The organism is Thermoanaerobacter ethanolicus JW 200 (assembly GCF_003722315.1).
In the GTDB taxonomy this organism is placed as follows: Bacteria; Bacillota; Thermoanaerobacteria; order Thermoanaerobacterales; family Thermoanaerobacteraceae; genus Thermoanaerobacter; species Thermoanaerobacter ethanolicus.
The window spans coordinates 114,679-230,021 of record NZ_CP033580.1 but is presented as its reverse complement, the minus strand read 5'-3'; the positions used below and the strand labels follow the sequence as shown (position 1 = coordinate 230,021).

The following is a 115,343-nucleotide window of genomic DNA, read 5'->3' as shown; positions in this document are numbered from 1 at the left end:
TAAATTTAACCCGGTAGTAAGTAAAGAAATTGTGGAAGAATATGCTGATGTGTTGACACGAGATAAGTTTGCTGTTTTTGGCACTATTGAGAAAAGACTTGACTTGCTAAATAGGCTTTTATCTTTTGATTGGGTTTTATTTGTATATCCAAAACAAAAAATAGAGGTTATAAAAGAAGACCCAAAAGATAATATTTTCTTAGAGTGTGCTTTAGAAGGAAGTTGTGACTTCATAGTCACAGGTGACAATCATTTGCTTCAACTTAAAGAGTATAAAAATATTAAAATAGTAAAAGCAGAAGGATTTGTAACCATATTGTAATCGCTCTGAAATATACCTGTAATATAAATGTAATAAAATAAAACTCAAAAGTTATAAAAAACAAAAGAGGAGGGGACCGATGGGAAGAAAGGGAAAGTATCTGTTTATTTTTTTATTAATTTTTCTAATTTACAGTGGAACATTTGCATATGCGGCTGAAACTTATAACATCGACGGAAAAAACATCTCCTACAATTACCCATCTATAAATATCATCATAGACGGGGTAAAACAAAATCCGAATATGAAGCCCCTCATGATTGACAATCATGTATTTGTGCCAGTAAGGTTTATTTCAGAAAAAATGGGGGCGCAAATAGGTTATGACAGCACTAAAGTGTGGATTACTTACGATGGAGATAAAATCGTCCTCTATTTTTACAAAGACACTGCCTATGTAAATGATAAGCCTGTAAAACTTGACTCATCTGTTAAACTTGTAAACTATGGCTATACATATGTCCCATTGCGATTTATAAGTGAAGCTTTCAAAAATAACGTCAATTGGGACGAAAATACAAACACTGTGTATATAGACAGTAAAACAGGGACAGACACGCAAATTGCTTCTGCAAAATTGAGTGATCAAATTTCAAATACTACCAAGACTTCCCAATCTAATTTAAACAATACTTCCACAAATCAAAATACACAAGATACCTCTGTCAAACCGTATACTGTAGATAGTATAGGATTTACTAATATGAATGATGCAAGAAGTGTAATTATTTTAACTCAAGATTCTAACTATAACATTTCAAAATCGCCAAATAAGGACGCAATTTTTGTAGATCTAAACAATGCAGTTTTAAAAAATGGAGTATATGGATTTGCCCTTGATGATAAAGTTGTAAAAGGTGTTATTCCGACACAGCTTACTCCTAACACGGTGAGAGTAATTATTACCTTGAGCAGTGATGCTGAGTATTCCGTAGCGCAACAGGATGGCAAATTGATAATTAACATACAACCGATTATTACAACTCTACCTTCCTCTTTAATGGTAAACGCTGATGTAGTAAATATACGGACAGGCCCAGGTACACAGTATGACATTATAACGCAGGTCAATAACGGGGACATATTAAGTGTAATTGACAAATCAGGCGATTGGTATAAAGTCAAACTTCAAAATGGAGTAGTAGGCTGGATTGCAGGATGGCTTACAATTGCATATAACAATCCTAATCAAATAACGAGTGATACTTCTGATAATCTTTCCGATAGAAGGACGCTGACAGCTGGTGGCAGTCAATCTTCAAGAGGAAATATCGGCCAAGCTCTTACGTCTTTACCCTATGCAGGAAAAGGAGTATGGTACAGTATATATTCTACGATGCCTACTACAAATGATTTAAGCCGCTTTGTAAATGCCAGAGTAACTCATATTTACCTTGAAGTTGCTACATCAAAAGCGGGATTTCCAGACAAATGGAAAAAATGGCTGGATGACTTGCTTCCTGCTGCACATAGAGCTGGAATAAAGGTCATAGCATGGCTGTACACAGACTTGAAAGACACCACATATGATGCATCTTTGACGGCGCAAGTTGCCAACTATGTTACCACAAGTGGTTATCGCGTAGATGGGATTGCTGCAGATATTGAAGAATTGCCTCAAAAAGATCCAGTTACAGCTTCAAAGATGGTAGAAGACTATGCAACACAAACTTTAAAAAATTTACCTGCAGAAATGCCTTTTATCGCGATCACTTATCCGCCCCAATACAGGCCCAACTACCCTTATGCTACAATGGCAAAGTATTTTGATGCAATTGCTTTAATGGACTACTGGCACGTATCAAGCGCAAACTACACCTATGATGATGCAAAAAATTTTGTATCTGATTCCATTAAAAAAGTACAATTTTTAGCAGGAAACAACGTCAACATAGAAGTTATTTTGCACGGTTATGATGATGGCTATGGACTTCCATCTGTAGATGAATTAAAGGGAGCTCTTGATGCTTCAAAAGATGCAGTTGGATATTCAATATATACTTGGAATACACTAAATGATGAATTAAAAGACGTATTTGCTAATTATTAAAAATGAAGGAGTGGCTTTTTCGCTACTCCTTCACTATTTTATCTAATAGTACTGCTGCTTCTTCTCGTGTCAAAGGCTTTTTAGGATAAATGTATATTTTACCATCTTTATTTGTACCAGCTATTAAATTATTCTCATAAGCTTTTTTAATGAAATCATATGCCCATGATGAAATGTCATTTTTGTCTGCAGGATCAAAAATAAAATCAATATTCTCTTTTGGCTCATAAAATTTCATAAGAACGCTAATGGCTTCTTCTCGCGTTATGGGATTATGAGGTTTAAAAGTGTTATCCTCGTATCCTTTCATAATTCCATTATTTACTATATTTGCAATAGGTTTATAGTACCATGCATTTTGAGAAACATCTTTGAAGGAAATTTCTTGCTGCAATACCGGTTTATCTTTTAAAAATGCTCTATCTATCAAAGAAGCGAATTCTGCTCTAGATATAATTTTGTTTGGCCTAAAAGATCCGTCTTCATATCCTGCAAAAATCCCTTTTATTACCGAACTAAGTATATTCTTTTCAGACCACATATTTTTAATATCCCAAAAAGGAATAAACCCTGTATCCCTACTTAACTTGTTTATTTTTTCAACAATGTCTTGACCTGTATCGGAATCCCTCACAGTAATTCGTTTTAACTTCATAATATTATCGCCATAATAATTTACTCCTTCTTTAATGCCAAATGCCATTTCAAAACCTACTTTTTTTGCTATCTCGTCGCTTATTTTATTTCCCGAACCAAAAGGATATGCTAAACATATAGGCGCTTTACCTATTTTTTCTTTAATTATTTCTCGTGAGCGCAAGAAATCTAGATAAAGCCTTTCTTTATACTGTTCCATTGTTTCAAGATGTCCATCAATGATTACAGGTCCCATTACCATTGGGATTTTCTTAAAATCATTTGACCTGTAACCGTGGAGGTCATATGTGTGACTCTCAATCTCTATTATTCCGCTGTCTGCCATTTCTTTTGCTTGTTGCCACGTAAAATGCGGTATAACAACTTCGGGTTTTTGCTTGTTTACTTCATCTGGCACATAACTTACTATAATATTTATTTCAGCTTTCATTCCTAATTTTTTAAGTATAGGATATGCATACGTGTAATTGCTTAAATATCCGTCATCAAAAGTTATTACAATAGGTTTTGGTGGCAAAGGCTTGTTGTACAGTACAAAATCTCTGAGCTGTTCTAAAGTTATAGTGTGATATCCTGCCGCTTTAAGGTAAAGCATTTGCTTTTCAAATCTTTCTGGGTCGATTATCACACCACCATACTTTTTAGAATCAAATGTACCTTCTTTTTGAAGGTGATGGTACATTAAAACAGGCACAAATGGCTTTTTAGATTGTGCCTTTGAATGTAGCACTGGAATTGATACAGCAAGTACAATTGTTACCATGATTGTAAGGATGATTAACGCTTTTTTGCTCATGTTTTCCAACCTCTCACACAAATTTATCATAAATATATCACATAATTATCACAAATATGTTACAAAAAAGTTAACAAAACATTAAATTTTTTATAAAAGAAATATTTGTAATTCTGAGCCAAGTTTTCTTTTTATGTAATTATAAGGAGTATGAAGCACTTAGAAGAATCCCGAAGCCCAAAAAAAGATTAATAATAAAATGAAAATTCCCTTTTGTTATGGTATAATTTATACAAAAAGACAAGCAGGAGAAGGATATGTTTAAAAAAGCTTTGTGGTTTGTACTGACTTTATGTATATTTTCCTTGCCAGCTTCTACTTACAATGAAAAATTTACAATGCCAAAAGAAGACATAATTTTTATTCCTCTTGACAGCCGGCCTGTAAATACCCAAAATGTAAGCCTTCTGACAAATATGTGGGGGAAAAACTTGATTTTGCCTCCACAAAATGTACTTGATGACTACACAAAGCCGGGAAACTTTGAAGGGCTTAATGAATGGCTTAATGAGGTTATTCCTAGAAGTAACGTTTATGCTGTTGTAATATCACTGCAACAGTATTTGAATGGAGGCCTTATAGCATCCCGTGATATCAAAAACTATAAAGATTATGAAGAAAGACTTTCGCTCCTTTATAAATTTTTGACAGAGAATGAAAACAAAAATATAATCATATTTTCGATAATACCTCGCCTTACGCCTACACAATTTTCCGACTACCAGTATGTAAAATACAGTGACAAACTAAAAGAATTTTCAGAGTTAACTGATAAAGTTGACCTTTTTAATCAAGAAAAGGATAAAGCCAGGCTTGAAAAAATAAAAAAAAGCATACCACCTGATGTGCTTACTAAGTACACTGAACTTTTTGAGTTAAATAAAGAAATAAATGAAAAGCTCATTGATTGGACAAAAGAAGGATATATAAAAACATTAGTAATAGGCATTGACGACACACAGAAGTTTAGCATGTCAAATATGGTAGCGCGAAAACTTAACCAATATGCGAAAACACAGCAAATATCGAATAAAGTATACGTACTCCATGGCGCTGATGAAATTGGCATGGAGATAACGGCAAGGCTTGCAAATGAGTACTACAAGCAAATTCCTCGTTTTAATGTCGTTTATGACGTAAAAGACCCTGATAAAGTTATTTTGCCTTATGAAGGAGCAGACCTTAAGAAAATTGTGGAAGAAAAAATTAATTTTATAGGAGGAAAAACCGATTCAAGTGGCGAATGTATATTGTATGTCCATACACATGAAAATTTAGGAATAAAAAACGACATACAAAAATATAAAAATAAAGGACAAATTTTCGGAATAGCAGATGTTGCATATGTTAATATGGCGGATAAAAAATTAATCGACCTGCTCTTTGACTTAAATCCCTTAAGCTTTCTCTATGCGGGCTGGAATACTCCCAGCAACGCAATAGGGACAGTTATATCTGAAATGTCTTTAAAAATGGTCCTTGACAAAAGCATACTTCCTTCTTACAAAGAAGAAGATGCTATAAAAAGTTTTATAGCTTTCTCCTTTATACGTTATGCGGACGACTTTGCCTATCAAGCTGATGTAAGAAATAAAATGTACAAATGGGCAGAGTCAAACCACATGGCAAAAGATAACATAGACAAAAAAACTGCAGATGAAGAACTTTCAATAAAGATGAAGCCCCTTATTAATACAATAAAGGGAAAATATATTGGAGAACTAGTAAAGGCGGGAAATAGTTCTGTTGGCATAAAAGACATAGAAGTGAAAGTGAGATACCCTTGGAACAGAATGTTTGAAATAGAAGTTTTACCTAAAATAATATTACAACAGGGTTCGTAATGTTAAATTAATATTACAGAAATATTACAAATTGGTAACATTTATTGACTCATTAAATACCTGATGCTATAATATAATCAGGTTGTTTATCCAAAACATACTACATGCTCTAAAATGTACTTACATAGGTAAAAAATTTTTGAAAGGCATTATGCCTTTCAAAACAAAAAATATAAAAATTAAAATACAAATACAAGGAGGAGGATTGACTGTATGAAGAACCTCAAAAAGTTAATAGCAGTGGTTCTTACATTCGCATTGGTGTTCAGCGCGATGGCAGTAGGTTTTGCTGCAACGACACCGTTCACCGATGTGAAAGATGATGCACCTTATGCATCAGCAGTGGCTCGTCTGTATGCTCTAAACATTACAAATGGTAATACAGACGGCACATATGGCGTAGATCAGCCAGTTACAAGAGCCATGATGACTGTTTTCGTAAACAGATTATCTGGCTACAGAAATTTAGCTGAAATGGCTAAGAATGATACACCAGCCTTCAAAGATGTTTCAAAGAATTATTGGGCAGTTGGTGACATCAACTTAGCAGCTAAACTTGGCCTTACACATGGTGTAGGCAATGGCATGTTTGACCCAGAAGGAAAAGTAACATATGCACAAGCTCTTGGCTTCATGCTCAATGCCCTTGGCTATAAGAATCTCTCATGGCCATATGGCGTTGTTGCAAAGGCCCAAGATCTTGGATTGACAGCAGGTTTAAATCGTGCTTACAATGATGTTGTAACTCGTGGAGACCTGGCTTTAATAATGGATAAAGCATTAGATCAGCAAATAGTAACATCCTATGATACAAATGGTAATCCTGTATTAGGAAACAAACTTATATCAAAAGTTGCAGATGTTACAAGATATCTTGTAGTTGCAACCCCTGACGTTGACAGCAATGTTGCCCAAGGTAAAGTTTTGGTTCAAGGAATCAAAGATGTAAATTCAGATGGCGTAATTACATTTAAAGCTGCCACAACTATAAATGCTGGTACTGTTGATTTTAACAAATACCTTGGTAAAGTTGTAGATGTTTATTCAATAAAAGGTGGAGACCCTGTATCAGTTGATGTAGTATCTACAGACAAAACATTTACAGCAAAGAGCTTTAACGTAGTATCAAATAGTGTATATAATGATGGAAGTAAAGTTGTAGATATTGATACTCCTGCTAATGTAACTGTAATTTATAACGGTGGAAAAACAACATTGGATCAGGTAGCAACTAAAGTATATGATGGTGCGAATGTAGCATTGACAGATACAAATAACGACGGTAAATATGATTATGCGGTTATTACAGGTGCTTACAAAGCTTCTGTTGTTGTTACAGCTGATGTAAAATCAACTGACAAGTTCCTCAATGTTAACAATGTTTATAATAGCAGCTATAGAATAGCTGGAGATCCGGTAAAGACTGTTGTGGTTATTGGATCAGTTACTAGCTTGACAGATATTAAAGCTGGTGATGTTGTATACTATGCTTCAACAATAGACGGTTCGAAAGTTACACTTCTTGTTGTAAGAAACAAAGTAGAAGGAAAGATAACAAAAGTTGCATATGATGGAAGTACAACAACCGCAACAATCGGCGATAAAGATTATACAGTAGCTCAATACATTAACGGTAATGCAAGTGGTGCAAAAGCTACAGTTGGTCAAGAAGGTACTTTTGTTCTTGACAAAGATGGCAATATCGTTGGATTTATAGGCAAACAAGCTACAGCAAATTATGCAGTATTGCTTGCATTTAATGCGAACGACGTATGGAATAACGGCAAAGTAAAACTATTAACTGCTGATGGAAAAGTAAATGTATATTCCACAACTGTTACAAGCACTACCTATGGAACAAATGACATAATAACTTACTCAATTGATTCAAACAATGTTGTTACAGCTATCAATAGTCCGAAGACAGCCGATACTGACAATGTAGTAGCAATTAATGCTTCTGCTGCTTACAATAAAGATACACATGTCTTAACAGTAAGTGGAACAACTTACTATATGACAAACAATACTGTAATATTTAATTACAATTCTACTGATGATAGCTACTCAACAGTTAAATTGTCAGACATAACAAAAGATACATTAAATGTAAAGCAGTTAGTTGCTGATCAATATGGCTATGTTAAAGCTATATACCTCAATGAAAGCAGCTTAACAGCTGAGCAAAGCGTATCATCAACAGTATACGGATATGTAACAGGAGTGACAACAATAGACCTTGGCAGTGGTAATACTCAGTACAAGCTAAATGTATTAGTGAATGGTTCAGAGCAAACATACACAACAAAAGTTAACTTGACACCTACACCTTCTACAGGAGCGGCTGCTATAGGTCTTGACAGCAATAATGTTATTGTCAGCTTTGCGTCTAAAGCCTCTGCTGATGTACAAGATGCCAAAGTTAATAGCTACAATGTATATGGCATTACAACTGACAAAGGCACCTTTGCATTAAGTCCAAATGTGACAGTTGTAACAAAAGACAGCAGCGGTAACTATGTATTAGCACAACTTGGCGATCTTGCAGCGGGTACTACAGTTGACCTGTACAAGGATTCAACAGGTAGAATAGCAGTAATAGTCATAAAATAACATCAAACAACCATAATGAGTCCTCCTCCTTGGGGGACTCTTTTATTTTCTCTCAAACAGGCATTGCCTGTTTTATTTTTTTGCCTATTGACAAAACCAAAATGATAATATATAATCAAAATTGAGCAAAATCAATCACATTTGAGCGGGATAATATTGAATGGATGTGAATGAATATGAGTATATCTGATAGAATGTTTGGTGAGGAGAGACGCTTAAAGATTGCGGAAATTATAAGTAAGGATAAAAGTATCAGTGTTTCTGAGCTTAGCAAACTCTTTAATGTTTCTGAATCTACAATAAGAAGAGATTTGCATGTACTGGAGGAAAAGGGTTTCATACAGAGGACTCACGGTGGTGCGATATTGAATGCTGGCACTCATTATGAGCCTGCATTTTTTGAAAAAGAAGATGTAGAACTTGAGGCAAAAAGGAAGATAGGTAAAATTGCTGCTTCAATGATAGAAGAAGGAGATTCTATAATTTTAGATGCTGGTACGACTACTCTTGAGATAGCGCGAAATCTAAAAAATATGAAACTTACTGTTGTCACAAATTCACCTCTTATTGCTATAGAACTTTCAAAACACGAGGATATTGAGCTTATTGTGACAGGGGGTATACAGAGGTGGAGGACTAAGGCTTTAGTTGGTCCTATTGCTGAAATGGTGATAAGACAGTTTAAAGTGGATAAGGCTTTTATAGGCACAAATGCTATATCTTTTGAGGATGGGCTTATGACTCCAGACTTAATTGAGGCCAATACAAAAAAGGCCATGTGTGATGTGGCAAGTGAAGTTTATATAGTAGCAGACCACACTAAATTTGGGAAAAAATCTTTTGTTAAATTTGCAGATATAAAGGACATTACGGCAATAATAACAGATGATGAAATTGATTATGAGATAGTGAGAAAATATGAACAGGCAAATATAGATATAGTAAGCTTTGGAAAGGATGAAAATAATGATAACGACGGTAACGGCGAATCCAGCAATTGACAGGACAATAATTGTTGAGGATTTGAAACTTGGTTATGTAAATAGGGTAATTCGATCAAGAGTAGACGCTGGGGGAAAAGGTATAAATGTCGCTAAAAACCTTAAAAATTTTGGAGACGATGTTATTGCTCTCGGATTTATAGGACCTAATGCTAAATATATAATCGATTCTTTGGAAGATGAAGGCATAAAAACTGACTTTGTGAAAATAAAAAATGAGACGAGGACAAATATAAAGATTTCTGATATTTCAAGGATGGAAGTTACTGATTTGAATGAATATGGCCCTCATGTAAGCGAAGAAGAAATAGAGCTACTTAAAAAAAGTATATGTAAATATGCTAAAGAGTCAAAAGTGCTTGTGCTTTCAGGAAGTTTACCACAAGGAGTGCCAAAGACTTTTTACAAAGACATAATTAGAGAAGTAAAAAGCGGTGATTTAAAAATAATTCTTGATGCTGACAAAGAAGCGCTTTTATACGGCATAGAAGAAAAGCCTTACATGATAAAACCTAATGTGCAGGAGTTAGAAGATGCAGTAGGCAAAAAGCTTGAAAGTTTAGAAGAGGTTATTGAAGAAGGGAAAAAGCTGAAGGATTCAGGCATAGAAATAGTTGCGATTTCTATGGGAGGCCGCGGCAGTGTTGTGATAACAAAGGAAGGGATATATAGGGTAATGCCAGTAAAAGTTGAAGTAAAAGGGACAGTTGGGGCAGGAGATGCCTTTGTTGCAGGCTTTGCCCATGGAATATACAAAGGACTTCCGATTGAGGAGACAATAAAAATAGCAGCAGCTTTATCTACCTCCGTTGTCATGAAAGAAGGCACAAGAGCAGGCACTCTTGAGGAGGTAAATATATTAAAGGATAAGATTGAAATAGAGAGGATAGAAAGGTGAGGGAAATGGAAATAAAAGATGTATTGAACGAAAAAATGATGGTTTTTGACCTAAAGGCAAAGGACAAAAATGGAGTGTTGGAAGAGTTAGTGAGTGTTTTAAAAGAAAATGAAGTTGTAGATGATGAAGAAGGCTTTTTAGAAGTGGTGAAAAAAAGAGAAGAGGAGTTTTCTACAGGTATAGGTTATGGGGTTGCAATACCTCATGGCAAAAGCAGTCTTGTGAAAAAGCCAGCAATAGTATTTGGAAAGTCTCGCCAAGGAATAGACTATAACTCAATGGATGGCAAACCTGCCCATTTATTTTTCTTAATTGCTGTGCCAGACAACTCTGATGAGCTGCACCTTAAAGTTTTGGCTGAGCTTTCAAGGTCTTTAATGCATAAGGAGGTGAGAGAAGAGTTAGAAAAAGCTTTGACACCTGAGGAAGTCATAAATGCTTTTAATAAGTAAATTTTTAAGAGAGGGGATTAATTATGAAAAAGGTAGTTGCTGTTACAGCCTGCCCTACAGGTATTGCTCATACATATATGGCGGCGGAAAATCTTCAGATGGCAGCCAAAGAAATGGGAGTAGACATAAAGGTAGAGACTCAAGGGTCAATAGGTGCAGAAAACCAGCTTACTGAAGAAGATATAAAAGCTGCTGATGCTGTCATAATAGCAGCTGCGACAAAAGTTGATAGATCAAGATTTGCCGGTAAACCTGTACTTGAGGTACCAGTTGAAGAGGCTATAAAGGATGCAAAAGGGCTTATTGAAAAGGCTCTTAAGATGGAAAAACCAAAAGATTATGTAGAAAAAGTAGAAGAAATTCATAAAGAAAGGTCAGCGCAAAGGACAGGTGCCTACAAACACCTTATGACAGGTGTTTCCTACATGATACCTTTTGTAGTTGCAGGTGGTATTTTAATTGCACTTTCCTTTTTCTGGGGATATAAAGCCTTTGAGGTAGAAGGAACTCTTCCTTGGGCTTTGATGAAAATTGGCGGTGGTTCAGCTTTTGCATTGATGGTGCCGATTTTGTCAGGCTATATAGCATTTTCTATAGCAGATAGGCCTGGTCTTGTTCCCGGTATGGTAGGCGGTATGCTGGCAGTATCCACTGGAGCAGGATTTTTAGGCGGTATCATTTCAGGATTTTTGGCAGGATATACAGTAGCTTATCTAAAAAAATCAATAAAGCTTCCTAAAACATTAGAAGGTTTAATGCCAATACTCATATTGCCAGTATTATCAACTTTGATAGTTGGACTTTTAATGATATATGTAATTGGTTCTCCAATGAAAGCCATAATGACATCTTTGACTGCCTGGCTCAAAGGTATGAGTTCTACAAATGCAGTGATTTTTGGAGCGATATTAGGACTTATGATGGCTTTTGATATGGGTGGTCCTGTAAACAAGACAGCTTATACTTTTGCAACAGGTCTTTTAGCATCAAATGTTTTTGCTCCAATGGCAGCGGTCATGGCAGCTGGTATGACACCTCCTCTTGGCCTTGCACTTGCAACTGTTCTTTTCAAGAATAGATTTACAAAGGAAGAGATAGAAGCAGGTAAGGCTGCATGGGTTTTAGGTGCCTCCTTTATAACAGAAGGTGCTATACCATTTGCAGCAGCAGATCCCTTCAGGGTAATACCTTCTATAATGGTGGGCTCTGCTGTGACAGGTGCTCTTTCAATGCTTTTCCACTTAGAACTTCGAGCTCCTCATGGAGGAATATTTGTAATACCGATAGCTGTGTCAAATCCTCTTCTTTATATTGGAGTAATAGCAGTTGGTACAGTAGTTACTGCTCTTATGATAGCAGTGCTTAAAAAGAAAGTTGAATAAAAAATTGGGGTAAGCAAGAGCTTGCCCCTAATTTTTTATTTGAAAGATAGTTTAGGTACCGATGAAAATTATAATTATTCGCAGGTGCCAGTATGGCGATGTCAGATTACATGGTATAATATATTTAAATAAAGATTTTACTTGAGTTGAAAGGGGTGAGAAATCGTGAAATTTGTTAGGAAAGTTGCAAATAGTGATATCTTGGCTAATGTAATAGATATTCCAAAAGAGCTAAAAGGCAAAAAAGTTGAAATAATCATATTGCCATATGAGGAGCAAAAAAAGAAAATAGTACGGGGAGCGTTGGCAAGATATAAAAATGAGGAGTTTCAAGAAAAGGAAGATGAAGCTTGGGCAAATACGGTGGTGGAAAAGTATGAAAATAGTTGATGCAAATATAATTTTAAGGTATCTTTTAAATGATACAGAAGAATTAGCGGAAAAAGCTGCGGAGATATTGGAAAACTATGAAGTGTTTGTTCCAACTGAAGTAATAGCTGAAATTGTATATGTGCTTGAAAAAGTATATAAAGTAAAGAATGATGAGATAAGCGACACTTTGAGAGAACTTATTGAGTATGAAAATTTAAAAGTTGATGATTTTGAAGTAATAGAAGAAGCATTAAAGCTTTATAGCAAAAGGAAATTAGATTTTGTGGACACGCTACTTTATGCTTATCATAAAGTAAAAAATTATGAAGTTTATACTTTCGATAAACAGCTACAAAAATTACTAAACGAATAAAGCAAACGTGAAAAAATTAAGGGGTAAACCGGAACTTACCCCTTAATTTTTATTCAATATTAATTCGCCTTCCCTTTGGCTTACTTGGATGTAATTTTGGCATTGTGATTTTTAGAATGCCGTTTTCAAATTTAGCAGTAGTTCTTTCAGGGTCTACTTCTGCTGGTAGTTCTATTCTTCTGGCAAAACTTCCGTAATATCTTTCTCTCATGTAATAATTTTTATCTTCTCTTTCTTCGTCTACTGTGGTTTGCCCTTTTATTTCCAATATATTGTCATAAACATTTATTTCAATGTCTTTTTTGTCAACGCCGGGTAGTTCAGCTGTTGCCACTATTTCTGTTTCAGATTCGGTGATGTCCACTCTTGGCCGAGAAAATAGACCTGAAATAGATGGGAAATTCACATCAAAAATGCTTGGCAAATTTCTAATATTGAAATCAAAGGGCCAATCCCACCAGTCGCGTCCTCGCCTCATAAGGCTCATTTACATCACCTCCATATTTTTCTATTATTTAGACTTGTGCAAAATTCAAAAGCCTTCATTTAAGCCATTCCACAGACATGCTTTTTTTCTATCACTCTTGAATTTTTTATCTTTTATGTAGGATTTCCCCTCCCATTTGTCGAATTATTTTATTATATATACAGCATGAAAATATTTTTTAAGGAGGAGGAAATCCTACATGTACCAGCTTCAATTACTTTTAAATATACCTGAACTCTTTACTTCCCAGTCTAAAATTGATTTCTATTCTTCTATGCTTAAAAATCTAGACTTGTCTTCAATACCTGAATTCCCTTCCTCTAGTCCTGGCCGTAAGGGTTACTCTCATCATGCAATGTTTAGAGCTTTTATTGTTATGCAAGCTGAAAGATTCGGTACAATTTCTGACCTTTTAGATTATCTCCACAATAATCTTATCATTGCTCATCTTTGTGGCTTTAACATCCTTAAACCTCTTCCTTCTTATTGGACTTTCCGCCGTTTTATTAATGAGTTCTCTCATGATTATTTAACCACTATCTTTCAAAATCAAGTCAATATCCTCAAAAATATGGGCATTATCTCTGGTGAGTTTATTTCCATGGACTCTACCCCTATTAAAACTAACACTAGGTTAAATAACCCTAAGTCTTTTTCTAAAAATAAATTCTCTAAAGATAATCAGCCTAAGTCTGATAAGGATTGTAAATTAGGCGTTTATTCTGCTTCTAATGATTCTTCTAATAAACGTTATAAGTTTTATTGGGGCTATAAAAATCATATTATTGTTGATGCTATCTCTGGATTACCTATCGCTGAAACTACTACTCCCGCTGATGTCCCTGATTTTGAAGTTGCTTTGTCTTTACTTGAAAAGACTAATAAGTGGTTTAACCTTAAGTATGTTAATTTTATTGCTGATAAAGGCTATGATGTTAAGAAACTTTATAATTATGTTAGAAATATTCTCCACGGTCATTGCTTTATTCCTCTTAACAAGCGTAATTCTAAAAATCCCCCTCTGACTGATGATGGTTATATGGTCTGTGAAGCGGGTATTAAAATGCTTAAAGATGGCAAGCAATATTTTGATGGTTTTATTAAGCAAAAATTTGTTTGCAAGTTCTGTAATTCTAAGGATGATTCTGCCTGCCCTATAAAGCATCCTAAATATTTTAATGGCAAAAAGCATAGAGGCTGTACTAAGTATGCTATTATATCTTCTGATTATAGGTCCTCTATTAATAGAGACTCCCTATATTTTAAGGCTGTCTATAAATTGAGGATTGAATCAGAAAGATATAATTCCCGCTTTAAAGCTCTGGATTTTGAAAAAGCTTATGTCAGAAATATTAATTCTGTCAGCAACCTTAATACTTTTGGCCATATTACTTTGCTTACTGTCGCTATTGTAGCTATTAAACTGGGTAAATTTGATGAGTTTAAGTCCCTTGTTGGTCTGATGCAATCGGCTTAACTTTTGCTGAATTTGGTTCATGCCACTTTTTAACATTTGACTTCTACAGGATATTTATGCCCTTTTTTAGCTCCTCTTTTTGTCTTTTCTTTTCCTTTACCACTTTCTTTATGTTCGATTGTCAGTCCTAATTACTATATATTGTATGTCATACATATTTTGGCTTTTGTTCGTGATTATTTTTATTAATTTTGCACATCCCTATTCTATTATTTATTATATCACATTGATTGAAATTTTCAATTATTAGGTTTCACAAAATCCTCACATTTAATTCTTACTTTTTTATTCTTTTTATGTTAAAATCTATAAGGGTGAAATTGACGATGTAAAAAAGGAAGTGATTAAATGCGACCAGATGAAAAAGATGTAAGTAAGTTGTACTTTTTTGTCATGTTACTTCTCATAACAGTGGGATATTTGGTGCAAAAGGCTTCTTTATATATAGGTATACTAATCACAGAATTTTTTCTTGTTTTACTGCCTGTTATTCTTTACCTTCTTTTTAAAAGATATGATGTAAAATATGTTTTAAGGTTAAATCCTATAAAGGGTGATCAAGCTTTTTTAGTGATAATAATAGCTGCTTTAGGTTGGATAGTATCAGGTTTTTTTGCACTTTTAACAAATTACTTTCTATCTAAATTAGGTAAAATTCCGGTTATGCCAATACCTGCAGCTTCCAATACACAAGAACTTTTTATGCAAATTCTAATATTTGGAGCTGTAGCTGCCTGCTGTGAAGAAATATTTATGCGAGGACTTGTTATGAGAAGTTTTGAAATGAGAGGTTCTATAAAGAGTATTTTTATAACCGCTATATTCTTTGCAATGCTTCATTTAAATGTGCAAAATTTTTTAGGTATACTTTTTCTCGGTAGTTTATTGGGATATGTGGTGTATAGAACTAATTCCATATATGGAGGAATGATAGGCCATTTTACAAATAACACTATTTCTGTATTGTTATCCTATTTTATAGCACAACAAAACTTAGGAAAAGTAACTCCATTACAACAGGTAGATATTCCATTTATTGTTGTCATTGGTTATGGGATTTTTGCATTATTTGCTGCTATTCTTTTGTATGTGCTATTAAGATATTTGAAGAAAGTAACTGACCCATATGTTATCCGCGGTACTACAAAGTTAAAAGAAGACTTATATATTTTCTTGCATTGGCCTGTACTTTTATCAGTGTTAGTATTTTTGTATAGAATTACTGAACAGATATTAAAAATAGCTGGGGTTATATAAAGAATGCTTAAAAGAAAATGAAAACTGTTGACGTAAATAAAAGAATAGGATAGAATAATAAATAGAAGAAATGCAATCGGTTTCATTTTAAAGGTGGTGATATACATGAATGTAACGATTAAAGATGTGGCAAAGAGGGCAAATGTTGCTCCTTCTACTGTATCGAGGGTTATTGCTGATAATCCACGTATAAGTAAAGAGACAAAAGAAAGAGTTTGGAAGGCGATGGAGGAATTGGGGTATTATCCAAATGCCATTGCCAGAAGCCTTGCAAGTAAGGTGACAAATACTTTGGGACTTATAATGCCTCGCTCCACAGAAGAAGCTTTTTCAAATCCTTTTTTCCCAGAAGTTATGAGGGGCATAAGTGTTGTTGCCCATAGAGAAAAGTATGATTTGCTTTTGTCGACATCTGGAAATCAAGAAGAGGAAAAAGAAGCGGTTATAAATATGGTAAAAGGCAAACGAGTAGATGGAATAATTCTTTTATCTTCCCGTACAACCGATGAACTTATACCTTGGTTAAGAGATGAAAAATTTCCTTTTGTGGTAATAGGTAAGCCTCTTGATGCTAAAGGTGTATATTGGGTTGACAATGACAATATAGGGGCTTCTAAGCTTGCTACTAATTACCTTATTAAACATGGGCATAGAGAAATTGCTTTTATAAGTGGTTCATTGGAATATGTAGTGAGTTTAGATAGGTTAGATGGTTATAAACTTGCCCTTGAGGAAAATGGAATACCTTTTAAGAGAGAGTTGGTGGAACAAGACGAGTTTTCAGAAGACGGTGGATACAGGGCGATGATGAGAATATTAGAAAGAGAAAAACCTACTGCAGTTGTGGTTACTGATGATGTTATGGCATTTGGTGTTATAAGGGCTGCAATAGATAAAGGATATAGAGTTCCTGAGGATATATCAATAGTAGGGTTTAACAACATTCCCTTGTCAGCTTTTGCAAACCCACCCCTTACGACAATAGATATTTCTACATTTGATTTGGGGATTAAGTCTGCAGAACTTTTGATTGCAAGGTTAAAGCAAAAGGATGTAGACATAGACCACATCATTGTACCTGTAAAGCTTGTGGAGAGGAAATCTTGTGTTGCAAGATAAAAAGCAGACTTCTAAGTTTAGAGTCTGCTTTTAAAAAAATTATAAAGAGGTGTTTTTTTATGATTGAAGCTACTAAAGTTAATATATATTGATGAAATTTATAAAAGTGAAATAGAAAAAATAAAAAATCAGATCATTAGACAGTTTAATCCAGAAAAAATAATTTTATTCGGCTCGTGTGCTGCAAATACAATGAAGTTTGATAGCGATATAGATTTATGTATTGTTATTGATACTGAAAATAAAAGAAAAATTAAAACTGAGATATATGGTATAGAACACAGTATTCCAATAGATATAATAGTTTACACACCGGAAGAATGGAATAAACACATAAAAAGCAAGCAAAGTTTTGCCTATGTAATAAATTCAGAAGGAGTTGTTTTGTATGACAGACAGTAAGTATTATCAGGACTGGTTTAAAAAAGCGGAACAAGACCTGAAAGCTGCTGACATATGTAAAATTAAACAAAAATGATTTCACCTTACTAGAAATAATTGGTGAAATCATTTTAAATAAATTCTATGCTTCTACAGTTTTTTTATGGCCTTTTAAAAACATTTCTCCTACTTCGTAGATATTTCCTGCTCCAACTGTTAATACTAAATCGCCTGTTTTTGCATTTTTGTTTAAATACTCAACTATAGAGTCAAAGTCTTTTAAGTACAAAACATCCTTTCCTCTTTGAGAGATTAGTTCCACTAAATCTTTAGAAGAAACAATTCCTGTGTCTTTTTCTCTTGCGGCGTATATGTCAGCTATTATTATTTTATCCGCATTGTCAAAGGACCCTGCAAAATCATTAAGCAAAGATTTAGTTCTTGAGTAAGTATGTGGCTGGAATATACAAATAATTCTTTTATGAGGATAATTTTTTGCTGCTTCTAAAGTTGCTTTAATTTCAGCAGGGTGATGAGCATAGTCATCCACAATTGTTATGCCGTCAACTATTCCTTTTATTTCGAATCTTCTATGAGTGCCTTTGAATTCAGTTAAATAATGAGAAGCTTTTTTTATGTCAATTCCTACAAGGTGACTTACTGCCAAAGCAGCTAAGGCGTTGTAAACATTGTGTTTTCCGGGTATTGATAATTTAAAATTGCCCATATATTCCTCTTTATAATAAACGTCAAAAATTGCACAGCCTTTGTCATCAAAACTTATGTTTTTTGCTTTCCAATCACTATCTTGGTAAATACCATAGGTCACAATGTTTTTATTTAACCCATTTACAACATACATGGTGTTTGCATCATCTTTGCATGCTACCACAAATCCATCTGGTGGAACTAAATTAGCAAATTGCCTAAAAGACTGTTTTATGTTGTCAATATTTTTGAAGTAATCTAAGTGGTCTGAATCGACATTTAGTATAACAGCTATGTAAGGATAAAACTTTAGAAAACTATCTGTATATTCACAAGCTTCTGTGAGAAAATATTCACTGTTTCCAACTCTCACATTTCCTCCTATTACATCTACTTCTCCTCCTACTAAAACTGTTGGGTCAAATCCCATACCATCGAGTATTACAGATATTAAAGAAGTAGTAGTTGTCTTTCCATGACTTCCTGCAACAGCAATGCCGTATTTGTATTTTTTCATAATGAGACCTAAAAGGGTAGCTCTATCTATAGTAGGTATATTTAATTCTTTAGCTTTTTGATATTCAGGATTATCTTCATGAATAGCAGCTGTATACACTACTAAATCAGCACCTATGACACTGTTTTCATTGTGAGGTATTGTTATAACTGCTCCTTCTTGTCTTAACCTTTCGATTATATGAGAATTTTTTATATCTGAACCTGTTACTATATGGCCGTTATTCAAAAGTATATGAGCTAAACCGCTCATACTTATACCGCCAATTCCTATAAAATGCACTCTTTTAAAGTTTTCAAGATTTATATCCATAGTTTACGCTCCTCTCAGTTCCTATTGTTATTATTGCCTTTTCATGGTTAAAATATGATTAAAGCTTGTCAAAAGCAACTATATTTATAAAAAAATTATATCACATGTTGCAGAAAAGTGAACTTTTAAATATAATTTTGGTATAAAAGTTTGTATGTGCGGAGGTTATTTTTTATGGATAAGTACAAACGTTATGAACGATTGGCAGCAATCGTTAAGATATTTAGTGAAAATCCTAATACACTAATAAATTTGGAGTATTTTATGAATTTTTTTGGTATAGCTAAATCTACTGCCTCGGAAGATATCGATATTTTAAAGAGTGTAATAGAAAAATTTAATTTTGGTAAATTAATTACATTACCTGGGGCTGGTGGTGGAGTAAAATACATTCCTATAGCTAATATTAAAAGTTATTTGCCTTTTGTACAAGAAATAAAGGAAAAATTAAAGGACCCGTCGAGAATAATTCCCGGAGGTTTTCTGTATACTGCCGATTTGATTTATTCTCCCAATATTGTAACAAAAATTGGTGAAATTTTAGTGTTTCCTTTTTTGGATAAAAACGTTGACGCGATTGTTACTGTGGAGACCAAGGGTATACCTATTGCCTTGATGTGCGCAAGGACGCTTAACGTTCCACTAGTAATAATCAGAAAAGATAGTAGAGTTACAGAAGGTTCTTTTGTATCTATTAATTATATTTCTGGGTCTCAAAGACACATACGTTCTATGTCTTTGGCTAGAAGGTCTTTGCAAAAAGGTTCTAGAGTATTGTTGATAGATGACTTTATGAAAGCAGGCGGAACGATTAGAGGTATGATGGAACTTATGGAGGAATTTGATGCTGAAGTAGTTGGTGCAGGAGTTATGATTTCGACGGAAAAACCGGAGAATAAGCTGGTGGATAATTACATTTCAGTTTTTGTGTTAAAAAATATGGAGGAGGAGAAAAATATAATTGATATTGAAATAAGCGACTGGATATTGAAGGGTTAAAGAGAGTAAAAAATTTTTTTAAAAATTTTTCGGAATTTTTGTTTTTCCTGAAGGAAATTTTGATTTTATGGCGAATATTTATTAGTGTAAGAGCAGTTCCACAAACGCAAACTTTGGGTTAAGCTTCAGGAAGGTGGTGAGCTTATGGAGATTACAGACGTAAGGGTGAGAAAAATTAATGAAGAAGGCAAAATGAAGGCTGTAGTTTCTGTAACCTTTGACAATGAGTTTGTGGTTCACGATATAAAGGTTATAGAGGGCCAAAATGGGTTGTTTATTGCTATGCCAAGTCGAAAGACTCCCGAAGGGGAGTTTAAAGATATTGCTCACCCTATAAATTCAGACACAAGAAATAGATTACAAAGCGCTATTTTAAAAGAATATGAAAAAGCAAAAGAACAAGAATCTGCACATAAGGAATAAAAAGGAGCTGGTCTCCTTTTTATTTTTTTTGTTGAACTTTATTGCAATTATAGTTAAAATAGTATAGGGTATGAAAATTAAATTTAGTATAGAGGGTGTGGAAAATTGGAAGGGCTAGTGACGCTTATTTTAGCAGCGGGGCTTGGAAAAAGGATGAAATCTAAGCATCCAAAGGTGGTTCATAAAGTCTGTGGTAAACCGATGATAGAATGGGTAGTAGATGCGGTAGAAGAGATAGGCAGTAAAGAAGTAATTGTAGTAGTCGGCCACAAAGCAGAAGAGGTAAAGGAAGTTTTAAAAGAAAGAGTCAAGTATGCTTATCAAGAAGTGCAGTTAGGCACAGGTCATGCTGTGATGATGGCAGAAGACTTACTCCCTGAGGAAGGCAATGTGCTGATTTTGACAGGAGATACACCTCTTATTACCTCCAATACCTTAAAAGAATTAATAAATTTTCATATTAAAGAGCGCAACAGTGTTACAATTTTGTCTTCAGTATTAGAGGACCCTACAGGTTATGGGAGGATAATAAGGGATGAAAGTGGAAACGTTATAAAGATTGTGGAAGATAAAGATGCATCGGAAGAAGAAAAAAGCATCCATGAGATAAATTCTGCCATGTACGTTATGGATATAGCCAAACTAAAAAAAGCGCTAAGAATGATAACAAATAATAACGCACAGGGTGAATATTATCTGACGGATGCTGTGGAAATTATAAGAGATATGGATGGAAAAATTGGCGCTTTTACTGTACCTTCAGAGGAGATAACGGGAGTAAATTCAAGGGTGCAGCTTTTTGAAGCAGAGAAAATAATGAGAAAGCGGATTAATTATCGTCATATGGAAAACGGAGTAACAATAGTGGACCCTGATACCACTTATATAGGAGCTGAAGTGGAGATTGGAGCTGATACTGTAATATTGCCTGGTTGTGTTATAGAAGGGAAAACGAAAATAGGAAGTGATTGTGAGATAGGGCCTAATTGTAGGATTGTAGATTCGGAAATCGGAGATGGATGTAGTGTCACGTATTCGGTAATACTCTCTTCAAAAATAGAAAATAATGTTAAAATAGGACCTTTTGCCCACATAAGACCAGAAACTGTGATACAGAGTAATGTCAAAATAGGGGACTTTGTGGAGATAAAGAAGTCAATAATTGATGAAGGAAGTAAAGTTCCTCATCTTACGTATGTGGGAGACGCGGAAGTTGGTAAAAATGTCAATATGGGATGTGGCTCTATTACAGTTAATTATGATGGTAAACAAAAATACAAGACAGTGATAGGAGATAATGTTTTCGTGGGGTGTAATGTAAATCTTGTAGCGCCAGTAAAGATTGGAAATAATGCTTATATTGCTGCTGGTTCAACTATAACAGAGGATGTTCCTGAAGGAGCACTTGCCATAGCTAGAAGTAGGCAAACTAATAAAGAGGGCTGGGTACAGGAAAGAATAAAAAAAGGGAGGCTTTAAATTAAATGGCGAGATATACTAATTCTCTAAAAATTTTTTCAGGAAATTCAAATCCTAAGTTAGCCAGTGAAATAGCAGAGCATCTTGGACTCAAGCTTTGCGATTCAGAAGTAGGGACTTTTAGTGATGGTGAGATTAGTGTAAGGATTGGAGAAAGTGTAAGAGGTGCAAGCGTTTTTGTCATTCAGTCGACTTGTGCACCTGTTAACAACAACTTAATGGAATTATTGATAATGATTGATGCTTTTAAAAGGGCATCTGCGGCTGAAATCAATGCAGTTATACCTTACTATGGTTATGCAAGACAAGACAGAAAAGCAAAGGCGAGGGACCCAATTACTGCAAAGCTTGTAGCTGACCTTATAACTGCAGCAGGAGCTCATAGAGTTGTTACAATGGATCTCCATGCTCCTCAAATACAAGGCTATTTTAATATTCCTGTTGACCATTTGTTAGGAGGACCTATTCTTGCGAAATATTTTATTGACAAAGAATTGGGAGATGATGTAGTAGTTGTTTCCCCTGATCACGGCAGTGTTACAAGGGCGAGGTATTTTGCAGAAAAATTGAATGCTCCTCTTGCTATTATTGACAAAAGAAGGCCAAAGGCTAATGTAGCAGAGATAATGAATATAATAGGTGATGTAAGAGGGAAAAAGGCTATTTTGGTAGATGACCTTATTGATACTGCTGGTACTTTGGTGCAAGGTGCAGAGGCTCTTCTTGACAGTGGTGCTACTGAAGTTTATGCTTGCGCGACCCACGGAGTGCTGTCAGGTCCTGCGATTGAAAGGTTAAAAGAATCACCAATAAAAGAATTGGTTATAACAGATACAATCCCTCTTCCTGAAGAGAAAAAAATTGATAAAATTAAAGTTCGGTCTGTGGCTCCTTTATTTGCAGAAGCAATTTTGAGAATCCACGAAGGCATGTCTGTCAGTAAATTGTTTGTGTAGGCACTTTATGTGCCTTCAGTTTGTTGACAAAGTTAAAAAATATTCAAAAGGAGATATTTTGCATCGTCGCTCCGATGTTCCAAAGCGACAAAACTAAAGCTCGACCTTCGGGCTCCGGCAGGGTACCGGGCACAATCGGCATCCATGCCTTAAGGTGCCCGCCTCCGCCATCCATGGCTTCGGCCCTGCCTCCCCCCTCGGTCTTGCTAAGTTTTGTTACCGCTTTGTAACAAGTCGCTCCTTATGCAAAATATCTCCTTTACGAAAGTTTGTCTACAGTCTGTAGGCACTTTATGTGCCTTTTTTATATTTTGTTTTAAATTTTATGATATAATTTAAACAAGGAAACTTGAAGTAGAGGGTGGTTTTGTGGGAGAGAATGAAAAAATTTATGTGGTGGATGATGATAAAAATATATGTGAAATAGTTTCTTTGTACCTTGAAAAAGAAGGTTTTGATGTAGAGCAGATATACGATGGGCAAAGCGCACTAAAGAAAATACAAGAAAAACCACCAAAGCTCGTCATACTTGACATAATGTTGCCAGGAATTGATGGTATAGCTCTTTGCAGAGAAGTCAGAAAATTCTCAAAAGTACCTATAATAATGCTTACCGCAAAAGGGGATACACTTGATAAGGTATTGGCTTTAGAGATTGGCGCTGATGACTACATCGTAAAGCCCTTTGACGGGAAAGAATTAGTAGCAAGAGTTAAAGCGGTTTTAAGAAGATATGAACCGGAAAGTGATGAAAAACAGGCTGTTTCTTATCCAGACCTTTATGTAAGTTTGAGCGAATATAAAGTTGTTTATAAAGGGCAAAATGTGGATTTAACTCCCAAAGAGTTAGAACTTTTATATTTTTTATGTACACATCCCAACAGGGTTTTCACGAGAGACCAGCTATTAGAAAATGTATGGGGTTATGATTATATGGGAGATAGTCGTACAGTAGATGTTCATATAAAGCGGCTTAGAGAGAAAATGGGAGATGGTCCTAATTGGAAACTTACCACCGTATGGGGTGTAGGCTATAAATTTGAGGTGAACTAAATTTGAGCAAAAATAGACTCTTTAAAAAACTTTTTATAAGCAATATAATTATCATCCTTATTACTTTGTCTATCCTTTCAGGGATGTTTTATCTGATGTTTCAAAACTATTATTTTGCCGACAAAGAAAAAATAATGTTGGAAGAGGCTCAAGAAATAAATGCAATTTTAAATGAATTTGCAGTAGGTGACATAAATATAGATAAATGGAATCAAGAATTAAATGTTGTTACTAGGTTGATTAATGCTACTGTATGGATCGTGGATAAAGAAGGGCTAATTTACAGTCAATCACAGCAGCAGGGCAAAGCGTGGACAGGAGTAAGCCTCAGTAAAGAAGAAATAAAAAGCATTTTAGATGGACAATCTGTTGTAAAAAAAGGATATTTTGGTGGTAAATTTAATCAGCCTGTTTTGACAGTAGGAGTGCCTCTTGTTATAAATGGCCGTATTGAAGGGGCTATATTTATGCATGCACCTTTGACAGAAATGAATAAAACCATTATAAACATTTTTATTTTAATGCTTTTATCTGGAGGAGTAGCTCTTATAATAGGTTTTGTGCTCATTTCTTATACTTCCAGTAAAATATCTCAGCCTCTTAAAGAAATGAGCTTGGCTGTTCAGCAGGTAGCGAAGGGGAATTTTTCAGCAAGGGTGCAACATAAAGAAGAAGATGAAATAGGGGATTTAGCTAAATCCTTTAATGTTATGGCAAAAGAATTAGAACAATTAGAAGATATGAGAAAAGATTTTGTGGCAAATGTTTCCCATGAATTGAGGTCTCCATTGACCTCTATACAAGGATATATAGATGGGATATTAGATGGTACTATTCCAAAGGAAAAAGCTTGCGATTATCTTAAAATAGTGCAAAAAGAAACAAGGAGGATGTCTCGACTCATAAATGATTTCCTTGAAATGACTAAACTTGAGTCAGGGCAATTCCCACTTAATAAGACTGAATTTGATATAAATGAACTTATAAGACTGGCCGTTATAAAGTTTGAAAAAAGGATAGTGGAAAAAGATCTAACTGTTAAAGTCGATTTTGAAGAAGACAGAAGAATAGTTATAGCTGATAAAGATAAGATAGAACAAGTTTTGACAAATCTTATAGACAATGCAATAAAATTTTCTAAAGAAAAGGGTATAATTCATATTTTTACTGAAATAAAAGATGACAAGGCATTTATTACTATAAAAGATAATGGAATAGGTATTTCTCCAGAAGACCAAGAGCATATATGGGATAGATTTTATAAAGCGGACAAATCGAGAGGGAAAGATGGAGCAGGCCTTGGACTTTATATAGTAAAGCGCATTATAAATGCTCATAATGAGGAGATATGGGTAGAAAGTGAACTCGGTAAAGGTACAGCATTTACTTTTACTTTACCGATGAAAAAATTTTAAAAAATCACAATAAAATATTTACACTTTGTTAACACTTTATTCATAAATAAAGGATATAATGATACTTGAGAGCGACAAATGCCTCTCCTTGACCTCCCTTATCATAGCGGTCCAAGTGAATACTTGGGCCGCACATTTATTTATAAAAAACAGTGCAAAAAATTTTTTAATAAAAACTACTTAAAATCTTTACATCATGTTCATAATTTGTTAATAAAAAGTGGTTATAATTAAAAGCAAGAAAAAACAAAAGGAGTGAGTGATTATGGATTACGGAAAAGACTTTGAAGATAAAATTGAAAAAAATGATCCGGAGAATGTAGTTCCTCCAGAAGAAAATGAAAAAGAAGAGCTATATCAAACAGAAGAATTAAATAGCGAAATATTAAAGGCAGAGGAACAAAAGCAAGAGGAATTGGAAACTACTGCACCAATTCCTAAAGTGGAATTTAGAAACAACAAAAAGAGTCTTGGGAAGATGGTAAAAAGATTTAGAAGGAAGATGGTAGCATCTTTTATTGCAGTAGCGCTAGTGGCAGCTTTAATTGGCGGAGGAGTTACAGGTGCTGTGATGAAATACTATGGAACCCAAAATGATGCATCAGCCCAGGTTGTTACAAGATATTTGCCTCTAGATGCTACTTCATCAGACGAAAGCGGTATTTTAAATTTGATACCTAACATATACAAAATTGTCAGCCCAGCTGTTGTAGAAATTGATACAAACGTTGCTTATACAAATGGCTATAGAACAGAATATGTCCCTAAAGGCAGTGGCTCTGGTTTTATAATAAGTTCGGATGGATATATTGTCACAAATAACCATGTAATTGACGGAGCATCAAAAATCACAGTAAAACTTTTAGATGGAAGAAGTGCTGATGCAAAACTTGTAGGAAAAGATGATAGAACAGACCTCGCAGTACTTAAAATAAACCTTCCTAATTTACCCGTTGTAAAACTGGGAGACTCTTCAAAACTCCAACCTGGGGAATTGGCAATTGCTATAGGCAATCCTCTTGGAGATTCCTTTGCAGGTACAGTCACAGCGGGTATAATAAGCGGACTTAACAGAAACCTCCAAAGTGATTATGGGCCTGTCAAACTCATACAAACAGATGCAGCTATAAATCCTGGCAACAGCGGCGGACCTCTTGTGAACAGTAAAGCAGAAGTTATAGGTATAACAAGTGTTAAGCTCACTTCAATAGGACCAAGTATTCAAGATCCTTTTGGAATGTTCCAGAGCCAAGGAACCCCTGTTGAGGGTATGGGTTTTGCAATTCCAATAAACGAAGCAAAACCTATAATTGACCAGATAATAAAACACGGCTATGTAGAAAGGCCTATGATGGGAATAGGTGCTCAAACTATTACACAACAAGATGCAGCCCGATATAATTTGCCTGTAGGAGTGTATGTAGTTCAAGTTCAGCCAAATAGTGGAGCAGAAAAAGCTGGTATCCAACCAGGAGATGTGATAATAAAGGCTGATGGCAAAAACATTACTTCCTTTGAGGATTTGCAAAGCATAATAAATAACCACAAAGTTGGAGATGTAATAAATGTAACAGTTTGGAGAAATGGCAAAACATTTACAGTTCCTGTAAAATTGCAAAGCAGCGCAAACTTTCAATAAATGAAATAAATGCCTCCCTCGCATATAAGATTACCGGCAAGCTACAACTTGTCGGTAATCTTTTGTAGATGCTATAGCTTTTTTTTGTTTAATTATGTATAATTAATTTGATAAGGAAGGGTGGTCGTATGTACGTAATTGCGGGTTTAGGGAATCCTGGTAAAGAATATGAAGGAACGAGACATAATATAGGGTTTATGGTAATAGATGAATTGGCAAAAAAATTAGGTATGAATGTCACAAAATTAAAATTTAAATCCCTTGTGGGTGAAGGGAATTTTAAAGGAGAGAAAATAATTCTTTTAAAGCCTCAGACATTTATGAATTCAAGTGGTGAAGCTTTATACGATGCTGTAAATTTTTATAAAATTCCACTTGAAAATGTAATTGTGATTTATGACGATAAAGACTTGGATGTGGGCAAAATAAGGATAAGAACAAAAGGAAGTTCAGGCGGTCACAATGGAATGAAGTCTATCATATATCTTTTAAATAGCGAAGAATTTCCACGAGTTAGAATAGGAATTGGAAAACCGCAAGAGGATTTAGTAAGTCATGTATTAGGAAAGTTTGAAGAGTCAGAGAAAAAACTAATTGATGAAGCTGTTATAAAAGCAGCAGATGCGGTGATAGATATTATAGAAAATGGGATAGAACATTCTATGAGCAAATTTAACGGTTGATAAAAAGGCAATAAAGGAGAAAAATGAATACATGTGGCTATTATCTGGAATTGGTGGTGTAATTTTAGCATATTTTCTAAATAGGATGGCAGTAACTAAATATAAGAGAAGAGCTATAATTTATCTTGTACCAGCCATTGAAGAAACTTGTAAGACAGTGGCAGGGTATTTGACTTCCTCTATTCTTTTGTCTCATTTGATATTTGGAATTGCAGAGGCAGTAAATGATTACATAAAAGCTTCCTATAAAATCAATTTAAGGGCTTCTATTTTAAGTATCTTAAGCCACAGCTTTTTTGGTATAACCTCTTACATATTAGTGATGCAAACAAATATTTTTTTGGCTATTATTGTAACTTCTTTAATACATGGCTTATGGAATAGGCTTATGTTGAGGTGATGAACATGTTTACTCGTCAAATAGAAGAATTAAAAGAGATTAAAACAATAGAAGAATTTCTACAACAGAGGAAAGGACCTATTTTGGCTTATGGGCTTACAGATTCTCAAAAAGCCCATATTGCCCATTATATAATGACTAAGTTTAACAAAAAGGTGTTAGTTATTGCTCCTGATGAGGTGGAAGCAAGAAAAATATACGAAGATTTGTATTCTTTTAATTTTGGCAATGCCTCTTTATTTCCCAAAAGAGAAGCCTTGTTTTATAAAATAGATGCTGCGAGTCAAGAAGTGGTGTCTCAGAGATTGCAGGTAATTAAAAAATTGTCAGAAGGAAGTCCCCATGCTGTAGTTACTTCTATAGACGCAGCAGTAGGTAAGCTCATACCTATGGATTTGTTTAAAAAGTATCAATTTGTTTTTAAATTAGGTGATACTGTAAATTTAGAAGAAGTTATAAAAAATTTGGTGACCATGGGGTATGAAAGGGTTCAAATGGTGGAAGGAAAAGGGCAATTTAGTGTGAGGGGAGGAATAATTGACGTTTTTTCTCCTACGGAAGAATATCCTTATAGGATTGAACTTTTTGACGATGAAATAGATTCCATAAGGACTTTTGATGTGATTACCCAAAGGTCTTTAGAAAATATTGATAAAATAAATATTTTTCCAGCTACAGAGTTTATCGCAGAGGCAGAGCACATCAAAAAGGGGATTTCGGCAGTTTCGAACTATTTAAATTCCTATTTGTCAAAAATAAAAAAATCGAAAAGTGGCATTGCAGAAAAGTTACAGCAAAAATTTGAAGAAATTATGGAGGAGATTACAGAATCTAAAAGGGTGGAAAATATTCATGAGCTTATAGATTATTTTTATGATGATGTCTATTCTATTGTTGACTATATGGGAGAAGAGGCAGTTATTATTTTAGATGAAAGCAGTCGCATTAAACAAAGGGTAAATAACCTTCAAATGGAATTTAATGAAAATTTCAAGGTTTTGTTAGAAAAAGGAGAGGTTTTGCCAGAGCAAAGTAAGCTTTTTTTTGATTATGAGGAGATATTAAAAAGAGTGAAAAATAACTTTTTACTCATAATGAATACTTTAGCAAAGCCTGACAATGAACTACAGCCTCAAACAATTGTTAATTTTGTATCAAGGTCTATGCACCCTTTTCACGGCAAAATGGATATTTTAGTAGACGATTTGAAGTATTACAAAAACGCAGGATATAAAGTATTGCTTTTAAGTGGGAATCAAGAAAGAGCAAGAATTTTAAAAGATACGCTTGACAGTTTTAATATTGATACTGTAGTGATTAAAGACAGTGAATACGATATACAAAAAGGGCAAGTGGTCATATATCCTGCCTCTGTTAGCAAGGGATTTGAGTATGTGGATGCAAAATTTGCGGTTATAAGCGATGGAGAAATTTTTGGTCAGACTAAAAGGAGCAAAAAAACTGTAAAAATTAGAAATGCCGACAAGATAAAAAGCTTTACTGAATTAGAAGTAGGGTCATATGTTGTGCATGTAAATTATGGTATAGGAAAGTATGAAGGCATAGAAAAGATAAAAGTAGATGGGATTATAAGGGATTATTTAAAAATAATTTATGCAGGGGGAGATACCCTTTTTGTACCAGTAGAACAATTAGACCTTGTGCAAAAATATGTGGGGCCTACAGACAATCCACCTAAGTTAAATAAATTAGGGGGTAGTGAATGGCTTAGAGCAAAAAGAAAAGCCAAAAAAGCAGTAGAAGACCTTGCTAAGGATTTGATACAACTTTACGCCAAAAGGCAGATGGTGAAAGGACATGCTTTTTCTCCTGATACTCCATGGCAAAAGGAGTTTGAAGAGCAATTTCCCTATGAAGAGACGGAAGACCAGTTAAGGTGTATAAAAGAAATTAAAGAGGATATGGAAAAAGACAGGCCAATGGATAGACTTCTTTGTGGAGATGTGGGATATGGTAAAACAGAAGTAGCTTTAAGGGCTGCCTTTAAAGCGGTGGCTGATGGAAAACAGGTTGCTTTTTTGTGTCCTACAACTATCTTGGCTTATCAGCATTATACTAATTTCATAGAAAGATTCAAAGAATTTCCTGTAAAGATAGAAATGCTTAGCCGTTTTAGGACTCCCAAAGAACAAGCGCAAATAATTAAAGGCCTAGCTGAAGGGACTATCGATATTATTGTTGGTACTCACAGGCTTTTACAGAATGACGTGAAATTTAAAGATTTAGGACTTTTAATTATAGACGAAGAACAGAGGTTTGGAGTTGTTCATAAAGAGAAAATAAAAAAACTTAAGGAAAATATAGACGTTTTGACATTGTCAGCAACTCCTATTCCTAGAACTTTGCACATGTCCTTGATTGGTATAAGGGATATGAGCGTATTGGAGAATCCTCCTGAAGACAGATTTCCAGTAGAAACCTATGTGATGGAATTTAATGAAGAATTAATAAAAGATGCTATTTTAAGGGAAATTGGAAGAGGGGGACAAGTCTATTTTGTTTACAATAGAGTAAATGGCATAGAAAAGATGGCTTCTTTGGTAAAAGATTTAGTTCCTGGTTGTAGAGTAGCTGTGGCTCATGGGCAAATGGAAGAAAGCCAATTAGAAAAAGTGATGATTGACTTTCTAAATGGGGAATACGATGTTTTAGTAAGTACTACAATAATTGAGACAGGGCTTGATATACCAAATGTAAATACTATTATAGTTTATGATGCGGATAAGTTAGGGCTTTCCCAATTGTATCAATTAAGAGGAAGAGTAGGTAGGTCAAATAGACTTGCTTATGCCTATTTTACCTATAGAAAGGATAAAGTTTTAAGTGAAGTGGCGGAAAAAAGGTTGGAGGCGATAAAAGAGTTTACTGAATTTGGTTCTGGATTTAAAATTGCCATGAGAGATTTGGAGATAAGAGGTGCAGGAAATCTCCTTGGAGCAGAACAACATGGTCATATTAATGCAATTGGTTATGACTTGTATTTAAAGCTTTTAGAGGAGGCTATACGGAATTTAAAAGGAGAAGCTCCCAAAGAAGAGATTACTACCACAATAGACATAAAAGTCAATGCTTATATTGACTCTTCCTATATTGAAGACGAAAATTTAAGATTAGAGATGTACAAGAAAATAGCCTCTATAGAATCTAGAGAAGATATGATAGAGATTTCAGAAGAGCTTGTAGATAGGTTTGGCGATTATCCAAAGCCTGTAGAGGCACTATTGGAAATTGCTTATTTAAAGGCTATTGCCTCTCAGCTCTATATTACTGAAATAACGGAAAAAGGAAACGTCGTTATTTTAAAGTTTAAAGATATGGAATCAGTAAATATGGAGGTTATAGAGAAGGCAATAAAAGAATATGGAGGGAATTTAATATTTTCAAGTCAAGTACAACCATATCTTACTTATAGATTCAATAAAAAAGAGACTATACAAAAGGAACTTATTGAATTAGTAGAAAAAATAAAAAGTTTGCAGTTAGTGGAGAAATGATATATAATTAAGTTATGTCTATGTAAACTTTTTAAAGTCAGGAGGATGTTATATTGAAAAGGAAAATCGCATTACTTTTATTTTTTGTTTTTATAGTATTTTTAACAGTATCCTGCTCTACCAAAAAAGACGTTGTTGCAACTGTTAATGGTGAAAACATTACTAATGCTGAATACAAAAAAGCTTTTGACCAAGTAAAGGCTCAAATTGAAAGTAGTCCCCAATATACAAAAGATATATGGGATCAGGATTATCAAGGGAAAAAGTTTTTAGATGTAGTAAAAGAAAATGTGCTTGATAGTTTGATTGCTCAAAAATTACTTGTGCAGGAGGCCCTAAAAAATAATATTACAGTTACAGACAAAGAAATAGCGGATGAGTATCAAAAAGAAAAAGAAGTTAATAAAGATATTACAAAAGAAGATGTGAAAAATTATCTTTTAATAAATAAGCTCTTTGACGAATATACAAAAGATGTAAAAGTTACAGAAGAAGAGTTAAAAAAGTATTATGAGGATAATAAAGAGCAGTTTGAAGTGGTGAAGGCTAGTCATATATTAGTGGCTGATGAAAAAACAGCAGAAGATATATACAATCGACTTATGAAAGGCGAAGATTTTGCTACATTAGCAAAAGAGTATTCTATTGATACTGCTACAAAAGACCAAGGAGGAGATTTGGGAGAATTTCCTCATGGCGTTATGGTTTCCGAGTTTGACCAAGTAGTTTTTTCACTTAAGAAAGGTGAAATATCAAAACCTGTTAAGACTGATTATGGATACCATATAATAAAGTCAGAGGGTGTTGCAATAAAACCTTTTAATGAAGTAAAGGATGCGATAGAAAGCTATTTGTTAAATGATAAGAAAAATCAAGTTATTAAAGAAAAATATGATGCACTTGAGAAAGCAGCAAAAATACAAAAGTTTCCTCAAAATATAAAAGTAACAGTGGGGTAAAAAGCCGGCAGTTTAGTTGCCGGGTTTTTTTGCGAATAAATTTATGGAAAAATATAAATACTAATCTTGAGCTAAAAATTTTAGGAAATGGAGGTATTTACTTTGAAGGCTACAGGAATTGTACGCAGAATAGATGATTTAGGGAGAGTTGTTATTCCTAAAGAGATCCGAAGAACATTAAGAATCAAGGAAGGAGACCCTTTAGAAATTTTTACAGATAAAGAAGGAGAGATAATTTTAAAGAAATATTCTCCAATAAGTGAATTAAGCGATTTTGCGCAAGAGTACGCTGATAGCATATATCAATCTACAAAACACCCTGTATGCATTACAGATACAGATAATGTAATAGCTGTTTCCGGAGTTGCAAAAAAAGAATTAATTGATAAACCAATAAGTCAAGAATTAGAAAAATATTTGGAAGAAAAAAAGACGATAATGCTTGGGACTGGGAAAGATAAAGGACCGATTAAAATAGCAGATGGACAGGAATTTAACATTACATCTCAAGTTATAGTTCCTATTATTTCAAGAGGAGATACAATAGGAAGTGTGGTGATTTTTACTAAAGAAGCCGGTGAAGCAGTTACAGAAGTTGAAGCAAAAATCGCTGAAACAGCTGCTGCTTTTTTGGGTAAACAGATGGAAGAATAAATTTATATACACCTATATATACCCCTCTGCATATTATAAACTATGAATTAAGCTGCGCAGGGGGGTTAATTTATGGCTTTTCGCATTAATGACATTGTAATGAGAAAGTCTTATGGCTCTGACATTTTGTTTAGAGTCATTAATGTTATAGATAATAAAGGAGTAAGGCATTATCTTTTACACGGTTTAAACATGAGAATAATTGCAGATGCACCAGAAGACGACCTTATAGAGGTTTCTCGCGCCAAAATTGTGGAATATGATAGGCCTTATAGAGAAAAGGCAGAATACCTTTTAAAAAAAATTGCCTCTTCAAAAAGCCTTCAGCGAAAAAAAGGGATGGTGCGTGCAAGTCGACAAGAGCCTTACGGAAGGCCAGGAAAAGTTCTTCACATAGACGGAGATGAGGAATATTTAAATGTATGTCTTGATGCCTATAAAAAGGTAGGTATGGAAGTCGTAGGAGTAGTGGTAAAGGAAGAAGAACAACCAGATAAAGTGTATGACCTCTTAGAAAAATATAGGCCTGATATATTAGTTCTTACAGGTCATGATAGTATAAGAAGCAACACCAGAGATTATAGCGATATAAATAACTACAGAAATTCTAAATATTTTGTGGAAGCGGTTAAAAATGCAAGGAAGTACGAACCAGCACTTGACAATTTAGTGATTTTTGCAGGAGCTTGTCAATCAAATTACGAAGCTCTTATAAAGGCGGGAGCTAATTATGCCAGCTCTCCAGAAAGGGTTTTAATACACTGCCTTGATCCAGTCTTGGTGAGTGAAAAAGTGGCTTTTTCCCATATAAATGAGCTTGTAAAAATTGAAGAATTAATAGAAAACACTATAACGGGAGCGCCAGGAATTGGAGGATTGCAGACAATGGGAAAATTTAGATATGGCGTTCCAAAAGGCAAATATTAAATTAATTTACTCCGTAAGCTAAAAATTACTGATTAAATGCAAATATCTCTGAGATTTGCATATTTTTTTTGTTTTTTGCACAAAAATCATTATTGACAAATAGGCAGGTGCACTGATATAATATTATACCCTTGACATTGTCTGAAAATTGTGGTACAATATTTACAGCATGTGTTAAGGAGTTGATAGTGGTGGCAGATAGATCAACCCTTGATGAAATAAAAAAACAATTGGATAAACATATAGGTGCTCGAGTTCGCCTTAAAACAAATGGTGGCAGAAAAAAGACCATAATAAAAGAGGGATTATTAGAAAAGACATATCCGAGCATTTTTATTGTGGTATTAGATGGACAAGGAGCGACCCGGAGGGTTTCTTACAGTTATTCAGATATTTTAACAGATACAGTAGAGCTAACCGTGATGGAAGGAAATAAAAAAATCCAGTGTCTCCAATGACCGAAGATATTCGGTCTTATTTTTTTGGCATAATTTTATCTCAATAACTATATATTATATTAGCATATCTTATTGTGAAGGACAATTATTTTAAGGAGGTAAAAGCATGCCACAGGTGTATAAAGATATTTTAGAGTTTGATTCTGTATCAGGTACATATGATACTCAACTTCTGGTAGAGAGTGATATAATTGTTCCTGAGAATGAACCGGACGTGCTGGTACTTTTGGCGGTAAATCCCCGGACATATATTAGTGAAGTTTTTGTGACAGAAGGAAAAGTTCAGTTTGAAGGTAAATTAGCATTAGATATTTTGTATTTAGGCGAAAAAAATGGAGAGCTTGAAAGGATTGAAAAAGAAATTGACTATTCCCATGTCATTGAGGATGAAGGCATTGATAAGAGAAGCAGATGCATGTTAGTTGCAAATATCGAAAATGTTGACTACAAGTTGGTAAACAGTAGAAAAATAAGTATGAGAGCTGTAATAAAGATACAATGCAGATTAGTAGTATCTGATAAAAAAGAAGTAGTAATAGGAGCTGAAGATTCGATAAAAGTGGAGTCTCTAAAGAAAAATGTGAAGTTAATGCATACAGTGGGACAAAATAGTGTAGAAGTCTTTGTAAAAGATAAAATAAAAGTTCCTGATGGAGAGGCACCTATTCAAAAAGTCATAAAAACAGATGTCGCAGTAAAACCGGAAGAAATTAAAGTCACTGATAACAAGGTAATAGTTCAAGGAAGTGTACAATGTAATATTTTATATATTTCCCAGGGAGGAGAATTTGGAAATTTAGAAACAGATTTAAATTATGCAAATTTTGTAGATATTCCTGGGGCTTTAAGTTATATGTCTGCTAAAACTCAAGAGGAAGTCGTGGACGTAGTTACAACCATATTGGAGGATGAAAAGGGAGAAAATACTATTTTAGATATAGAAGTCACAATAAGAGTAAAAGTTCAAGTGCTGGAGACGGAGGATAGAGAGCTTCCTGTTGATGCCTATGGTACAAAAGCTTATATTCAACCCATAAAAGAAAATTTAACGGTGATAGAGAAATTAGAATCTTTTAAATCTCAATTTGTAGTCAAAACTAATGTAGAATTACCTTCTTTCTTAAAAAGATTTATAGATGTTGTGGTTATTCCTGTTATATCTGACTACAGTGTAGATGTAGATAAATTGGTTTTAGAAGGAATATTAGATTATACTATTTTATATTTGTCTGAAGAAGGTAGTGTAAAGTCTTATAGAGATGAATATCCTTTTAAGACTTTTGTTGAGATAAGTCAAGTTAAAGGACCTATGTTGGTTGATATAAAAATTTCTCATGTTTCCTATGAAATAATAGCTATGAAAGAAATTGAATTAAAGTTTGCAATTGATAATACTGTTGATTTACTTGCAGAGAAAGAAATAGAGGTTATTGTAGACCTTAAGGAAATCGAAGCTCCAAGAGAAATCGATAATAAACACAGCATTGTTATCTACATGCTGCAAAAAGATGAAACCCTATGGGATATTGCTAAAAGGTACAGGGTGAGCCTTGAAGAATTAATTTCTGCCAATGGTTTAGAAGAAGAAAAAGTTTCAGAGGGAATGAAATTAATAATACCTATGGAAGAATGATACGCAGGAGACTGCGTATTTTTTTTACAGAAAATTTATTGTATAATGTATAATATATAACTATAATATTATTGAAAGAGCGTGGATGGAGAAATGAAAAAAATCAAAGTAAAGGCCTATGCTAAAATTAATTTATCTTTAGATGTATTAGGAAAGAGAGAAGATGGATATCATGAAATTTCTACAATAATGCAATCAATTGATTTGGCTGATATTTTGGAGTTTGAAAAAAGCGACACAATCGAAATTTTGTGCGATAACCCAAAGGTGCCTGTAGGAGAAGATAATTTGATAGTAAAGGTTATTAATCTTTTGAAAGAAAAATACCAAAAAAAAGAAGGGATATTAGTCAGGCTTAATAAAAAAATTCCTTTAGCTGCCGGCCTTGCTGGGGGAAGTGCTGATGCTGCTGCTACAATTGTGGCATTAGACAAATTATGGAATTTGAATATGTCAAAAGAAGAAAAAAAAGAAATTGCTCTGAAAGTCGGAGCAGATGTTCCTTTCTGTCTGGAAGGTGGGACAAAGCTTGCGAAAGGCATAGGGGAAATATTTGAAAATTTAAAGGTTCCCTCTATGAGTTTACTTCTTGTAAAACCTGATATTGAAATTTCCACAAAAGAAATTTATGATAAATGGGACAGACTTAATTTTAAAAGTCACCATGCTACTTTTTTAGTTGCTCAAGCTATACAAGAAGGAAACATATACAAAATTGCAGAAAATATAAAAAACGATTTAGAATTGGTAACTTCTCGGGAATGTGAAGTTATTAATCAAATAAAAGAGGAATTGCTTAAAAAAGGCGCATTAGGATGTGCTATGTCAGGTAGTGGTCCCACTGTTTACGGAATTTTTGACGATTTAGAAAGACTTAAGAGAGCTTATGAGGATTTAAAAGAAGTTTACAGTTTTGTGTTTTTTTCAAAAACTATAGATAAGGGGTTAGAATTGTATGAATGATTTTCTTCCATTGGAAAATTATAAACCGCTAAGAGATGTAGTTTTTGATTACATGAAAGATGCCATAATTACAGGCAAGTTAAAACCTGGAGAGAGACTTATGGAAGTTCAGCTGGCAGAAAAGCTGGGAGTAAGTCGGACTCCAGTGAGAGAGGCGATTAGAAAATTAGAACTTGAGGGGCTAGTTGTTATGGTTCCTCGAAAGGGAGCTTATGTGGCAGATTTGGATGCAAAAGACCTTTTGAATGTTTTAGAAGTAAGAAGTTCGTTAGAAGGATTAGCTGCTTCCCTAGCTGCTGAAAGGATAACGGATGAAGAAATTGATAAATTAAAGAAAATTGTAGAGGAATTTCAAAAAAAGATAGAAGAAGGTGATAATGAAGGGCTAGTGAAGTTGGATAAAGAATTTCATGATTTAATTTTTACTGCTTCACGAAATGACAAATTAATTCAAATAATGAATAATTTACAAGAACATGTACACAGATTTAGAGTTAGGTATATAAACGAAGAGAAAAAAGCGAAAAAGATACATCAAGAGCATAAAAAAATTACAGAAGCTATCGAAGCAAGAGATACAGATGCTGCAAGAAGATGGGCAGAGAAGCATATACGCAATTTCCAGACAGAGGTTGTAAAAGACATAAAGTATTTTAGTTACAAGGAGTGATTTGAGTGAATGCCATAATTTTGGCCGGCAGTACTAAAGAGGACAAATTGCCTGATAAAGCTTTTGTTAAAATAAATGAGAAGTATATGGTCTCTTATGTAATTGAGGCTTTAAGAGGTTGTGATAAAATAGATAAAATTGCAGTAGTTGGAGATCCCGAAAAACTTAAAAAAGTAGCAGGGATAGATGTTATCATTGAACAAGCTGACAATATAATGGACAATGTTTTGAAAGGAGTAGAGCCTTTTAAAAATGACAAAAGAGTCTTGATTCTTACTTGTGATATTCCTATGTTGACTAAAGAAGCTGTTTGCGATTTTATTGAAAAGTCAGAGGCTACAGGAGCGGACTTATGTTATCCTATTGTTAGAAAAGAAGATAATTTAAAAAAGTTTCCTGAGGCTAAAAGGACTTATGCACGGGTGAAAGAAGGAGTTTTTACAGGTGGCAATATTTTTTATGTTAACCCTGGAATCATAGATAGATTAATAAAAGATGCGAAACAATTTATAGCTTATAGAAAAAAACCATGGAAATTAGGAAAATTATTAGGAGGAAAGATATTATTTTTATTTTTAATAGGGAGACTTTCAATTTCTCATATTGAGAAAAAAGCAGAAGAGTTATTTAACATAAAAGGAAAGGCTATCATATCTAAATATCCAGAAATAGGTAACGATGTTGATAAAGAAGAAGATGTAGTAATGGCAACTAAATATCTTAGTCAAAAATAGGCATAGGCCTATTTTTTTTGTATATTTTTCTTCTGAGTGCAAAATATATATTCAGAAGGTGATGGTATGTATAGTTTACTGCATTTTGTAAGACAATACTTTACTGTTTATATGTTTGCTAATGTATTCATTGTAGGGATTTATGAAGCTTTTATAGAGCCTAAATTTTTAGAGAGGAAAGGATTAGATAGGGATTCTAAGCTGTGTAAATGGATTGGATTGTTTTATATTTTTATTGGGATAGTTGCTATTATTTTACGAACCTTTTTTCCTATGTAAGGAGGAGAATATGAGATTTTTTGATAAGATATTTGGCAAAAAAAACGATAAAAAAGAAGAAAAAAATGGTACACTAGCTTCAAATAGTCTTAAGGTAAATTTAGATTATATAAAAAATAAATTAAAAGATTGTGATGATGTAATATATAGAGATATTTGGGTGGGAGAAAACCAGCAGTATAACCTTGCAATTGTATTTATAGACGGGCTTGTGGATAAAGACCTCATAAATGACCATGTACTCCACTCTTTGCTTTTGGATTCAAGACAAGCAGACCCTTCTATTGAAAAGATAAAGAGAAATTTGTATGAGGTCATAAAGAAAGGGACTATAACAGGAGGAGACATAAAAGAGATTACAGATTTAGACAAGTGTATTTTGTCAATTTTGAGTGGAGACACTGCTTTGCTTTTTGATGGTTCTCCTGAAATAGTCATCATTTCTAGTAAAGGATGGCAGATGAGGTCAATTTCACCTCCCGAGGCAGAGACGGTTGTAAGAGGACCGAGAGAAGGGTTTACAGAAACAATAAGGGTTAACACTGCTCTTGTAAGGAGATGGATTAGAGATCCCAAGTTAAAAATAAAGCAGATGCAGATTGGAGAAAGGACTCATACAGATGTAGCAGTGCTTTACATAGAAGATATTGTCGATAGGAATGTTTTGAATAAAGTGATGGAAAGGCTCAAAAATATAAAAATAGACGGTATTTTTGAAAGCGGGTATATAGAACAATTGATTGAAGAAGATTGGCATTCACCATTTCCTCAAGTTTTGAGTACAGAAAGGCCTGACAAGGTTGCAGCTTCTCTTTTAGAGGGAAGAGTGGCAATTTTGACAGATAATACTCCTTTTGCTCTCATAATACCTACTACTCTCGCTACTCTTTTTCAATCGCCTGAAGATTATTACGAAAGGTGGATGATATCTTCACTTTTAAGAATTTTGAGATTTCTTGCAGCAATCGTCGCATTAATTTCGCCTGCTGTTTACATAGCTTTTACAGCCTATCATCCAGGCCTTATACCGACTAAATTGACTTTGTATGTTGCAGCAACACGACAAGGTATGCCTTTTCCTGCCTTTTTTGAAGCTTTTATTATGGAAGCGACTTTTGAGCTTTTAAGAGAGGCAGGAGTTAGACTTCCCGTACCTATAGGGCAAACTATTGGCATTGTAGGTGGTCTTATTATAGGACAAGCTGCTGTCCAAGCGGGTATTGTAAGCCCATTGATGGTAATAGTGGTAGCCGTTACAGCTGTAGCTTCTTTTGCAATACCCAGTTACAGCGCTGCCATTGCTTTTAGAATGCTAAGATTTATATTTATGATTCTTGCAGCTGTTTTTGGTTTGTATGGTATAATGTTGGGATTTATGATAGTTCTCACTCACTTGGTTGTTTTAAAAAGTTTTGGAGTTCCTTATCTTTCTCCTTTTGTGGAAATAGACCTAAGTGACCTTGCGGATACTTTAATAAAAGCTCCTATAATGTATTTTAAAAACCGACCAGAAATTTTAGATACTCCTGATAGAAAAAAGATGAAAGATTTAAGAGAAGAAAAAATAGAAAGCATAGAAGACGATAGGAGAGACAACAATGATAAAAAACAATGATAAAATCTCTGCAAATCAAGTATCAATATTGCTTTTCACTACTATGGTAGGAGCTGGAATATTAAGTCTTCCTGCAGATGTTTCCAAAGAGGTAGGACCTAATGGGCTTATAGCTATCTTGGGAGGAGGAATAGCTTCTCTTTTTTTTGCAAGGCTGATACTTTATCTATCTTCTAAATTTCCTACAGAAACTTTTGTCGAATATACCGGTAAACTTATAACAAGACCTATTTCTATTGTTATAAGTATTATACTTGTTTTTTACTTCACAATATTTGCAAGCCTTGATGTAAGGATTTTTGGGGAAGTTTTGAAAATATATCTTTTGCCAAGTACCCCTATTGAAACGATAATTATTACAATGCTTTTTACTTCTGCCTATTTAGTGCGATATGGACTTGAGCCAATTGCACGAATGTCAGAAATTTTGTTTCCCATAATAGTGATACCTCTTGTATTACTTTTTTTACCGACTTTAACTGATATAGATTTAAGTAATTTTCTTCCATTTATGAGGGTTTCATTAGTTAAGTTTTTTAAAGGAATGCTTGTGACTACATATAGTTTTGTTGGCTTTGAGATATTGTATTTGCTTTTTCCATATATAATTAATACAAACAAATTGAAAAGAAGTGTCAATTCAGCAATAATCTCTACGATGTTGTTTTACATGTATATAACTTTTTTTGTAGTTGGCATATTTGGATACAAGGAAACAAGGGAACAGCTGTGGCCTTTTTTGACCCTCATTAAATCTATTAATTTTCCTGTGTTTTTCATTGAAAATGTAGAGGGAATTGTAATGGGAATATGGACATTCACCATTTTTACTTCTATTTATTCTTTTCACTATTTTGCTACTTTGGCTCTTTCAAAGCTTTTAAAGACCAGAGAACATTCTTATTTTGTATTGCCGGCAGTTCCTATAATGTATTTAATGGCTTTAATTCCCGATTCTATTGTTACAGTTTATAAATATGCGGGATATGTTTCCCAGTACATGTCAGTGTTTTTTATAGCTATATTGCCAATACTATTGTTTATTATTTTAAAAGTTAAAAGATTAGGTGATAAAGATGAAGAGAAAACTTAAAATAGTGATATTATGGGTTTTAATTGCTCTCATGTTGACAGGCTGTTGGGATAAAATTGAAATAGAAGACAGGGCTTTTGTGATGGCAATTGGTATAGATTTATCTTCTTCGAATAAAAGATATGTTGTGACTTTTCAATTTCCTAATGCTGCTCAAATTACAAAAGGTACCAGTGGCGGTGGAGGAGGAAGTGAAAAGCCAAGTTTTGCTGTTTCAGAAGTTGCTGATACGATTTTTTCTGCTTCCCGTCATATAAGTACAAGAATTAATAAAGCGCTGTATTTAGGTCATACACAAGCTATTATTTTTGGCAAAGACGTAGTGGAAAACAAGGATAAATTTCAACAAGTTTTAGATTCTCTTGACAGGAGTTATGAATTGAGCCGTAAAGTTTACCTTCTTGTAACTCCACAAAAAGCTCAGGATATTCTTCTAAAAAAATACGAGATGGAACCAAATACAGGAGCTTATATTAGAGATATATTCAAACATTACAACTTGACATCAAAATTTCCAACAATTGACTATAATAAAATTACTAAGTCTCTTCATGAGACGAACGGCAATGCGATAATCCCAAAAATAATTGCAGGAAAAGATGAAATTAAAATAGCAGGTTCTGCTATTATTAAAAATTATAAATTAGTAGGTTGGATGGAAGATGATGAAAACATGGGATATATGTGGCTGACTGGTCTTGTGAAGGGAGGAGATATTTCTATAAATATGCCAGGAGATGGAGAAGAAATAAAGGTTCCTTTTAATATTTCAAATGTTATTAGAAGGCGAGATGTTAAAGAAGAAAATGGGAAAATTATTTATAGAGTTAAACTGGAGGTGGAAGGAGATATAACGGAATATACTTTTGAAAAGCACGGAGAAATGATGAAAGGTGACTTGTTAAACGTCATAGAAAGAAAAACTAGTGACGAAATAAAGAAGATGACACAAAAAGCTATAAATAGATTTCAAAAAGAATTAAAAGTAGACATGCTAGGTATAGGAGATTATATTGAAAAATATCATCCAAGTTTATGGGAAAAGGTGGGGAAAGATTGGGATAAAATTTTTCCGGAGGTAGAGATAAAAGTAGATGTTACTTCTCATGTCCGAAGGATAGGGCTTTTCAGGTAGAAGGGTATATTTTTTAATATATTTGGTAATACTTTAGTTAAACTAAAGATTTGTGATGGAGGATAAAATTATGAAAAGGTTAATTGCATTGATGGTATTAGCAATTATTATAGCAGCAAATTTTTATGGAGCTAAAGCTTCTAATTTGCAAAGAGAAGACCTATCCCGCAAATTAATAAGGTTTCATGTGATTGCCAACAGCGATTCCGAAGAAGACCAGGAATTAAAACTTAAGGTTAGAGATGCTATACTTGTTGATTTAACGCCTAAATTTGAAAAAGTAAAAGATGTAAAAGATTCGGAAAGGATTATAAAGCAAAGTATTGAGGAGATTAAAAAGGTTGCAGAGGAAGTAATTCGTAGAGAGGGTAAGAATTATGATGTGAAAGTTGCCTATGGCACCTTTGATTTTCCTACACGGTATTATGGAACTATTACTCTTCCTGCGGGGAATTATAATGCGCTTAAAGTAGTTATCGGAAACGGAGAAGGTAAAAATTGGTGGTGTGTAATATTTCCTCCCCTTTGTTTTATTGATGTTACCCACGGGTTTACAGATACACAAACTGCAGAGGAAGTGGCTAAATATCTTTCTCAAGATGAAATGAAACTTATTGAGAAAGAAAAACCTAAAGTTAAATTTAAAATAGTTGAAATTATAGAGGAATATTACAATAAATTTAAAGTGGCATGGAAGGCGCCTTAAAGGGCGCTTTAATTTTTTAAATTAAAAACAGCGTATAATACTTTTACTACTACAAAAAATATTTACAAACACCAAAGAAAAGGAGGTTCAAAATGAAAATAGATTTTATTCTCCGCATAAAGATTATAATAACAGTTTTGGCTATTTTTATAACAGCAGTTTTTGAGTATGCGGCTTATGATTTGACCAAAACAGCTATGTCTAACCTTTATTGGGGAAATACAGGTAGTGATGTTGCAAAAGTGCAAGCACGGCTTAAAGACTGGGGATATTATACGGGAGCTGTAGATGGATTTTTTGGGGTTAGAACGTGGCTGGCAGTTCGGAAATTTCAAGCATATAATGGACTCAGAGTTACTGGAATTGTAGATGACGATACAAAAGTAGCTTTAGGTTTTACAACTACTGCTCAAGATTTAGCGGCTTATCAGGCTTCTTCCTCTGTCACCACAAATGACGATGTTTACCTTTTAGCAATGCTTATAAATGGAGAAGCGAGAGGGGAACCTTATATTGGAAAAGTTGCAGTTGGAGCTGTGGTGATGAATAGAGTAAGAGACCCGAGGTTTCCAAAAACTATAGCAGGTGTTATATTTCAACCTGGGGCTTTTTCTGCAGTAGATGATGGTCAAATGTGGCTACCTCCTACAAATGACAGCATAAGGGCGGCAAGAGATGCAATTGCTGGATGGGACCCTACTGGTGGTGCCTTGTATTATTACAACGCTGCGAGAGTGACAAGTTATTGGATATTTAACAGGCCAATTATAACCCAAATAGGCAGCCATATCTTTGCAAGGTGAGGTGAAAAAATGTTAAAACGAGGCTTGACGGCTTTTGCTTTAATTTTAATATTAATCCTCGGAGCATGGGGATATAGACAATATATTGAGAAAATTTCTTATCACAGGTATTTACAAGCACAATATGATAGGTCTTTTTATCAATTGGTGTCTAACGTGGAGAACATCGAAACTTCTATGGGAAAACTAATGGTAGCTTCTTCAGATAAAACCACTATTCCTATTTTAGATGAAATATGGAGGGAAGCTTTTTCAGGGCAAGAGCACTTAAATCAACTTCCTATAGGGCAGCCTGAAATAGATAATACTTCAAAGTTTTTGACACAAATTGGCGATTACGCTTACAGTCTTACAAAAAAAGTTGCTTCAGGGCAAAAATTATCACAACAAGATTTAGCAACCCTTACGAAATTACAGAATTATGCGGTATTTTTAGGTAAAAACTTACAAGACTTAAGAAAAAAAATTCAAGGTGGATATGAACTTGGAAACTTACGTCAAAAAGGTACACAAAAAATGGGTGAGATTGATAGTAAAATTTTAAATGTAAAAATGAGTAGTGTCAATCAGACTATGACAAATTACCCTACTTTGATATATGACGGCCCTTTTTCTGAAAGTTTAGCAAAAACTACACCTAAAGGTTTAGTTGGGAAAGAAGTTTCTTACGATAGAGCTTTACAAATAGCAAAAGATTTTTATGGAAAGCCTGTAGAATCACAAAACAAGTATAGTCCTAACAATGGAAAAATAAAAGCTTATGGGATAGAATTAAAATCTCCAGGTAAATTGCCTGTTTATATAAATGTCAGTCAAAAAGGTGGATATGTTGTATGGATGATGGACCAGAGAAGTGTGAATAAAATAAATATTTCTCAATCACAAGCTTTGCAGTATGCTAAAAAATTTTTAGAAAAACACGGTTTCAAAAACGTGGAAAGTACTTATTCTATGAAGGCGGATGGTAGTGTACAGTTTAATTTTGTTCCTGTACAAGATGAGGTATATTTGTATCCAGACATTGTCAAAGTGAAAGTGGTACTTGACAATGGTGACATAATCGGATTTGACGCTACAGCTTACTACATGAATCATACGGAGAGAAAATTAGAAAAGCCAAAACTTACGGAAAAAGAAGCGGAGCAAAAAGTAAATAAAAACTTAAAAATAGAAGGAACAAAATTAACACTCATTCCTTTGGAGGGCGGAAAAGAAGTATTGGCTTACGAATTTAAAGGAACATACAAAGGTGATACATTTTACGTGTATATAAATGCATTAAATGGAAATGAAGAAAAAATTTTAAAGGTTATAAAAACAGAACATGGAGATTTGACCATGTAGTCCATAACATAAAAGTGCTTTTAAAGGCGCAAAATAAGTGTAGGGCAAAAGAAGGAGGGGATAAAAATGGGTAGACGCAGAGGCTTAATGTCTGACCAACTTAAATATGAGTTGGCTAAAGAACTCGGCGTTTACGACACAGTAATGAAGGAAGGTTGGGGAAGTGTTTCTTCTAGAAATTGCGGTAATCTTGTAAAACTTGCAATCGAAAAAGCAGAAAAAATGCTTGTAGAAAATTATAACAACGGAAATACCACCTTCTAAATGCCCACCAAGCCGGGGAAGAAAAACTTCTTCTTTCCCGGCTTTAAATTTATAAAATAAAATTTTTCTTGAATACATATTCTTAAAAGAGTAGAATAAAGATAATGTAAGAAAAATTAGTGGAGTGTGAGAGAATGGCGAAGAAGAAAATAGCTGTTTTATTTGGTGGACAATCGGGAGAACATGAAGTCTCTTTAATGTCTGCAAAGTCTATAATAAACAACCTTGATAAAGATAAATACGAGATTTACATGATAGGTATTGCAAAAAAAGGAGAATGGTATTTATATAGAGGAGATGTAGAAAAAATAGAAACCGGAGAATGGGAAAAAGAAGGAATTCCTGCAACTATGGGAGCTTCTACGAAGTATAGAGGAATAATAACTTTCGAAGACGGAAAAAATGGTTTTTATCCTATAGACGTGGTATTTCCTGTTTTGCATGGACCTAATGGAGAAGATGGGACTATACAAGGGCTTTTAGAATTATTAGATATACCTTATGTAGGAGCTAATGTGCTTTCTTCTGCTTTATGCATGGATAAAGTTTTTACAAAAAGGATTTTTAAGGAAGCGGGGCTACCTACACCTGATTTTGTAGTAGTATATAGAAAAGAGATTGAAGACTTAGAAGCTATAAAGAAAAAAGTTGAACACTTGGGATATCCGTGCTTTGTAAAACCTGCTAATTTAGGTTCTAGTGTTGGTATTACCAAAGTCCACAATGAGGAAGAACTTCCTGGGGCCTTGAAATTAGCTGCAAAATATGATAGAAAATTGTTGATAGAAAGAGGAATAGATGCTAGGGAAATTGAATGTTCCGTGCTAGGTAACGAAAATCCGCAAGCCTCTATTGCAGGAGAAATTGTTCCTTCTAATGAATTCTATGATTATAATGCTAAATATTTTGATGGGGGTAAATCTCTTCTCTTAATACCTGCACCACTTCCAGATGAAAAAATGGAAGAGGTAAGACAATTGGCTATAAAAGCATATAAGGCGTTGGATTTGAGAGGTATGGCGCGAGTAGACTTTTTGATGGATAGAAACACAGGTACCCTTTATCTAAATGAAGTTAATACCATTCCTGGGTTTACGAAAATAAGCATGTATCCTAAACTGTGGGAAGTAAGTGGAAAGCCGTATTCAATATTATTGGACGAACTTATAAACTTAGCGATAGAGAGCTATAATGAAAAATGTAGGGAATGGTGAGAAATAAGGGAAGAAGGGGAGAGGTAATTGAAAAAAGCGATTATATCTGTAAAAGGTACTCAAAAAAACGATCAAAATGAATCTGATACAATAGAACTTATTACAGAGGGTAGTTTCTATATTAAAGGCAATATCTTTTATGTAGTATATGAAGAAAGTGAACTATCAGGAATGGATGGAACTACTACTACTTTAAAAATTACAGAAGACAAAGTCACATTATTGCGGTTTGGCACTAACAAATCGAAAATGGTTTTTGAGAAAAACAAAAGATACGAATCGGACTATGATACTCCTTATGGGAAAATTCCTTTAGGAATACTGCCAACAGATGTAAAAGTGGCTATGTCGGAAGCTGGCGGTGAGATTACTATAAAATATGCTCTTGACCTTAATAACAAGACTGTGAGCAATAATGAACTATACTTAAAAGTGTGGGAGGTAAACTGATTTGGAAAACATTATACAAAAAGTAAAAGATGAAATAAAAGACATGGTGACTACCGCTATAGAGAATTCTGTAAAAGAAGGTTTGATGAATATAGAGGTTATTCCAGAGATAGAAATAGAGGAGCCAAAAGAAAAACAACATGGTGACCTTGCAATAAACACAGCAATGGTAATGGCAAAGCAGGCTAAAATGCCCCCTAAGAAAATTGCGGAAATCATTGTTTCAAAAATGGACCCTTCAAATACTTTTATAGAAAGGATTGAAATCGCAGGACCTGGCTTTATCAATTTCTTTTTGAAGGATAAATTTTTGGAAGAAACTTTAAAGCTCGTTTATGAACGAGGGAAAGATTATGGACGAGTAAACATTGGGAATGGCAAGAAAGTACAAGTGGAATTTGTATCGGCAAATCCGACGGGTCCTATGCATATGGGAAATGCAAGAGGCGGTGCTTTGGGAGATGCCTTGGCGTCAGTACTTGACTATGCAGGATACGATGTTACAAGGGAATTTTATATAAACGACGCTGGAAATCAGATAGAGAAGTTTGGATATTCACTTGAGGCAAGATACCTGCAATTATTGGGTATACCGGCTGAAGTGCCTGAAGGGGGCTACCACGGAGAGGACATAATAGATAGAGCGAGAGAGTTTTTAGAAATATATGGAGATAAATATAAAGATGTGCCATCAGAAGAGAGAAGAAAGGCACTCATAGAATATGGACTTAAGAAGAATTTAGAAAAAATAAAAGAGGATTTAGCTCTTTACGGTATAGAATATGACGTGTGGTTTTCTGAGCAATCTCTTTATGACAGCGGAGAAGTGTATAAAGTAATTGAAGAGCTTAAGCAAAAAGGGTATACTTACGAAAAAGACGGGGCTTTGTGGTTTAAAATGACATTATTTGGCGCAGAAAAAGACGATGTATTAGTTAGGTCTAATGGATTTCCTACCTATTTGGCTTCTGACATAGCCTATCACAAAAATAAATTTATAACTCGCGGATTTGATTGGGTTATAAATGTTTGGGGTGCGGATCACCATGGCCATGTTGCTCCTATGAAAGGAGCGATGCAGGCACTTGGCATAGACCCTGACAGGCTTGACGTTGTTTTAATGCAGCTTGTGAAACTCATAGAAGGCGGTCAAGTTGTTAAAATGTCCAAAAGGACAGGCAGAATGGTGACACTACGAGATCTGATAGATGAAGTAGGAAAAGATGCAGCAAGATTCTTTTTCAACTTAAGGTCTGCAGACAGTCCCATTGATTTTGACCTTGACTTGGCTAAAGAGCAATCGAATGAAAATCCAGTATTTTATGTGCAGTATGCCCATGCGAGGATTTGCTCCATAATAAGGCAGTTAGAAGAAGAGGGTGTAAAGATAGATAATATAGATGAAGTAGATTTAAGCCTTTTAAAAGAAGAAGAGGAAAAAGAATTAATTAAAAAATTGGCATATTTCCCTGAAGAAATTACTATTGCTGCAAAGACATTGGCACCCCACAGAATTACGAGGTACGTACTTGATGTAGCATCGCTTTTCCATTCTTTTTATAACAGTCATAGAGTAAAAGGCGTAGAAGAGGATTTGATGAAAGCAAGGTTTGTGCTCATATTAGCAGTAAAGACTGTTATAAAGAACGCTTTAGATATATTGAAAATAACAGCACCAGAGAGAATGTAAAAGGCGGTTTTTCCGCCTTTATTTTGTGGTATAATATGGTTAGGAGGTGTTAATTTATGAATATAAAATGGTTGGGACATGCCTGCTTTAAGTTGACATCTGAGAAGGGTACGGTCATTGTCACAGACCCTTTTGATGAATCAGTTGGGTACCCTATGCCAAATGTGAAGGCAGACATTGTGACATCTTCTCATTCCCATTTTGACCACAATTATTTTAAGGCAGTAAAGGGAAACTTTGATATTGTTGACACAGTAGGAGAACATAATATAAAAGGTATCAACATAAAAGGTGTAAATACATTTCACGATGACGAGCATGGTGCAAAAAGAGGTAAAAATATAGTTTTTGTTTTTGATATTGATGGAATCAGAGTCTGTCACATGGGAGATTTGGGACATGTTTTAACAGAAAAGCAAGTTGAAGAAATAGGACCAGTTGATGTTCTACTAATTCCTGTTGGAGGCTATTATACAATTGATGCAAAACAAGCGGTAGAAGTGATGAACCAGTTAAAGCCTAAAATAACTATACCAATGCACTATAAAACGGAGTTTATTAATTTCCCTATTGATACTGTAGATAACTTTTTGGATATGACAGGTGGCAAAAAGATTTTATCCACAGAAATGGGTATTACTAAGAAAGATCTAGAAAGTGAACCAAAAGTAATTGCTTTAAATTATCAATATTCTGTATAAATTAAAATGAAGTAGAGTTCCTTTGTTTTCACTAAGAGCTTTAGCTTAAACCAAAAAAGTGGGTATCTCATTTCTTTTTAAATTTTTTTAAAAACAAATGAATATAAAAAGACAAAAAGGGCAATATAATAGTGTAAGGTTCGTAATGGTTGAGCCAAGATCATCACAGGACGCAAGTTCTGTGATGGTCGGCCAAAGATTGGTATTCGATCAAAAGGTCGGATGCTAGTCGGCGGGCAGATTATAATATGTCCATGTAGAGCCTTAATTTTAAGGCTAAAAAGGATGTATTATAGTCGAGCTAAGACTATTATAGGTGCCGCAGGTCGAAGTACGTCATGTACTTAGACTGGAGGTCTTATGCAAAGTGCATAAGGTTTCTAAGGTATCTATAATAGTCGAGCATAGGTCAGTATGGGTTTTGCAATACCTTGCCTTTTAAGTGAGGTATAAAGAGATTTGTACTGGCTGAAGCGAAGACCATTACGAGCCTTACTTTTTTCAAACACCGGGGACGGTTCCTTTCGTCTGAAAATCGAAATAAACAGACAAGAGGAACCGTCCCCTTTGTCTGAATTTTTAAAAATAGATGATGTGGAGATTTTTGTTTTATTATGATATAATCGGTTTTAGGTGATTGCAAAATGAGATAAATATTAGAGTAAAAAAGTTACATTACAAGGAACAAAATAAAGAAATTACATTTTAAAGGCACGCTCAAGAGGGGAAAAGAGAAATGGAAGAAAGATACAAATTCAAAAAAGACAATACCTAACACACCTTTTTAATGTAAAAAGGTGACAAACGAATCAAACCATAAGAACAAGTTATCAAGCCAAAAGTTTTTTCAAAGATAAAGGATGTTCAAAAGTACCAAGTTTTGCAGTAATAATTAAACCAATATGTTGAGTGATAGCCCCAAGAAAAACATCAGCTTTGATTGACCTGGTATTTATGAGTTTAAAGCTATCAACAGCGATAGAACTTTTTAAAAGAGAAATAGATTTTTCAATAATAGGGCGTTTTTCATAAAGTTTGGACCACTTTTTAGAGTTACGAGGGACAACAGTGTTTTTTCTAAAATCAATATCAAGGGTAGTATAGAATATTCTGCCGCATTTAGAAGAGGTACAGGGGTTATCACATTGAAGGATATAAGTAGTTTTACCGTTTAGTCTAACTTTTTTGGACATAGGGCAAAGCCATTTAATTCTGGTAGTTCTACCTTTTTCCCGGACGATGCCATCATAGGACATTTTAAGAGAAGGGTCACGGGGGCAGGTAGGGATACCATCAGAGTTAAAAGTAGGCTGAGGTAAGTTTTTAGAATTTCGAGGGTTAATAGGGATAATAGGGATTATGCCATGCTCTGAGAACAAGTATTTGTAATTATCAAAAGAATCAAACCCAGCGTCACCTAAGAAGTATCTATAAGAGAAATTAGGATGTAAATTAAAGAATTCCTTAAGAGAAGGGATTAAAGTTTTAGAATCGTACAAATCTTTAGACTCGGCAGCAGATTTAGCAGTATTGACATTTAAAGAATCATCGTCATAGAAACTAATATGCTGAATAATGCCTAAGCCATTAGTGAGGATGGTAGCTTTGATAGAGTAACAATAATGGCCATTAATATAAGAGAATTTAGCATCAGGATTAGAGTGAGCGAACTTAGGCATTTTAGAACAAGCATAAGAGTGGGCATCAAAATCAGGATTAGATTTAGAGAACTTTTTAATATTTCTATAAAGGGAATCAAAGAACTTAGGATTATTTTCTCTGACATAAGGTTGAAAGCCAGTAGTATCAGCGATGAGGATATTAGAAAGTGAAGGATTAATAGCCTGACAAATAGGCTCAGTTAAATTAACAAGATTATTGAAGAAATTCTCCAAATCTTTGAGGAAAATGGATTTAAATCTAGAGAATTGAGAAGGATGAGGGACTCTTTTAAAGCCACAAAGCTCTCTTAATTCTTTAGAGAGCTTAAGAACATGGACAAGGAGTTGAACAGTAGGGATAGAGAGAATTTTTTGGATAATCAAAGAAGTGAGCATAGATTCAAGAGAAAAATCCCTATGACGCCCGAAGTGAGAATAATAATGGGCGTAAAAAGAAGGTGGAATAAGTTCAGATAAATCAATAAAGGAATCAAAGAGTTTAATAAACTTGGGTTTATCTTCTTCAAAGAAGGATTGAACATCATCGTAAATATCGGAGAGAGAAAGTTGTTTAGCTTTGATTTTCATAGGATTTCCTCCATTTCTTTTTGGGATTTGGTTCTCTATATAAATTCGACGAAAGTGGAGGAATTCCTTTGAAAATATATAGCAGAATCCCTTAATCCATAAGGATTTTGGGATTCTGCAAAGACCTAATATAATCGGTTTTAGGTGATTGCAAAATGAGATAAATATTAAAGTAAAAAAGTTACATTATCAGGAACAAAATAAAGAAATTACATTTTAAAGTCATGCTCAAGACGGAAAAAGAGAAATGGAAGAAAGATACAAATTCAAAAAAGACAATACTTAACACACCTTTTTAATGTAAAAAGGTGACAAACGAATCAAAACATAAGAACAAGTCATCAAGCCAAAAGTTTTTTCAAAGATAAAGGATGTTCAAAAGTACCAAGTTTTGCAGTAATAATTAAACCAATATGTTGAGTGATAGCCCCAAGAAAAACATCAGCTTTGATTGACCTGGTATTTATGAGTTTAAAGCTATCAACAGCGATAGAACTTTTTAAAAGAGAAATAGATTTTTCAATAATAGGGCGTTTTTCATAAAGTTTGGACCACTTTTTAGAGTTACGAGGGACAACAGTGTTTTTTCTAAAATCAATATCAAGGGTAGTATAGAATATTCTGCCGCATTTAGAAGAGGTACAGGGGTTATCACATTGAAGGATATAAGTAGTTTTACCGTTTAGTCTAACTTTTTTGGACATAGGGCAAAGCCATTTAATTCTGGTAGTTCTACCTTTTTCCCGGACGATGCCATCATAGGACATTTTAAGAGAAGGGTCACGGGGGCAGGTAGGGATACCATCAGAGTTAAAAGTAGGCTGAGGTAAGTTTTTAGAATTTCGAGGGTTAATAGGGATAATAGGGATTATGCCATGCTCTGAGAACAAGTATTTGTAATTATCAAAAGAATCAAACCCAGCGTCACCTAAGAAGTATCTATAAGAGAAATTAGGATGTAAATTAAAGAATTCCTTAAGAGAAGGGATTAAAGTTTTAGAATCGTACAAATCTTTAGACTCGGCAGCAGATTTAGCAGTATTGACATTTAAAGAATCATCGTCATAGAAACTAATATGCTGAATAATGCCTAAGCCATTAGTGAGGATGGTAGCTTTGATAGAGTAACAATAATGGCCATTAATATAAGAGAATTTAGCATCAGGATTAGAGTGAGCGAACTTAGGCATTTTAGAACAAGCATAAGAGTGGGCATCAAAATCAGGATTAGATTTAGAGAACTTTTTAATATTTCTATAAAGGGAATCAAAGAACTTAGGATTATTTTCTCTGACATAAGGTTGAAAGCCAGTAGTATCAGCGATGAGGATATTAGAAAGTGAAGGATTAATAGCCTGACAAATAGGCTCAGTTAAATTAACAAGATTATTGAAGAAATTCTCCAAATCTTTGAGGAAAATGGATTTAAATCTAGAGAATTGAGAAGGATGAGGGACTCTTTTAAAGCCACAAAGCTCTCTTAATTCTTTAGAGAGCTTAAGAACATGGACAAGGAGTTGAACAGTAGGGATAGAGAGAATTTTTTGGATAATCAAAGCAGTGAGCATAGACTCAAGAGAAAAATCTCTATGACGTCCAAAGTGGGAATAATAGTGGGCATAAAAAGAAGATGGAATAAGTTCAGATAAATCAACAAAAGATTCAAAGAGTTTGATAAATTTGGGCTTATCTTCTTCAAAGAAGGATTGAACATCATCGTAAATATCTGAGAGAGAAAGTTGTTTAGCTTTGATTTTCATAGGATTTCCTCCATTTCTTTTTGGGATTTGGTTCTCTATATAAATTCGACGAAAGTGGAGGAATTCCTTTGAAAATATACAGCAGAATCCTTTAATCCATAAGGATTTTGGGATTCTGCAAAGACCTAATAATCGGTTTAAAAAGGAGGGGAAAATTATAAGATTAGAGGGATAGCAAATGAGAAAATTATTTTTACTTCTTGCTGTGGTGATGTTCTTTTTAACTTCCTGTGATGTAGTAAAGCTTAAAGAATCGTCTACAACCAGGGAAGAACCACCTATAAGGTTGGTATTTTCACTTCCTAATTCAAGCGAAGATTTTGATAATACCCTTTATACCGGCCTTTTGTACGACAACAATTCTAACAAAATAGCAAGTGAATTTTTAAAAAATAAACGCATTGGATATTATAAATTATCACCAAGACAAGACAGAATTATTGTGGGAATCCATTACGATGCTGCTTCATTTGAATACTATGTGATAAACATTGATGGCAGCGCTCCAGAAAGACTTACTCTTCCTGTAAGAGATGGAATATATCCAGTGTGGAGTGATGATGGGGAGTATATCTATGGTATTTCACCGGATTCTTTAAATGCTAAAAGTGGGTATATATTTTCTTATGAAGTAAATAAAGGGACATTCGAAAAATATCCTTTAGAAGGCGAAATAAATTCTTGTGGCAAAATTAAGCCATATTTTGACAATAAAGGGGTGCTGTTTATCTGTGATAACAAAATAAACTATCTAAATTTTGAAAACAAGGTCGTAAAGCCGGTTTACAGTTTTAACGAAAATGTAACGTATGGGAGTTTAGATAAAAGTAGAACTATATTTGTGCTAAACGATGAGAAAAACTGCTTAGATGTTTTGGATGGAAATAACTTCAAAATAATAAAAACGTACAAAAACATTTTAAAATACAGATTTTATTCGCTTGACAGTATGGCATTTCCGGATGGTGAATATGTTATATTCAAGATTTATAAATATGACAATAAAGGTAATTTTATAGGTGCACCTATAGTAGATGTTAATTTAAATGGAAATGTGAGGGAATTAAAGGAAAGCGATAATTTGGAATGGAATTCAGTGAAATTTGTTTCTGAAAGCAAACTGGCTGGCGTTAGTCGAGCTGAGAAAGTACTCTTTTATGATTTAAATAGCTTTCAAGATATGCCCTATATGGAAACGGTACTTTGCCGCAATAATGAGATTGGGTATTTAAAAAAACTCAAGATTGCTCTGCCAAATGGGTGGAAGGAGAAATTTACAGGCGGAAATGAAATTTATATCTTAAATTCAAAGGATGAAATTAACGGTGGTATATATGTTATAAGTTATTACAAAGACCAATATTTTGGAGGTTTTCTTCCAAATCACAGCGAACTTTTAAAAGAAGAAAATATAAAAACGCCTATCGGAGAAGGAAAAATTGCCGTTTTGAGGAGAAGCCCTCCTGCTGCTTCCAATGACCCTACAACATATATTGAGATTTTTGGAATTATTCCAATTGCAGACAATGATTTAGCTTACTGCATATGGCTTGGACCATTAAAGGATGATGTAAAAACTATAAATGAGGCTGTAAGAATAATGGAATACATGATGAAAAATTTAAATACAATGTGACTTTAGTCATGAGTAAATGGTGACTTTGTATACTACAAAACTTTCACCATTTCCTTTATTATATTCCTAGAAAACCAAATCAATTTCAAACAAAGGGGACGGTTCCTTTCGTCTGAAAATTTATTTTGTAAGGAGAGGGTGTTTCATGAAGATAGTTAGAATGAAGGATGTAATAAAAAGGTTTGGTGATGTTATAGCTTTAGACAATATGAATTTAGAAATAGAAGAAGGAGAAATTTACGGCCTATTGGGTCCTAATGGAGCAGGGAAGACGACAGCTATAAGCATAATCTGCGGCTTGCTCAATTTTGATAGAGGAGAGGTGTATGTTTTTGATAAAAATATACGCAAAGAACCGGAATTCATAAAGAAGAGTATAGGTATTGTGCCTCAGGATGTGGCTATCTACGGAGATTTAACAGCCTATGAAAATGTCCAATTTTTTGCAAGTCTTTATGGACTTAGGGGAAAAGAGCTAAAAGAAAGTGTAGAGATGGCATTAGAGTTTGTAGGTCTTTCAGATAAAGCGAAAGAAGTACCAAATAAATTTTCAGGTGGTATGAAAAGAAGGCTAAATATTGCCTGTGCCATTGCCCATAGACCTAAATTGATAATAATGGATGAACCTACAGTAGGTATAGACCCTCAATCGAGGAATCACATTTTGGAATCTGTTAAAAAGTTAAATGAAATGGGTAGTACAATTATTTACACAAGTCACTATATGGAGGAAGTAGAGGCTATCTGCACGCGGATTTCTATAATGGACCATGGCAAGGTTATAGCTGAAGGAACAAAGGAAGAACTCACTTCAATGGTTACAGATGTGAATACAGTTTATATTGAAATTGGCTCAATTGATGGAATAAAAGAGGAGGAATTGAAAGGAATAAAGGGTGTAAAAGCTGTTGAGATAAGAGATAGCACGATAAAGATAACAAGCTTAAAAGATGTGAGCAATTTTGATGATATAATCCACTATTTTATTTCAAAAAACATACCAATACGTAACCTAAGAAACGAAATTCCCGATTTGGAGACAGTTTTTCTTACCCTGACAGGAAGAAAATTGAGAGATTAGAGGTGAAAATATGAGAATCCTTACAATAATGCTTAAAGAAATAAAGGAAATTCTTTATGACAAGAAGGTAATGGCTATTATGATACTATTGCCAATAGTTCTTATTGGAATTTTAGGTTTTGCGTTTTCGTCAACATCAGATATAAAATTAGGGGATATAAAAGTCATATATACAGATGAAGGAGATACGATACTTTCACAGGGTTTTGATATTTTCATTAAAGAAACTGATAAAATGGGAGTAAAATTTGTAGAAATAAAAGATGTCAGCAAAGGAATAAGTGAAATAGAAAAACGCAAATATGATGGTTATGTTTTTTTAAAAGGTAAAGATATAACTTTTTATAAGAATGCACATGGAGATATAAAAACGGAGATTGCAGCAAGTATGATTGACTCTTTTGCTGATACTTTTAAAGGAATGACAGCTATAGCTTCACAAAATCCTGCCTTTCTTAAAAATAGCGGCGATATAAATTTAAATAGAGAATTTATAAAAATAACCTCTATTGACAGAAAAGTTAAACAAACATCATTCGATTATTATTCTGTTACGATGCTTACTTTAATAATTTTATACGGTGCTATGAGTGGTGTATTTTCAATAGATATGGAAAGGACAAAAAAGACAGGGCGCAGAATATTAGCTTCTCCTGTTAAGAAATATGAAATATTGATGGGGAAGGTGTTAGGGGTAACTTTTTCTGTTTTTATACAGGCCTTGATTATTGTTCTTTTTAGCAAATACATCTTCGGAACTAATTGGGGAAAGGATATTGTAACAGTTTTTGTGATTATAATTAGTGAGATAATTTTTGTGGTGGGCTTGGGAGTGAGTTTGGGGTTTATTATAAAAAATGGAGCAATGGCACAAGGTTTACTAAACGGTATAATTCCTTTTATAGCCTTCTTAGGTGGTTCTTATATTCCTGTAAAAGAAATGGGAAGTCAATTTATTGAGAAACTTTCAAATTTTTCTCCAATTACATGGACAAATACAGCCATATTTAATGTGATATTGGGAGGCAATTATCAATATGTACCTACAGCCCTCATGGTAAATTTAATTCCTGCAGCTTTTTTCATAGTGTTGTCAGCTTATTTATTCAGAAGGGAGGCTTTTTAAGTGAGAGAGCTATTTTTGGTTATGAAGAATACAGTAAAGTTGTTTTTTAGAAGGAAAGGGAATATTATTTTATTGATTTCTGGTATTATAATTCCACTTTTCTTTTTGCTTTTTACCTATGGTGGCAGCGGGCAACTTAGAATAGGTGTTGTAAATAGGGATAAAAGTCAGATTTCAACAGATTTAATTAATTCATTGGAAAAAACGGATAAATTCAAGGTTGTTTTTCTGAAAGAAAATGAGATAAATGATAAAGTATCGAAAGGAGAAGTTGACAGCGCTATAGTGATTCCTCAAAGATTTGAAGAAGAAATTTTGAAGGGAAATCCAAAGGATGTAGAGATTGTATCAATAAAAGGGGAAGAAACCACCTTATTTTTGAAAAGTTATCTTGACCGCAAGATAAATGTTCTTTACAATTTAAGTAAGGCATCTGAAGGAAATAAAGAAAATTTTTATAAGATGTACGACCTTTATAAGAACAGTCCTTTTAGCTTGAAAACATATATTGTTGAAGATATAGGGAAGACGGCAGTGGCAACAACAAGAAGTTTAGGATTTTTTATAATGTTTTTGATGTTTAGCACTTTTAATATTTCTAATTTTATACTTGTGGAGAAGAGAGATAAAACTTTTTACAGAATTTTTGCTTCTCCTTTAAAGCCAAGAACTTATTTAGCGAGCAATTTCTTTGTAAATTTAATTTTGACAGTTTTTCAAATAGCTTTTATACTTGCGTTGATTACCTTTATATTAAACTTAGGCTTCACAAAAGCGACATTTGATGTTTTTTTAGTACTGGTTTCTTTTGGAATAACCTCTATTGGTTTAAGTTCAATGATAGTTGCTTTTTCACCCTCTACAAGTTATTCTAATACCTTGTCTACTTTAATTATTACACCTACTTGTATGTTAGGGGGAGCTTTCTGGCCATTATATTTAATGCCAAAATCATTTCAAAAGCTTTCTGATTTTATACCACAGAAATGGGCAATAGACGCTATAGAAAAAATTCAAATGGGTGGTAGTTTAAGCGATGTTTATATGAATATAATCATACTGTTGGCTTTTGCATTAACCTTTATCCTGTTAGGAATATATAAAATTAAAACTTCTGAAAAAATGGGAGATTTTATCTAATTTATATGTTATAATCAGACAAGGGAGACGGTTCCTTTTGTCTGAATTATTATTTTTGGAGTGGATGTAAATGCCTAGAAAGTCAAGAGTTAAAAGCAAGAGTGGATATTATCATGTGATGTTGCGGGGAAATGAAAAGAAAAATATATTTAACAATGATGATGATAAAAAGCGCTTTATAGAAATATTGGCAGAGAAAAAGCTAGACGGGAAGTTTTATTTAACTGCTTTTTGTCTAATGAGTAACCATGTTCATTTGATGATCAAGGAAGGCAATGAAGATTTATCAGGTTCTATTAAGAGGATTGCAGGAACTTATGCTTCTTATTTTAATAAAAAATACGATAGGACAGGGCATTTATTTCAGGATAGGTTTAGAAGTGAGCCAGTTGAAGATGAGAGTTACGTTATAGCATTAGTAAGATACATTCATCAAAATCCGGTAAAAGCGGGACTAGTGAAAAAAGTTTCTGATTATAAGTGGAGCAGTTATAGCTGTTATCTTAACGATAATGATAAAATGTGTCAAATTGTAGATTTAGACTTGATTTTAGGCATTTTCTCTGATGATAAAAAGAAAGCTATAGAACAGTTTAAGAAATATATGGAGCAGACAGAAGGCACTGAAGTTTTTATCGACATTGAAGAAGAAAAAATGAGTACGGAAGAAGCCAAAGAGTTATTTAAAGAAATGGCGATGGAATTTGGGATTAAAGATATAGAAAATCTGGAAATTAAAAAACGTAAAGAATGGCATGACTTAATAAAAAAATACAGAGAAAAAACCGGACTTTCAATTAAAGATATTGCTTCTATTGCTGGGGTGACTAGGTATAGTATACATAAGATTTTGAAAGAAAAAGGCAAAGCCTGACTATATAGGCTGATTAAATTTAAAAGATCAGACAAGAGGAACCGTCCCCTTTGTCTGCTTTGTCTGCAGACTTAATTTTGGGGATTTTCTCAAAAGACAAGGAAAAGGCACTCAAATTGCTCTTTACTTTTCCCGCAATAGAGAATTTGACTGATTGCAATTTGCAGTTATTAGGAGTATAATGAAAATGAAAGAAAAAGTAAAAAGGTGATATTTTATGGAAGACAAAAGTGTTGAAGTAAAAAAGTGCTTTACATAAAATGAGTGTTGATGAAGTAATTCGCAATTTAAAAGTTGAAGTTAACAACGGTAATGGTAGTAATTGGTTTGTCTGTTTTGCTTTCCTTTGGAATCAATGACTTTGTGAAATACCTTTTTTAAGAAGACATGGATAACTTTTGAGTATTTCTAAAGCCGCCTTTTAAAGCGGCTTTTTTGGAGGATATATACGGGAGGAAAGGAGAACATATATGTCGTTCATCGCCCAGGTTAAATTTTTGCCCAAAGAAGTAAAACGTTTTATAGCAACTGAAGCCTTATTGGGTATAGGAATGGGGATTTTTGGTTTAGTATTAAATTTGCATTTGCTTGCTTTAAACGTTTCTCCTGAACAAATAGGAGCTCTTAATTCTGTAGGAACTTTAGTGATGGGGGCAGCTGCTATTCCAGCAGGTTTTTTTGCTAATTATATTGGGAGAAAACGAATTTTTATATCAGGAATAACTCTTACAGGGATAGGATATGGGCTTTTTGGATTAGGGGAATCTATAGGAGTTTTTTATTTGGCACAGATTATACAATTTATAGGAATTTCCTTTTTGATTACAACAGAAATACAGCTTTTATTTTCATATGCTGAGACAAATGAATTGGAAACTGTAAGTTATAGCCTTTTATTTGCTGTTTTTACTCTATTTAGTGGAGTAGGTACGCTTTTGGGAGGCTTTATACCCAATTGGTTTCCATATGGTAATACAAAATATCAAAGTTCTGTGTATATATCAGCCGTGTTAATTTTAGTGGCGGCTTTATTAAGAGGGATTTTGTTGCCATGCGTAAACAATAGTTTTGATAAAGGTAAGAGTAAGTTGTTATTGTCAAATATTAGAATTTACCAAGTTTTTGATAAAAAAATTCTTTTAATTATTTTTTATCTTTTTTTGGCGGGTATGGCTTTTTCTACGATAATTCCTTTCCAAAACGTGATTGTGAAATTTCGGATGGGTTGGAGCGATGAATATGTCTCCTATTTGCTTACAATAAATGGGCTAATTTTGTTTTTTGCGTCTATGATAATGCCATGGATAATAAATAAATTTGGAACCATTAAAGCTTATTACTATGTATATGGGATGAATTTATTGTTTGCACTTATATTAGCCTTTAATAATATTTCTGTAATGATGTTTTCAACAATATTTTTACTAAGAAGTGGTAGTTTTACGCTTTTGAATAATATGATAGAAAGTCAAACAATGTCTGTTGTAGAGGAAGAAAAAAGGGATTTTTTTGCTGGAGTAAAATCACTTTTAAGGAGTATAGGATCAGCAATAGCCAGCTATTTAGCTGGCTATATCCTAGAAAATCAAAATTATACTTATCCCTTTCTAATTACGTTTGTAATACTATTAGTAAGTCTTTTGTATTTTGCTATATTTATTAAACCGATTTTTATTGAGAAGCTAAGCAATAGTAACTTTTCTTTTGAAGAAGAAATTCAAAAAGATGTGGAAGGCATCTAGCTATACCAAATGGCAAGCTACGAAATGCCCTCCTCCTACATCTTTGTATTCTGGTACTTGCTCTCTACAAATGTCTTTAGCAAGTGGGCATCTTGTGTGGAATTTGCATCCTTTTGGTGGATTCGCAGGGCTCGGGATATCTCCTTCTAAGATTATTCTTTCTCTTTTTAAGTCTGGGTCTGGAATTGGAACGGCAGACAAAAGGGCTTGTGTATAGGGGTGAAGTGGATGGGCAAAAAGTTCGTCTCGTGCTGCCATTTCAACTATAGACCCAAGATACATTACTGCAACTCTTGTGCTTATATGCTCTACTACACTCAAATCGTGAGAAATAAACAAATAAGTTAACCCTTTTTGCTCTTGCAAATCCATAAGTAGGTTGATTATTTGGGCTTGTATTGAGACGTCAAGAGAAGATACAGGTTCGTCTAACACAATAAATTCAGGATCTAAAATGAGTGCACGAGCTATTCCTATTCTCTGACGCTGACCACCAGAAAATTCGTGAGGATAGCGGTCTATATGGTACGGAGCTAATCCGCATATCTCCATTGTTTCTATGACTTTATCCCGCAATTCATTTTTAGAAATAAGGCCATGGTCTAAAAGAGCTTCTCCTATGGCATCTCCTACTCTAAGGCGTGGGTTTAAAGAGCTAAAGGGGTCTTGGAAAACCAATTGCATTTTAGGTCTTAGTTTTCTAAGCTCGCTTTTTTTGAGACTGTGAATAGGAATAGATTTGTAAAAAACTTCTCCGTCAGTTTTATCATACAACCTTATTATAGTACGCCCGACTGTGCTTTTACCACAACCAGATTCGCCAACAAGACTTAAAGTTTCACCTTTATTTATAGTGAATGTCACTCCATCTACTGCTTTTACATATCCTATCGTCCTTTGTAAAATACCGCCTCGTATTGGGAAGTATTTTTTAAGGTTTTTTACTTCTATTAAAGGTTCACTCATTTTTTCCACTCTCCTTCATAGAGCCAGCAGGCGACTTTGTGCCCATTTTCGTCAGCTGCAAGTTGAGGTATCTTTTGGCGGCAAATGTCCATTGCATATTCGCACCTATCGCTAAAATAACAATAGTCTCCCAAACCAATAGGGTTAGGCACTTGCCCTGGGATTGTGTATAGTCTTTCTTGCCTTTGACCAATTATTGGTTTTGCTTTTAAAAGACCTCTTGTATATGGGTGTTTAGGGTTTTTGAAAAGTTCTCTTACAGGAGCTTCTTCAATAACTTTTCCAGCATACATAACTACTACGTAGTCAGCTATTTCAGCAACAATTCCAAGGTCATGGGTTATAAGCATTAAAGCCATATTTCTTTCCTGCTTTATTTTTCTCAAAAGGTCAAGAATTTGGGCTTGAATTGTAACATCAAGAGCGGTGGTTGGTTCGTCAGCTATGAGGAGTTTTGGGTCACAACTTAAAGCGATTGCAATCATTATACGCTGTCTCATACCACCACTTAACTCATGAGGATAACTTGTCATTATCTGTTCAGCTCTTGGGATTCCAACTTGTTTTATAAGTTCAACAGCCTTATTCCAGGCCTCTTTTTTGGTCATGAGTTTATGCACCATCAAAGGCTCCATTATTTGTTCTCCAATTGTTAAAACAGGGTTTAAAGAAGTCATGGGTTCTTGAAATACCATGCCTATTTCATTACCGCGTATTCTTCTCATTTCTGTTTCATTTAATTTAAGCACATCCCGCCCGTCAAAGATTATTTCTCCCCCTTCAATTTTTCCCGGAGGTGATTGAATTAACCTCATTAAAGACAAAGCAGTTACACTTTTTCCACAGCCAGATTCACCAACTATACACACCGTTTCCCCTTCTCGTATAGAAAAACTAACGTCATTTACTGCTTTTACAACACCTTCTTCAGTGTAGAAAAAAGTTTTGAGGTTACGAAATTCCACTAGGTTTTTTGCCATTTTGATTCCTCCTAAATTTTTTGTCTGGGATCAAAAGCGTCTCTTAAGGCATCGCCAATAAAGTTTATAGCTACAACAGACAGCATTATGGCGACACCCGGTGGAATCCAAAGCCAAGGACGCTTTACAAAATCGATCATGTTGTTTGCGGCAGACAGCATATATCCCCAAGAAGGTGTTGGAGGGATGACACCTAGTCCTAAGAAACTTAAAGCAGATTCTGATAATATTGCGCCAGCTACTCCCAATGTTGCAGAAACTATAACAGTAGGTAATACATTGGGGAAAAGGTGTTTTATTATTTTTTTACTATCTCTTAAACCTAAAACTTCTGTTGCCAGCATGAATTCCTGCTCTTTTAAACTCAAAATTTGGCTTCGTATAAGCCTTGCAAGACCTACCCAAGATATAAATCCTAAGATAAACATGACATAGTATATCCTTTGAGGTGGCGGAATTTTTAAGTCGGACATTATAGCACCTAACATGATTAAAATGGGAAGACCAGGCATAGCGTAAATGATATCTGCCAACCTCATTATTATGACATCTAACCAGCCTCCGTAATATCCTGCGATAGAGCCTAACATTCCACCGATTAAAACGATTATCAAAGTAGCTGCAATCCCTATTGTAAGGGAAATTCTACCTGCAAGCATAAGCCTTAAAAGCACATCTCTTCCTAGATTATCTGTACCAAGCCAATGTTCCGCACTTGGTGGTTGATTCCCTTTTGATACATCTATTTTTGCATCCAGATAAGGCGAAAAATAAGGCCCTACAAAAGAGAAAAGGAACATAAAAGTCAAAATTACCAGTCCCAATATGGCGTATTTATTTTTTAAAAATCTATGGAAAGCGTCTCTCCAAATCGAAGGTGCTTTTTTCAGATTATTTTTCTTTTTATAATCAAGAGGTTGATTTACATTGACTTGATCCAAGCTTTATCCCCCCTATTTAAGTCTTACACGTGGATCAGCAACGCCATACAAAACGTCAGCTAAAATATTTGCTAAAATTGTAAGAACGGTTATGAGCATTGTGTATCCCAAAAACAATGGATAATCCCTTATATAAATTCCTTCTAGAACGACTTTACCAATGCCGGGCCAGTTGAATATCCTCTCAGTTATCATTGCACCTGCAAATAAGCTAGGTAATTCTAAAGTAAACAAAGTGATCAAAGGTAGAAGAGCATTTCTTAAAGCATGTTTAAAAATAACAGTTCTTTCCTTTAAGCCTTTAGCTCTGGCAGTCCTTATATAATCTTGCTTTATGACTTCTAGCATATTTGCCCTAAAATAGCGGCTTAAGCCCCCTACACTTATTAAAGTTAGAGTAGCAACAGGAAGCACCATGTGCTTTGCAACATCAACTATATGGGCCCAACCAGTATAATTGGATCCTGTTGTTATCATTCCACCTAAGGGGAACCATTTGAGGTCTACTGCAAAAACTTTAAGCATAACAAGACCTAAGAAGAAAGAGGGTAAAGAGTAAAGGATAAATACAAGCAAGGTAGCTATAGTGTCAAATACAGAATACTGCCGTATAGCAGAATAGATACCTATTATAGAGGCAATTAACCATTCAAAAAACATTATAGCTACTCCCAATATAAAGGAATTCCATATAAAATCATTTATTACTCGTACTACAGGTTTTTTAAACAATAAAGAGTCGCCCAAATCACCTTTTAAGACACCGCTTGCCCAAGATATATATCTTTGAGGGAGTGGTTTGTCCAATCCATAAAGGGCCCTTAATTGTGCAGCCCTTTCCTCAGTCATCTTAGGATTTTGAAGTTGAGAGGTGACGTAGTCACCAGGTGCCATTGCAAAAATTAAAAATATTATTATAGAAGCTCCAATTAATGTAGGAATACTCTGTAGTAGTCTGCGTATAATAAACTGTGTCATTCTATCCCTCCTAATAGATGAAAAGCCCGGCCCTTAACAGCCCGGGCTTTTTAAATTTAAATTAGTACTGAAGAATTTCTGCTTGATACAGTGAATAAGTAAAATCTCTGAAAGATGAGATCTGGAATCCTACTACTCTGCTGTTCTTTGCATTGAGGTCATTTCTCTGATACAGGAAGATGTATGGCAAGTCATCGTTTAATACTTTGTAAAGTTCATGGTAAATTTCCTTGCGTTTATTAATATCTGTTTCTTCACGGCCCTTTAGTATGAGTTCATCAACTTTTGGATTTGCATACCCTATTTTATTCTGAGACCCTTTTGAGAAGAATATAGTATAAGGATCTGGTTCAGGAGTTAAGCCCCAAGCCATGAAGTACATTTCAAAATCGCCTTTATTGACCTTGTCAATTATGGCGTTGAATTCAAGAGGTTCTGCCACAAATTCTATACCCAATTCTTTATAATTTTCTACTGCCATTGGCACTAAAGCATCATTTACTGGATTAGGTGATGAAGCTAAGAAGTGTATTGTAAATTTCTGACCATCTTTATAACGATAACCATCTGGTCCTAATTTCCAACCAGCTTCATCTAAAAGCTGCTTTGCTTTTTCTGGGTTATAGTCATAATGTATTATGTCTTTTTCATCAGGATATGCCCATGATACTTTAGACTGTGGCACATCTCTTACTTCTGCTAAGCCCTGATATACAGCATCAACTATAGCTTTGCGGTTAAGACCATAAGCTAATGCTTTACGCACTCTTACATCCTGGAATTTTGGCAATTTGTGATTGAAAGCTATATAACCATAACCATTAGTTGGAAGTAAGCTATAATCAACAAATCCAAGGCTTTCTAGCAACTCTACGTTATCTTTCTTTGCTGTGATGTTTGAGGTCTCATAGTCTGTTTCACCGGTTTGTAACATTTGAACAGCTGTTTCCTCTGTTGTAGTTTTGTAAATTAAGTGTTTAATTTTTGGAGCACCTTTCCAGTAATTCTCATTTGCTACTAAGCGAACTTCTTGACCAGGAACAAATTTTTCAAATACATAGGGACCTGAGCCGAGTGGCTGCTGTTCTAAAGCCTTTACTCCGTCTAATTTGCCTTTAGCAAAGTCTTTTCCATAATAATGTTGTGGGATAACTGGGATATTAAGGTCTGACAAAGATGTTCCGAGAACTTTTTCTAATTGAATCTGTATTGTATGGTCATCTATTACTTTTATTCCTTCAATTTTGTCTGCATTTCCTTCATTATATTCTTTAAACCCTTTGATTCCTGCTGCAGATAAAGCAATTGGCCCATCATAAGTAGGATCAGCTAGTACATAATAAGAAAATTCTACGTCCTTAGCTGTCAAAGGTGTTCCATCACTAAATTTTACGTCATCTCGTAAATGGAAGGTGATAGTATTGTTATCTTTGTCTATATCCCAACTCTTTGCAAGAGATGGAATGTATGTTCCATCGAAGTCTACCTCTAGTAAACTATCAAAAATAGCGCTGTTTACATAATTGTCATATGATGTTTCAGAATAGAGAGGATTGAAAACTCCTTTTGGCTCATGAAGACCTATTATAAGTGTGTCGGTACGAGCCTTTGATGCTTCTGGTATTTTTGAAGTGTCTTTTGCTTTAGTCCAGTTGTCGCTATCTTGAACTGAAGCTGTAGGTGTTGTTTTTTGTTCTTGAGATTGTTGTGGCGTTTGAGTTTCTGTCTTACCACAGGAGGTCAAAAAAACAGATAGGATAAAAATTAGGGTCACAACTAGAGGAAGCCACTTTTTTCTTAGCATTTTTTAAATCCCCCTTACATTTTATTTTAAATTATATTTATTTTGTACACAATTACTATTATAGCATATTTAATACATATTGACAACATACCCATTAAAAGTGTAAATCTTTTGCGGGCTTTTTTTAATTTTGTATATATATTTTTAAAATCTATTAAAATGTGAAGATAAAAATTATTAACTTTTAAATTCCTATTTAAATTTTATGCAAACAAAGATGATTTTTGTACATATTTTGTGAAATTTTTTCACAAAAATTTAATAAGCCTTCAAAAAAGTGGCAAAAACACAATACAATTTAAAATTTAATATTATTTTTAAACTAAAATTGTTTTCAAACACTAAAAAGTAAAGAAATAATAAGATAATTTTAATAGTGTTTTCTTGCTTTGTATGGACTTTATACGGTAAGAAATGGATCTTTGAAAAATATGGAATTAATTCTTAAAAGGCATTGATTTATAAACAATTATTGGTATAATATTTTTATAAAATAAGAGCAAAAGATGGTGATAAAATGTCTGATAATTTTGTTCCCGAGATAACTTCACCTTTAAGGCAAAAGATGGTTTTAGTTCCTGAAGTTATTCATCAAAAAGCTTCGGGAATAAAGGTCTATGGTAAATTAATAAAATCCCTTGTTTTTACAACAGATATTGCTTTGATTAGAAATACTAATGCTCATGCTGTTTTAGCAGTATATCCGTTTACTCCTCAGCCAGTTATTACTCACGCTCTTATGATGGCAGCGGATATACCGGTATTTTGTGGGGTGGGTGGAGGACTTACACAGGGCAAAAGAGTTGTTAACTTGGCTCTTGACGCGGAATTTTCTGGAGCAATGGGAGTTGTTGTAAATGCTCCTACTGCCAATGATATAATCAAAAAAATTAGAGCGACAATAGATATACCTATTGTTGTAACTATAGTGTCGGAGAAAGAGGACATAAAAGGGAGAGTAGAAGCTGGCGCTACAATACTTAACATATCTGGTGCACAAAAGACACCTGATTTAGTAAAACGTGTAAAAGATATTTGTCCCGACATACCCATTATTGCAACAGGAGGTCCTACTGAGGAAACCATTTTAAAGACGATAGAAGCAGGCGCTAATGCTATATCCTATACGCCTCCTACAAATGCAGAGATTTTCTCAGAGATAATGGACAAATACAGAAAGGAAAGGGAGTAACTAAAAGGGCTTTTTGGCCCTTTTAGTTATTATAAGTTCATTTTGCTGTCAATTAAATATGAGGTTGCGATAAAGAGAATAAAAAGTGTAAATGTTTCAAAAGTTAGAGCGGCGATATTTAAATCTAATGGTGTAAGATACATTGTTATATTAGAGTTAGTGTTAACGGCTTTTGCGATTATACTGCCAGTTCCAATATGAATGGAATAAGGGAATAATTTTGATATAAGGGTAATAAGTTTGTTTATTATAAAATAAATTAACCACATCAACATGAGAGAAATCCATATGGCGTATTTGTTTGAGTAAAAAATTGTTTTTGCAAGAGTTATGCTAAAATATGACAGAAGAATTAAAAAGATAAAGAAAAGTGTTATAAGTGTAGAAGCAGGTATTAGAGTATTTTTATATTCTAAAATAAAATTGTTTACTATTTCCACAGGGTAATTTATTGATAGATTCAAATAGGATAGCAAAACAACAGTAAACATAAATATTAGAAATTCAGCAATAGCAACTATTAATTTTGCCCCCAATATTGTTTCTCCTCTTTTGGGAATTGTAAAAATCAAATATCCAGAGTTTCCAAAGACATCTTTTGCATAGAGTATTATACCTGATATTACAAGAACAATGTAGACTAAGTAAATTGCTAAAAATGAAAAAGCTAGCGAAACTGTAAAATCCTTGGAAGTAAGTCTCATATTTATATAAAAAAACATAAAAAACATCCCTATTAAAGCTGCAATGTAATATTTGGATCTTCCCTGCAATTCATATTTTATAAGTTTAAACATTAGCATATACCTCCCTAAAAATTTCATCAATTGATTTTCCTTTTTTTCTCCTTAAATCTTCTGTTTCTTCTTTTAAAATTATTGTTCCTTCAGAGAGAAAGGCTACTTCATCAAAAACTTTTTCTATGTCTCTTATAATATGAGTAGAAATAACCATTGAGCTATCTTCATTAATGTTTTTTATTATGGTATCTATTATTTTGTCTCTTGCACGGGGGTCTACGCCGCCTAAAGGTTCGTCTAAAATATAAAGTTTAGCATTTCTTGACAAGAAAAGTGCTAAAAGAAGCCTTTCTAACATGCCTTTTGAAAGGGAAGAGACTTTTTGGTTTTCTTTAAGCTCCATAAAGTCTAAATTTGATTTAGCCTTTTCTTCATCAAAATCATTGTAAAAATCTTTGAAAAAATTTACAGCATCTTTCACCCTCATCCACTTATAAAGAGGATTTACATCAGGTAAATAAGATACAATTTGCTTCTTATAAATTCCCGGCTTTTTACCTTCAATTAGCACTTCTCCTGAAGTAGGCTTTAGTATGCCAGCTATAATTTTCATTAATGTAGTTTTACCACTGCCATTAGGACCTAAAAGCCCTAAGATTTTTCCTCTTTCAACTTCTAAGTCTATGCCTTTCAAGGCTTGGGTATTGTAATAATTTTTTGTTAAATTAGAGATTTTTAAAATTGTGTCCAATTACTTAACCTCCCTTTCTAAGGATTCTTTTACAATTTCTATTATTTCATCCATGTTAAAACCTAAATTTTTGATTTCATTTACAAAGGATGTGACTAATTCCATTGCCATTTCTTTTTTTAATGATTTTAGTTTTTGTACATCGTTTGTAATAAAGGTTCCCATTCCTCTTTGTGTATAGGTGATTTGTTCTCTTTCAAGTTCCTGATATGCTCTTTGGACAGTATTGGGATTTACTTTTAAAATTTCTGCCATTTCTCTGACAGAAGGCAATTTATCACCTGCTTTTAAATTTGCTGTAGCTATCTCTTGTTTTATTGCCTTCATTATTTGAAGGTAAATGGGTATTTTTTCATCAAACTCAATTTTCAATACAACACCTCCATATTGTACTAGTGAACTAATTATATAATACACTAATATTTTCTAAATGTCAATATTAAAGAGATTTTTGTTTATGCAATTCGCTATGTTATAATTAACTTAAAACATATTTACAAAGGGGAGAGGATGAGATGCAATACAGACAATTTGGCAAACTAAATATAGCAGTATCTGCATTAGGATTTGGTTTAATGAGGCTTCCTGTAATTGATAATGATAACAGCAAAATAGATGAGGCTGAAGCGATAAAGATGATAAGGTATGCCATTGACAATGGCGTGAATTATATTGATACAGCATGGCCGTATCATGGAGGTAACAGCGAAATAGTTGCAGGTAAAGCTTTAAAAGATGGTTACCGAGAAAAAACTTTTCTTGCTACGAAACTTCCCACCTGGCTAATTAACGAGGAAGAAGATATGGACAAATATTTAAATGAACAGCTCAAGAAACTTCAGACAGACCACATAGATTTTTATCTTTTGCATGCTTTAGATAAAAATAAATGGGAGAACATGAAAAAAGTTGATGCTTTAAGCTGGGCTGAAAAGAAAAAGCAAGAAGGGAAGATAAGATACATAGGGTTTTCCTTCCATGATGAGTATCCTGTATTCCAAGAGATTGTAGATTATTATGACAAATGGGATTTCTGTCAAATACAGTACAACTATATGGACATAGATGTGCAGGCTGGAGAGAAGGGATTAAAACATGCTGCTTCAAAAGGCTTAGGTGTTGTAATAATGGAGCCTATAAGAGGAGGAAGGCTTGCCAACCCTCCAAAAGCAGTGCAAGACATTTGGGATACTGCAAAGGTTAAGCGTACCCCTGCAGAGTGGGCACTTCAATGGTTATGGAATCAGCCGGAGGTTTCGGTTGTGTTAAGTGGCATGAGCACGTTTGAGCAACTAAAAGAAAATATTGAAAGCGCAAAAAGGTCAGGAATAAATACCTTAACAAAAGAAGAACTTGAGATTGTGAGTAAAGTTAGAAACAAATACAAAGAGCTTTCACCAATTGCCTGTACAGGGTGTAACTACTGTATGCCTTGTCCAAATGGTGTAAATATACCAAGGAACTTTGAACTTTACAACGAAGCTCATATGTATAACATTTATGAGGCTAACCGTAAGGCTTATAAAGATTTGGGAGATGCAAAAGCGAGTTCCTGCATTGAATGTGGTACCTGTGAGAGCGTATGTCCACAACATCTTACAATAATTGACTACCTTAAAGAAGTTGCAAATTATTTTGAAAGAGCATAACGAAAAAATAGGAGAAGGAGATTGACAAACTTTGTCACTCCTTCTCGCTTTCTTTTATGTATTAAAAATCTAGATGCCATGATGAAAAGCAGTTAAAAATATTGTTATCCCAAGAAGAAGACATAATATACTCAGTATTAAAAAAATGGCTAAATAAAATTTTTTCTCCATTTAGTATACCGCCCCTTTGTAAAACATATCTCTATAATATAGACGAAAAAGTTCGCTTTTAGTTTCATTTTTTTAAAATTTTTCTATAATAGGCGTGTATAAATTTGCATATATGAGAGGAGAGTTTGTATGTTTGAGGTTATTGAAGATATGTTAAGTCCAGAATATTGGATTAGGAAAATAGACAATGCCGACAAAGTTATTATGACACCACAAGAGATTGAAAACTTTAACAGAAAGATAATAAATAAAGTAGGTATGGTATGTGACATTGAGACATATAAAGAGAGTTTAAAAAAAGATGAGCTTATTAAGTTAATCAAAAGTTATGAGATACCCAAAAAGTCTATGTACAATAGGTACGGCAACCTCATAGAAGAAGACTTTTATGACGATGTAATAGAAAATACAAATTTAGAAAAAATTGAGGATGTAAATCCAGTAAAATACGGTATAGCAATTCGAAATACTTCTATTAGAAGTTTTCCCACGGAGGAAGCTGTTTTTGACAAGCAGGGAGATATTGAATTTGACAGGTTTCAAGAGACGGGATGTCAAGCTTTTGAACCTTTAGTTATTTTACACAAAAGTAAAGATAGAAAATGGTTTTTTATACAGATGTACAATTACAGAGGATGGATTAAAGCAGAGGATATTGCAATTTCAAAGGACAAAAAAGAGTTATTTGATTATGTAAATTCCTATAAATTTTTAGTGGTCACAGGAAACTACACAAAAACTCGGAGTAATCCTTTTGATATAAGCATTTCTAAACTGGAATTTACAATGGGTACTAAGATACCTCTCGAAACAAACAAAGTTCCAAGGCATATAGGCAATCAATCCGTAGAAGGCAATTATGTAATTAAAATACCTGTAAGAGATAGTAATGGAAATCTTCAATTTAAGTATTCTTTGATTTCCAAAAAAGAAGATATAAATTTAGGATACCTTCCATATACAAGAGAAAATATTCTAAAGCAAGCTTTTAAACTTTTAGGTGATAGGTATGGGTGGGGAGATAGTTTTGGGGGAAGAGATTGTTCAAGCTATATAATGTATGTTTTTAAAACTTTTGGCATAAGGCTTCCTAGGAATGCTAATGAGCAAGAAGCAGTAGCGGACAAATCCTATAAATTTATTGAGGGAATGTCAAATGAAGAAAGAATAAAAGTGTTCGACAGTGTAAAGCCAGGAGCATTAGTCTATATGCCAGGGCATGCTATGATTTACATTGGAAAAGAAAAAGGCATTCCTTATATAATACATAATTTTCATGGGTATGGAGAGAAAAAGGAAGATAAATATGAATTTGTTCCTGTAAATGAAGTTATGGTAACCTCTACTTTTCTGCCGACAACTTCAGGAGTATCTTTTATAGAAAAATTCACTTCTGTTTTGGAAATAGAATAAGGGTAAACTAAAAATTTACCCTTATTCTCCATAGGCTTTTCTATATATTTCTGCAATTTCGGATACCAATGGCATTCTTGGGTTTGAACCGGTGCACTGGTCATTAAAGGCTATATCAGACATTTCCATTATTTGTTTTTCGAATTCTTCTTTATTTATGCCTGCTTCTTTAAGTGTCAAAGGAAGATTAAGCTCTTTCATAAGATTTTTTATTGCTTCAATGAGGCTTTTTACTCCTTCTTCAATGGTTGATGCAGGAAGTCCCAAGAATTTTGCAATTTCTGCATATTTCTCGGCTGCTTTGGGATATTCATATTGTGGGAATGAAGCAAATTTTTTAGGTAACTCAGCATTGTATTCTATGACATAGGGCAGAAGTATTGCATTTGCTCTTCCGTGTGGAAGATGGAATTTAGCACCAAGTATATGAGCCATACTATGGTTTATTCCTAAAAATGCATTTGTGAAGGCCATTCCAGCTATGCATGAAGCATTGTGCATCTTTTCGCGGGCGACTTTATCTTGCCCGTTTTTGTATGCTTTAGGTAGATATTCAAATATCAATTTTATAGCTTTTTCTGCGAGAGCGTCTGTATAGTCTGATGCCATTACAGATACATAGGCTTCAATAGCATGGGTTAAAGCGTCCATACCAGTGTCTGCTGTGACAGAGGGTGGTATTGTCATTGTGAGGTCAGGGTCTATTATAGCGATATCTGGTGTTAATTCGTAATCTGTGAGAGGGTACTTTATATTTTTCTTTTTGTCTGTTATAACTGCAAAGGCAGTAACTTCAGAACCTGTACCGCTGGTGGTTGGTATTGCGATAAATAAAGCTTTTTTCCCCAGTTCAGGAAATCTATAAGTTCTTTTTCTTATGTCCATAAATTTTAACCTTAAGTCTTCGAATTTTGTATCAGGGTATTCGTAGAAAAGCCACATTCCCTTCGCTGCATCTATTGCAGAACCACCACCTACAGCTATTAGTAAGTCAGGCTCAAACCCTCTCATTATTTTTACCCCTTTTTCTACAGTGTCAACTGAAGGATCTGGTTCAACTTCAGAGAATATTTCATATTTAATATTTGCCTTATCTAATTGATACGTTACTTTATCTACAAAACCTAATTTAACCATCACAGGGTCTGTTACAATAAAGGCTTTTTTGCCTTTTACTTGTGACAGATATTGTAATGACCCTCTTTCAAAATAAATTTGTGGTGGAACTCTGAACCATTTCATTCTCTCTTTTCTTATAAAAACTCGTTTTATGTTTATAAGGTTATAAACACTTACATTATCTGTTGTTGAATTTCTACCCATTGTACCGCAACCCAAAGTCAAAGATGGGATAGCCGTGTTATAAATATCTCCAATAGCTCCTTGAGAAGCAGGGGCGTTTACAAGAATTCTTCCTGCTCGTACTCTTTTTGCAAATTCATTAATAATTTGTTGGTTTTCAGAATGTATTACTGCAGAGTGACCAAGTCCGCCGAATTCTGTCATTTCTTCACATCTTTTTATGCCTTCGTTGTAATCTTTGACTGTGTATAAAGCAAGTATTGGACTTAGCTTTTCTCTGGAGAGAGGATATTCTGGTCCTACAGCAGGATATTCAGCTACAAGTATTTTTGTGTTTTCAGGTACTTTAAATCCAGCCATTTCAGCAATTTTTGTTGCCGGTTGACCTACAACTGCTGGATTCATTAAACCGGTGTTTTTGTCTATAGCGAATTCTTCTAGCATTTTAGTCTCTTCTTTATTGAGAAAATAGCAACCATATTCTTTCATATTTTTTCACTTCATCTGCTATTTCTTCGTCTATTATCACAGCTTGTTCTGATGCGCATACTGTGCCATTGTCAAAAGTTTTGCTAAGTATTAGGTCTGAGACTGCTCTTTTAATATTTGCAGTTTTTTCAATGTAGCAGGGGACATTGCCAGGACCTACGCCAAGGGCGGGTTTTCCTGAGCTGTAAGCGGCTTTTACCATTCCAGCGCCGCCTGTTGCGAGGATAAGGGAGACGCCGGGATGTGTCATGAGAAGTTGCGTTGCTTCAATTGAAGGCGTTTCAATCCAACCTATGCATCCTTCTGGTGCACCAGCTTTTAATGCTGCCTCGTACATGGTCTTTGCTGTTTCTATACTACATTTTAATGCTTTTGGGTGAAAGCTAAAAATTATTGGATTTCTTGTTTTAATAGCGATTAAGCTTTTGAACATTGTTGTAGAAGTAGGGTTTGTAACGGGTGTTACGCCGGCTATAACTCCTACAGGTTCTGCCACTTCCATATAATTTTCTTCTAAGTTTTCACTAAGGACGCCGACAGTCTTTTTGTCTTTTATATAATTGTACACATATTCTACTGCAAAAAGATTTTTCGTTATTTTGTCTTCATAAACACCCATTTTTGTTTCTTCATGGGCTAATTTTGCCAATCTCACATGATTTTCAATACCAGCCAAAGCCATAGCTTTAACTATTTTATCTATTTGTTCTTGGGTATAAGACATGAATTTTTCTTGTGCTCTTTGTGCTTTTTCTACTAATTGGTCTATTTGTCTTTTAACATCCAGCGTTTCTTTCACTTCTGTTTTTTCTTTTACTTCTCTTCTTTCTTGTAATAAGTTAGGCATAAGAACACCTCCATATTGATAATAATTTAACAAAATATTTTATTTAAATAAAGAGATTGTCAAAGTGTACTTCGAAAAATTTAAGTATTTTTCTATAAAAATTAGAAGTTAACAATAGTTTGCTCTATATTTTAATTGTTATTCATTTAACAATCTCTTTACACTTTTATAATAAAACAGGTTTAAAATGATGTCAATAGTGATAAATCGATATGAAACGATTACTCAAAAAATTTTACATTATGTTTTTGCAGATTATATTGTGATATAATCAAATTACCAGTTTTTAAATTTTTAAGGAGATGAGAAGGTGCTGTATAAAAAATTCTTATCGCCTATTGGCATGCTTACAATATTTTCTTCGGGTAAAGGCATATGTCGTATTGACTTTGAAAATGAGAAATCTTCATTAGAAGGCTTTAAAGAAGGCAGCGATTTTTATATTGAAGAGTGTATACGTCAACTTGACCTATATTTTCAAAAGAAATTAAAAAATTTTGATGTGCGGTTGGATTTGCAAGGTACAGATTTTCAAAAAGCTGTGTGGCGTGAAATTTCAAAAATTCCCTATGGGAAAGTTAAAACATATGGAGAAATTGCTAAATTGATTGGCAAGCCAAAGGCAGCAAGAGCGGTAGGACAGGCTCTTAATAAAAATCCTATTCCTATTATAATTCCTTGTCACAGAGTTATAGGAAAGGATGGCAATTTGACAGGCTTTGGAGGGGGGATTGAGATAAAAAAGTTTTTATTAAGTCTTGAGGGGGTAAAGATTTAACTATCTACAATGGTGCAATTGGTAGTAATTTTGTCAATTGTGACATTATTTTTTAACTTTTTTATGGTATAATGGAGATAAAGAGCAGGTGATAGAATGGATTATTTGGAAACTTTAAAAGAGTTTTTTAAAAATAAAGAGAATATAGTTATGGCTTTTTTGTTTGGCTCTGTTGCCAAAGGAAAAGCTACAAAGGAATCAGACATTGACATAGCAGTTTACCTTAAAGAATATGATGAGAAATTTGTCTATGGTTTATGGAATGAATTGGAGGATTTGCTTAAAAGGGATGTTGACCTTATTGTTTTGAATATAGCCAATGCTACTGTTGCTTGGGAAGCTTTGAGAGGAAAAAAGATTATAATAAATGACCATGATTTTTATATAAACTACATGCTTGAAGTGTCTATGGAGGCAGAAGATTTTAGAAAAACTGTTCTTGATATATATAGATACAGACAGGAAAGAAGGGAGAAAAATGCTTAAAGATTCTGATAAAATTAATGTGATAAAAAGGATTGAATTTATACAAATTGAATTGGAAGATTTAAAAGCGCATAAAGAGTTGAGCTTTCAAGAATACAATGCCAATAGGATAGTTAGAAGAAATGTTGAAAGGATGATTGAAAATATAGCCAATGCACTTATTGACATTTCAAAAATTTTGATTGCCAATGAAAATGTTGAAATACCCGATTCTTATAGAGAGATAATATTAAAATTAGGGGAAATAAAAGTAATAGATATAGAGCTTGCCAAATCCATAGCAGAAATAGCAAGACTTAGAAATGTCCTTGCCCATCAATATCTTGATATAAAGTGGAGTTATATAAGAAATTTTTTGACAAAGAAAATTGACGATGTTTATGAATTTTTGAGGACCATTGAGTTATATATAAATAATTAAAAAAGAAGTGGTGAATTATGGATAAAAAAACTGTTGTGGATATATTGAATGAGATTGGGCTTTTACTCGAGTTGAAAGGAGAAAATCCCTTTAAGGCAAGGGCTTATTACAATGCGGCTCGCACTATAGAAGTTCTTGATGAAGATATAGAGACCCTTGTGAAAGAAGATAGGTTAAAAGATGTAAAAGGCATAGGAGAAGCGTTAAATAAAAAGCTGACAGAGCTTATAACAACAGGAAGGCTTGAGTATTACGAAAAATTAAAGGAATCAGTGCCTCCGGGCCTCATAGAGATGTTAAAAATCCCGGGATTAGGCCCTAAAAAGATAAAGACATTGCATGAAAAACTGGGGATTACGACAATTGGCGAATTAGAATACGCCTGTGTTGAAAATAGGCTTGTGGACCTTCCTGGTTTTGGTGAAAAAACACAGAAGAAGATTTTTGAAGGAATACAGTTTATAAAGCAGTTTACAGGACAGCACCTATATTTTGAAGCCTATCAAGAAGCAGTCAAGCTTAAAGAGTATTTGGAAGGGACAGGGCTTACTATAAGATGTGAGATTGCGGGAAGTCTAATGCGCAAAAAGGAAATCGTAAAAGACATTGACATACTGGCTACTTCTGATAATCCCGAAAAACTTATGGACTTGTTTGCTTCCTATGAAGAGGTACGGGATGTGATAGCAAAAGGGGATACAAAGACAAGCGTAACACTAAACTCAGGAATAAATGCAGATTTAAGAGTAGTAAAAGATGAGGAATTCCCTTATGCTCTTCACCATTTTACAGGAAGTAAAGAACACAACACAGCTATGAGGCATAGAGCAAAAGAGATGGGCATAAAAATGAACGAATACGGGCTTTTTAAAGGGGATGTCCTTATTAAATGCAGCTCTGAAGAGGAAATTTTTAATAAACTTAATTTGTCTTATATTCCTCCAGAGCTTAGAGAGAACATGGGAGAAATTGAGGCGGCAGAAAGAGGAGAAATACCTGCCTTGATAGAAGAAAAAGATTTAAAAGGCGTATTTCATGTACACACTACTTATAGCGACGGTAGAAATTCTCTTGTTGATATGGTAGAGAGAGCGAGAAAGCTAGGATATAAATACATAGCAATTACTGACCACAGTAAATCTGCTTTTTATGCCGGTGGATTGGCAGAGGAAATGCTATTAAAACAGTGGGAAGAAATAGAAGAGTTAAACAAAAAATACGATGATATAGTCATATTTAAAGGTATTGAATCGGATATTTTGCCGGATGGGTCATTAGACTACGACGAAGAAATTTTAAAAAGATTCGATTTGGTTATAGCTTCTATACATTCTCATTTTAGAATGACTAAAGAAGAGATGACAAAAAGAGTGATAAACGCCATTAAAAATAAATACACAAAGATAATAGGCCATTTGACTGGAAGGCTTTTACTGGCAAGAGACAGCTATGAAATTGACGTCTATCAAGTAATTGACGCGGCAAAAGAATACGGCAAAATAATTGAGATAAATGCCAGCCCCTATAGATTAGACCTTGACTGGAGATATATAAAATATGCAAAAGATAAAGGTGTAAAATTTGCCATATGTCCGGATGCCCACAGTGTAGAAGGGTTGGAAGATGTAAAGTATGGCATTGGTATTGCAAGAAAGGGGTGGCTTGAAGCAAAAGATGTTGTAAATACTTATGAACTGGAGGCAGTGTTAGAGATTTTTTCTAATATGTAAAACCGCTTTTAATTTTATTAGCGGTTTTTTTATTTTATTTTTTTGAAAAGCTTTAAGAAATCTTGACATACTATTATGAGAAGAGTACAATATATTTTGTATCAGAAATATTTGAATACAAAATATTCGCATGCGAAATAATTTAAAATGCGGTGGTGAAAATGGAAGAGATAAACAGTGGATTGAAAATACTTAAGCTTTTAAAACAAATAATGAATATTATAAAGCATTCTATGAAATACGAGTGCAAAGATTTTGACATTACAGGACCACAAGGAATGCTTATGGGCATTTTAGCCCGTTATGGTGAAATGAAAGTAAGTGACTTAAGTCAGAGATTAGGGCTTTCCAATAGCACTGTTTCTGGCATTATTGACAGGTTAGAAAAGCAAGGCTTGGTAGAGAGGACGAGAAGCACTGAAGATAGAAGAGTTGTTTATGTCAGTGTGACTCCTAAGTTTAAAGATACTTTTCAAAAACATTTCAAAGAAGCTGAAGAGAAGTTTGAAAAATTAATAAGTAGAGCAAGCCCACAAGACCTTAATAAAATAATTGAAGGATTAGAAGCACTGAAAAAAATATTGGAAAAACAACATGATTTATAGTGAGGAAGTATAACAAAATTAAGTAAATAAGTTGAGGAAGTAGAAATTTAAAAAGAAGTAGTTCTCACAAAAGAAATCGAGGCAAATTTTTAGGAGGAGAAGGTGTTGGTATGGTAAAACTGGCGAAATATTTAAAACCCTATATTCTGTTGATTTTTTTAGCAGTGTTCTTTATATTTGTTCAAGCAATGAGTGATTTGTCATTGCCTGACTATATGTCCAAGATAGTTAACAATGGAATACAGCAAGGTGGCATAGTAAATGCAGTTCCTGAGGCTATAAGGAAAAGCGAAATGGATAAACTTTTGCTATTTGTTACACCTGAAGAAAAGGAAGAGATTTTAAAAGATTATACATTAGTAGACAAATCCAGTCCTGATTATGATAAATATGTAAAAAAATATCCTATTCTTTCAAAAGAGCCTGTATATGTCCTTAAAAGCGTAGATAAATCAGAAATTGACAAAATAAATTTACCTATGGGGAAAGCCTTTTTAGCTGTTACAGGTGTGGAAAAAGCTAAAGCCAGTGCAAAAAACGGAAGTATAGAATTTAATGGAAAGAAAATACCGGCAAATGTAGACCTCTTTGCTATGATGTCTCAACTGCCAGAAGAGCAACTTATTCAAATAAGAGATGAAATGAACAAAAAGTTTGCTTCTTTAGGTGACAATATGGTTATACAAGCTGCAACAATGGCTGTAAAAGAAGAATACAAGGCAATTGGCATAAATACAGACAAAATTCAAACTGATTACATTCTTCATACTGGCCTTATAATGCTATTGATAACTGGACTGAGTGCATTAAGCACTATTATGGTAGCATTTTTTGCATCAAAAGTGGCAGCTGGAGTAGCGAGAGATTTGAGAAGAGATTTATTTGCAAGAGTAGAGAGCTTCTCTAATGCTGAATTTGACAAATTTTCTACGGCTTCTTTGATAACAAGAACTACAAATGATATTACACAAATACAAATGCTTCTTGTAATTATGATAAGAATGGTGTTTTATGCGCCTATAATGGGTATAGGTGGTGTATTTAGAGCACTTAGCAAAAGTGTTTCAATGTCTTGGATTATAGCTTTAGCAGTAATAGTACTTTTAGGTATAATATCAGCATTGTACTCCATTGCGATGCCCAAGTTTATGCTAATGCAAAAATTGATTGATAGATTAAACTTAGTTACTCGTGAAAATTTGTCAGGAATAATGGTGGTAAGAGCTTTTAATAATCAAAAATTTGAAGAAGAGCGCTTTGACAAAGCTAATCAAGATATTACAAAAGTAGGGCTTTTTGTAAATCGTGCTATGGCATTTATATTTCCATCTATGATGCTTGTGATGAATGGAATTACTCTTTTGATAGTATGGGTAGGAGCTCACCAAATCCAAAATTCCAGCATGCAAGTTGGAGACATGATGGCATTTATGCAATACGCTATACAGATTATCTTTGCATTTTTGATGTTCTCAATGCTGTTTATAATGATACCAAGAGCATCAGTATCGGCAGAGCGTATTGCTGAGGTTTTGGCTACAGAGCCTTCTATAAAAGACCCAGAAAATCCAAAACAATTTAATGAAAATATGGCTGGAACTGTAGAATTTAGGAATGTATCTTTTAAATATCCAGGTGCTGAAGAATACGCTTTAAAGGATATAAACTTCAAGGTTTTGCCAGGGCAGACAGTAGGCATAATAGGAAGAACAGGTTCTGGAAAGAGTACCTTAGTGAATTTGATCTTGAGATTTTACGATGTGACAGAAGGACAGGTTTTGGTTGATGGTGTAGATGTAAGAGAGGTAAGGCAGGAAGATTTACGCAGCAGAATAGGATATGTACCCCAAAAAAGTTGGCTTTTCAGTGGTACAATTAAATCAAATTTGAAATACGGAAATGACCAGGCTACGGACGAGGAAGTAAAAGAAGCAGCAGAAATTGCACAAGCAATGGAATTTATAAATGAAAAGACCAAGAAATTTGATTCAGAGATTGCACAAGGAGGAACAAACGTTTCAGGAGGGCAAAAGCAGAGGCTTTCCATTGCTCGTGCTCTTGTTAAAAAGCCTGAAATATACATTTTTGATGAAAGTTTTTCAGCTCTTGACTTCAAAACAGAGTCAGCTTTAAGGAAAGCCTTAAGAGAAAGGCTAAAATCAAGCACTGTTATAATGGTGTCACAAAGGGTGTCAACTCTTTTGCATGCAGACCAAATAATAGTGCTTGAAGAAGGTAAAATTGTGGGCATAGGGAAACACAAAGACCTACTTAAAAACTGTCAAACTTACAGAGAAATAGCTTTATCACAGCTGTCGGAGGAGGAATTGGCATGAGTGAAAATAGAAGAATAGACCCCAAACAGATGCCCAGACTTCGCGGGCCAGGAATGGGAGGCGGTCCCCATGGCATGGTTCGCGGTGGAGAAAAAGCGCGAGATTTTAAAGGCACAATGAAAAAGTTGATAAAATATTTATCAGCTTATAAAATTTCTATAATAAGTGTATTTATATTAGCAGCTCTTAGTGCTTCCTTCTCCATTGCGGGTCCTAAAATACTCAGTAAAGCCATAACCAAAATTTTTGAAGGTGTAATGAATAAAATAACAGGGCAAGGCAGTGGCATAGACTTTGAATATGTAGGAAAGATAATTCTAATTCTCATAGGCTTATATGGTTTAAGTGCTTTATTCGGATACCTGCAAGGATGGATAATGTCTGGGGTTGCGATGAAAGTTACCTATAGATTTAGAAAAGAAATTTCTGAAAAAATTAACCGCCTGCCTTTGAAATATTTTGAAAGCACAAATCAAGGGGAAATATTGTCACGTATTACAAATGACGTGGATACAATTACTCAGACTCTCAATCAAAGCTTGACTCAGATAATCACTTCTGTGACGACAGTAGTAGGCGTTTTGATTATGATGTTTACCATAAACTGGCTTATGACTTTAGTGGCGCTTTTGATAATTCCTTTGTCTTCTTTGGTAATTGCCTTTATTGTCAAACATTCACAAATGTATTTTAGAGAGCAGCAGGATTATTTAGGGCATGTAAATGGTCATGTGGAGGAAGTATATGGAGGCCATAATATAGTAAAGGCTTTTAATGGAGAGAAAAAGAGCATTGAAAAGTTTGATGTATTAAATAACACTTTGTACGGAGCAGCTTGGAAGTCACAGTTTTTGACAGGTATTATGATGCCACTTATGAATGTAATAGGAAACTTGGGTTATGTGGCGGTTACAGTTTTGGGTAGTTGGTTGGTCATAAAAAATGCAATAGAAGTGGGGGATATTCAGGCGTTTATACAGTACATCCGATCTTTTACACAGCCTATTGCTCAGATTGCAAATATTTCCAATATACTGCAACAAACTGCTGCCTGTGCAGAAAGAGTATTTGAGTTTTTGGAGGAAGAAGAGGAAGTTCCAGATAATCCACAGCCTGTAAAAATTGAAGATATAAAAGGGAATGTGGAGTTTAGAAATGTTCGTTTTGGATATAGACCTGATAAAATGGTGATAAATAACTTTTCTGCTTCTATTAAGGCAGGACAAAAAGTTGCAATTGTCGGTCCTACTGGTGCAGGAAAGACTACTATAGTGAAACTTTTAATGCGCTTTTACGATGTGAATGAAGGAGCTATTTTGATTGACGGGCATGATATAAGAGATTTTACGAGAGAAGATTTGCGTTCACTTTTTGGCATGGTGCTTCAGGATACTTGGCTTTACAATGGTACTATTATGGACAATATAAGATATGGCCGTCTCGATGCTACTGATGAGGAAGTTATAAAAGCTGCTAAGGCAGCTCATGTTGACAGTTTTGTAAGGACATTGCCAGGGGGCTATAACATGGTATTAAATGAAGAGACCACAAATATTTCTCAAGGGCAAAAGCAGTTACTAACTATAGCAAGAGCTATTTTGAAAGATCCCAAAATTCTCATACTCGATGAGGCTACAAGCTCTGTAGATACCCTTACAGAAATACAAATACAAAAAGCGATGGATTACCTTATGAAAGGACGCACAAGCTTTATAATCGCTCATAGGCTTTCTACGATAAGGGATGCTGACTTGATACTTGTCATGAACCATGGAGATATTATAGAGCAAGGTACCCACGAAGAGCTTCTTAAAAAAGGCGGTTTTTATGCAAGTCTCTATAACAGTCAGTTTGAAAAAGAGGAAGAGATGGCAAGTTAATACCATTTGATGTGTGTGCAAAACGTCAGCAACCTACAAAGCTTGGCCATCCGCATTTGATAATTATTCTTGACACAGACTACAGAAAATGATAAATTAAAGGTGAAAACAAAATAGGTGGTTATGTCCGCTGGGGGAGCCTTAATGGCTGAGATGGCATTGATGCCAAACCCTTGGAACCTGATGAGGGTAATGCCTCCGTAGGGAATGCGGCTCAAAAATACCGCATTTCGCGGTATTTTTTTCAGCGAACATAGCCTCTAAATATCATGGAGGTGTTTTTTATTATGTCCTACATTATAAGTATATTTTCTGATTTTGCCAAAATAAAACCAGTGACCTTATCAGTTATATTGGCAATTTTATTGGCAGCTTTTCTTTTATATCTGATGCGAAGAAGTGTCAAATTTGACACAAAGATGCTTGTCTACGGAGCACTTTCAATCGCTATTTCTTTTGTGCTGTCATATATAAGGTTTTACCATTGGCCACAGGGTGGTTCCATAACGCCTGCCAGCATGCTTCCACTTTTTATATTTGCGTATTATTATGGACCAGGTCCTGGTGTGATTGTTGGCATGGCATATGGACTTTTGCAACTTATTCAAGACCCCTTTATAGTCCAATGGGTGCAAGTACTTCTCGACTATCCTTTGGCTTTTGGTGCATTAGGACTTGCTGGCTTTTTTAGAAAAAACCTGAGTTTGGGAATTTTAGTCGGCGGATTTGGACGATTTTTCTCTCACTTTTTATCCGGAGTATTCTTTTTTGCAAGCTATGCGCCAAAAGGAATGAGTCCTATAGTTTATTCACTTTTAGTTAATGGAAGCATAATAGGTGTAGAAGTGGCAATATGTTTTGCAGTTTCACTAATTCCTCAAGTTAGAAATGCTATCGAGGAAATTAAAAAGAAAGCAATTGCTTAAAGGGGTATTTCCCCTTTTTTATTTTTTTTCAATGGATAGCCAAAATAATGGTATAATATTTTGTAAGAAAAAATTTAACATAAAATTAACATCCCTATAATGTTTTTTTAATGTTATCATAAGATAATTTAATCAAAGGTTATGGGAAAGCCCATGGATAAATAGGAACAGGCCATAAAAGAGTAGCAAAGGCTGTTGAAAAAGCTTTTGAAAAGTACGATAATGTATATATAATTGTAGATATAAAGAATATAAAATCCTTTTGAAAGTTAAGAGAATTGTTGTTTGAAAACCTTGATAAACTTAAGTATATGAAAAAAGAATGGAAGAATTGGTTTATAAAAATTCCGCTGATAGAGTGTGTGAAATTGTGCTGAAAAATTTCGATGAAAGCATTAGTGAAATGAGATTATAGGGAGGGGATTTTGCTGATGCAAATAAAAAGAGTGCTTCTTGACAAAGACAAAAACATTTTTTTCTATATAAACAAAAGAATAAAATGTAATATATTGGACAAAATAATGCCTAAAATAACTCATATAGGAGGTCCTTTTTTTACAATATTTTCTTGCTTATCTTTAATATTTTTCGGAAAAAACAATGTGAAAGCCTCTGCTTTAGAAGCTTTAACTGCTCTTGTAAGCAGCCATTTGTTTGTTCAGCTCTTAAAAAGAAAATATACAAGACCAAGGCCTTATATGGTATTAGCTAATACAAATACTTTTAAACATCTTTTAAAAGATTATTCTTTTCCTTCAGGTCACGCTACTGCCAGTTTTTCACTTGCTATGACTTTTTCAATGTTTTTTCCAAGCCTTGCACTGTTCTTTATTTCGCTGGCAGTACTTGTAGGGATTTCAAGGATATACATTGGACTGCATTATCCTTCAGATGTATTAATGGGCTCAACGATAGGTATTACTTTTTCTTATCTAACCCATTTTATAGCTACAAAGTTGTTTTTGTAAAAAATTTTTCAAAATAGATTGACAGATTGTAAATAGAAGAATATAATGTAGAAGGGCACAAGTTAATACAATCGTTAGGTGAGGCTCCTATACAGATATACGCTGCTGCCCGGAAACATCGAGAGATGCTAACGGGTCAACAAGTATTACCGAATTAAGGTTTTACTTAATGCAGCTGGAGGATGCTCCAAAGCTGTATAGTGCCAAAGCTCAACGAATTGAAATGTTAAAAAACCTCTTTCATTCGTTGAGAGGTTTTTTAATTTGCGAAAAAACGGAGGTGAGAAGAATGGACGGTGGAGGTAGTAGTAAAAGCTATAAAGGTATATGTAATATGACATTGAAGAAGGATGGGCATAGTTTGAGGCCACGTCCATTCTTCTCACACGTGGCCTTTTCAATAAATTTTGCTATTTCTTAAAATGCCTATTTATCCCTTCTTTTGATGTCCTATTACATATACCTCCAAAACAATTCCTTTTAATTCCATCGTCTAAGTGCGAAAGTTTTTCACAAAAAAACAAATACTGTAACTGTAAGGTTGCAAAAGACTCAGCAGCCTTAGTCTATTATTGTGTTTTGGAGGTGTATGGAAATGATCAAAATCGCAAAGAAAAATGGATTCACAGATACGATACTTACCCAATTAATTGAGTTTGCGAAAAAAGATGTAGATGAAGTTTTGGCACAATTAGGCACAGATAGAGAAGGTTTGACTTCTGAGGAAGCAGAAGATAGACTTGAAATGTATGGTTTAAATGAAGTAGCCCATGAAAAACCAGCTCCTTGGTATATTCAATTGATTAAAGCTTTTATTAATCCCTTCATAGGTATATTGGTATTTTTGGCAATTGTGTCATATATAACTGATGTACTTTTTACTGCACCTCAAGACAGAGATTGGAGCACCATAATTATTATCTCTATAATGGTAACGGTTAGTGGACTGCTTCGCTTTGTTCAAGAGTACCGCTCCAATATAGAAGCGGAAAAATTGAAAGCCCTTGTTCACACGACTGCTGCAGTTATTCGCAAAGATACAGGTGAGAGAGAAATAAAAATGGAAGAAATAGTACCTGGTGATATAATACATTTGGCAGCAGGAGATATGGTACCTGCAGATGTTAGGGTTATTACTTCCAAGGACTTATTCATAAACCAAGCGACCTTGTCAGGAGAATCTGAACCAGTTGAGAAATATCCGGATTTAAAAGAAGAAAAAAGGAAAGCTAAGGATTTAAACCTCTCAGACTTAGAAAATATATGCTTTATGGGTACCAATGTAGTAAGTGGCTCTGCTATTGCTGTAGTTCTTTCAACAGGTGACCGTACTTATTTTGGTTCAATGGCAAAGTCCCTTGTAGGGCATAGGGCAATGACAAGTTTTGAAAAGGGTATTAACAATGTCAGCAAAGTGCTTATCAAGTTTATGGCAGTTATGTTTCCAATTGTTTTTGTGATAAATGGCCTTACAAAGGGTAATTGGTTGGATGCATTGCTTTTTGCCTTGGCTGTAGCTGTTGGACTTACTCCCGAAATGCTTCCAATGATAGTCACTACAAACCTTGCTAAAGGTGCTGTGACAATGGCAAAACATAAGACAATTGTCAAGAGATTAGATGCTATTCAAAATTTCGGAGCAATGGATATACTTTGTACTGATAAGACTGGCACTTTGACATTAAACAAAATAGTTGTAGAAAAACATCTTGATATACATGGAAATGAAGATGACAGAGTTTTAAGACATGCATATCTTAACAGTTATTATCAAACAGGTCTAAGGAACTTGATGGATGTAGCTATTTTAGAGTATGGAGTTGAAAAGGGCTTTAATGGTTTAGATAAAATATACAAAAAAGTTGATGAGATACCCTTTGATTTTGTAAGGCGAAGAATGTCTGTAGTTTTAGAGAGCGAAGGTGGGAAAAGGCAGCTTGTAACGAAAGGCGCCGTTGAAGAAGTGCTTTCCATCTGCGAATACGCTGAGTACAAAGGTGAAGTTGTTCCTTTGACAGATGAAATACGCCAAGAAGTAAGAGAAATGGTAAGAAAATTAAATGAAGACGGAATGAGGGTGCTTGCCGTAGCTCAAAAAAATGATGTTCCACCAGAGGGAGTTTTCAGTGTGGCGGATGAAAGTAAGATGGTTCTCATGGGTTATATAGGTTTTCTAGACCCGCCAAAAGAATCTGCACCTTATGCGATAAAAGCCTTAAAAGAACATGGAGTAGATGTAAAAATTCTTACTGGTGACAATGAAATAGTGACAAAGAAAATCTGTAAAGAAGTGGGGATTGCTGTAGAGAATATTCTATTAGGAAATGAAATAGAGAATATGACAGATGAAGAATTAGCAGAAGTAGCAGAAAAGACGACAATTTTTGCAAAACTTTCTCCTATGCAAAAATCGAGAATAATAAAGGCTTTACAAAGCAAAGGCCACATTGTTGGATATATGGGGGACGGTATCAATGATGCGTCTGCACTAAGAGAAGCCGATGTTGGAATTTCTGTTGACTCTGCAGTAGATATTGCAAAAGAATCAGCAGATATAATACTTTTAGAAAAAAGTCTTACGGTATTAGAAGAGGGAGTTGTAGAAGGACGCAGAATTTTTGGAAATATTATGAAATACATTGCAATTACATCGAGTTCTAATTTTGGTAATGTATTTTCAGTTTTAGTAGCAAGTGCATTTTTGCCTTTTTTGCCAATGCAGCCATTGCAACTTCTTTTCCTTAATTTAACTTATGATTTGTCAATGACATCAGTGCCTTGGGATACAATGGATAAAGAGTATATACAAAAGCCAAGAAAATGGGATGCTGCAAATATAGGCAATTTCATGGTATGGTTTGGACCTACTAGTTCAATTTTTGATATAACCACTTATGCTTTGATGTTTTTTGTAATTGGTCCGTTGGTTATAGGTGGCTCTTACTTCTTGTTGCCTGAAGCACTTAAACTCCAATTTGTTTCACTTTTCCAAACAGGCTGGTTTGTAGAAAGCTTATGGACACAAACAATGGTAGTTCATATGCTTAGAACCGAGAAGATTCCTTTTATACAAAGCATTGCTTCATGGCCGCTATTACTTTTTACATCTACAGCTGTTACAGTAGGAACGATTGTTCCATTTACCTCCTTTGGAAAAGACCTTGGAATGATGCCATTGCCAGGAATATACTTCTTATTCTTAGCAGCTACCCTCCTTGCATACTTGACTTTGGCGCAATACGTTAAAACGAGATTTGTAAAAAGATTTGGAAGTTTGCTGTAATTTTGGACAATAGATTAGCCAAGTCAGACAAAGGGGACGGTTCCCTTTGTCTGAAATTTAAAAAGCCTGGACAGAAAGCACTGTCTGGGCTTTTTTACAAATTTGTGAAAACAAGAGAATATCCTACTGAGATGGAAATTAAATTAAGGAAGTAATTTGACATAATAATAGAATTAAAGTAAAATGGTGCCATGGGATACAAAATCATTATAACTACCAGTGGAATTATAAGAGCTAATAGATACCTGTAATTTACTGAGTATTTGCCTTCTTTTAAAGGATCTAATCAAAGGGGGAATTAGATGAAAAAAAGAGTAATATTTTTATTGGTCTTGGTTGCCATTTTAGCTTCGGCTATGATCCTTTTTGCAAAATTTTCATTATCCGAAAAATCTAGTAGAGAAAAAATAGTTGTAACTCCAGACATATTTGGAAGAGTGAAATTGAATGGCGGGTATATAGGCTTATCTTACGACTTTTCTCAAGTGAAGATGTTAAAAATAGGTGATGATAGAATTGAAGTTATAGATAAAAAAACAGGAAAGCTATTAGATGCCTATGGTGAAGAAATCAAATCTTTGGATAATGGTAGGAGCCAATATATAGTATATCGTGAAAAAGAAAATGATTTTGGAATTCTGCGATTGTATACAATTTTTGAAACCCAAGAAGAAAATGGGAATAAAGAAATTGGCAAAGTAGTAGGTAAGTATTGGGATATAATGTCGCGAAGTGGTTGGTATATAGAAAATCAGCATGTAGTTACTATTTCTACAACGGGGAATTTTCCTACTACAGAAATAGAAACGGGTGGCACAGTTACTATTGTTAAAAATAGGGTATATAGAGATATAAATTCGCTTTTTTTGAAAAAAAACTATGAATTTATAAGAAAAAATATTGATTTGGGGTATCGTTATAGTTTGTATTAAAAAATATGACTTTACTCCCTATTCTATTGTGGTATATAGAACAAGTGAGGGCTTTTTTAATAAAAGAAAGCCCTCAGAGGAATTTGCAAAAAAATATTGGCCACTATTAGGAATAGACAATGCTACTTAACAAAAGCTTATCAATAAAATTAAAAAAGGGGAAATATTAGATGCTTACCGTTCGGTAATGAAACTCTTAACCATTAGGAAAATGATGTTAAAATTTTTCAATGGTAAGTTTATCTAAAACTATATCTGCTACAAAAACTTTATATTACCAAAAGTGTTTAAGGTTATTGAATTGATACATAAAAAATGATATCATATATAGTACTAAATGAATAAAGCAATTTATTATGGCTATATTTAATATTACGGAGGATTTTCATGAGCCAGATTAAAAAACTGTATAAAAAAATAAAAGAAAATCCTAAAAATGTTAGATTCGAAGAAATAGATAAAATTTTAAAATATTTTGGATTTGAAGCTCGAGAGCCAGGAAGTGGTTCAAGTCATATAACTTATTCTCATGCTGACCTAGAAGACATATTAACTATTCCAAAAGGAAGGCCTCACATTAAGGCGGTTTATGTAAAAAAGGCTTTGAAGCTTATTGAATTGCTTGATGTTAAATTTGAAGATGAGGAGGAATAATAATGCCAAATGAGTTAAACTACAGAGTTGAAATTGTTAAGCTTTCTGAAGAAGATGGAGGTGGTTATTTGGCTATTGTACCAAGATTGCATGGTTGTATAAGTGATGGAGAAACCCCAGAAGACGCATTAAAAAATGTTCAGGATGCAATAAAATGTTGGATTAAAACAGCCAAAGAAAAGGGAAAGAAAATTCCTCCAGAAGAAGAGTATAGGGAAGAAAGCGAACATAGTGGTAAACTTCTTTTAAGAATTCCTAAGAGCATGCACAAAACACTTTCAGAAATGGCTGAAGAGGAAGGGGTAAGTTTAAATAATTTAATTCAAAATCTACTCTCATTTGCCATTGGTTATAAAAGAGCAAAAAAAGATATAAGCAGTGATTATAGACCAGCATTTAATGACATAATAATTGAGTCGTTAATAGGAAAATGGAAAAAGGTAGATAATGTAGAATTGGTAAATTAATAATGAAGGTGGTATCATGCCTAAAAAGAGAACAAATATTATTAAAAAGATAGAAAAAAGCAACATTAAACTTAATAGAATTATAGCTGAAAGTCTGCCATATACTATGATATCAGATGGAAAAGGCGTAAAATTAAAAGAAAAATTTGATTATGAAATTATAGGTATTAACAACAATGAAGCTGAAATCAAGTTGAGTGCAGAAATAGGATTTGATCCACAAAAGATATTTAATATTAAGATCGAATTGATTGGTACTTTTCATTTTAGTGAAGTAATTACAGAAGACAAAATTAAAGAAAATATTTCAGACCTTTTGAATTTTATGGCTAGTGAAATGAGCTTTATTGTTAGTTTTATTACTGATAAAATGTTTGGTAAGCCATATATTTTCCCTCCAATAGTCGAGTTGAAAGAATAAAAATGTTATAGACAAGTAGACAATAGACAACAGACAAGGGGACGGTTCTTTTGTCTGCAGACAAAAGAACCGTCCGAAATTGATGAAAAAGCCCTGTTTTTACGCCGCTATTGCGGTTAATTTTGCTTGCATAGTATTTGCAATAAGAGACAACCATATTCCTCATTCCTTTAAATATGTATATAAAAGTGCAGGTATTTCACGTAAAAAACCATAAGCTTCATCACTTAACATATATCTTTTTATAAAAACTCCTGAAAAACTCGCATTTATATCAATACGCTTTGCTATTACACTTGCCCTTTTTAAATGAAATTTATTTGAAATAATTATTGCTGTTTTTAATGAATTTTTATCCATAATTTCCTTGGAAAAAAGTAAATTCTCATATGTAGAAAAAGATTTATCATCAGTTAAAATAATCTTTTCAGGTATGCCATTTTTTAAAAGATATTCTTTCCCTGCCTCAGCTTCCGAAATATTCTCTCCAGGACCTTTCCCTCCAGATACTATTATATACTTACCATACCCTTCTTTATAAAGTCTCAAAGCCTCATCAAGCCTTTCTTTGAAAAAAGGACTTGGCGTCTTTCCATATACTGCACAGCCTAAAACTATTATCACATCAGATTTTTTTGGTTTTTCATAAAGTGCAAAAGAAATTATCTGATATTCTAATGTTATTACCACTGTAACAAAAATTACTATTAAAATCCCTATAAACCTCAATAATAATTTCATTAAACTTTCCTCCAGAAAATTATTATAATAAAACCCTTTATATCATTATACAACATATATCCTATTACTAAAACAATTCTTCACAATACACTTATAAATAACCAGTTTTTGATAAAATAAAATTATGAACTTTTTACTTAGTCACGCGTTTAATTTGTAGAAGGGTGGGCAGGTGATGGAAGAGAAAGAACTAATATATAAAGCAAAAAATGGTAATAAATATGCTCTAAATGAGTTACTCTCCCAAAACTATAATACTTTATTAGGATATTGCATTAAAATGACAGGTAATCCGATGCTTGCCCAGGATATAGTACAGGAAACAATGCTCAAAGCTATTTTAAATATTAAAAATTTTACTCCTGAAGTCAAGTTCTCAACATGGCTTTTAAAAATCGCAACTAATACATTTAAAGATTATTTAAGAAAACACAAAAATATTGAACTTGTAGAAGAAATATTTTCAAATACTGAAGAAGATGTAGAAGAGACCGCTATGACAAATATTCAATACAGCGAACTAATGAATATTTTAATGAAACTGCCTTATGAGAAAAGAGCAGTATTCATTTTAAAACACTATTATGGATATAAATACCAAGAAATTGCGAAAATAATGGACTGCCCTGTTGGCACAGTACGGTCACGTTTACACAATGCTATAAAAGAAATAATGTCAGAAATGGGAAGAAGGGGTATATTGTGAAAAGAGAATGTAAAAAAATACAAGACAAAATAATTGATATTCACTACAATGAACTTAGTGACAATACAGAAGTAATTTCACATATTGAAAATTGCAGTGACTGTTATACATTCAAAAAAAATTTAAAACTAACATTAAATTACATGGATACCTTAGATATTGATATGTCAGACTTGCAAGTAAATATCGCAGAAATTATAGAAAAGGCAGAGCAAATAAGAAATAAACGAAAAGATAGACTTGAATTGCTTATTTTTATAACCACATCAATAATTTTCTTAATATCATCAGTATTATTTATGGCAAATTTGGATGTTAGGTTGCTCCTATACACGCAAATTTTCCTTTATTTCAATCTGCCATTAATCTTAATACCCTTTTACAAATTAAAGACTTCAAGGAGATGATAAAATGTCCAAAAACACATTAATTTTAATAATTGTAATACCCCTATTATTTCTTCAAGCTTTATGGATTTTTATGGATGCAAAAAAACGTGGTGAAAAATACTACTGGGCATGGGGGATTTTTGGACTCCTAAATATACCTACCTCTTTAATCATATACCTTTTTGTAACAAGGTATGGATATCTTAAATGTCCTAATTGTGGGAAAACAGTAAGAAATGATTACAAATTCTGTCCTTATTGTGGTACTTCTTTAAAGAAAACATGTCCAAAATGTGGAGCTGAAATAAAAGATGATTGGAAATACTGTCCTGAATGTTCAACAAAATTAAAATAATCTGAGGAGGTCTAAATTAATGATTGATAAATTAAGCAATCCTGAATTAATAAAACTACTTCTTCCTTTAGCTATAATCCAGTTAGGACTTACTGTATTTTCAATTTACAGACTTTCAAAAGACAAAGTTAAATATCTTCCAAAATGGGCATGGTTTTTAATTATAATCTTTGGAGAAATATTAGGTTGCTTGATATTTTTAACTATAGGCAGGGAGAGAGAATAACATGATAAAAGCTTTTAATCTAACAAAAAAATACGGTAAATATGAAGTTTTAAAAGGGATAAGTTTTGAAGTTGAAAAAGGAAATATTTACGGCTTATTAGGGCGAAATGGTGCTGGCAAAACTACCACAATGAATATTTTAACAGGGCTTATTGATTATGATGAGGGAGAAATATATATCAATGGTAAAATGTTAAATAGAAATAATAGGAAACTAATTAACGAAATAGGATACCTTCCTGAAAATCCTACTTTTTATAACTACATGACTGGTAGCGAATACCTGTATTTTATAAGTAAAATAAGAGGTATTCCTCATCAAAAAGTTAGAACAGAAGTGGAAGAACTCCTTAATACAGTTAAATTAAAAGAAGCCGCCAACAAAAAAATACAAGGTTATTCAAGAGGAATGAAGCAAAAATTAGGACTGGCGGTGGCTCTTTTAGATAACCCTGAAATAATTTTTTTAGATGAACCTACATCTGCCTTAGATCCAGAAAGCAGATATGATATACTTAATCAAATCTTGGAAATGAAGAAAAATGGAAAAACCATATTCTTATCTACCCATATATTAAGTGATGCTGAGAGAGTTTGCGACTATGTTGGCATACTTGATAAAGGTAAAATTATCTTTTCAGGAAGATTAAAAGAATTAAAGCAAAAATATATTCAGCCTGTGTATGATATTGTCTTTGAAAATTTACCTACCAATGCTGAAGAAAAACTTAATAATGTAAAATGGATTGATGATATTAAAATAGAGAATGATATTATAAGTATTTACGTAAATGACATTGAAGCAGCAAAAAAGAATATCCTCAATGAAATATCAAAACTTAGTATACCTGTTATATCACTGCAAAGAAGAGAAAATACTCTAGAGGACATATTTATAAGGATGGTGAAGCAAAATGAACACCTTTAAAGCATATCTGAAAAAGGAAATAATAGAATCGTGGAGGCATTACAAATATCTAATACTTCTAATTGGCATTGTTCTATTTGCTATACTTGATCCTATAATCCTTAAATTGCTTCCAGAAATGCTTAAAAATGAAATAAATGGTGATTTAGCTTCTTTAATACAAATTGATATGAAATCTGCAGTACAAAATTATATAAAGGATTTAAATCAAATATCATTACTGATAGTGCTTTTAACACTCATGGGAACCCTAAGAGAAGAAGTGTCTTCACAAAAATTAGTATTCCCTTATTCTAAAGGTGCTAACCTTTCAGCTATTGTCATATCAAAAATACTTCATTATTCCGTTACTTTGTCAATTTTCATAATAACTGGATTTGCTATTAATTACTATTACGCAACAACACTTTTCCATAACAACGTCATAGCTTTCAATAAAATATTAATATCATCTATCTTAATGTCAATTTATTATATTTTCATAATAACATTGCTTATATTTTTGAGTAGCATTTTGAAAAAAGGTATAATAGCTGCATTATTAGTATTAATACTTCATATAGTCTCATCAATATTAGTAAATATTGATAAAATAGCTAAATTTATTCCCTACAACTTAATTTCACTTGCGAATTCCTTTAGTACAGAAAATATTTTAACTACAATTATATCGGCAATACTATATTGCATAATATTGTCCATATTTACAATGAAAATAATGAACAAAATTGAAATAATATAACTTTTTCCCGAACAAGGAGACGGTTTTTTTGTTTCATATTGAAATAAGACAAAAGAACCGTCCCCTTGTCTTTTATAAAGAGAGGCTATATTTAATCCTCTCTTTTTTATTTTTTCTGTGGTATAATGTACTAAAGATTTTGTGTGCTAAAGGGAAGTATAAAATGGATAAAAAGGAGATTGCGAATATTTTAAACGATATAGGGTTATTGCTGGAGCTTAAAGGGGAAAATCCTTTTAAGTCGAGAGCTTATTATAATGCTGCGAGGACAATAGAATTATTAGATGAAGATATAGAAATCCTTGTTAAAGAGGATAGATTAAAAGACATAAAAGGGATAGGGGAGGCAATTAATAAAAAGATTACGGAGCTAGTTTTAACAGGTAAAATGAAATATTATGAGGATTTAAAAGCCTCTATTCCTGAAGGGCTTGTTGAAATGCTTAAAATTCCCGGTCTTGGTCCAAAAAAGATAAAGACTATATACGAAAAATTAAATATTACCACAATTAGAGAGTTGGAATATGCTTGTATAGAAAATAGATTGATAGATCTTGCGGGTTTTGGGGAAAAAACTCAAAAGAAAATTTTGGAAGGGATACAGTTTGTAAAGCAATTCAGCGGTCAGCATTTATATCCAGAAGCTTACACAGAAGCGCTTAAATTAAAGGAATATTTAGATATGACTAAAACTGCATTAGTGACGAAAATTGCAGGTAGTTTACGAAGGAAAAAAGAGATAGTAAAAGATATTGATATTTTGGCTGCGGCATCAGATTCCTCAAAAGTTATGGAAGCCTTTGTAAATTATCCAGGGGTAAAGGAAGTTATAGCAAAAGGAGATACAAAAACCAGTGTCATTTTAAAGTCAGGTATAAATGCAGATTTAAGAGTTGTAACGGAAAAAGAATTCCCTTATGCACTTCACCACTTTACAGGCAGCAAAGAGCACAATACTGCAATGAGGCATAGGGCGAAGCAAATGGGTATCAAAATGAACGAATACGGTAGGCAAAAGATGTAATAAACACTTATGAAGTTCATGAAATCTACAAATTATTCCAATTGAAGTGAGATGAATAAATCAATGGGTAGTAAAGGAATAATGAGTTAGCCTAAAGGCGGCTTTTTGCTTTTGAAAGATGCAAAATAGAAGGTAGTTTTTATTAATAGATGCAAGCAACAAAATTTTAAAAACGATTGCTGAACAGGAAATAAATGAGCAGGCAAAACGATAAATTCATAAATAAAAGAGACGATAGCTGGATGTATGTCCTTCCACAGCACCGACTTGCTATCGTCTCTTTAGTTTACCGAAAGATGTTTACCGCCATTTTTTGTTTTGTAAGTATTCATGGATGGAGCGAGCTGCTTTTTTTCCGGCACCCATGGCCAAAATTACAGTAGCTGAACCCGTTACAATATCGCCTCCAGCCCATACCCCTTCTCTGGAAGTTCTTCCCTCTTCATCGACAGCGATATAACCGTGTTTTGTAAGTTCTAAGCCTTCAGTGGTCTTTGTGAGGAGGGGATTAGGGCCAGTACCTATGGCGATTACTACCGTATCAACATCCATAATAAATTCAGAACCCGTTATAGGAACTGGACGACGACGACCCGAAGCGTCAGGTTCTCCAAGTTCCATGCGGATACACTCAATACCTTTGACCCAACCATTTTCGTTACCTATTATTCTCACTGGATTTGTGAGGAAATCAAATATAATACTTTCCTCTTTAGCGTTCTCGAATTCTTCTTTTCTTGCGGGCATTTCTTCTTCAGAACGGCGATACACAATATGAACTTCGTCAGCTCCCATTCTTAGAGCAGACCTGGCTGCATCCATAGCTACATTGCCACCCCCTATTACTGCTACTTTTTTGCCTACCTTTATGGGGGTGTCAGTGTTGGGAAAAGAATAGGCTTTCATCAGGTTTATTCTGGTTAGAAACTCGTTGGCTGAATACACGCCAAGGTAGTTTTCACCAGGTATGCCCATAAATTTCGGGAGGCCAGCTCCGGTGCTGATAAAGACAGCCTCATACCCCATTTCAAAAAGGTCGTCTATCGTCAGAACTTTGCCCATAACCATGTTGGTTTTAATTTCTACGCCCAGCTGTTGTATAAACTTTACTTCTTGTTCCACTATAATTTTCGGTAGCCTGAATTCAGGAATACCGTATACCAGTACGCCGCCGGGTTTGTGAAGAGCTTCAAAGATCGTTACATCATAGCCGAGTTTAGCCAAATCTCCTGCACAGGTGAGACCGGCGGGCCCGGAACCGATGATGGCCACTTTTTTACCAAGCTTTTTAGGAATTACCGGGGGACGGATACCTTTTGTTCTCTCCCAGTCTGCTGCGAACCGTTCTAGGCGACCTATGGCCACAGGTTCACCTACTTTGCCCAAAACACAGTTTTTCTCGCATTGTGCTTCTTGTGGACAGACTCTGCCACATATGGCGGGCAAGCTGTTGGTTTCTTTTATAATCTTTATAGCTCCTTCAAAATCTCTTTCTGCAATACGTTTTATAAACTGGGGAATTTGTACCTGAACGGGGCACCCTTCAACACATCCTGGTTTTTTACACTGAAGGCACCTCTGGGCTTCACTAACTGCCTCTTCTTCCGAATAGCCCAAAGCTACTTCGTTAAAATTACGCCTGCGGACTTCAGGCTTTTGGGTAGGCATGGGTGTTTTCTTTTTGCTTCTATTTAACGGCATCTTTATCAGCTCCTTCTATTTTGTTGATTAATTTGCATTCATGAGCTTCATTAAATCTTTCGAGGGAAATTTTTTCTTCCTCCTTATAAGTGGCCAATCTTTTTATTAGTTCATCGAAATCTACTTTATGGCCGTCGAAAGCCGGACCATCAACGCAAGCAAATTTGATTTCTCCGTCTACGGTGACACGACACCCACCGCACATGCCTGTGCCGTCTACCATTATGGGATTAAGGCTCACCATAGTGGGTATGCCATAGGGCTTGGTAATTTCGCTTCCTATTTTCATCAAAATCGGGGGACCTATGATAATAATCTCATCAAATTTTTCACCTTGTTCTAAAAGCTCTTTAAGTACTACTGTGACAAACCCATGGCGGCCTTTTGAGCCATCGTCGGTGCAGATATACATCCTGTCACTTACAGCTTTTATCTCTTCTTCCAAGATTAGCAATTCAGCTGTCCTAGCACCTATAATAGAAACTACTTCTACCCCCTGCTGATGAAGCATTTTGAGTTTAGGATAAAGTGGAGCAATACCAAGGCCTCCGCCTATTCCTAAAACTTTCTTGTGATTAGGAAACTCCACTGGAACTCCTAATGGGCCAACAAAGTCCTCTATATAGTCTCCCGCTTCCAAAGTCCCCAGCTCACGGGTGGTTTTACCTACCTCTTGGAATACTATTGTAACAGTGCCATTCTGGGCATCGTAGTCCGCAATAGTAAGGGGAATCCGCTCTCCTCCTTCTTTTATCCTTAGTATAACGAATTGGCCTGGCCTTGCTTTTTTAGCCACTAGTGGTGCCTCTATTACAAACAACTTGATGGAAGGTGCCAATTCTCTTTTTTCTAAAATTTTGAACATGATAATCCTCCTCTTCTATTAAGATTTCAGCAATATTTTATCACTTTCGAAGATATTATTAGTATTAATGACAATAAAAATGTTACGAAAATAACTATTTATTGTTATTTTTTAACAAAAGGCCGATGTGTCACAAAAAAAAACCGTTGTATTTAGCTTTATCAACATAAAAATGGGGGTTTAAGTCCCCATTTTTATGTTAATATCACAACAGGTTTGATTAGGTCTTTTGGTTTATCTTTCATCAGCATTAGAGCTTTTTCAATATTATCAAATCCTTGAAAAACATGAGTGACGAGTTTGGAAGGATCGACACGCTTATAAAAAACAAGGTCAATCAGTCTTTCCATTCTTAGACGTCCACCAGGGCATAAACCGCCTTTTATAGCTTTATGAGCCATGCCGCAACCCCATTCAAGACGAGGAACAGGCAGAACATCTCCTTCGCCAAAATAATTTACATTAGCGATGGTGCCGCCTGGTTTAACAATCTTAACTGCTGTAGCCATAATGTCAGCATTTCCTCCAGCGATGATGGCAGCATCAACACCTTTGCCTTCCGTTAAATCCATAATCTGGCTTTCGATAGGACCATTTTTATAGTTTACAATATCAGTAGCTCCATAGTATTTTGCAGCATCTACACAAACAGGTCTACTGCCTACTGCAATAATTCTTCCAGCACCCCGCAATTTGGCACCAGCGACTGCCATAAGACCTACTGGACCAATACCCAAAACCGCTACCGTTGCACCTAATTCTATTTCTGCCAGTTCGGCTCCGTGAAAGCCAGTAGTCATCATATCGGGAATCATAACTGCAGCTTCCAATGGAATTTCCTTAGGCAGATGTGCTAAATTCATATCAGCATCGTTCACATGAAAAAATTCACCAAAAACACCATCTTTTATATTCGAAAATTTCCAGCCTGCCAGCATTCCACCAGAGTGTTGGTGATATCCTCTTTGTACTTCAGAGGTTCGCCAATCAGGGGTAATAGCTGGTACAACAACGCGATCACCAGGTTTAAAATCTTTTACCTCACTACCTACTTCAACTACTTCACCTACAGCTTCGTGACCGAGTATCATGTTATGTCTTTCGCCAATAGCACCTTCAAAAACGGTATGAACGTCCGAAGTGCAAGGGGCCACAGCTAGAGGTCTTACGATAGCGTCAAAAGGGCCGGGAGTAGGCTTTTCTTTTTCAATCCAACCGACTTTACCGATACTGAGCATTGCAAAACCTTTCATTATTAAGACACCTCCTGAAATACTGGGAAAGTTATTAATGTGAATACTAGCTAACCCGTTAATTATTAATAATTTATTTTATAATTGTATACAGTATACAATTTATAATATAACACATCGTTAGGAATTTGTCAATCATTATTTTTTATTTTTGCGAAATAATTTAACGAAATTTTTTATGAAAAACTCTTGAAAAAATTTTTTATGGTGGTATAATGTAAAATAAAAGTTGTATAATTATAAATTAAATATTGTATTTATGCATTAAAAAATATTTTTTTAACACTTTATGCATAAATATAAATCAAAGCGTATATATATTAATAAATGACAGGGGATGTAAAAGAGGGAGGCACTTTAAATGGTGAGAGTAGGAATATTTGGGGCAACGGGTTATACAGGAGTCGAACTTATAAGAATTCTCTCAAAGCATGAAAAAGTAGAGATAAAATATCTTTCTTCTCAAAGTTATAATACCAAAGCAATTTCGGATGTTTATTCATCCCTCATTGGTTTTTGCGACAAAGAGTTGGAAGAGTTAAGCCTAGAAAAGGCAATGTCAGAATGCGATGTCATATTTACGGCTTTGCCTTCAGGTCATGCTTCAAAAATCGCCAGAGAAGCTGTAAAAAAAGGAGTAAAGGTGATTGACTTAGGAGCTGACTTTAGATTTGACGATTACTCTGTCTATAAAGAATGGTATGGTGGAGATTATGAAAATTATGAAGGTATTAAAAGGGTATATGGTCTTCCGGAAGTTTACAGAGATACTATAAAAGAGGCTCAAGTTGTAGGAAATCCTGGATGTTATCCTACAAGCGTTATATTAGGGCTTATGCCTCTTTTGAAAAATGGCATAATAGAGGGGAATGTAATTGTTGATTCAAAGTCAGGCGTATCAGGGGCAGGTCACAATCCCTCCCATAACAATATGTATGCAGAATGCAATGAAAACATAAAAGCGTATAATGTTGCAAAGCATAGACATATCCCAGAGATGGAGCAAGAGCTTTCAAAAGTTTTTGGTGAAAAAGTGTCTGTTGTGTTTACTCCCCACCTTACGCCAATGACAAGAGGAATTTTAAGTACTATGTACTGCAAACTAAAAAAAGATATGGATGTAAACACTGTTTATAATATTTACACCGATTTTTATAAAAATGAGTATTTTGTAAAAGTGTTACAACCTGGCGATTACCCTGCAACAAAAAATGTTTATGGGTCGAATTTTTGTCACATAGGGTTTGAAGTTGATAAACATACTAATACTTTAATAGTGATGTCTGCAATTGATAATCTCGTTAAAGGGGCGTCAGGCCAGGCAGTGCAAAATATGAATATTATGTTTGGAATAGATGAAAATACTGGACTTGATATAGTTCCAATATATCCGTAGATAAAAACACAAACAAAAAAAGGGATTTGGAGGATTTGATAATGGAAGAGTTGGAGATTTTAGAAGGAAGTATTGAACTGCCGAAAGGCTTTTTGGCTTCGGGTATCTTTGCAGGAATTAAAAAAAGCAAAAAAGATGTCGCACTCATATATTCAGAAAAAGTGGCAAATGCAGCGGCTGTATTTACAACGAATAAGGTTAAAGCAGCGCCAGTCCTTCTTGATATGAAAAGAATAGAAAAAGGTATAGCACAGGCGATCATTATAAACAGTGGCAATGCCAATGCCTGCACAGGAGAAAAAGGTTTTGAGGATGCTGTTAACATGGCCAAAAAAGTGTCACAACTTCTTAAAATAGATGAAGAAAATGTGCTGGTATGTTCTACAGGGGTTATTGGTGCACCTCTTCCTATGGAAAAAGTTTTAAAAGGGATTGAGGCTGCGGCAGAAAATCTTTCAACAGAGGGTGGGTACCAAGCGGCTGAAGCTATAATGACAACAGATACTTTTTTAAAAGGTGTGACAGCCAAGTTTGTAATAGAAGGTAAAATTGTTACAATGACAGGGTTTGCAAAAGGGTCAGGTATGATACATCCAAATATGGCGACAATGCTTTCTTTTATACTTACAGATGCGAGTATAACTAAAGTTGCATTAAACAAAGCTTTTAAAGAAACTGTAGACAAAACTTATAACATGATTTCTGTTGATGGAGATATGAGCACAAATGATACAGCGGTAATACTTGCAAATGGGGAAGCGCAAAACAAAATAATAGAAGAAGGGACTCATGAGTTTGATGTGTTTTATAAAGCCTTAGAGTATGTGAATAAAACTCTTGCAAAACTTATTGTGAAGGATGGGGAAGGAGCAACTAAGTTCATGGAAGTAAATGTAATAAATGCAAAAACTGAAAAAGATGCAAGATTAGCTGCAAAGTCTATCGTAAACTCAAATCTTGTAAAGACAGCTATATTCGGTGAAGATGCCAACTGGGGAAGGATTCTCGCGGCAGTGGGATATTCAGGAGCAGATTTTGACGCAAGTAGAGTTGACATATATTTAAAAAGCATGAAAGGAGAAATTAAAGTTTGTGAAAACGGAGGTTACATCTTTTTTGATGAGGCTTTAGCCAAAGAAATTTTAAAAGAAAAAGAGATTACTGTAACCGTAGATATGAAGGCCGGGGAATATAGTGCGACTTCTTGGGGGTGCGACTTAAGCTATGACTATGTAAAAATTAACGGGAGTTATAGAACATGATTAGAAAGCAAAAATATGGTGACGAAATCGCAAAAGCCCATGTTTTAATAGAAGCACTCCCTTATATTAAAAAGTTCTCCGGCAAGACAGTTGTAATAAAATACGGTGGAAGTGCAATGTTAGACTGCAATTTAAAAAGAATGGTAATGCAGGACATTGTATTGATGAAATTTGTAGGATTAAACCCCGTAGTTGTACATGGCGGTGGACCAGAAATAAATAAGATGCTAGAAAAGTTAGGGATAGAGTCAAAATTTGTAAATGGACTGCGGGTTACTGACGAAGCCACTATGGAAATTGTTGAAATGGTGCTGACAGGTCGTATCAACAAAGAAATTGTATCCTTGATCAATGAACTAGGGGGCCAGGCGATTGGCGTAAGCGGGAAAGATGGGAGACTTTTAAAGGCGGAAAAAGATACCTCAAACGGCGACATAGGATACGTAGGAAAAATTGTAGATGTAAACATAGATGTAATAACGATGATGCTGGAAAAAGGCTATATACCTGTTATTGCACCGACATCTTTCGGAGATGACGGCAAAACATACAATGTAAATGCGGATACTGCAGCAGGAAAAATCGCAGAAGCATTAAAGGCTGAAAAACTAATTTTACTTACAGATGTCGAAGGAATTCTATCAAATATAAATGATAAAAGTAGCCTAATATCCCGAATGGACTTAGAGCATGCAAAAGAATTTATGAATTCGGGACGCATAAACGGTGGAATGATACCAAAACTTGAATGTTGCATAAAAGCTGTTGAAAATGGCGTGAAAAGAGCTCACATCATTGACGGAAGGCTTACACATTCATTGCTTCTTGAAATTTTTACTGATGAAGGAATAGGTACTATGATAGGAAAGGAATGTTTTGACGATGATAACCTCTGAGGATAAGAAATATCTAATGAATACTTACAGCAGATACCCTATTACCCTGGTAGAGGGAAAAGGGACAAAAGTGTGGGATGACAAAGGGAATGTTTATCTCGATTTTGTTGCAGGCATTGCAGTAAATTCACTGGGGCATTGTCATCCGGCATTAGTTGATGCTATAAAGAACCAATCCGAAAAACTTATACACTGTTCTAATCTTTATTGGAATGAGAATCAGATACAACTTGCAAAGACAATCGCGGAAAACTCCTTTGGGGACAAGGTATTTTTTGTAAATAGTGGTGCAGAAGCAAATGAAGGCGCAATAAAACTTGCCAGAAAATATGCCTCATTAAAATACGGTAGTAAAAGGTACAAAGTTATATCTGCCAAAAATTCTTTTCACGGTAGAACTTTTGGGGCACTTACTGCGACAGGTCAAGAGAAATATCACAAAGGTTTTGGCCCACTTCTTTCTGGTTTTAAATATGTACCTTTTAATGATATTGACGCTCTTTATGAAGCAATTGATGATGAAGTGTGTGCAATTATGCTGGAAGTAGTGCAAGGCGAAGGTGGTATCCATGAAGCTACACCGGAGTATATAAAGGCAGCAAGAGAAATATGTGATGAAAATGACATTCTCTTTATAATAGACGAAGTTCAGACAGGTATAGGAAGGACGGGAAAACTTTTTGGATATGAACATTACGGCATAACTCCTGACATTATGACTTTAGCAAAGGGATTGGGAGGAGGCTTCCCAATAGGAGCTATTGTCGCAAAAGAGGATAAAGCTGTTTTTCAACCGGGAGACCATGCCTCCACATTTGGCGGGAGTCCTTTAGCTTGCGCCGCAGGAATTGCAGTGATGAATGAAATAACAAAGGAAGGCTTTTTAGATAGTGTGGCTCAAAAAGGCGAGTATTTTAGGAGAAAACTTAAAAATTTAAAGGAGAAATACAGTGTCATAAAAGAGGTGAGAGGAAAGGGCCTTATGATAGGCTGCGAAATGGATATGGAAGAAGCTTCGGATATTGTGACAAAGGCAATGGGAAAAGGCTTACTTATAAATTGTATCAGCCACAATGTTTTAAGATTTGTTCCTCCTCTTACTGTGACAGAAGAGGAAATAGATACGGCGTTAATAATACTGGAGGATGTACTTTGTGAAATGGGGTTTTAGCATGAAAGGTTATTTAAAACTTGAGGATGGAAGCATATTTGAAGGTGAGTTAATAAGCAAAAACAAAAAAGGATATGGAGAGGTTGTTTTTACCACAGGTATGACAGGCTATCAAGAAGCCATAACAGATCCATCTTATGCAGGTCAAATAGTTGTCATGACATATCCTTTAATAGGAAATTACGGCATTAACAAATACGACTTTCAATCAGAAAAGCCTTATATAAGAGGATTTGTGGTACGGGAATATTGCGATAAGCCTAGTAATTTTCAAAGTGAGGAGTCGCTTTTAAGCTATCTTGATAAGCACAACATACCAGTATTATCGGGAATTGATACAAGGGCTTTGACAAAAAAGCTTAGAGAAAATGGAACTATGAGAGGAATTATAACTTGTAACCCTGACGACGACATAGAATTTGACCAAACAAATCTTTTAGAAGAAGTTTCTACAAAAAGGTCATATCGTATAGCGGGTATTGGCCCAAAACTTGCTTTTATTGACCTTGGCACAAAAAAAAGTATTTTAAAGATGCTAAATTCTGTTGGGTTTGATATTTATGTGTTTCCTTATAATACAAGTTATGATGATGTTATGCAAATAAATCCCGATGCAATATTTCTTTCAAATGGACCAGGAGACCCTAAAGATGCAGTTTATGCAATAGAACTTACTAAACAATTTATAGGTATAAAACCTGTGCTTGGAATATGCTTAGGGCATCAAATAATAGCCCTTGCTCTTGGATGTAATACAGTAAAGATGAAATTTGGCCACAGAGGTGCAAATCAACCTGTTAAGGATTTACTAACAAATAAAGACTATATAACTTCTCAAAACCACGGATACGCTGTTGAAGAGGAGTCAATAGATAAAGACAAGATAACTGTAACCCATATAAACTTAAACGATGGAACAGTAGAAGGCATTATGCATAAGTTTCTGCCAGTTTTTTCTGTGCAGTATCATCCTGAGGCATGTCCTGGGCCCCGTGATTCAACAGATATTTTTGATAAATTCATGGATATAGTCATGGTTTACAAAAGGAGGTCTTATTTTGCCGAAGTATAAGGATATTAGTAAGGTTCTGGTAATAGGCTCAGGCCCTATTATAATAGGGCAAGCAGCGGAGTTTGATTATTCAGGAACCCAAGCCTGTAAATCCTTAAAAGAAGAAGGGGTACAAGTCGTTCTGGTAAACAACAATCCAGCTACCATAATGACTGATACTGATATAGCAGATATTGTTTATATTGAAAATCCTACTGTTTCTGTAGTTGAAAAAATAATAGCAAAAGAAAAACCCGATGGAATTCTTGCTACCTTAGGAGGACAGACAGGGCTTAATCTTGCTGTCAAACTTAAAGAAGATGGAATTTTAGATAAATATAATGTAAAACTTTTAGGAACTTCTTTTGAGTCAATAAAAACTGCAGAAGATAGAGAACTTTTTAAAAGAAAAATGCAGGAAATAGGAGAGCCAGTTGCTGAAAGTATCACAGTCACAAATGTAGAGGATGCACTTAAATTTGCTAAAAATTACGGTTATCCTTTGATAATAAGGCCTGCATATACACTCGGAGGTACAGGCGGTGGTATAGCCCACAATGACGAAGAACTTATATCGATTGTGGATTTAGGTCTTAAAAAAAGCATGGTTGGAGAAGTGCTTGTTGAAAAATCTCTGTACGGATGGAAAGAAATAGAGTTTGAGGTAATGAGAGATGCCGCTGATAATTGTATTACGATTTGCAGCATGGAAAATTTTGATCCAGTAGGAGTTCATACAGGAGATAGTATAGTTGTAGCGCCAGTGCAGACTTTGTCAGATTACGAATATCAAATGTTAAGAAGTGCAAGCATTAAAATAATCAAGGCTTTAAAAATTGAGGGAGGATGTAATATCCAATTTGCTTTAGATCCCCAAAGCCACAAATACTATGTTATAGAAGTAAACCCAAGGGTTAGTCGTTCAAGCGCACTGGCATCAAAAGCGACAGGTTATCCTATTGCAAAGGTTGCTGCAAAAATTGCAATAGGGCTTAGACTTGATGAAATAAAAAATCCTGTAACAGGTAAAACAACTGCATTTTTTGAACCTGCACTGGATTATGTTGTGACAAAAATACCGAGATGGCCTTTTGACAAATTTTATACTACTGATAGAAAAATAGGTACACAGATGAAGGCGACAGGAGAAGTAATGGCAATAGAAAGGTCTTTTGAAGCCTCCCTCTTGAAGGCCGTAAGGTCATTAGAGATAAAAGCTTACGGCCTTCGATTAAAAAATATAAAAGGCATGAAAACAGAAGAAATACTAAAAGGCATATCAGTTCCTAATGACATGAGGCTATTTTATATAGCAGAAGCTCTTCGCCGCGATATAGACATTGATTATATTAATGACGTTACAAAAATAGACAAATGGTTTTTAAATAAGCTTTTAAATATTATAAATATGGAAAGGGAAATAGAGAAAAATGAGTTAAGGGAAGAGATTCTTAAAAAAGCAAAGAGAATGGGATTTTCAGACAGAGAAATTGCAACAATAAAGGGAATTAAAGAAGAAGATGTGAGAGCATTAAGAAAAGAATATAGCATATATCCTTCCTATAAAATGGTAGATACCTGTGCAGCGGAATTTGAATCAGTTACACAATATATATATTCAACTTATGGCGAAGAAGACGAAGTTGAGACCCATGACATACCAAAAGTAATTGTAATAGGCTCTGGTCCTATAAGAATTGGTCAGGGAATTGAGTTTGATTACTGTTCTGTTAAAGCCTTGTGGGCTTTAAGAGATGCTGGAATTAAATCTATCATAATAAACAACAATCCTGAAACTGTCAGCACAGACTTTGACACGGGAGACAGGTTGTACTTTGAGCCTATTACATTAGAGGATGTTTTAAACATATATGAAAAAGAAAAACCACTTGGTGTAATGGTAATGTTTGGCGGCCAGACAGCGATAAATCTTACAGAAGAGTTAGTCAAAAACGGAGTGAAAATATTAGGCACATCGCATGAAAGCATTGACATAAGTGAAGACAGGGAAAAATTCTCAAAACTTTTAAAAGAGCTAAACATCAATCAACCTAAAGGCGAATATGCATTAACAGTAGGAGATGCAAAAGATATAGCCTTAAAACTTGGTTTTCCACTTCTTGTAAGGCCATCCTATGTTATAGGCGGTCAGTCCATGGAAAAAGTTAACACACTTCAAGAGATAATCGACTATGTTTCAAATGCAACCCAAGTATCTCCAGGCAAACCTGTTTTAATAGATAAATATATAGATGGAAGAGAAGTAGAAGTTGATGCAGTTTCAGATGGTGAGTGTGTATTAATACCCGGAATAATGGAGCACATAGAAAGAGCTGGAGTGCATTCAGGAGATAGTTTCTCAATATATCCTGCAAGAAATTTGTCTGAACGGGAGATAAACACTATTATCGAATACACAGAGAAGATTTCAAAAGCTTTAAATGTAAAAGGACTTATAAATATTCAATTTGCTGTAAAAGAAGGCACTGTATACGTGTTAGAAGTAAATCCCAGAGCTTCACGTACTGTACCTATTATGAGCAAAGCAACGGGTATACCTATGGTAAAACTCGCAGTAGAAGTGGCCTTAGGCAAAAAGCTAAAAGAGTTAGGTTATAAAGGCGGTTTATGGCCGCAGACCCCATATACGGTTGTAAAAGCTCCCGTATTTTCTATGGAAAAATTGACAGATGTTGAAGTTTCACTAAGTCCTGAAATGAAATCAACTGGAGAAATAATGGGTATAGATTTAAGCTATGAAGGAGCACTTTACAAAGCTTTAGAAGGAGCAGGCCTTAAAATACCTAAAAAAGGTAAGATTCTTCTTTCAATAGCGGAAAGAGATTTTCAAGAAGCAGTATCTTTAGTAGAAAAATTGCAGGGCTTAAGTTATGAAATATATGCCACATACAGGACAGGTAAGTATTTGAGTTTGATGGGTATTCATGTAAATATTATGTCTCTTGACAATGCAATAAAATTGCTGAAGGATGGATATTTTGACGCTGTAGTAAATACACCGACAAAAGGTAAAAAACCTGATAATACGGGATTTAAGTTAAGAAGAACATCAGTAGAATATAGAATTCCTCTTTTTACATCTATAGATACTATAAAAGCGGCATTAAATGCTGTGTCAAAAGTAAATATAAACGGCTTGTCCATTTTATCTGTAAATGAATATCAAGAAATACAAAAGGATAATGTCAAAAATTTGGTTTTGTAAGGAGTGTTTAAAAATGTTAAAAGGCGAAAAAGTGGTACTTGCTTATTCAGGAGGACTTGACACATCAGTAATTATACCATGGCTTAAAGAAAACTATGAATGTGAGATAATAGCGGCTTGCATTGATGTAGGACAGGGAGAAGAACTTAAACATATAAAAGACAAGGCTTTAGCGAGTGGTGCCAGTAAAGTATATATTGAAGACGTAAAAGAAGAATTTGTCAAAGATTATATATTTCCTACTTTAAAGGCTGGTGCTGTTTACGAAGGGAAATACCTTTTAGGCACTTCAATGGCGAGACCTTTAATTGCCAAAAAACTTGTGGAGATTGCCCACAAAGAGGGTGCAAAGGCAATAGCTCATGGTGCGACAGGCAAAGGCAATGACCAGGTGAGGTTTGAGGTATCAATACATGCTCTTGACCCTTCAATAAAAATCATAGCCCCGTGGAGGATATGGGATTTAAAATCAAGGGAAGATGAAATAGACTATGCGAAAAAGAAAGGGATTCCAATCCCTGTTACTAAAGAAAAAATATACAGTGTCGATAATAACTTGTGGCATATAAGCCATGAAGGTGGCGACCTTGAAGACCCCTGGAATGAGCCTAAAAGCGACCTTTACGATATAATCACCCCACCTGACAAAGCCCCAGATAAGCCGGAATATGTAGTTATAGAATTTGAAAAGGGCATACCTGTGAAAGTAAACGGCAAAGCTTTAGAACCTGTCAAATTAATAGAAGAATTAAACGTAATTGCAGGAAGAAACGGTGTGGGGATAGCCGACATTGTTGAAAATAGGCTTGTAGGGATGAAATCTCGCGGTGTTTATGAAACTCCTGCAGGGACACTGCTTCACGCTGCTCACAAAGAACTTGAATATCTTGTGCTTGATAAGGAAACAATGAGGTTTAAGGATTTGGTTTCACAAAAATATGCAGACCTTGTTTACAACGGTTTGTGGTTTTCACCACTTAAAGCTGCGCTAGACGCTTTTGTGGAGGAAACGCAAAAAAATGTAACGGGTGTTGTAAGACTGAAGCTTTATAAAGGAAATGTCATAAACGCAGGAGCAAAATCTCCTTATTCTCTTTACAATGAAGAATTTGTAACTTTTGGTAAAGATGAGGTTTATAATCAAAAAGATGCAGAAGGATTCATAAATCTCTTTGGACTTTCTTTAAAAATTAAGGCGTTGATGGAAATGGAGAGGAAGGATATGGATGAAGCTGTGGGGAGGTAGGTTTAAAAGCGAGACGGACAAACTAATGGAGGAGTTTAATTCCTCCATTTCTTTTGATATTAGGCTTTTAAAGCATGACATATTAGGCTCAATTGCCCATGCAAAAGGACTTTATAAAGCTGGAGTGCTGACAGAAGATGAGCTCAATTTAATAGAAAAAGGGTTAAAGGAAATTCTTGATGAAACCAATGTAGGAGAGATACCAAATGATGAAGATGTTCATTCTTATGTTGAAAGGCTTTTAACTGAGAAAATAGGCGATACAGGGCGTAAACTTCACACAGGAAGAAGTCGAAACGACCAGGTTGCGACAGATGAAAGGCTTTATTTGAGAGAAGAGATAGACAAAATAAAAGAGGATTTAATAAAACTTATAGATACCTTAAAAGAAATGGCTGAAACTTATAAAGAAGCGATTATGCCGGGATATACACATTTGCAAAGGGCACAGCCTGTGACTTTTGGCCATCATCTTCTTGCCTATGTTGAAATGTTTAAAAGAGATTTATCAAGGCTTGAGGATATGGTGAAAAGAGTCAATGTAATGCCTTTAGGCTCTGGTGCACTTGCGGGTACCACCTTTGATATTGATAGAAAATACGTGGCATCTCTTTTAGGGTTCGATGATATAACTTTAAACAGCATGGATGGTGTAAGCGATAGAGACTTTGTAATAGAATTTTTAAGCTTTGCCTCTATAACAATGATGCATTTGAGCAGATTCTGTGAGGAATTAATTTTGTGGTCCACCAAAGAATTTGATTTTATTGAGATGGACGACAGATTTTCAACAGGAAGCAGTATGATGCCACAAAAGAAAAACCCCGATGCAGCAGAATTAATAAGGGGCAAAACCGGCAGGGTTTACGGCGATTTGATTACAATACTTACTGTGATGAAAGGACTTCCTCTTGCATATAACAAAGACATGCAGGAGGATAAAGAGGCTTTGTTTGATGGAATAGACACTTTAAAAATGTCTTTAAGAGTTTTTACAGAAATGATAAAGACAATTAAAGTAAAGACTGAGAAGATGGAAAAAGCTGCAAAATATGGTTACATGAATGCTACAGATTTTGCAGACTATCTTGTACAAAAAGGTATTCCTTTTAGGACCGCCCATGAAATTGCAGGCAAAGTTGTCTTATATGCGATAGAACGAAACTTACCAATTGAAGAGTTATCACTTGAAGAACTTAAAAAATTCAGCGATGTAATAGAAAAAGATGTATATGGGGCGATAGATCTTAAAAATATATTGAAGAAAAGAAAAACTATAGGTGCACCAAAGATATAAAAACTTAGACCTCCCCAAACAAAGGGGACAGTTCAGAACCCAAACAAAAGGAACCATCCCTTTTGTTTGGGTTTGGGGTCATATCAGTGAAATAAATTGTTCTATTTCTTCTTTTATGACATCGAGAGATTTTCTCCAGAAATCGATAGAATGTATGTCAAATCCCACGATTTTTCCTAATTCGTAAAGATTTTTCTTGCCTGTTTGGGATAAAAGTTCTTTGTACTCCTCTACGAATTTTTCTCCTTCTTGATTGTACTTGCAAATTAGGCCTTTTACAAATAGTTCACCAAAAGCGTAAGGGAAATTGTAATAGTTTAAGTCAGCATCGTAATAGTGGGGTTTATTTATCCACATGTAAGGGTGCATATAATTTTGGTCAAGTCCATCTCCATAAGTTTTTTTCTGAGCATCTATCATCATTTGTTTTAGTTCTTCCACAGATAAGGAATGGTCTTTTCGCCTTTTTAGGAGTTCATCTTCAAATAAAAATCTTGAGTAAATATCGACTATGGTTTGAGTGGAGCGCTGGAGAGAATTTTCTATAATTGACAGTTTTTCTTCTTTAGTTGCCGTTTTTAATGCGGAGTTTACTATTATGTGCTCATTAAAGATAGAGGCAGTTTCAGCTATGGGCATAGGGTACCTTGAGTTTATTAATGTTTCATCTGCCAGTAGATGGCCGTGGTATCCATGTCCTAATTCGTGGGCTAATGTCAAAACATTAGAAAAACTTCCATCATAGTTTGCGAGAATTCTGCTTTCTTTTATTGGATGCAGGTTAAAGCAAAAGGCTCCTCCTCTCTTGCCTTCTCTAGGTTCTGCATCAATCCAATTATTTCTAAAAGCGTTATCTGCAAATTCTGCAAGGTCTTTACTGAAAGACTTGAAGTTTTCTACAATAAATTCTCTAGCCTCTTCAAAGGTAAGTTTTTTGTCCAGTTTTCCTACAGGGGCAAAGAGGTCATAGAAAGGAAGTCCTTCTTTGTGACCTAAAAGCTTTGCTTTTTCTTTTAAATACTTTCTAAATACTGGTAAATATTCTTCTATGGCTTTTAACATTGCATCAAGGGTTTCAAAATCCATACGAGAGCGCTGTAACGTCATTTCGAGGGGAGAAGAGTATTTTCTCAATTCTGTTGCAGTGAGGACTTCACCTTTTATTCCGTTTAGACAGGCGGCTGAGGCTTCTTCTATCTTTTTGTAGGAATTTAACTCTGCAAAGTAGGCAGTCTTCCTTATGTAAGGGTCCTTGTCATAAGCCATGTTTCTGACAACTGAAAGAGGCAGTTTTTTTTCTTCTCCATTTATGTTTATATCTACAAGTAGTGTGGAGGTTAAAAACTCATGTAACTTTGCCCATGCTTCTGAACCCGTGTTTTTCATTTTTGCCAGTATTATTTCTTCTTTTTCTGATAGGAGGTGTTCGGCTTCCTTTATTGTTTCTTTTACGTAAAACTCATGAGATTTGAGGTATGAAGAGGATTCTATTATTTCATCTACGTTTTTGAGGTTTAAAAGCCACCTTTTGAATTTTGTTTCAGGCTCTGCCAGCATTGTTGTAACATTTTCAAGGGTTTCAACTGCTTTGAGGGCTTTTTCATTTTTAACATCTACACTTAAAGAGAGCAAAGAAAAGCCCCTCACTTTTACTAAAAGGTCTCCCAGTTCATTTTTAAACTTTATGTAGTACTCAAGCTTTTCTTTTGCATTTTCATCTGTTTGGAGGTTTTCCTCGCACCACTTTTTTATGTGTTCAATTGATGAAAGTATCTTTTCGTTGTCTTTTTTAAATTCTTCGCTGTCAAAGGAGGTATAAAGCTTTTCTAACGACCATCTCATTTTACTTTTCCCCCATTTTTATATAATTTTTATCAATTTGATTGTAAACCAATTCAAAAAAGAAGTCAAATTGTAAGATTAACAAACTGGTTAATATTGCTCTTTTAAGGATTTTTGAGCGTTTTATTATGTTCCTCTTTTTAAAGAATATGCTATTTTATTTTTAATAGCTGCTGTATCACGCTCTGAGGTAAGTTTTCACAATAAAATATTGACAAAAACGTTATTACTGTATATAATGTTCATATACAGTAATAACATAAAGAGGATGGTTGTAATAGATGAACATTATCATTTCAAATTCAGCGGATGAGCCTATATATGAGCAAATTGTCAGACAAATCAAAGAAGCAATTTTGAAAGGAGAGTTGGAGGAGGGAGAACTGCTTCCTTCTATTAGGAATTTAGCAAAAGAACTGCAGATTAGCGTAATTACGACGAAAAGAGCTTATGATGAACTTGAAAAAGAAGGATTCATTACTACAATTCCGGGAAAGGGTACTTACGTAGCAGCGCAAAACAAGGAATTAATGCGTGAGAAACGGCTAAAAATTGTAGAAGAAAAATTAGTAGAAGCGATTATAGCTGCAAAAGCAGTAAACTTATCCTTAGAAGAGATAAAAGAGATGTTAGAGATTTTGTATAAGGAGGTCTAAAAGATGGAGCCAATTTTGGAAGTTAGGAATTTAAGAAAAAGTTTTAAAGGGTTTACATTAAAAGATATCAGTTTTTCACTGCCAAGAGGGTTTATTATGGGTTTCATTGGACCTAATGGGGCAGGGAAAAGTACGACTATTAAGCTTATTATGAATTTGCTAAAAAGAGATGGAGGGGAAATTAAAGTTTTTGGGTTAGATAATATAAAACATGAAAAGGAAATAAAAGAAAGAATTGGGTTTGTATATGAAGAAAGTTATTTTTATGGAGACTTAACTATTTCTGAAATGAAAAGAGTTATAGCCCTCCTGTATAAAAACTGGGATGAGGAAGCTTTTATGAAGTATTTAAAAGAATTTGATTTGCCAGCTAAAAGAAAAATAAAGAGTTTATCCAGGGGAATGAAAATAAAATTTGCCCTTGCCATAGCGTTGTCCCATGGGGCTGAACTTCTCATTATGGATGAGCCGACTTCAGGGCTGGATCCTTTGATAAGAAATGAACTTCTGGATATTTTTTCTTCTTTAATACAGGATGAAAACAAAAGTATTTTCTTTTCAACTCATATAACCTCTGATTTGGATAAAATTGCTGATTACATCACTTTGATTAATAGAGGTGAAATAATATTTAGTAGCACAAAAGATGAAATTATAGAAAATTACGGGATTGTCAAGGGGAGCAAAGACATTTTGGATGAGAATATTAAAAAATATTTTGTGGGAATCAAGGAAAATAAGTTTGGATTTGAAGGATTAGTGAAGGATAAAAAGAAAATA

Annotated in this window: 101 protein-coding genes, 2 pseudogenes and 2 riboswitches (2 of these 105 only partly in view); of the genes and pseudogenes, 84 read left to right on the top strand and 19 right to left on the bottom strand. The window is 34.4% G+C overall.

Annotation, left to right across the window (positions count from 1 at the left end; translation table 11 throughout):
- Together EB239_RS01225 and EB239_RS01220 are read left to right on the top strand one after the other, a co-directional pair.
- Positions 1 to 322: the 3' portion of a putative toxin-antitoxin system toxin component, PIN family gene (locus EB239_RS01225; protein ID WP_003870461.1), read on the top strand. Its footprint begins 92 nt before the window's first position; the window shows 322 of its 414 coding nt (coding positions 93–414); its start codon lies beyond the left edge, outside the window; its stop codon occupies positions 320 to 322.
- Between the two features lie 79 nt (positions 323 to 401).
- Positions 402 to 2,372, top strand: coding sequence for a stalk domain-containing protein (locus EB239_RS01220; protein WP_003870460.1), 1,971 nt, complete (start codon positions 402 to 404; stop codon positions 2,370 to 2,372).
- A 22-nt stretch (positions 2,373 to 2,394) separates the two neighbouring features.
- Here the strand turns inward: EB239_RS01220 and EB239_RS01215 are convergent, their stop codons facing one another.
- Positions 2,395 to 3,825, bottom strand: coding sequence for an S-layer homology domain-containing protein (locus tag EB239_RS01215; protein WP_003870459.1), 1,431 nt, complete (start codon positions 3,823 to 3,825; stop codon positions 2,395 to 2,397).
- A 257-nt stretch (positions 3,826 to 4,082) separates the two neighbouring features.
- On the opposite strand from EB239_RS01215, the gene EB239_RS01210 reads away from it, so the two are divergent.
- From EB239_RS01210 to EB239_RS01175, 8 genes are all read left to right on the top strand, one after another.
- Entirely contained in the window at positions 4,083 to 5,669 is a 1,587-nt protein-coding gene (locus tag EB239_RS01210; protein WP_003870458.1) for a DUF4127 family protein, read from the top strand.
- A gap of 213 nt (positions 5,670 to 5,882) precedes the next feature.
- Positions 5,883 to 8,282 carry an S-layer homology domain-containing protein gene (locus tag EB239_RS01205; protein ID WP_003870457.1) on the top strand — a complete coding sequence of 800 codons (2,400 nt, stop codon included), beginning with the start codon at positions 5,883 to 5,885 and terminating at the stop codon, positions 8,280 to 8,282.
- A 170-nt stretch (positions 8,283 to 8,452) separates the two neighbouring features.
- Positions 8,453 to 9,283, top strand: a complete 831-nt coding sequence (locus EB239_RS01200; protein ID WP_003870456.1) for a DeoR/GlpR family DNA-binding transcription regulator — start codon at positions 8,453 to 8,455, stop codon at positions 9,281 to 9,283.
- On the top strand, positions 9,249 to 10,181 hold the full coding sequence (gene pfkB, locus EB239_RS01195) for a 1-phosphofructokinase (RefSeq protein ID WP_003870455.1): 933 nt from the start codon (positions 9,249 to 9,251) through the stop codon (positions 10,179 to 10,181). The genes EB239_RS01200 and pfkB overlap by 35 nt, the downstream gene beginning before the upstream one ends.
- 5 nt (positions 10,182 to 10,186) lie before the next feature.
- The gene (locus tag EB239_RS01190; protein ID WP_042835514.1) at positions 10,187 to 10,633 is read left to right on the top strand and encodes a PTS sugar transporter subunit IIA; all 447 of its coding nucleotides are present in this window, start codon (positions 10,187 to 10,189) and stop codon (positions 10,631 to 10,633) included.
- A 23-nt stretch (positions 10,634 to 10,656) separates the two neighbouring features.
- Entirely contained in the window at positions 10,657 to 12,015 is a 1,359-nt protein-coding gene (locus EB239_RS01185) for a PTS fructose transporter subunit IIC (protein ID WP_003870453.1), read from the top strand.
- Between the two features lie 165 nt (positions 12,016 to 12,180).
- Positions 12,181 to 12,405, top strand: coding sequence for a hypothetical protein (locus EB239_RS01180; RefSeq protein ID WP_003870452.1), 225 nt, complete (start codon positions 12,181 to 12,183; stop codon positions 12,403 to 12,405).
- Positions 12,392 to 12,760 carry a PIN domain-containing protein gene (locus EB239_RS01175; protein ID WP_003870451.1) on the top strand — a complete coding sequence of 123 codons (369 nt, stop codon included), beginning with the start codon at positions 12,392 to 12,394 and terminating at the stop codon, positions 12,758 to 12,760. Before EB239_RS01180 ends, EB239_RS01175 begins: the two co-directional genes overlap by 14 nt.
- A 49-nt stretch (positions 12,761 to 12,809) precedes the next feature.
- Here the strand turns inward: EB239_RS01175 and EB239_RS01170 are convergent, their stop codons facing one another.
- Entirely contained in the window at positions 12,810 to 13,247 is a 438-nt protein-coding gene (locus tag EB239_RS01170; RefSeq protein ID WP_003870450.1) for an Hsp20/alpha crystallin family protein, read from the bottom strand.
- A 199-nt stretch (positions 13,248 to 13,446) separates the two neighbouring features.
- Here EB239_RS01170 and EB239_RS01165 point away from each other — a divergent pair, with 199 nt between their 5' ends.
- The 4 genes from EB239_RS01165 to EB239_RS01150 all read left to right on the top strand — a co-directional run bounded on the left by EB239_RS01165 (position 13,447) and on the right by EB239_RS01150 (position 17,502).
- A complete protein-coding gene (locus EB239_RS01165; RefSeq protein ID WP_003870449.1) occupies positions 13,447 to 14,724 on the top strand; it encodes a transposase in 1,278 nt (425 codons plus the stop codon).
- 348 nt (positions 14,725 to 15,072) lie between these two features.
- Positions 15,073 to 15,981, top strand: coding sequence for a CPBP family intramembrane glutamic endopeptidase (locus tag EB239_RS01160; protein ID WP_003870448.1), 909 nt, complete (start codon positions 15,073 to 15,075; stop codon positions 15,979 to 15,981).
- Positions 15,982 to 16,086: 105 nt separating this feature from the next.
- Positions 16,087 to 17,100, top strand: a complete 1,014-nt coding sequence (locus tag EB239_RS01155; protein ID WP_003870447.1) for a LacI family DNA-binding transcriptional regulator — start codon at positions 16,087 to 16,089, stop codon at positions 17,098 to 17,100.
- A 63-nt stretch (positions 17,101 to 17,163) separates the two neighbouring features.
- Positions 17,164 to 17,502: a nucleotidyltransferase domain-containing protein gene (locus EB239_RS01150; protein WP_003870446.1), complete on the top strand. Its 339-nt coding sequence runs from the start codon at positions 17,164 to 17,166 to the stop codon at positions 17,500 to 17,502.
- A gap of 121 nt (positions 17,503 to 17,623) precedes the next feature.
- Here EB239_RS01150 and murC read toward each other — a convergent pair whose 3' ends face one another.
- Positions 17,624 to 19,018 (bottom strand): UDP-N-acetylmuramate--L-alanine ligase, encoded by a 1,395-nt coding sequence (murC, locus tag EB239_RS01145; protein ID WP_003870445.1) that lies wholly within the window; start codon positions 19,016 to 19,018, stop codon positions 17,624 to 17,626.
- A 174-nt stretch (positions 19,019 to 19,192) separates the two neighbouring features.
- Between murC and purR the strand changes: the two genes are divergently transcribed.
- From purR to EB239_RS00995, 30 genes are all read left to right on the top strand, one after another.
- Complete coding sequence (gene purR, locus EB239_RS01140; protein WP_003870444.1) at positions 19,193 to 20,017, top strand: pur operon repressor; 825 nt, start codon at positions 19,193 to 19,195, stop codon at positions 20,015 to 20,017.
- Positions 20,018 to 20,161: 144 nt separating this feature from the next.
- Positions 20,162 to 20,440 (top strand): septation regulator SpoVG, encoded by a 279-nt coding sequence (spoVG, locus tag EB239_RS01135; protein WP_003870443.1) that lies wholly within the window; start codon positions 20,162 to 20,164, stop codon positions 20,438 to 20,440.
- 105 nt (positions 20,441 to 20,545) lie between these two features.
- The gene (glmU, locus tag EB239_RS01130; RefSeq protein ID WP_003870442.1) at positions 20,546 to 21,919 is read left to right on the top strand and encodes a bifunctional UDP-N-acetylglucosamine diphosphorylase/glucosamine-1-phosphate N-acetyltransferase GlmU; all 1,374 of its coding nucleotides are present in this window, start codon (positions 20,546 to 20,548) and stop codon (positions 21,917 to 21,919) included.
- A gap of 5 nt (positions 21,920 to 21,924) precedes the next feature.
- Positions 21,925 to 22,875 carry a ribose-phosphate diphosphokinase gene (locus EB239_RS01125; protein ID WP_003870441.1) on the top strand — a complete coding sequence of 317 codons (951 nt, stop codon included), beginning with the start codon at positions 21,925 to 21,927 and terminating at the stop codon, positions 22,873 to 22,875.
- A gap of 369 nt (positions 22,876 to 23,244) precedes the next feature.
- Entirely contained in the window at positions 23,245 to 23,928 is a 684-nt protein-coding gene (locus tag EB239_RS01120) for a response regulator transcription factor (RefSeq protein ID WP_003870440.1), read from the top strand.
- A 2-nt stretch (positions 23,929 to 23,930) separates the two neighbouring features.
- Entirely contained in the window at positions 23,931 to 25,343 is a 1,413-nt protein-coding gene (locus EB239_RS01115; RefSeq protein ID WP_003870439.1) for a sensor histidine kinase, read from the top strand.
- 265 nt (positions 25,344 to 25,608) lie between these two features.
- Positions 25,609 to 26,982, top strand: a complete 1,374-nt coding sequence (locus EB239_RS01110) for a S1C family serine protease (protein WP_003870438.1) — start codon at positions 25,609 to 25,611, stop codon at positions 26,980 to 26,982.
- A 128-nt stretch (positions 26,983 to 27,110) separates the two neighbouring features.
- Positions 27,111 to 27,665 carry an aminoacyl-tRNA hydrolase gene (gene pth / locus EB239_RS01105; protein ID WP_003870437.1) on the top strand — a complete coding sequence of 185 codons (555 nt, stop codon included), beginning with the start codon at positions 27,111 to 27,113 and terminating at the stop codon, positions 27,663 to 27,665.
- A gap of 31 nt (positions 27,666 to 27,696) precedes the next feature.
- Positions 27,697 to 28,065, top strand: a complete 369-nt coding sequence (locus EB239_RS01100) for a hypothetical protein (RefSeq protein WP_003870436.1) — start codon at positions 27,697 to 27,699, stop codon at positions 28,063 to 28,065.
- A 5-nt stretch (positions 28,066 to 28,070) separates the two neighbouring features.
- A complete protein-coding gene (gene mfd, locus EB239_RS01095; protein ID WP_003870435.1) occupies positions 28,071 to 31,580 on the top strand; it encodes a transcription-repair coupling factor in 3,510 nt (1,169 codons plus the stop codon).
- A gap of 53 nt (positions 31,581 to 31,633) precedes the next feature.
- Entirely contained in the window at positions 31,634 to 32,539 is a 906-nt protein-coding gene (locus EB239_RS01090; protein ID WP_003870434.1) for a peptidylprolyl isomerase, read from the top strand.
- 102 nt (positions 32,540 to 32,641) lie between these two features.
- Positions 32,642 to 33,193 carry a stage V sporulation protein T gene (gene spoVT / locus EB239_RS01085; protein WP_003870433.1) on the top strand — a complete coding sequence of 184 codons (552 nt, stop codon included), beginning with the start codon at positions 32,642 to 32,644 and terminating at the stop codon, positions 33,191 to 33,193.
- Between the two features lie 72 nt (positions 33,194 to 33,265).
- A complete protein-coding gene (gene yabG, locus EB239_RS01080; protein WP_003870432.1) occupies positions 33,266 to 34,120 on the top strand; it encodes a sporulation peptidase YabG in 855 nt (284 codons plus the stop codon).
- A 188-nt stretch (positions 34,121 to 34,308) separates the two neighbouring features.
- Complete coding sequence (locus EB239_RS01075) at positions 34,309 to 34,578, top strand: Veg family protein (RefSeq protein ID WP_003867615.1); 270 nt, start codon at positions 34,309 to 34,311, stop codon at positions 34,576 to 34,578.
- Between the two features lie 106 nt (positions 34,579 to 34,684).
- The gene (locus EB239_RS01070) at positions 34,685 to 36,211 is read left to right on the top strand and encodes a DUF3794 and LysM peptidoglycan-binding domain-containing protein (RefSeq protein WP_003870431.1); all 1,527 of its coding nucleotides are present in this window, start codon (positions 34,685 to 34,687) and stop codon (positions 36,209 to 36,211) included.
- Between the two features lie 93 nt (positions 36,212 to 36,304).
- The gene (ispE, locus tag EB239_RS01065; RefSeq protein ID WP_003870430.1) at positions 36,305 to 37,174 is read left to right on the top strand and encodes a 4-(cytidine 5'-diphospho)-2-C-methyl-D-erythritol kinase; all 870 of its coding nucleotides are present in this window, start codon (positions 36,305 to 36,307) and stop codon (positions 37,172 to 37,174) included.
- Positions 37,167 to 37,844, top strand: coding sequence for a GntR family transcriptional regulator (locus tag EB239_RS01060; RefSeq protein WP_003870429.1), 678 nt, complete (start codon positions 37,167 to 37,169; stop codon positions 37,842 to 37,844). Before ispE ends, EB239_RS01060 begins: the two co-directional genes overlap by 8 nt.
- 5 nt (positions 37,845 to 37,849) lie before the next feature.
- Positions 37,850 to 38,578, top strand: a complete 729-nt coding sequence (locus tag EB239_RS01055) for a nucleotidyltransferase family protein (RefSeq protein WP_003870428.1) — start codon at positions 37,850 to 37,852, stop codon at positions 38,576 to 38,578.
- Between the two features lie 66 nt (positions 38,579 to 38,644).
- Positions 38,645 to 38,857, top strand: a complete 213-nt coding sequence (locus EB239_RS01050) for a CLC_0170 family protein (RefSeq protein ID WP_003870427.1) — start codon at positions 38,645 to 38,647, stop codon at positions 38,855 to 38,857.
- Positions 38,858 to 38,867: 10 nt separating this feature from the next.
- Complete coding sequence (locus tag EB239_RS01045) at positions 38,868 to 40,472, top strand: spore germination protein (protein ID WP_003870426.1); 1,605 nt, start codon at positions 38,868 to 38,870, stop codon at positions 40,470 to 40,472.
- Positions 40,456 to 41,565: a GerAB/ArcD/ProY family transporter gene (locus EB239_RS01040; RefSeq protein ID WP_003870425.1), complete on the top strand. Its 1,110-nt coding sequence runs from the start codon at positions 40,456 to 40,458 to the stop codon at positions 41,563 to 41,565. Before EB239_RS01045 ends, EB239_RS01040 begins: the two co-directional genes overlap by 17 nt.
- Positions 41,549 to 42,700, top strand: coding sequence for a Ger(x)C family spore germination protein (locus EB239_RS01035; RefSeq protein ID WP_003870424.1), 1,152 nt, complete (start codon positions 41,549 to 41,551; stop codon positions 42,698 to 42,700). Before EB239_RS01040 ends, EB239_RS01035 begins: the two co-directional genes overlap by 17 nt.
- Before the next feature lie 70 nt (positions 42,701 to 42,770).
- Positions 42,771 to 43,406 (top strand): stage II sporulation protein R, encoded by a 636-nt coding sequence (gene spoIIR / locus EB239_RS01030; RefSeq protein ID WP_003870423.1) that lies wholly within the window; start codon positions 42,771 to 42,773, stop codon positions 43,404 to 43,406.
- A gap of 92 nt (positions 43,407 to 43,498) precedes the next feature.
- A complete protein-coding gene (gene sleB / locus EB239_RS01025) occupies positions 43,499 to 44,209 on the top strand; it encodes a spore cortex-lytic enzyme (RefSeq protein WP_003870422.1) in 711 nt (236 codons plus the stop codon).
- 9 nt (positions 44,210 to 44,218) lie between these two features.
- Entirely contained in the window at positions 44,219 to 45,553 is a 1,335-nt protein-coding gene (ypeB, locus tag EB239_RS01020) for a germination protein YpeB (protein WP_003870421.1), read from the top strand.
- A gap of 66 nt (positions 45,554 to 45,619) precedes the next feature.
- On the top strand, positions 45,620 to 45,817 hold the full coding sequence (locus EB239_RS01015) for a small, acid-soluble spore protein, alpha/beta type (RefSeq protein ID WP_003867630.1): 198 nt from the start codon (positions 45,620 to 45,622) through the stop codon (positions 45,815 to 45,817).
- 134 nt (positions 45,818 to 45,951) lie between these two features.
- Positions 45,952 to 47,031 carry a D-alanine--D-alanine ligase family protein gene (locus tag EB239_RS01010; protein WP_003870420.1) on the top strand — a complete coding sequence of 360 codons (1,080 nt, stop codon included), beginning with the start codon at positions 45,952 to 45,954 and terminating at the stop codon, positions 47,029 to 47,031.
- A gap of 27 nt (positions 47,032 to 47,058) precedes the next feature.
- Positions 47,059 to 47,481: a DUF1934 domain-containing protein gene (locus EB239_RS01005; protein ID WP_003870419.1), complete on the top strand. Its 423-nt coding sequence runs from the start codon at positions 47,059 to 47,061 to the stop codon at positions 47,479 to 47,481.
- A 1-nt stretch (position 47,482) separates the two neighbouring features.
- Positions 47,483 to 49,171, top strand: a complete 1,689-nt coding sequence (gene argS / locus EB239_RS01000; protein WP_003870418.1) for an arginine--tRNA ligase — start codon at positions 47,483 to 47,485, stop codon at positions 49,169 to 49,171.
- Between the two features lie 56 nt (positions 49,172 to 49,227).
- Positions 49,228 to 49,872: an MBL fold metallo-hydrolase gene (locus tag EB239_RS00995; RefSeq protein WP_003870417.1), complete on the top strand. Its 645-nt coding sequence runs from the start codon at positions 49,228 to 49,230 to the stop codon at positions 49,870 to 49,872.
- Positions 49,873 to 50,702: 830 nt separating this feature from the next.
- Here EB239_RS00995 and EB239_RS00990 read toward each other — a convergent pair.
- Both EB239_RS00990 and EB239_RS00985 read right to left on the bottom strand, forming a co-directional pair.
- Positions 50,703 to 52,121 (bottom strand): transposase, encoded by a 1,419-nt coding sequence (locus EB239_RS00990; protein WP_003871455.1) that lies wholly within the window; start codon positions 52,119 to 52,121, stop codon positions 50,703 to 50,705.
- A 341-nt stretch (positions 52,122 to 52,462) separates the two neighbouring features.
- On the bottom strand, positions 52,463 to 53,881 hold the full coding sequence (locus tag EB239_RS00985; protein ID WP_129545072.1) for a transposase: 1,419 nt from the start codon (positions 53,879 to 53,881) through the stop codon (positions 52,463 to 52,465).
- 178 nt (positions 53,882 to 54,059) lie between these two features.
- Between EB239_RS00985 and EB239_RS00980 the strand changes: the two genes are divergently transcribed.
- The 6 genes from EB239_RS00980 (at position 54,060) to EB239_RS00955 (ending at position 61,480) form a co-directional block, all read left to right on the top strand.
- Positions 54,060 to 55,517 carry a TolB-like translocation protein gene (locus tag EB239_RS00980; protein ID WP_003869646.1) on the top strand — a complete coding sequence of 486 codons (1,458 nt, stop codon included), beginning with the start codon at positions 54,060 to 54,062 and terminating at the stop codon, positions 55,515 to 55,517.
- A gap of 145 nt (positions 55,518 to 55,662) precedes the next feature.
- A complete protein-coding gene (locus tag EB239_RS00975) occupies positions 55,663 to 56,598 on the top strand; it encodes an ABC transporter ATP-binding protein (RefSeq protein ID WP_003869647.1) in 936 nt (311 codons plus the stop codon).
- A gap of 10 nt (positions 56,599 to 56,608) precedes the next feature.
- On the top strand, positions 56,609 to 57,724 hold the full coding sequence (locus EB239_RS00970) for an ABC transporter permease (protein WP_003869648.1): 1,116 nt from the start codon (positions 56,609 to 56,611) through the stop codon (positions 57,722 to 57,724).
- On the top strand, positions 57,725 to 58,864 hold the full coding sequence (locus EB239_RS00965) for an ABC transporter permease (protein WP_003869649.1): 1,140 nt from the start codon (positions 57,725 to 57,727) through the stop codon (positions 58,862 to 58,864).
- Between the two features lie 70 nt (positions 58,865 to 58,934).
- The gene (locus EB239_RS00960) at positions 58,935 to 59,738 is read left to right on the top strand and encodes an REP-associated tyrosine transposase (protein ID WP_003869650.1); all 804 of its coding nucleotides are present in this window, start codon (positions 58,935 to 58,937) and stop codon (positions 59,736 to 59,738) included.
- Between the two features lie 470 nt (positions 59,739 to 60,208).
- On the top strand, positions 60,209 to 61,480 hold the full coding sequence (locus tag EB239_RS00955) for an MFS transporter (protein ID WP_003869651.1): 1,272 nt from the start codon (positions 60,209 to 60,211) through the stop codon (positions 61,478 to 61,480).
- Here EB239_RS00955 and EB239_RS00950 read toward each other — a convergent pair whose 3' ends face one another.
- From EB239_RS00950 to EB239_RS00930, 5 genes are all read right to left on the bottom strand, one after another.
- A complete protein-coding gene (locus EB239_RS00950) occupies positions 61,481 to 62,446 on the bottom strand; it encodes an ABC transporter ATP-binding protein (RefSeq protein ID WP_003869652.1) in 966 nt (321 codons plus the stop codon). It abuts the gene before it with no gap.
- Positions 62,443 to 63,426 carry an ABC transporter ATP-binding protein gene (locus EB239_RS00945; protein WP_003869653.1) on the bottom strand — a complete coding sequence of 328 codons (984 nt, stop codon included), beginning with the start codon at positions 63,424 to 63,426 and terminating at the stop codon, positions 62,443 to 62,445. Before EB239_RS00945 ends, EB239_RS00950 begins: the two co-directional genes overlap by 4 nt.
- 11 nt (positions 63,427 to 63,437) lie before the next feature.
- Positions 63,438 to 64,367 (bottom strand): oligopeptide ABC transporter permease, encoded by a 930-nt coding sequence (opp4C, locus tag EB239_RS00940; RefSeq protein ID WP_003869654.1) that lies wholly within the window; start codon positions 64,365 to 64,367, stop codon positions 63,438 to 63,440.
- 12 nt (positions 64,368 to 64,379) lie between these two features.
- The gene (locus EB239_RS00935; protein ID WP_003869655.1) at positions 64,380 to 65,345 is read right to left on the bottom strand and encodes an ABC transporter permease; all 966 of its coding nucleotides are present in this window, start codon (positions 65,343 to 65,345) and stop codon (positions 64,380 to 64,382) included.
- Between the two features lie 61 nt (positions 65,346 to 65,406).
- A complete protein-coding gene (locus EB239_RS00930; protein WP_003869656.1) occupies positions 65,407 to 67,149 on the bottom strand; it encodes an ABC transporter substrate-binding protein in 1,743 nt (580 codons plus the stop codon).
- Between the two features lie 517 nt (positions 67,150 to 67,666).
- Here EB239_RS00930 and EB239_RS00925 point away from each other — a divergent pair.
- A complete protein-coding gene (locus EB239_RS00925) occupies positions 67,667 to 68,341 on the top strand; it encodes a beta/alpha barrel domain-containing protein (protein WP_003869657.1) in 675 nt (224 codons plus the stop codon).
- 29 nt (positions 68,342 to 68,370) lie between these two features.
- On the opposite strand, the gene EB239_RS00920 is transcribed toward EB239_RS00925, so the two are convergent.
- The 3 genes from EB239_RS00920 to EB239_RS00910 are packed head-to-tail and all read right to left on the bottom strand — an operon-like array spanning position 68,371 to position 70,204.
- Positions 68,371 to 69,138 (bottom strand): ABC transporter permease, encoded by a 768-nt coding sequence (locus EB239_RS00920; RefSeq protein ID WP_003869658.1) that lies wholly within the window; start codon positions 69,136 to 69,138, stop codon positions 68,371 to 68,373.
- Positions 69,131 to 69,832 (bottom strand): ABC transporter ATP-binding protein, encoded by a 702-nt coding sequence (locus EB239_RS00915; protein ID WP_003869659.1) that lies wholly within the window; start codon positions 69,830 to 69,832, stop codon positions 69,131 to 69,133. Before EB239_RS00915 ends, EB239_RS00920 begins: the two co-directional genes overlap by 8 nt.
- A complete protein-coding gene (locus tag EB239_RS00910; RefSeq protein WP_003869660.1) occupies positions 69,833 to 70,204 on the bottom strand; it encodes a GntR family transcriptional regulator in 372 nt (123 codons plus the stop codon). It lies immediately after the preceding gene.
- Between the two features lie 143 nt (positions 70,205 to 70,347).
- Here EB239_RS00910 and EB239_RS00905 point away from each other — a divergent pair, with 143 nt between their 5' ends.
- Together EB239_RS00905 and EB239_RS00900 are read left to right on the top strand one after the other, a co-directional pair.
- Positions 70,348 to 71,481, top strand: coding sequence for an aldo/keto reductase (locus EB239_RS00905; RefSeq protein WP_003869661.1), 1,134 nt, complete (start codon positions 70,348 to 70,350; stop codon positions 71,479 to 71,481).
- 300 nt (positions 71,482 to 71,781) lie between these two features.
- Positions 71,782 to 73,065, top strand: coding sequence for an SH3 domain-containing protein (locus EB239_RS00900; protein ID WP_003869662.1), 1,284 nt, complete (start codon positions 71,782 to 71,784; stop codon positions 73,063 to 73,065).
- Between the two features lie 21 nt (positions 73,066 to 73,086).
- On the opposite strand, the pseudogene adhE reads toward EB239_RS00900, so the two are convergent.
- Positions 73,087 to 75,703: pseudogene (gene adhE / locus EB239_RS00895) on the bottom strand (bifunctional acetaldehyde-CoA/alcohol dehydrogenase).
- Between the two features lie 310 nt (positions 75,704 to 76,013).
- Here adhE and EB239_RS00890 point away from each other — a divergent pair.
- The 14 genes from EB239_RS00890 (at position 76,014) to EB239_RS00825 (ending at position 91,590) form a co-directional block, all read left to right on the top strand.
- Positions 76,014 to 76,481 (top strand): methylated-DNA--[protein]-cysteine S-methyltransferase, encoded by a 468-nt coding sequence (locus tag EB239_RS00890; RefSeq protein ID WP_003869664.1) that lies wholly within the window; start codon positions 76,014 to 76,016, stop codon positions 76,479 to 76,481.
- 96 nt (positions 76,482 to 76,577) lie between these two features.
- Positions 76,578 to 76,967 carry a type VII toxin-antitoxin system MntA family adenylyltransferase antitoxin gene (mntA, locus tag EB239_RS00885; protein ID WP_003869665.1) on the top strand — a complete coding sequence of 130 codons (390 nt, stop codon included), beginning with the start codon at positions 76,578 to 76,580 and terminating at the stop codon, positions 76,965 to 76,967.
- Positions 76,960 to 77,388, top strand: coding sequence for a type VII toxin-antitoxin system HepT family RNase toxin (gene hepT / locus EB239_RS00880; RefSeq protein ID WP_003869666.1), 429 nt, complete (start codon positions 76,960 to 76,962; stop codon positions 77,386 to 77,388). The genes mntA and hepT overlap by 8 nt, the downstream gene beginning before the upstream one ends.
- A gap of 17 nt (positions 77,389 to 77,405) precedes the next feature.
- Positions 77,406 to 79,118: a DNA polymerase/3'-5' exonuclease PolX gene (gene polX, locus EB239_RS00875; RefSeq protein ID WP_003869667.1), complete on the top strand. Its 1,713-nt coding sequence runs from the start codon at positions 77,406 to 77,408 to the stop codon at positions 79,116 to 79,118.
- 161 nt (positions 79,119 to 79,279) lie between these two features.
- Positions 79,280 to 79,723 carry a MarR family winged helix-turn-helix transcriptional regulator gene (locus EB239_RS00870; protein WP_003869668.1) on the top strand — a complete coding sequence of 148 codons (444 nt, stop codon included), beginning with the start codon at positions 79,280 to 79,282 and terminating at the stop codon, positions 79,721 to 79,723.
- Between the two features lie 110 nt (positions 79,724 to 79,833).
- Entirely contained in the window at positions 79,834 to 82,059 is a 2,226-nt protein-coding gene (locus EB239_RS00865; protein WP_003869669.1) for an ABC transporter ATP-binding protein, read from the top strand.
- On the top strand, positions 82,056 to 83,939 hold the full coding sequence (locus tag EB239_RS00860) for an ABC transporter ATP-binding protein (protein WP_003869670.1): 1,884 nt from the start codon (positions 82,056 to 82,058) through the stop codon (positions 83,937 to 83,939). The genes EB239_RS00865 and EB239_RS00860 overlap by 4 nt, the downstream gene beginning before the upstream one ends.
- A 122-nt stretch (positions 83,940 to 84,061) precedes the next feature.
- A riboswitch (TPP riboswitch) is annotated at positions 84,062 to 84,164 on the top strand.
- Positions 84,165 to 84,226: 62 nt separating this feature from the next.
- Positions 84,227 to 84,865, top strand: a complete 639-nt coding sequence (thiT, locus tag EB239_RS00855; RefSeq protein ID WP_003869671.1) for an energy-coupled thiamine transporter ThiT — start codon at positions 84,227 to 84,229, stop codon at positions 84,863 to 84,865.
- 431 nt (positions 84,866 to 85,296) lie between these two features.
- Complete coding sequence (locus EB239_RS00850) at positions 85,297 to 85,833, top strand: phosphatase PAP2 family protein (protein WP_003869672.1); 537 nt, start codon at positions 85,297 to 85,299, stop codon at positions 85,831 to 85,833.
- A gap of 63 nt (positions 85,834 to 85,896) precedes the next feature.
- A riboswitch (M-box (ykoK) riboswitch) is annotated at positions 85,897 to 86,064 on the top strand.
- A gap of 364 nt (positions 86,065 to 86,428) precedes the next feature.
- Positions 86,429 to 89,116 (top strand): magnesium-translocating P-type ATPase, encoded by a 2,688-nt coding sequence (mgtA, locus tag EB239_RS00845; protein WP_003869673.1) that lies wholly within the window; start codon positions 86,429 to 86,431, stop codon positions 89,114 to 89,116.
- A gap of 302 nt (positions 89,117 to 89,418) precedes the next feature.
- Positions 89,419 to 90,048 (top strand): hypothetical protein, encoded by a 630-nt coding sequence (locus EB239_RS00840; RefSeq protein ID WP_003869674.1) that lies wholly within the window; start codon positions 89,419 to 89,421, stop codon positions 90,046 to 90,048.
- A gap of 387 nt (positions 90,049 to 90,435) precedes the next feature.
- Positions 90,436 to 90,702 carry a type II toxin-antitoxin system HicA family toxin gene (locus EB239_RS00835; protein ID WP_003869675.1) on the top strand — a complete coding sequence of 89 codons (267 nt, stop codon included), beginning with the start codon at positions 90,436 to 90,438 and terminating at the stop codon, positions 90,700 to 90,702.
- A gap of 2 nt (positions 90,703 to 90,704) precedes the next feature.
- Positions 90,705 to 91,169: a type II toxin-antitoxin system HicB family antitoxin gene (locus EB239_RS00830; RefSeq protein WP_003869676.1), complete on the top strand. Its 465-nt coding sequence runs from the start codon at positions 90,705 to 90,707 to the stop codon at positions 91,167 to 91,169.
- 16 nt (positions 91,170 to 91,185) lie between these two features.
- Complete coding sequence (locus EB239_RS00825) at positions 91,186 to 91,590, top strand: hypothetical protein (RefSeq protein WP_003869677.1); 405 nt, start codon at positions 91,186 to 91,188, stop codon at positions 91,588 to 91,590.
- Between the two features lie 162 nt (positions 91,591 to 91,752).
- Here EB239_RS00825 and EB239_RS00820 read toward each other — a convergent pair whose 3' ends face one another.
- The gene (locus EB239_RS00820) at positions 91,753 to 92,331 is read right to left on the bottom strand and encodes a YdcF family protein (protein WP_003869678.1); all 579 of its coding nucleotides are present in this window, start codon (positions 92,329 to 92,331) and stop codon (positions 91,753 to 91,755) included.
- A gap of 175 nt (positions 92,332 to 92,506) precedes the next feature.
- Between EB239_RS00820 and sigY the strand changes: the two genes are divergently transcribed.
- The 7 genes and pseudogenes from sigY to EB239_RS00785 form a co-directional block, all read left to right on the top strand.
- Entirely contained in the window at positions 92,507 to 93,037 is a 531-nt protein-coding gene (gene sigY, locus EB239_RS00815) for an RNA polymerase sigma factor SigY (protein WP_003869679.1), read from the top strand.
- On the top strand, positions 93,034 to 93,444 hold the full coding sequence (locus EB239_RS00810) for a zf-HC2 domain-containing protein (RefSeq protein WP_003869680.1): 411 nt from the start codon (positions 93,034 to 93,036) through the stop codon (positions 93,442 to 93,444). The genes sigY and EB239_RS00810 overlap by 4 nt, the downstream gene beginning before the upstream one ends.
- Positions 93,445 to 93,448: 4 nt before the next feature.
- A complete protein-coding gene (locus EB239_RS00805; RefSeq protein ID WP_003868124.1) occupies positions 93,449 to 93,781 on the top strand; it encodes a zinc ribbon domain-containing protein in 333 nt (110 codons plus the stop codon).
- A 19-nt stretch (positions 93,782 to 93,800) separates the two neighbouring features.
- The gene (locus EB239_RS00800) at positions 93,801 to 94,007 is read left to right on the top strand and encodes a PLDc N-terminal domain-containing protein (protein ID WP_003868125.1); all 207 of its coding nucleotides are present in this window, start codon (positions 93,801 to 93,803) and stop codon (positions 94,005 to 94,007) included.
- 1 nt (position 94,008) lies between these two features.
- Positions 94,009 to 94,935 carry an ABC transporter ATP-binding protein gene (locus EB239_RS00795; RefSeq protein WP_003869681.1) on the top strand — a complete coding sequence of 309 codons (927 nt, stop codon included), beginning with the start codon at positions 94,009 to 94,011 and terminating at the stop codon, positions 94,933 to 94,935.
- On the top strand, positions 94,922 to 95,677 hold the full coding sequence (locus tag EB239_RS00790) for an ABC transporter permease (protein ID WP_003869682.1): 756 nt from the start codon (positions 94,922 to 94,924) through the stop codon (positions 95,675 to 95,677). The genes EB239_RS00795 and EB239_RS00790 overlap by 14 nt, the downstream gene beginning before the upstream one ends.
- Positions 95,678 to 95,840: 163 nt before the next feature.
- Positions 95,841 to 96,686, top strand: a pseudogene (locus EB239_RS00785) (helix-hairpin-helix domain-containing protein); the annotation flags it as partial.
- 315 nt (positions 96,687 to 97,001) lie between these two features.
- Here the strand turns inward: EB239_RS00785 and gltA are convergent.
- From gltA to EB239_RS00770, 3 genes are all read right to left on the bottom strand, one after another.
- Positions 97,002 to 98,402 (bottom strand): NADPH-dependent glutamate synthase, encoded by a 1,401-nt coding sequence (gene gltA, locus EB239_RS00780; protein WP_003869684.1) that lies wholly within the window; start codon positions 98,400 to 98,402, stop codon positions 97,002 to 97,004.
- Complete coding sequence (locus EB239_RS00775) at positions 98,389 to 99,267, bottom strand: sulfide/dihydroorotate dehydrogenase-like FAD/NAD-binding protein (protein WP_003869685.1); 879 nt, start codon at positions 99,265 to 99,267, stop codon at positions 98,389 to 98,391. The genes gltA and EB239_RS00775 overlap by 14 nt, the downstream gene beginning before the upstream one ends.
- Before the next feature lie 194 nt (positions 99,268 to 99,461).
- Complete coding sequence (locus tag EB239_RS00770; RefSeq protein WP_003869686.1) at positions 99,462 to 100,520, bottom strand: NADP-dependent isopropanol dehydrogenase; 1,059 nt, start codon at positions 100,518 to 100,520, stop codon at positions 99,462 to 99,464.
- A gap of 361 nt (positions 100,521 to 100,881) precedes the next feature.
- Between EB239_RS00770 and argC the strand changes: the two genes are divergently transcribed.
- The 8 genes from argC to argH are packed head-to-tail and all read left to right on the top strand — an operon-like array spanning position 100,882 to position 112,065.
- Positions 100,882 to 101,916, top strand: coding sequence for an N-acetyl-gamma-glutamyl-phosphate reductase (gene argC, locus EB239_RS00765; RefSeq protein WP_003869687.1), 1,035 nt, complete (start codon positions 100,882 to 100,884; stop codon positions 101,914 to 101,916).
- 41 nt (positions 101,917 to 101,957) lie between these two features.
- Positions 101,958 to 103,178, top strand: a complete 1,221-nt coding sequence (gene argJ / locus EB239_RS00760) for a bifunctional glutamate N-acetyltransferase/amino-acid acetyltransferase ArgJ (RefSeq protein ID WP_003869688.1) — start codon at positions 101,958 to 101,960, stop codon at positions 103,176 to 103,178.
- Complete coding sequence (gene argB, locus EB239_RS00755) at positions 103,175 to 104,074, top strand: acetylglutamate kinase (protein WP_003869689.1); 900 nt, start codon at positions 103,175 to 103,177, stop codon at positions 104,072 to 104,074. The genes argJ and argB overlap by 4 nt, the downstream gene beginning before the upstream one ends.
- Entirely contained in the window at positions 104,061 to 105,245 is a 1,185-nt protein-coding gene (locus EB239_RS00750) for an acetylornithine transaminase (RefSeq protein ID WP_003869690.1), read from the top strand. Before argB ends, EB239_RS00750 begins: the two co-directional genes overlap by 14 nt.
- A 1-nt stretch (position 105,246) precedes the next feature.
- Positions 105,247 to 106,317, top strand: coding sequence for a glutamine-hydrolyzing carbamoyl-phosphate synthase small subunit (gene carA / locus EB239_RS00745; RefSeq protein ID WP_039929494.1), 1,071 nt, complete (start codon positions 105,247 to 105,249; stop codon positions 106,315 to 106,317).
- Positions 106,304 to 109,522, top strand: a complete 3,219-nt coding sequence (gene carB, locus EB239_RS00740) for a carbamoyl-phosphate synthase (glutamine-hydrolyzing) large subunit (protein ID WP_003869692.1) — start codon at positions 106,304 to 106,306, stop codon at positions 109,520 to 109,522. The genes carA and carB overlap by 14 nt, the downstream gene beginning before the upstream one ends.
- Before the next feature lie 13 nt (positions 109,523 to 109,535).
- The gene (locus EB239_RS00735) at positions 109,536 to 110,768 is read left to right on the top strand and encodes an argininosuccinate synthase (protein ID WP_003869693.1); all 1,233 of its coding nucleotides are present in this window, start codon (positions 109,536 to 109,538) and stop codon (positions 110,766 to 110,768) included.
- Entirely contained in the window at positions 110,749 to 112,065 is a 1,317-nt protein-coding gene (gene argH / locus EB239_RS00730; RefSeq protein WP_003869694.1) for an argininosuccinate lyase, read from the top strand. The genes EB239_RS00735 and argH overlap by 20 nt, the downstream gene beginning before the upstream one ends.
- 78 nt (positions 112,066 to 112,143) lie before the next feature.
- Here argH and EB239_RS00725 read toward each other — a convergent pair whose 3' ends face one another.
- Positions 112,144 to 113,907 (bottom strand): M3 family oligoendopeptidase, encoded by a 1,764-nt coding sequence (locus EB239_RS00725; protein ID WP_003869695.1) that lies wholly within the window; start codon positions 113,905 to 113,907, stop codon positions 112,144 to 112,146.
- A 281-nt stretch (positions 113,908 to 114,188) separates the two neighbouring features.
- Here EB239_RS00725 and EB239_RS00720 point away from each other — a divergent pair, with 281 nt between their 5' ends.
- Positions 114,189 to 114,563: a GntR family transcriptional regulator gene (locus EB239_RS00720; RefSeq protein ID WP_003869696.1), complete on the top strand. Its 375-nt coding sequence runs from the start codon at positions 114,189 to 114,191 to the stop codon at positions 114,561 to 114,563.
- 3 nt (positions 114,564 to 114,566) lie between these two features.
- A protein-coding gene (locus EB239_RS00715) for an ABC transporter ATP-binding protein (protein WP_003869697.1) crosses the window boundary here: on the top strand, positions 114,567 to 115,343 show its 5' portion. It continues 96 nt past the right edge of the window; the window shows 777 of its 873 coding nt (coding positions 1–777); its start codon is at positions 114,567 to 114,569; the stop codon falls past the right edge of the window.

Coding starts and splice junctions, on each gene's coding strand:
- EB239_RS00850 (WP_003869672.1), top strand. CDS start 85,297: ATGCAAATAAAAAGAGTGCTTCTTGACAAAGACAAAAACATTTTTTTC.
- EB239_RS00865 (WP_003869669.1), top strand. CDS start 79,834: ATGGTAAAACTGGCGAAATATTTAAAACCCTATATTCTGTTGATTTTT.
- EB239_RS00750 (WP_003869690.1), top strand. CDS start 104,061: ATGATAACCTCTGAGGATAAGAAATATCTAATGAATACTTACAGCAGA.
- EB239_RS00800 (WP_003868125.1), top strand. CDS start 93,801: ATGATTGATAAATTAAGCAATCCTGAATTAATAAAACTACTTCTTCCT.
- EB239_RS00720 (WP_003869696.1), top strand. CDS start 114,189: ATGAACATTATCATTTCAAATTCAGCGGATGAGCCTATATATGAGCAA.
- EB239_RS01190 (WP_042835514.1), top strand. CDS start 10,187: ATGGAAATAAAAGATGTATTGAACGAAAAAATGATGGTTTTTGACCTA.
- murC (WP_003870445.1), bottom strand. CDS start 19,018: ATGGATATAAATCTTGAAAACTTTAAAAGAGTGCATTTTATAGGAATT.
- EB239_RS01165 (WP_003870449.1), top strand. CDS start 13,447: ATGTACCAGCTTCAATTACTTTTAAATATACCTGAACTCTTTACTTCC.
- EB239_RS00900 (WP_003869662.1), top strand. CDS start 71,782: ATGTTTGAGGTTATTGAAGATATGTTAAGTCCAGAATATTGGATTAGG.
- spoIIR (WP_003870423.1), top strand. CDS start 42,771: ATGAAAAGGTTAATTGCATTGATGGTATTAGCAATTATTATAGCAGCA.
- EB239_RS00995 (WP_003870417.1), top strand. CDS start 49,228: ATGAATATAAAATGGTTGGGACATGCCTGCTTTAAGTTGACATCTGAG.
- polX (WP_003869667.1), top strand. CDS start 77,406: ATGGATAAAAAAACTGTTGTGGATATATTGAATGAGATTGGGCTTTTA.
- EB239_RS00840 (WP_003869674.1), top strand. CDS start 89,419: ATGAAAAAAAGAGTAATATTTTTATTGGTCTTGGTTGCCATTTTAGCT.
- EB239_RS00935 (WP_003869655.1), bottom strand. CDS start 65,345: ATGACACAGTTTATTATACGCAGACTACTACAGAGTATTCCTACATTA.
- EB239_RS01035 (WP_003870424.1), top strand. CDS start 41,549: ATGAAGAGAAAACTTAAAATAGTGATATTATGGGTTTTAATTGCTCTC.
- EB239_RS00795 (WP_003869681.1), top strand. CDS start 94,009: ATGATAAAAGCTTTTAATCTAACAAAAAAATACGGTAAATATGAAGTT.
- gltA (WP_003869684.1), bottom strand. CDS start 98,402: ATGCCGTTAAATAGAAGCAAAAAGAAAACACCCATGCCTACCCAAAAG.
- mfd (WP_003870435.1), top strand. CDS start 28,071: ATGTTTACTCGTCAAATAGAAGAATTAAAAGAGATTAAAACAATAGAA.
- EB239_RS00970 (WP_003869648.1), top strand. CDS start 56,609: ATGAGAATCCTTACAATAATGCTTAAAGAAATAAAGGAAATTCTTTAT.
- EB239_RS00775 (WP_003869685.1), bottom strand. CDS start 99,267: ATGTTCAAAATTTTAGAAAAAAGAGAATTGGCACCTTCCATCAAGTTG.
- EB239_RS01010 (WP_003870420.1), top strand. CDS start 45,952: ATGGCGAAGAAGAAAATAGCTGTTTTATTTGGTGGACAATCGGGAGAA.
- EB239_RS00985 (WP_129545072.1), bottom strand. CDS start 53,881: ATGAAAATCAAAGCTAAACAACTTTCTCTCTCAGATATTTACGATGAT.
- EB239_RS00925 (WP_003869657.1), top strand. CDS start 67,667: ATGTCTGATAATTTTGTTCCCGAGATAACTTCACCTTTAAGGCAAAAG.
- EB239_RS00955 (WP_003869651.1), top strand. CDS start 60,209: ATGTCGTTCATCGCCCAGGTTAAATTTTTGCCCAAAGAAGTAAAACGT.
- EB239_RS00725 (WP_003869695.1), bottom strand. CDS start 113,907: ATGAGATGGTCGTTAGAAAAGCTTTATACCTCCTTTGACAGCGAAGAA.
- argB (WP_003869689.1), top strand. CDS start 103,175: ATGATTAGAAAGCAAAAATATGGTGACGAAATCGCAAAAGCCCATGTT.
- EB239_RS01185 (WP_003870453.1), top strand. CDS start 10,657: ATGAAAAAGGTAGTTGCTGTTACAGCCTGCCCTACAGGTATTGCTCAT.
- hepT (WP_003869666.1), top strand. CDS start 76,960: ATGCTTAAAGATTCTGATAAAATTAATGTGATAAAAAGGATTGAATTT.
- EB239_RS01050 (WP_003870427.1), top strand. CDS start 38,645: ATGTATAGTTTACTGCATTTTGTAAGACAATACTTTACTGTTTATATG.
- spoVG (WP_003870443.1), top strand. CDS start 20,162: ATGGAGATTACAGACGTAAGGGTGAGAAAAATTAATGAAGAAGGCAAA.
- EB239_RS01045 (WP_003870426.1), top strand. CDS start 38,868: ATGAGATTTTTTGATAAGATATTTGGCAAAAAAAACGATAAAAAAGAA.
- sigY (WP_003869679.1), top strand. CDS start 92,507: ATGGAAGAGAAAGAACTAATATATAAAGCAAAAAATGGTAATAAATAT.
- argJ (WP_003869688.1), top strand. CDS start 101,958: ATGGAAGAGTTGGAGATTTTAGAAGGAAGTATTGAACTGCCGAAAGGC.
- EB239_RS01220 (WP_003870460.1), top strand. CDS start 402: ATGGGAAGAAAGGGAAAGTATCTGTTTATTTTTTTATTAATTTTTCTA.
- pth (WP_003870437.1), top strand. CDS start 27,111: ATGTACGTAATTGCGGGTTTAGGGAATCCTGGTAAAGAATATGAAGGA.
- EB239_RS00860 (WP_003869670.1), top strand. CDS start 82,056: ATGAGTGAAAATAGAAGAATAGACCCCAAACAGATGCCCAGACTTCGC.
- EB239_RS00870 (WP_003869668.1), top strand. CDS start 79,280: ATGGAAGAGATAAACAGTGGATTGAAAATACTTAAGCTTTTAAAACAA.
- EB239_RS01215 (WP_003870459.1), bottom strand. CDS start 3,825: ATGAGCAAAAAAGCGTTAATCATCCTTACAATCATGGTAACAATTGTA.
- EB239_RS00950 (WP_003869652.1), bottom strand. CDS start 62,446: ATGAGTGAACCTTTAATAGAAGTAAAAAACCTTAAAAAATACTTCCCA.
- EB239_RS01110 (WP_003870438.1), top strand. CDS start 25,609: ATGGATTACGGAAAAGACTTTGAAGATAAAATTGAAAAAAATGATCCG.
- EB239_RS01200 (WP_003870456.1), top strand. CDS start 8,453: ATGAATATGAGTATATCTGATAGAATGTTTGGTGAGGAGAGACGCTTA.
- purR (WP_003870444.1), top strand. CDS start 19,193: ATGGATAAGTACAAACGTTATGAACGATTGGCAGCAATCGTTAAGATA.
- yabG (WP_003870432.1), top strand. CDS start 33,266: ATGGCTTTTCGCATTAATGACATTGTAATGAGAAAGTCTTATGGCTCT.
- EB239_RS00975 (WP_003869647.1), top strand. CDS start 55,663: ATGAAGATAGTTAGAATGAAGGATGTAATAAAAAGGTTTGGTGATGTT.
- EB239_RS00820 (WP_003869678.1), bottom strand. CDS start 92,331: ATGAAATTATTATTGAGGTTTATAGGGATTTTAATAGTAATTTTTGTT.
- carA (WP_039929494.1), top strand. CDS start 105,247: ATGAAAGGTTATTTAAAACTTGAGGATGGAAGCATATTTGAAGGTGAG.
- EB239_RS00735 (WP_003869693.1), top strand. CDS start 109,536: ATGTTAAAAGGCGAAAAAGTGGTACTTGCTTATTCAGGAGGACTTGAC.
- EB239_RS00930 (WP_003869656.1), bottom strand. CDS start 67,149: ATGCTAAGAAAAAAGTGGCTTCCTCTAGTTGTGACCCTAATTTTTATC.
- EB239_RS00920 (WP_003869658.1), bottom strand. CDS start 69,138: ATGTTTAAACTTATAAAATATGAATTGCAGGGAAGATCCAAATATTAC.
- ispE (WP_003870430.1), top strand. CDS start 36,305: ATGAAAAAAATCAAAGTAAAGGCCTATGCTAAAATTAATTTATCTTTA.
- EB239_RS01160 (WP_003870448.1), top strand. CDS start 15,073: ATGCGACCAGATGAAAAAGATGTAAGTAAGTTGTACTTTTTTGTCATG.
- EB239_RS00790 (WP_003869682.1), top strand. CDS start 94,922: ATGAACACCTTTAAAGCATATCTGAAAAAGGAAATAATAGAATCGTGG.
- EB239_RS01205 (WP_003870457.1), top strand. CDS start 5,883: ATGAAGAACCTCAAAAAGTTAATAGCAGTGGTTCTTACATTCGCATTG.
- EB239_RS00835 (WP_003869675.1), top strand. CDS start 90,436: ATGAGCCAGATTAAAAAACTGTATAAAAAAATAAAAGAAAATCCTAAA.
- EB239_RS00980 (WP_003869646.1), top strand. CDS start 54,060: ATGAGAAAATTATTTTTACTTCTTGCTGTGGTGATGTTCTTTTTAACT.
- EB239_RS01170 (WP_003870450.1), bottom strand. CDS start 13,247: ATGAGCCTTATGAGGCGAGGACGCGACTGGTGGGATTGGCCCTTTGAT.
- EB239_RS01040 (WP_003870425.1), top strand. CDS start 40,456: ATGATAAAAAACAATGATAAAATCTCTGCAAATCAAGTATCAATATTG.
- sleB (WP_003870422.1), top strand. CDS start 43,499: ATGAAAATAGATTTTATTCTCCGCATAAAGATTATAATAACAGTTTTG.
- EB239_RS01100 (WP_003870436.1), top strand. CDS start 27,697: ATGTGGCTATTATCTGGAATTGGTGGTGTAATTTTAGCATATTTTCTA.
- argC (WP_003869687.1), top strand. CDS start 100,882: ATGGTGAGAGTAGGAATATTTGGGGCAACGGGTTATACAGGAGTCGAA.
- EB239_RS00945 (WP_003869653.1), bottom strand. CDS start 63,426: ATGGCAAAAAACCTAGTGGAATTTCGTAACCTCAAAACTTTTTTCTAC.
- EB239_RS00990 (WP_003871455.1), bottom strand. CDS start 52,121: ATGAAAATCAAAGCTAAACAACTTTCTCTCTCCGATATTTACGATGAT.
- ypeB (WP_003870421.1), top strand. CDS start 44,219: ATGTTAAAACGAGGCTTGACGGCTTTTGCTTTAATTTTAATATTAATC.
- mgtA (WP_003869673.1), top strand. CDS start 86,429: ATGATCAAAATCGCAAAGAAAAATGGATTCACAGATACGATACTTACC.
- EB239_RS01210 (WP_003870458.1), top strand. CDS start 4,083: ATGTTTAAAAAAGCTTTGTGGTTTGTACTGACTTTATGTATATTTTCC.
- EB239_RS00830 (WP_003869676.1), top strand. CDS start 90,705: ATGCCAAATGAGTTAAACTACAGAGTTGAAATTGTTAAGCTTTCTGAA.
- mntA (WP_003869665.1), top strand. CDS start 76,578: ATGGATTATTTGGAAACTTTAAAAGAGTTTTTTAAAAATAAAGAGAAT.
- thiT (WP_003869671.1), top strand. CDS start 84,227: ATGTCCTACATTATAAGTATATTTTCTGATTTTGCCAAAATAAAACCA.
- EB239_RS00805 (WP_003868124.1), top strand. CDS start 93,449: ATGTCCAAAAACACATTAATTTTAATAATTGTAATACCCCTATTATTT.
- EB239_RS01070 (WP_003870431.1), top strand. CDS start 34,685: ATGCCACAGGTGTATAAAGATATTTTAGAGTTTGATTCTGTATCAGGT.
- EB239_RS00960 (WP_003869650.1), top strand. CDS start 58,935: ATGCCTAGAAAGTCAAGAGTTAAAAGCAAGAGTGGATATTATCATGTG.
- EB239_RS00770 (WP_003869686.1), bottom strand. CDS start 100,520: ATGAAAGGTTTTGCAATGCTCAGTATCGGTAAAGTCGGTTGGATTGAA.
- pfkB (WP_003870455.1), top strand. CDS start 9,249: ATGATAACGACGGTAACGGCGAATCCAGCAATTGACAGGACAATAATT.
- EB239_RS01175 (WP_003870451.1), top strand. CDS start 12,392: ATGAAAATAGTTGATGCAAATATAATTTTAAGGTATCTTTTAAATGAT.
- EB239_RS01015 (WP_003867630.1), top strand. CDS start 45,620: ATGGGTAGACGCAGAGGCTTAATGTCTGACCAACTTAAATATGAGTTG.
- EB239_RS01125 (WP_003870441.1), top strand. CDS start 21,925: ATGGCGAGATATACTAATTCTCTAAAAATTTTTTCAGGAAATTCAAAT.
- argH (WP_003869694.1), top strand. CDS start 110,749: ATGAAGCTGTGGGGAGGTAGGTTTAAAAGCGAGACGGACAAACTAATG.
- EB239_RS00825 (WP_003869677.1), top strand. CDS start 91,186: ATGCCTAAAAAGAGAACAAATATTATTAAAAAGATAGAAAAAAGCAAC.
- EB239_RS00905 (WP_003869661.1), top strand. CDS start 70,348: ATGCAATACAGACAATTTGGCAAACTAAATATAGCAGTATCTGCATTA.
- EB239_RS01060 (WP_003870429.1), top strand. CDS start 37,167: ATGAATGATTTTCTTCCATTGGAAAATTATAAACCGCTAAGAGATGTA.
- EB239_RS01155 (WP_003870447.1), top strand. CDS start 16,087: ATGAATGTAACGATTAAAGATGTGGCAAAGAGGGCAAATGTTGCTCCT.